The sequence below is a fragment of the Sinomonas sp. T428B genome, assembly GCF_056780155.1.
The window spans coordinates 3,264,089-3,375,729 of the sequence record NZ_JBRAZR010000001.1 but is presented as its reverse complement, the minus strand read 5'-3'; the positions used below and the strand labels follow the sequence as shown (position 1 = coordinate 3,375,729).

107 protein-coding genes and 1 riboswitch (2 of these 108 running past the window's edge) are annotated in these 111,641 nt (G+C 71.3%); of the genes, 44 read left to right on the top strand and 63 right to left on the bottom strand.

Annotated elements, in window-relative coordinates; all coding sequences use genetic code 11:
* Positions 1-369, top strand: the 3' end of a protein-coding gene (locus ACUYMY_RS15585) for a cation diffusion facilitator family transporter (protein WP_481704437.1). Its footprint begins 639 nt before the window's first position; only the last 369 of its 1,008 coding nucleotides appear in the window; its start codon lies off the left edge, out of view; its stop codon occupies positions 367-369.
* Positions 370-478: 109 nt separating this feature from the next.
* Here the strand turns inward: ACUYMY_RS15585 and ACUYMY_RS15580 are convergent, their stop codons facing one another.
* From ACUYMY_RS15580 to ACUYMY_RS15565, 4 genes are all read right to left on the bottom strand, one after another.
* Positions 479-874, bottom strand: a complete 396-nt coding sequence (locus tag ACUYMY_RS15580) for a universal stress protein (protein WP_481704436.1) — start codon at positions 872-874, stop codon at positions 479-481.
* Between the two features lie 35 nt (positions 875-909).
* Positions 910-2,889 carry a tripartite tricarboxylate transporter permease gene (locus tag ACUYMY_RS15575; protein ID WP_481704435.1) on the bottom strand — a complete coding sequence of 660 codons (1,980 nt, stop codon included), beginning with the start codon at positions 2,887-2,889 and terminating at the stop codon, positions 910-912.
* Positions 2,890-2,896: 7 nt separating this feature from the next.
* Positions 2,897-4,081 carry a type 2 periplasmic-binding domain-containing protein gene (locus tag ACUYMY_RS15570; RefSeq protein WP_481705077.1) on the bottom strand — a complete coding sequence of 395 codons (1,185 nt, stop codon included), beginning with the start codon at positions 4,079-4,081 and terminating at the stop codon, positions 2,897-2,899.
* A 74-nt stretch (positions 4,082-4,155) separates the two neighbouring features.
* The gene (locus ACUYMY_RS15565) at positions 4,156-5,235 is read right to left on the bottom strand and encodes a PrpF domain-containing protein (protein ID WP_481704434.1); all 1,080 of its coding nucleotides are present in this window, start codon (positions 5,233-5,235) and stop codon (positions 4,156-4,158) included.
* 275 nt (positions 5,236-5,510) lie between these two features.
* Between ACUYMY_RS15565 and ACUYMY_RS15560 the strand changes: the two genes are divergently transcribed.
* Positions 5,511-6,437 (top strand): LysR substrate-binding domain-containing protein, encoded by a 927-nt coding sequence (locus ACUYMY_RS15560; RefSeq protein ID WP_481704433.1) that lies wholly within the window; start codon positions 5,511-5,513, stop codon positions 6,435-6,437.
* Here the strand turns inward: ACUYMY_RS15560 and ACUYMY_RS15555 are convergent.
* Together ACUYMY_RS15555 and ACUYMY_RS15550 are read right to left on the bottom strand one after the other, a co-directional pair.
* On the bottom strand, positions 6,434-7,570 hold the full coding sequence (locus ACUYMY_RS15555; RefSeq protein WP_481704432.1) for an ROK family protein: 1,137 nt from the start codon (positions 7,568-7,570) through the stop codon (positions 6,434-6,436). The two genes, ACUYMY_RS15560 and ACUYMY_RS15555, sit on opposite strands and share 4 nt — an antisense overlap.
* 118 nt (positions 7,571-7,688) lie before the next feature.
* Positions 7,689-8,615 carry an ABC transporter substrate-binding protein gene (locus ACUYMY_RS15550; protein WP_481704431.1) on the bottom strand — a complete coding sequence of 309 codons (927 nt, stop codon included), beginning with the start codon at positions 8,613-8,615 and terminating at the stop codon, positions 7,689-7,691.
* A gap of 299 nt (positions 8,616-8,914) precedes the next feature.
* Between ACUYMY_RS15550 and ACUYMY_RS15545 the strand changes: the two genes are divergently transcribed.
* From ACUYMY_RS15545 to ACUYMY_RS15520, 6 genes are all read left to right on the top strand, one after another.
* The gene (locus ACUYMY_RS15545; protein ID WP_481704430.1) at positions 8,915-9,586 is read left to right on the top strand and encodes a haloacid dehalogenase type II; all 672 of its coding nucleotides are present in this window, start codon (positions 8,915-8,917) and stop codon (positions 9,584-9,586) included.
* A 114-nt stretch (positions 9,587-9,700) separates the two neighbouring features.
* The gene (locus ACUYMY_RS15540; RefSeq protein ID WP_481704429.1) at positions 9,701-10,750 is read left to right on the top strand and encodes a phosphotransferase; all 1,050 of its coding nucleotides are present in this window, start codon (positions 9,701-9,703) and stop codon (positions 10,748-10,750) included.
* A gap of 28 nt (positions 10,751-10,778) precedes the next feature.
* The gene (locus tag ACUYMY_RS15535; protein ID WP_481704428.1) at positions 10,779-12,134 is read left to right on the top strand and encodes an aspartate aminotransferase family protein; all 1,356 of its coding nucleotides are present in this window, start codon (positions 10,779-10,781) and stop codon (positions 12,132-12,134) included.
* A 98-nt stretch (positions 12,135-12,232) separates the two neighbouring features.
* Complete coding sequence (locus ACUYMY_RS15530) at positions 12,233-12,967, top strand: SDR family NAD(P)-dependent oxidoreductase (protein ID WP_481704427.1); 735 nt, start codon at positions 12,233-12,235, stop codon at positions 12,965-12,967.
* A 185-nt stretch (positions 12,968-13,152) separates the two neighbouring features.
* Entirely contained in the window at positions 13,153-14,049 is an 897-nt protein-coding gene (locus tag ACUYMY_RS15525) for an amino acid ABC transporter permease (RefSeq protein WP_481704426.1), read from the top strand.
* Entirely contained in the window at positions 14,046-14,831 is a 786-nt protein-coding gene (locus ACUYMY_RS15520) for an amino acid ABC transporter ATP-binding protein (protein ID WP_481704425.1), read from the top strand. The genes ACUYMY_RS15525 and ACUYMY_RS15520 overlap by 4 nt, the downstream gene beginning before the upstream one ends.
* Before the next feature lie 31 nt (positions 14,832-14,862).
* On the opposite strand, the gene ACUYMY_RS15515 is transcribed toward ACUYMY_RS15520, so the two are convergent.
* The 3 genes from ACUYMY_RS15515 to ACUYMY_RS15505 all read right to left on the bottom strand — a co-directional run bounded on the left by ACUYMY_RS15515 (position 14,863) and on the right by ACUYMY_RS15505 (position 16,087).
* A complete protein-coding gene (locus ACUYMY_RS15515; RefSeq protein WP_481704424.1) occupies positions 14,863-15,504 on the bottom strand; it encodes an SGNH/GDSL hydrolase family protein in 642 nt (213 codons plus the stop codon).
* Positions 15,505-15,550: 46 nt separating this feature from the next.
* Positions 15,551-15,688: a hypothetical protein gene (locus ACUYMY_RS15510; protein ID WP_481704423.1), complete on the bottom strand. Its 138-nt coding sequence runs from the start codon at positions 15,686-15,688 to the stop codon at positions 15,551-15,553.
* A 204-nt stretch (positions 15,689-15,892) separates the two neighbouring features.
* On the bottom strand, positions 15,893-16,087 hold the full coding sequence (locus tag ACUYMY_RS15505; RefSeq protein WP_481704422.1) for a hypothetical protein: 195 nt from the start codon (positions 16,085-16,087) through the stop codon (positions 15,893-15,895).
* A 250-nt stretch (positions 16,088-16,337) separates the two neighbouring features.
* Between ACUYMY_RS15505 and ACUYMY_RS15500 the strand changes: the two genes are divergently transcribed.
* Positions 16,338-17,411, top strand: coding sequence for a DNA polymerase IV (locus ACUYMY_RS15500; RefSeq protein WP_481704421.1), 1,074 nt, complete (start codon positions 16,338-16,340; stop codon positions 17,409-17,411).
* 6 nt (positions 17,412-17,417) lie between these two features.
* Here the strand turns inward: ACUYMY_RS15500 and ACUYMY_RS15495 are convergent, their stop codons facing one another.
* The 5 genes from ACUYMY_RS15495 to ACUYMY_RS15475 all read right to left on the bottom strand — a co-directional run bounded on the left by ACUYMY_RS15495 (position 17,418) and on the right by ACUYMY_RS15475 (position 24,844).
* Positions 17,418-20,768, bottom strand: coding sequence for a hybrid sensor histidine kinase/response regulator (locus ACUYMY_RS15495; RefSeq protein WP_481704420.1), 3,351 nt, complete (start codon positions 20,766-20,768; stop codon positions 17,418-17,420).
* Between the two features lie 263 nt (positions 20,769-21,031).
* Entirely contained in the window at positions 21,032-21,757 is a 726-nt protein-coding gene (locus ACUYMY_RS15490; RefSeq protein WP_481704419.1) for a GntR family transcriptional regulator, read from the bottom strand.
* Positions 21,750-22,568: a triose-phosphate isomerase family protein gene (locus ACUYMY_RS15485; protein WP_481704418.1), complete on the bottom strand. Its 819-nt coding sequence runs from the start codon at positions 22,566-22,568 to the stop codon at positions 21,750-21,752. The genes ACUYMY_RS15490 and ACUYMY_RS15485 overlap by 8 nt, the downstream gene beginning before the upstream one ends.
* Positions 22,569-22,570: 2 nt before the next feature.
* Positions 22,571-23,029 carry a ribose-5-phosphate isomerase gene (locus ACUYMY_RS15480; RefSeq protein ID WP_481704417.1) on the bottom strand — a complete coding sequence of 153 codons (459 nt, stop codon included), beginning with the start codon at positions 23,027-23,029 and terminating at the stop codon, positions 22,571-22,573.
* A gap of 51 nt (positions 23,030-23,080) precedes the next feature.
* Entirely contained in the window at positions 23,081-24,844 is a 1,764-nt protein-coding gene (locus ACUYMY_RS15475; RefSeq protein ID WP_481704416.1) for a dihydroxyacetone kinase family protein, read from the bottom strand.
* A 258-nt stretch (positions 24,845-25,102) separates the two neighbouring features.
* Here ACUYMY_RS15475 and arfB point away from each other — a divergent pair, with 258 nt between their 5' ends.
* Complete coding sequence (gene arfB / locus ACUYMY_RS15470) at positions 25,103-25,567, top strand: alternative ribosome rescue aminoacyl-tRNA hydrolase ArfB (protein WP_481704415.1); 465 nt, start codon at positions 25,103-25,105, stop codon at positions 25,565-25,567.
* A 132-nt stretch (positions 25,568-25,699) separates the two neighbouring features.
* On the opposite strand, the gene ACUYMY_RS15465 is transcribed toward arfB, so the two are convergent.
* From ACUYMY_RS15465 to ACUYMY_RS15425, 9 genes are all read right to left on the bottom strand, one after another.
* Positions 25,700-26,143 carry an SRPBCC family protein gene (locus ACUYMY_RS15465; RefSeq protein WP_481704414.1) on the bottom strand — a complete coding sequence of 148 codons (444 nt, stop codon included), beginning with the start codon at positions 26,141-26,143 and terminating at the stop codon, positions 25,700-25,702.
* Between the two features lie 7 nt (positions 26,144-26,150).
* Complete coding sequence (locus tag ACUYMY_RS15460) at positions 26,151-27,353, bottom strand: O-succinylhomoserine sulfhydrylase (protein WP_481704413.1); 1,203 nt, start codon at positions 27,351-27,353, stop codon at positions 26,151-26,153.
* An 8-nt stretch (positions 27,354-27,361) separates the two neighbouring features.
* A complete protein-coding gene (locus tag ACUYMY_RS15455) occupies positions 27,362-27,772 on the bottom strand; it encodes a rhodanese-like domain-containing protein (RefSeq protein ID WP_481704412.1) in 411 nt (136 codons plus the stop codon).
* Positions 27,769-28,083: a DUF1737 domain-containing protein gene (locus ACUYMY_RS15450; protein WP_481704411.1), complete on the bottom strand. Its 315-nt coding sequence runs from the start codon at positions 28,081-28,083 to the stop codon at positions 27,769-27,771. The genes ACUYMY_RS15455 and ACUYMY_RS15450 overlap by 4 nt, the downstream gene beginning before the upstream one ends.
* 8 nt (positions 28,084-28,091) lie before the next feature.
* Positions 28,092-28,202, bottom strand: a riboswitch (SAM riboswitch).
* A 185-nt stretch (positions 28,203-28,387) separates the two neighbouring features.
* Positions 28,388-29,914, bottom strand: coding sequence for an amino acid permease (locus ACUYMY_RS15445; RefSeq protein ID WP_481704410.1), 1,527 nt, complete (start codon positions 29,912-29,914; stop codon positions 28,388-28,390).
* A 58-nt stretch (positions 29,915-29,972) separates the two neighbouring features.
* On the bottom strand, positions 29,973-30,887 hold the full coding sequence (locus ACUYMY_RS15440) for a glutaminase (RefSeq protein WP_481705076.1): 915 nt from the start codon (positions 30,885-30,887) through the stop codon (positions 29,973-29,975).
* 53 nt (positions 30,888-30,940) lie between these two features.
* Positions 30,941-32,548: a PucR family transcriptional regulator gene (locus tag ACUYMY_RS15435; protein ID WP_481704409.1), complete on the bottom strand. Its 1,608-nt coding sequence runs from the start codon at positions 32,546-32,548 to the stop codon at positions 30,941-30,943.
* A 200-nt stretch (positions 32,549-32,748) separates the two neighbouring features.
* Positions 32,749-33,246: an SRPBCC family protein gene (locus tag ACUYMY_RS15430; RefSeq protein ID WP_481704408.1), complete on the bottom strand. Its 498-nt coding sequence runs from the start codon at positions 33,244-33,246 to the stop codon at positions 32,749-32,751.
* Complete coding sequence (locus tag ACUYMY_RS15425; RefSeq protein WP_481704407.1) at positions 33,243-33,647, bottom strand: ArsR/SmtB family transcription factor; 405 nt, start codon at positions 33,645-33,647, stop codon at positions 33,243-33,245. Before ACUYMY_RS15425 ends, ACUYMY_RS15430 begins: the two co-directional genes overlap by 4 nt.
* Before the next feature lie 100 nt (positions 33,648-33,747).
* On the opposite strand from ACUYMY_RS15425, the gene ACUYMY_RS15420 reads away from it, so the two are divergent.
* Both ACUYMY_RS15420 and ACUYMY_RS15415 read left to right on the top strand, forming a co-directional pair.
* Positions 33,748-34,998 (top strand): NAD(P)/FAD-dependent oxidoreductase, encoded by a 1,251-nt coding sequence (locus ACUYMY_RS15420; RefSeq protein WP_481704406.1) that lies wholly within the window; start codon positions 33,748-33,750, stop codon positions 34,996-34,998.
* A gap of 282 nt (positions 34,999-35,280) precedes the next feature.
* Positions 35,281-36,108 (top strand): SMP-30/gluconolactonase/LRE family protein, encoded by an 828-nt coding sequence (locus ACUYMY_RS15415; protein WP_481704405.1) that lies wholly within the window; start codon positions 35,281-35,283, stop codon positions 36,106-36,108.
* Between the two features lie 30 nt (positions 36,109-36,138).
* Here the strand turns inward: ACUYMY_RS15415 and ACUYMY_RS15410 are convergent, their stop codons facing one another.
* The 3 genes from ACUYMY_RS15410 to ACUYMY_RS15400 form a co-directional block, all read right to left on the bottom strand.
* Positions 36,139-37,116, bottom strand: coding sequence for an acyl-CoA thioesterase (locus ACUYMY_RS15410; RefSeq protein WP_481704404.1), 978 nt, complete (start codon positions 37,114-37,116; stop codon positions 36,139-36,141).
* 83 nt (positions 37,117-37,199) lie between these two features.
* Complete coding sequence (locus ACUYMY_RS15405) at positions 37,200-37,508, bottom strand: hypothetical protein (RefSeq protein WP_481704403.1); 309 nt, start codon at positions 37,506-37,508, stop codon at positions 37,200-37,202.
* A gap of 102 nt (positions 37,509-37,610) precedes the next feature.
* Positions 37,611-38,525, bottom strand: a complete 915-nt coding sequence (locus ACUYMY_RS15400) for an aminodeoxychorismate lyase (RefSeq protein WP_481704402.1) — start codon at positions 38,523-38,525, stop codon at positions 37,611-37,613.
* A 66-nt stretch (positions 38,526-38,591) separates the two neighbouring features.
* Between ACUYMY_RS15400 and cls the strand changes: the two genes are divergently transcribed.
* Positions 38,592-40,061 carry a cardiolipin synthase gene (gene cls, locus ACUYMY_RS15395; protein ID WP_481704401.1) on the top strand — a complete coding sequence of 490 codons (1,470 nt, stop codon included), beginning with the start codon at positions 38,592-38,594 and terminating at the stop codon, positions 40,059-40,061.
* A gap of 102 nt (positions 40,062-40,163) precedes the next feature.
* On the opposite strand, the gene ACUYMY_RS15390 is transcribed toward cls, so the two are convergent.
* The 4 genes from ACUYMY_RS15390 to ACUYMY_RS15375 form a co-directional block, all read right to left on the bottom strand.
* Positions 40,164-42,287, bottom strand: coding sequence for a chorismate-binding protein (locus ACUYMY_RS15390; protein WP_481704400.1), 2,124 nt, complete (start codon positions 42,285-42,287; stop codon positions 40,164-40,166).
* An 11-nt stretch (positions 42,288-42,298) separates the two neighbouring features.
* On the bottom strand, positions 42,299-42,838 hold the full coding sequence (locus tag ACUYMY_RS15385) for a low molecular weight protein-tyrosine-phosphatase (RefSeq protein ID WP_481704399.1): 540 nt from the start codon (positions 42,836-42,838) through the stop codon (positions 42,299-42,301).
* 69 nt (positions 42,839-42,907) lie between these two features.
* Complete coding sequence (locus tag ACUYMY_RS15380; RefSeq protein ID WP_481704398.1) at positions 42,908-43,528, bottom strand: LysE family transporter; 621 nt, start codon at positions 43,526-43,528, stop codon at positions 42,908-42,910.
* Between the two features lie 71 nt (positions 43,529-43,599).
* Positions 43,600-44,430 (bottom strand): methyltransferase domain-containing protein, encoded by an 831-nt coding sequence (locus tag ACUYMY_RS15375; RefSeq protein ID WP_481704397.1) that lies wholly within the window; start codon positions 44,428-44,430, stop codon positions 43,600-43,602.
* A 143-nt stretch (positions 44,431-44,573) separates the two neighbouring features.
* Here ACUYMY_RS15375 and ACUYMY_RS15370 point away from each other — a divergent pair, with 143 nt between their 5' ends.
* Positions 44,574-44,981 carry a hypothetical protein gene (locus ACUYMY_RS15370; protein WP_481704396.1) on the top strand — a complete coding sequence of 136 codons (408 nt, stop codon included), beginning with the start codon at positions 44,574-44,576 and terminating at the stop codon, positions 44,979-44,981.
* Positions 44,982-45,054: 73 nt separating this feature from the next.
* Here ACUYMY_RS15370 and ACUYMY_RS15365 read toward each other — a convergent pair whose 3' ends face one another.
* Positions 45,055-46,014 (bottom strand): trypsin-like serine peptidase, encoded by a 960-nt coding sequence (locus tag ACUYMY_RS15365; RefSeq protein ID WP_481704395.1) that lies wholly within the window; start codon positions 46,012-46,014, stop codon positions 45,055-45,057.
* A 186-nt stretch (positions 46,015-46,200) separates the two neighbouring features.
* Between ACUYMY_RS15365 and ACUYMY_RS15360 the strand changes: the two genes are divergently transcribed.
* A complete protein-coding gene (locus tag ACUYMY_RS15360) occupies positions 46,201-47,598 on the top strand; it encodes an MFS transporter (RefSeq protein WP_481704394.1) in 1,398 nt (465 codons plus the stop codon).
* A gap of 33 nt (positions 47,599-47,631) precedes the next feature.
* Here the strand turns inward: ACUYMY_RS15360 and ACUYMY_RS15355 are convergent, their stop codons facing one another.
* Entirely contained in the window at positions 47,632-48,489 is an 858-nt protein-coding gene (locus tag ACUYMY_RS15355; protein WP_481704393.1) for a fumarylacetoacetate hydrolase family protein, read from the bottom strand.
* Between the two features lie 203 nt (positions 48,490-48,692).
* Between ACUYMY_RS15355 and dnaK the strand changes: the two genes are divergently transcribed.
* The 5 genes from dnaK (at position 48,693) to ACUYMY_RS15330 (ending at position 53,809) form a co-directional block, all read left to right on the top strand.
* The gene (gene dnaK, locus ACUYMY_RS15350) at positions 48,693-50,552 is read left to right on the top strand and encodes a molecular chaperone DnaK (protein ID WP_481704392.1); all 1,860 of its coding nucleotides are present in this window, start codon (positions 48,693-48,695) and stop codon (positions 50,550-50,552) included.
* Between the two features lie 2 nt (positions 50,553-50,554).
* The gene (locus ACUYMY_RS15345; protein ID WP_481704391.1) at positions 50,555-51,244 is read left to right on the top strand and encodes a nucleotide exchange factor GrpE; all 690 of its coding nucleotides are present in this window, start codon (positions 50,555-50,557) and stop codon (positions 51,242-51,244) included.
* A 101-nt stretch (positions 51,245-51,345) separates the two neighbouring features.
* Positions 51,346-52,329: a DnaJ C-terminal domain-containing protein gene (locus tag ACUYMY_RS15340; RefSeq protein WP_481704390.1), complete on the top strand. Its 984-nt coding sequence runs from the start codon at positions 51,346-51,348 to the stop codon at positions 52,327-52,329.
* 3 nt (positions 52,330-52,332) lie between these two features.
* Complete coding sequence (locus ACUYMY_RS15335) at positions 52,333-52,755, top strand: heat shock protein transcriptional repressor HspR (protein WP_481704389.1); 423 nt, start codon at positions 52,333-52,335, stop codon at positions 52,753-52,755.
* 145 nt (positions 52,756-52,900) lie between these two features.
* Positions 52,901-53,809, top strand: a complete 909-nt coding sequence (locus ACUYMY_RS15330; RefSeq protein ID WP_481704388.1) for a DMP19 family protein — start codon at positions 52,901-52,903, stop codon at positions 53,807-53,809.
* A gap of 27 nt (positions 53,810-53,836) precedes the next feature.
* On the opposite strand, the gene ACUYMY_RS15325 is transcribed toward ACUYMY_RS15330, so the two are convergent.
* The 3 genes from ACUYMY_RS15325 to ACUYMY_RS15315 all read right to left on the bottom strand — a co-directional run bounded on the left by ACUYMY_RS15325 (position 53,837) and on the right by ACUYMY_RS15315 (position 55,262).
* Positions 53,837-54,004: a hypothetical protein gene (locus ACUYMY_RS15325; protein WP_481704387.1), complete on the bottom strand. Its 168-nt coding sequence runs from the start codon at positions 54,002-54,004 to the stop codon at positions 53,837-53,839.
* Between the two features lie 81 nt (positions 54,005-54,085).
* Positions 54,086-54,661, bottom strand: coding sequence for a DUF5655 domain-containing protein (locus ACUYMY_RS15320; RefSeq protein ID WP_481704386.1), 576 nt, complete (start codon positions 54,659-54,661; stop codon positions 54,086-54,088).
* Positions 54,662-54,680: 19 nt separating this feature from the next.
* On the bottom strand, positions 54,681-55,262 hold the full coding sequence (locus tag ACUYMY_RS15315; protein ID WP_481704385.1) for a COG4315 family predicted lipoprotein: 582 nt from the start codon (positions 55,260-55,262) through the stop codon (positions 54,681-54,683).
* Between the two features lie 135 nt (positions 55,263-55,397).
* Here ACUYMY_RS15315 and ACUYMY_RS15310 point away from each other — a divergent pair, with 135 nt between their 5' ends.
* From ACUYMY_RS15310 to ACUYMY_RS15290, 5 genes are all read left to right on the top strand, one after another.
* On the top strand, positions 55,398-55,901 hold the full coding sequence (locus ACUYMY_RS15310) for a sigma-70 family RNA polymerase sigma factor (RefSeq protein WP_481704384.1): 504 nt from the start codon (positions 55,398-55,400) through the stop codon (positions 55,899-55,901).
* A complete protein-coding gene (locus tag ACUYMY_RS15305; protein WP_481704383.1) occupies positions 55,898-56,617 on the top strand; it encodes an anti-sigma factor family protein in 720 nt (239 codons plus the stop codon). Before ACUYMY_RS15310 ends, ACUYMY_RS15305 begins: the two co-directional genes overlap by 4 nt.
* A gap of 119 nt (positions 56,618-56,736) precedes the next feature.
* Entirely contained in the window at positions 56,737-57,639 is a 903-nt protein-coding gene (gene purU / locus ACUYMY_RS15300; protein ID WP_481704382.1) for a formyltetrahydrofolate deformylase, read from the top strand.
* Positions 57,640-57,676: 37 nt separating this feature from the next.
* A complete protein-coding gene (locus tag ACUYMY_RS15295; protein WP_481704381.1) occupies positions 57,677-60,208 on the top strand; it encodes a GcvT family protein in 2,532 nt (843 codons plus the stop codon).
* Positions 60,209-60,352: 144 nt separating this feature from the next.
* Positions 60,353-61,153: an AMIN-like domain-containing (lipo)protein gene (locus ACUYMY_RS15290; RefSeq protein WP_481704380.1), complete on the top strand. Its 801-nt coding sequence runs from the start codon at positions 60,353-60,355 to the stop codon at positions 61,151-61,153.
* Here ACUYMY_RS15290 and ACUYMY_RS15285 read toward each other — a convergent pair.
* The 4 genes from ACUYMY_RS15285 to ACUYMY_RS15270 form a co-directional block, all read right to left on the bottom strand.
* Entirely contained in the window at positions 61,150-61,797 is a 648-nt protein-coding gene (locus ACUYMY_RS15285) for a GntR family transcriptional regulator (RefSeq protein WP_481704379.1), read from the bottom strand. The genes ACUYMY_RS15290 and ACUYMY_RS15285 overlap by 4 nt on opposite strands.
* A gap of 44 nt (positions 61,798-61,841) precedes the next feature.
* On the bottom strand, positions 61,842-62,684 hold the full coding sequence (gene trmB, locus ACUYMY_RS15280) for a tRNA (guanosine(46)-N7)-methyltransferase TrmB (RefSeq protein WP_481704378.1): 843 nt from the start codon (positions 62,682-62,684) through the stop codon (positions 61,842-61,844).
* Positions 62,685-62,793: 109 nt separating this feature from the next.
* Complete coding sequence (locus ACUYMY_RS15275; protein ID WP_481704377.1) at positions 62,794-64,074, bottom strand: MFS transporter; 1,281 nt, start codon at positions 64,072-64,074, stop codon at positions 62,794-62,796.
* 70 nt (positions 64,075-64,144) lie between these two features.
* Positions 64,145-65,359, bottom strand: a complete 1,215-nt coding sequence (locus tag ACUYMY_RS15270) for a M20 metallopeptidase family protein (RefSeq protein WP_481704376.1) — start codon at positions 65,357-65,359, stop codon at positions 64,145-64,147.
* Between the two features lie 111 nt (positions 65,360-65,470).
* Here ACUYMY_RS15270 and ACUYMY_RS15265 point away from each other — a divergent pair, with 111 nt between their 5' ends.
* The 6 genes from ACUYMY_RS15265 (at position 65,471) to ACUYMY_RS15240 (ending at position 70,822) form a co-directional block, all read left to right on the top strand.
* On the top strand, positions 65,471-66,550 hold the full coding sequence (locus tag ACUYMY_RS15265; RefSeq protein ID WP_481704375.1) for an Lrp/AsnC family transcriptional regulator: 1,080 nt from the start codon (positions 65,471-65,473) through the stop codon (positions 66,548-66,550).
* A gap of 294 nt (positions 66,551-66,844) precedes the next feature.
* Positions 66,845-68,509: a DEAD/DEAH box helicase gene (locus ACUYMY_RS15260; RefSeq protein ID WP_481704374.1), complete on the top strand. Its 1,665-nt coding sequence runs from the start codon at positions 66,845-66,847 to the stop codon at positions 68,507-68,509.
* Between the two features lie 123 nt (positions 68,510-68,632).
* Complete coding sequence (locus ACUYMY_RS15255; protein ID WP_481704373.1) at positions 68,633-69,112, top strand: pyridoxamine 5'-phosphate oxidase family protein; 480 nt, start codon at positions 68,633-68,635, stop codon at positions 69,110-69,112.
* Between the two features lie 93 nt (positions 69,113-69,205).
* A complete protein-coding gene (locus ACUYMY_RS15250) occupies positions 69,206-69,607 on the top strand; it encodes a YccF domain-containing protein (RefSeq protein ID WP_481704372.1) in 402 nt (133 codons plus the stop codon).
* Positions 69,608-69,678: 71 nt separating this feature from the next.
* Entirely contained in the window at positions 69,679-70,293 is a 615-nt protein-coding gene (locus ACUYMY_RS15245) for a YceI family protein (RefSeq protein ID WP_481704371.1), read from the top strand.
* A 4-nt stretch (positions 70,294-70,297) separates the two neighbouring features.
* Positions 70,298-70,822, top strand: a complete 525-nt coding sequence (locus ACUYMY_RS15240; RefSeq protein ID WP_481704370.1) for a 2'-5' RNA ligase family protein — start codon at positions 70,298-70,300, stop codon at positions 70,820-70,822.
* A gap of 58 nt (positions 70,823-70,880) precedes the next feature.
* Here ACUYMY_RS15240 and ACUYMY_RS15235 read toward each other — a convergent pair whose 3' ends face one another.
* From ACUYMY_RS15235 to ACUYMY_RS15225, 3 genes are all read right to left on the bottom strand, one after another.
* On the bottom strand, positions 70,881-71,822 hold the full coding sequence (locus tag ACUYMY_RS15235) for a DUF4031 domain-containing protein (protein WP_481704369.1): 942 nt from the start codon (positions 71,820-71,822) through the stop codon (positions 70,881-70,883).
* Positions 71,823-71,848: 26 nt separating this feature from the next.
* Positions 71,849-73,183: an FAD-binding oxidoreductase gene (locus ACUYMY_RS15230; RefSeq protein WP_481704368.1), complete on the bottom strand. Its 1,335-nt coding sequence runs from the start codon at positions 73,181-73,183 to the stop codon at positions 71,849-71,851.
* 100 nt (positions 73,184-73,283) lie between these two features.
* Positions 73,284-73,853 carry a GNAT family N-acetyltransferase gene (locus ACUYMY_RS15225; RefSeq protein ID WP_481704367.1) on the bottom strand — a complete coding sequence of 190 codons (570 nt, stop codon included), beginning with the start codon at positions 73,851-73,853 and terminating at the stop codon, positions 73,284-73,286.
* Between the two features lie 149 nt (positions 73,854-74,002).
* Between ACUYMY_RS15225 and clpB the strand changes: the two genes are divergently transcribed.
* Positions 74,003-76,663, top strand: coding sequence for an ATP-dependent chaperone ClpB (gene clpB, locus ACUYMY_RS15220; RefSeq protein ID WP_481704366.1), 2,661 nt, complete (start codon positions 74,003-74,005; stop codon positions 76,661-76,663).
* Positions 76,664-76,694: 31 nt separating this feature from the next.
* On the opposite strand, the gene ACUYMY_RS15215 is transcribed toward clpB, so the two are convergent.
* A complete protein-coding gene (locus ACUYMY_RS15215; protein ID WP_481704365.1) occupies positions 76,695-77,279 on the bottom strand; it encodes a septum formation family protein in 585 nt (194 codons plus the stop codon).
* Positions 77,280-77,454: 175 nt separating this feature from the next.
* Here ACUYMY_RS15215 and ACUYMY_RS15210 point away from each other — a divergent pair, with 175 nt between their 5' ends.
* A complete protein-coding gene (locus tag ACUYMY_RS15210) occupies positions 77,455-77,685 on the top strand; it encodes a DUF3073 domain-containing protein (RefSeq protein WP_077488951.1) in 231 nt (76 codons plus the stop codon).
* A 4-nt stretch (positions 77,686-77,689) separates the two neighbouring features.
* Positions 77,690-78,619, top strand: a complete 930-nt coding sequence (locus tag ACUYMY_RS15205) for an NAD-dependent protein deacetylase (protein ID WP_481705075.1) — start codon at positions 77,690-77,692, stop codon at positions 78,617-78,619.
* Between the two features lie 12 nt (positions 78,620-78,631).
* On the opposite strand, the gene ACUYMY_RS15200 is transcribed toward ACUYMY_RS15205, so the two are convergent.
* From ACUYMY_RS15200 to ACUYMY_RS15185, 4 genes are all read right to left on the bottom strand, one after another.
* Positions 78,632-79,063: a YybH family protein gene (locus ACUYMY_RS15200; RefSeq protein WP_481704364.1), complete on the bottom strand. Its 432-nt coding sequence runs from the start codon at positions 79,061-79,063 to the stop codon at positions 78,632-78,634.
* A 133-nt stretch (positions 79,064-79,196) separates the two neighbouring features.
* Complete coding sequence (gene purM / locus ACUYMY_RS15195; RefSeq protein ID WP_481704363.1) at positions 79,197-80,375, bottom strand: phosphoribosylformylglycinamidine cyclo-ligase; 1,179 nt, start codon at positions 80,373-80,375, stop codon at positions 79,197-79,199.
* Positions 80,372-81,979, bottom strand: a complete 1,608-nt coding sequence (gene purF, locus ACUYMY_RS15190) for an amidophosphoribosyltransferase (protein ID WP_481704362.1) — start codon at positions 81,977-81,979, stop codon at positions 80,372-80,374. The genes purM and purF overlap by 4 nt, the downstream gene beginning before the upstream one ends.
* Before the next feature lie 54 nt (positions 81,980-82,033).
* On the bottom strand, positions 82,034-83,044 hold the full coding sequence (locus ACUYMY_RS15185; protein ID WP_481704361.1) for a LacI family DNA-binding transcriptional regulator: 1,011 nt from the start codon (positions 83,042-83,044) through the stop codon (positions 82,034-82,036).
* A 153-nt stretch (positions 83,045-83,197) separates the two neighbouring features.
* On the opposite strand from ACUYMY_RS15185, the gene ACUYMY_RS15180 reads away from it, so the two are divergent.
* Together ACUYMY_RS15180 and ACUYMY_RS15175 are read left to right on the top strand one after the other, a co-directional pair.
* Entirely contained in the window at positions 83,198-84,133 is a 936-nt protein-coding gene (locus ACUYMY_RS15180) for a dihydrodipicolinate synthase family protein (RefSeq protein ID WP_481704360.1), read from the top strand.
* A 148-nt stretch (positions 84,134-84,281) separates the two neighbouring features.
* Positions 84,282-85,574: an Nramp family divalent metal transporter gene (locus tag ACUYMY_RS15175; RefSeq protein WP_481704359.1), complete on the top strand. Its 1,293-nt coding sequence runs from the start codon at positions 84,282-84,284 to the stop codon at positions 85,572-85,574.
* 39 nt (positions 85,575-85,613) lie between these two features.
* Here the strand turns inward: ACUYMY_RS15175 and ACUYMY_RS15170 are convergent, their stop codons facing one another.
* The 12 genes from ACUYMY_RS15170 to ACUYMY_RS15115 all read right to left on the bottom strand — a co-directional run bounded on the left by ACUYMY_RS15170 (position 85,614) and on the right by ACUYMY_RS15115 (position 97,816).
* The gene (locus tag ACUYMY_RS15170) at positions 85,614-86,018 is read right to left on the bottom strand and encodes a hypothetical protein (protein WP_481704358.1); all 405 of its coding nucleotides are present in this window, start codon (positions 86,016-86,018) and stop codon (positions 85,614-85,616) included.
* A gap of 112 nt (positions 86,019-86,130) precedes the next feature.
* Positions 86,131-87,630 carry a nucleobase:cation symporter-2 family protein gene (locus tag ACUYMY_RS15165; RefSeq protein ID WP_481704357.1) on the bottom strand — a complete coding sequence of 500 codons (1,500 nt, stop codon included), beginning with the start codon at positions 87,628-87,630 and terminating at the stop codon, positions 86,131-86,133.
* Positions 87,631-87,826: 196 nt separating this feature from the next.
* Positions 87,827-88,753 (bottom strand): factor-independent urate hydroxylase, encoded by a 927-nt coding sequence (gene pucL, locus ACUYMY_RS15160; protein WP_481704356.1) that lies wholly within the window; start codon positions 88,751-88,753, stop codon positions 87,827-87,829.
* A gap of 4 nt (positions 88,754-88,757) precedes the next feature.
* Entirely contained in the window at positions 88,758-89,099 is a 342-nt protein-coding gene (gene uraH / locus ACUYMY_RS15155; protein WP_481704355.1) for a hydroxyisourate hydrolase, read from the bottom strand.
* Positions 89,096-89,608: a 2-oxo-4-hydroxy-4-carboxy-5-ureidoimidazoline decarboxylase gene (gene uraD / locus ACUYMY_RS15150; RefSeq protein WP_481704354.1), complete on the bottom strand. Its 513-nt coding sequence runs from the start codon at positions 89,606-89,608 to the stop codon at positions 89,096-89,098. Before uraD ends, uraH begins: the two co-directional genes overlap by 4 nt.
* 639 nt (positions 89,609-90,247) lie before the next feature.
* Positions 90,248-90,721 carry a thioredoxin-dependent thiol peroxidase gene (gene bcp / locus ACUYMY_RS15145; RefSeq protein WP_481704353.1) on the bottom strand — a complete coding sequence of 158 codons (474 nt, stop codon included), beginning with the start codon at positions 90,719-90,721 and terminating at the stop codon, positions 90,248-90,250.
* Positions 90,722-90,735: 14 nt separating this feature from the next.
* Positions 90,736-92,091 carry an allantoinase AllB gene (gene allB / locus ACUYMY_RS15140; RefSeq protein WP_481704352.1) on the bottom strand — a complete coding sequence of 452 codons (1,356 nt, stop codon included), beginning with the start codon at positions 92,089-92,091 and terminating at the stop codon, positions 90,736-90,738.
* Complete coding sequence (locus ACUYMY_RS15135) at positions 92,088-93,248, bottom strand: glycerate kinase (protein ID WP_481704351.1); 1,161 nt, start codon at positions 93,246-93,248, stop codon at positions 92,088-92,090. The genes allB and ACUYMY_RS15135 overlap by 4 nt, the downstream gene beginning before the upstream one ends.
* A 20-nt stretch (positions 93,249-93,268) precedes the next feature.
* Positions 93,269-95,059, bottom strand: coding sequence for a glyoxylate carboligase (gene gcl, locus ACUYMY_RS15130; RefSeq protein ID WP_481704350.1), 1,791 nt, complete (start codon positions 95,057-95,059; stop codon positions 93,269-93,271).
* 82 nt (positions 95,060-95,141) lie between these two features.
* Positions 95,142-96,020, bottom strand: a complete 879-nt coding sequence (locus ACUYMY_RS15125; protein WP_481704349.1) for a 2-hydroxy-3-oxopropionate reductase — start codon at positions 96,018-96,020, stop codon at positions 95,142-95,144.
* Between the two features lie 45 nt (positions 96,021-96,065).
* On the bottom strand, positions 96,066-96,860 hold the full coding sequence (locus ACUYMY_RS15120; protein WP_481704348.1) for a hydroxypyruvate isomerase family protein: 795 nt from the start codon (positions 96,858-96,860) through the stop codon (positions 96,066-96,068).
* A gap of 149 nt (positions 96,861-97,009) precedes the next feature.
* On the bottom strand, positions 97,010-97,816 hold the full coding sequence (locus ACUYMY_RS15115; protein WP_481704347.1) for an alpha/beta fold hydrolase: 807 nt from the start codon (positions 97,814-97,816) through the stop codon (positions 97,010-97,012).
* Positions 97,817-97,891: 75 nt separating this feature from the next.
* On the opposite strand from ACUYMY_RS15115, the gene ACUYMY_RS15110 reads away from it, so the two are divergent.
* The 5 genes from ACUYMY_RS15110 (at position 97,892) to ACUYMY_RS15090 (ending at position 103,351) form a co-directional block, all read left to right on the top strand.
* Positions 97,892-98,200, top strand: a complete 309-nt coding sequence (locus tag ACUYMY_RS15110; RefSeq protein ID WP_481704346.1) for a hypothetical protein — start codon at positions 97,892-97,894, stop codon at positions 98,198-98,200.
* 141 nt (positions 98,201-98,341) lie between these two features.
* Positions 98,342-101,449 (top strand): hybrid sensor histidine kinase/response regulator, encoded by a 3,108-nt coding sequence (locus ACUYMY_RS15105; RefSeq protein ID WP_481704345.1) that lies wholly within the window; start codon positions 98,342-98,344, stop codon positions 101,447-101,449.
* Positions 101,450-101,451: 2 nt separating this feature from the next.
* Complete coding sequence (locus tag ACUYMY_RS15100; protein WP_481704344.1) at positions 101,452-102,375, top strand: GGDEF domain-containing response regulator; 924 nt, start codon at positions 101,452-101,454, stop codon at positions 102,373-102,375.
* Positions 102,376-102,424: 49 nt separating this feature from the next.
* Entirely contained in the window at positions 102,425-103,003 is a 579-nt protein-coding gene (locus ACUYMY_RS15095) for a dihydrofolate reductase family protein (protein ID WP_481704343.1), read from the top strand.
* A gap of 39 nt (positions 103,004-103,042) precedes the next feature.
* A complete protein-coding gene (locus ACUYMY_RS15090) occupies positions 103,043-103,351 on the top strand; it encodes an MmcQ/YjbR family DNA-binding protein (RefSeq protein WP_481704342.1) in 309 nt (102 codons plus the stop codon).
* A gap of 216 nt (positions 103,352-103,567) precedes the next feature.
* On the opposite strand, the gene ACUYMY_RS15085 is transcribed toward ACUYMY_RS15090, so the two are convergent.
* From ACUYMY_RS15085 to ACUYMY_RS15070, 4 genes are all read right to left on the bottom strand, one after another.
* Positions 103,568-104,377, bottom strand: a complete 810-nt coding sequence (locus ACUYMY_RS15085) for a bifunctional allantoicase/(S)-ureidoglycine aminohydrolase (RefSeq protein WP_481704341.1) — start codon at positions 104,375-104,377, stop codon at positions 103,568-103,570.
* A gap of 12 nt (positions 104,378-104,389) precedes the next feature.
* The gene (locus ACUYMY_RS15080; RefSeq protein WP_481704340.1) at positions 104,390-105,754 is read right to left on the bottom strand and encodes a DUF6986 family protein; all 1,365 of its coding nucleotides are present in this window, start codon (positions 105,752-105,754) and stop codon (positions 104,390-104,392) included.
* A complete protein-coding gene (aceB, locus tag ACUYMY_RS15075) occupies positions 105,754-107,352 on the bottom strand; it encodes a malate synthase A (protein WP_481704339.1) in 1,599 nt (532 codons plus the stop codon). The genes ACUYMY_RS15080 and aceB overlap by 1 nt, the downstream gene beginning before the upstream one ends.
* A gap of 66 nt (positions 107,353-107,418) precedes the next feature.
* Complete coding sequence (locus tag ACUYMY_RS15070; protein WP_481704338.1) at positions 107,419-108,801, bottom strand: NAD-dependent malic enzyme; 1,383 nt, start codon at positions 108,799-108,801, stop codon at positions 107,419-107,421.
* A gap of 209 nt (positions 108,802-109,010) precedes the next feature.
* Here ACUYMY_RS15070 and ACUYMY_RS15065 point away from each other — a divergent pair, with 209 nt between their 5' ends.
* The 3 genes from ACUYMY_RS15065 to ACUYMY_RS15055 form a co-directional block, all read left to right on the top strand.
* A complete protein-coding gene (locus ACUYMY_RS15065; protein WP_481704337.1) occupies positions 109,011-109,766 on the top strand; it encodes an IclR family transcriptional regulator in 756 nt (251 codons plus the stop codon).
* Between the two features lie 514 nt (positions 109,767-110,280).
* Positions 110,281-110,808, top strand: coding sequence for a nucleoside deaminase (locus ACUYMY_RS15060; RefSeq protein WP_481704336.1), 528 nt, complete (start codon positions 110,281-110,283; stop codon positions 110,806-110,808).
* An 11-nt stretch (positions 110,809-110,819) separates the two neighbouring features.
* Positions 110,820-111,641, top strand: partial view of an NCS2 family permease gene (locus tag ACUYMY_RS15055; protein ID WP_481704335.1) — the 5' portion only. 789 nt of this gene lie beyond the right edge of the window; only the first 822 of its 1,611 coding nucleotides appear in the window; the start codon lies at positions 110,820-110,822; the stop codon falls past the right edge of the window.

Genomic DNA, 111,641 nt, shown 5'->3' with positions numbered 1-111,641 from the left:
TTGGGTTCGTTCGGCGTCATGCTGGGCTTCCCCCTGGCCGACCCGATCGTTGGTCTGCTCATCAGCGTCGCGATCTTCGTCCTGCTCTGGAGCACTGCCCGCAATCTGGGGCGTCGGCTGCTGGATGGGATCGAGCCGGATCTGGTCCGTCGGGCCGAGGACGCGCTTCGGGACACCCCAGGGGTTCTGGCTGTCGAGAGGCTCCAGTTGCGCTGGATCGGCCACCGCCTTCATGGCACCGCCGAGGTCCGGGTTTCCCCTGTCTCGACCGTGGAGGAAGCGGACCGAGTGCGCCGGGCCGCCCAGCACCGCCTCGGTCACGCGCTGCCGAACGTCGAGGACATCACGGTCGCCGCTGGCTCCCTCTGATCGAGCAGTGAGGCTTCACGCCTTGGGCCTGAGAACGGGAGAAGCAGGGCGCGCTTGATGACGCGACGCCCTGCTTCTCTTGCGCCTGACCCTGGTCTCGCGCCCGGCTCTAGGGCGAATCCTGGAGTCCGTCGTCAGCACGGACGGAGAGCACGGGGCACGTGGCGTCGAGGAGGATGCGCTGGACCGTGCTGCCGAGGATGAGCTTTCCGACCATGGAGCGGTGCCGGAGCCCCACGACAATCATCGTGGCCTCCCTGTCCTGGGCGATCTGGACGACGGCGTCTCCCGGGTCGGCGAGGACCGATGATTCGACCGTGAGGCCGAGGCCCTTGTCGGCCAGCTGCGCCTCGAGGTCCTCGAGTTCCTTGGGCTCGAATTCGTGGTGGCCGCGGCCGACGTTGACGACGAGCAGGTCGTCCCCGCGCAGCCGGGCCTCCGCCATGCCTGCCTTGAGCGCTGCCCGTCCCTCCGGGGCGGGCGCGTAGGCCACGAGTATGGTCATGATTCCTCCAAAAGCTGTCAGTGGTCGGTTCGGCCCTAGATGAGGCTCTGGAGCCATCCCTGCGGAAGGTCGATGGGCAGGAGGGACGGGAGGGCGAGGAGTGCCACGTACAGCACGAGGGTGTACGCGACGGCGACCTTGGTCCGGGCCCGGGCGACGACCAGCAGGAAGGCGGGGATGAAGACGAGCACCGCGATGAGGTATCCGAATCCGGCGGTCAGGGCCAGGAATCCCGTCATCCAGAGGAACGTCTTGAGGGCGAAGCCGGCATCGGGGGTCCAGCCGGGGCTCGTGCGCCGCGCCGCCCTCGTCCTCAGGGCCGTGCGGACCTCGATTCCCAGGAGGATGCCCGAGAAGATGAGGCCGGCCGCCCCGACGAGCTGGGGGACCAGCCTGGCCTCCGGGGAGAAGCCGGTCGAGGCGATGAGGGCCGCGGCGAAGGCGACGACGAACACGGCCGCGGCGGCAAGGGACCAGATGGAGTCCTTCAGCTCGCTCTCGTCGTCCTGCGGCCGCTCGTCGCGGTGGCCGTCGTCGAGGTTCGTGCGACGGCGGGCCCGAGCCCACTTCACGAGGGCCCAGAGGATGGGCAGGACGAGGATCGCGAGGAAGACGAGCACGCCGGGACGGGCCATCCAGCCGAGCCCGTCGTAGAGGCTGTCGGTCAGGAAGTAGTAGCGCTCGAGCGGGATGGCGAGGACGAAGCCGATGAGGAAGGGTGCCCGCGGGAAGCCGGTCGACTTCAGCAGCCAGCCGAAGGCGCCGAGGATGATCATGACCCAGAGATCGCCCAATTGGCCGCCCTCCTGGAAGGAGCCCAGGAGCATGATCGCGACGAGCCCGGCGGCCAGGGCGGCGAAGGGGACCTTCGTGAGCCGCGCGAGCTGCTTGACGCTCAGGAAGCAGAACAGGGCACCGAGGACGCTCGCGATCGCGAAGGACCACACGATGAGGTACATCAGGTCCAGATGGTCCGTGATGATCGAGGGCCCCGGCTGGATGCCGTAGGTCAGCAGCATGCCCAGGAGCATGGCGGAGGGGACGCCGCCGGGGATGCCGAACAGGAGCGTGGGGATCAGGTCCCCGGCCTCGACGGAGTTGTTGGCGCTCTCGGGACCGACGATGCCGCGGGGATCTCCCTTGCCGAACTGCCGCTTGTCCTTGGCCGTCGCAACCGCCTGCCCGTAGGCGAGCCACGTGCCCGCCGTGGCCCCCACGCCGGGGAGGACGCCGGCCCAGATGCCGATGAGCGCGCCACGGATCACCTGGGTCCAATGCGAGGTCCACTCCCGGATGCCGCGGAGCCATCCGCCGCCGAGCGTGATGTCGGAGTGCTGGCCCTTCCGCTGGCTCGCGCGGGAGGCGATCTCGGCGAGCCCGAACACGCCGAGGGCGACGGCGACGAGCGAGAGCCCGTCCCCGAGGAAGAGGCTGCCGAACGTGAACCGCTCCTCGGCGGTGGTGGGCGAGGTGCCGACCATGCCCAGGACGAGGCCCAGGAGGCCTGCGGAGACGCCCTTGATGATGTTCCCTCGCGACAGCACGGCGGCGAGGGCGACGCCGAGCACGGTCAGCATGAACAGCTCAGGGCTGGCAAAGGAGAGGACGAGGGGGCGCGCGAGCGGGATGGCCAGGGTCAGGCCGACGGCGCCGATGATCCCGCCGGCCATGGAGGAGAGGAACGCCAGGGTCATGGCCCTTGCCGCCTGGCCCTTCTTGGCCATGGAATAGCCGTCCAGCATCGTCACGCTCGCCGAGGCTGACCCCGGGGCGCCCAGGAGCACGGCGGACACGGTGTCGGAGGTGTGGACGACGGCGAGTGCCCCGATCAGGAGCGCAAGGGCCTGGGCGGGCTCCATGCCGAAGGTGATGGGCAGCAGGATCGCGACGGCGCCGGTGCCGCCGAGCCCGGGGATGAGGCCCATGACGAGACCGGCGACGGTGCCGATCAGGAGCATCAGGAGCAGGGATGGATCAGCGAGTGATGCCAGCGCTGCCATGGCGGAGTCGAGCATGGGAGTCCTATTCCACGTGGATGTTGTACTTGGCTGCGAGCAGCTCGGAGATGTAGGCCCGCACGGAGCTGCTCACGCGGTACGCGTCGCGGACGCGACCGGGCATGCCGGAATCGGCCACGAGCGGGTAGCCGCCGAGCACCTTTGCCGCCTTGTCCTGGAAGCCCTTGTCCGCCCCCAGCTCGGCGCACGAGCTGCGCAGCAGGTCCACCGCCTTGGCCGGCACAGCCTTCGGCACCCAGAGGCTCTTCTGGTATGTGTACGTGAGGCCCAGGAGGGTCCTGTAGGCCTCGTACTTCTGCCCGGTCGGCTTCGTCCCGTGGAGCTGCTCGTAGGCCTCGGGGACGGTCGGGACATCGGGGAAGTTCGGGTCGCGGACCACGTTGCCCGTGTTGTCGAGCTGTCCGAACGACATGAGAACGGTGGCCTTGCCCTCCTTGGTGAGGCCCGCAACGGCCGGGCCGTACGACGACGTCGTCTGGTAGTCGATGTCGATCTCACCCCGCTGCAGGGCGAGGTTCACGGGTCCCCGGCCCTCGAAGCCGAAGGTCGAGGTGACCTCGGCCTCCAGCAGATCGAACGCGACGAGCGTGGTGATGTCCAGTCCCGTGGCGCTGATGCCGCCGAATTCCAGGGGCGCCGATCGGCCGACGAGGTCCGTAAGGCCCCGGACTCCGGCTTCGGTGCGGGCGTAGATCACGCCGCCGGTGCCGTTGACGACGACGGGCTGCAGGTCCTCGAACGAGTACCGGACGGCGGAGCGGCCCAGGACCCACGGGACGACCGTCGACGCCGTCGCCACCAGCAGTTCGGTGCCGTCGTCGCGCGCCGAGCGGGCGAAGCGGTTGGTCCCGAGGATGCCCTCCCCGCCGGGCTCGTTGACCGGGGCAAAGCCCGGCCGCCCGGGGACTCGGTTGACCAGTTCGGTGCCGATGAACCGGGCCCACGTGTCGGTCCCGCCCCCGGAGGCCAGGGGGATCAGGAATTCCAGGGTCTCGCCGCTGAAGTCCCCGTCCTCGGTGCTCGACGGCGGATTCAGGAGCCGGCCGCCGAAGACGGCGGTGACGGCGCCGAGCGCCGCGAAGGACGCGACCGTGGTGATCACGGTGCGGCGCGACGGGGCCGGCGGCTCGTCCATCTCGGGGGCGGCGTCTCCGGGGATGTGCCCCGGAGGTTCCAAGGATGACTTCATCGTCACTGCGGGTCCTTCGGTTGGGTCCGGCCGCCGAGGTCACAGCGAAACCGGACACGGTCTAAGTGTGGCGGCTACCAGGCCGCGGGGAGCAGGAGTTCCGCGTCGGCGATGCGACGCGCGCTGCGCAGGGCGCCCACGACCGGAACTCCGTCCCGGTCCTCGGCCCAGGTCTCGACGAGGCCTGCAGGGGTCTGCATGGTCAGCCCCGACGACCCGTCCCCGCTGATGAGGTTCCGGACGAGGGTCCCCTCGTGCTGGGCCGCCATGGTGAGGGCCACGCTGCCGGTGATCGCGAGCGCCGGGTGGAGCCGGCCCATCGACAGCATGCGGACGGCGAGGTCTGCTCCGCTGCCGTCCTGGGCGGGGGCGACGATCGCCAGCTTGGGGACCGCGCGCTCGGCCTCAGCCCGGGTGGGAGCCATGCCCATCAGCACCGCCGCGTCCCGCCGGGCGTCGTCCAGGTGGACGAGCAGGTCGGGGCGGCTGTCGAGCTCGGCCGCCGTCTCCTGGCCGGTCAGGCCGAGGTCCGCGGCGTCGAGGATCACGACGGGGGCGCCGGCGTCGATGAGTGTCGCCTGCACCTGCCGGCCGTCGAAGGCCACCTTGTCCATGCGCTCCCCGGTGGGGAACAGCCGGCCGGTGGTCCGTCCACCGGGGTCCAGGAAGCCCATTCCCACGGGCAGGCCGGGGAAGGGGACGCCGGGGATGGTCTGCGTCCCGCCGTCCGGCAGCCGGCCGCCCGGCGTCGGGACCTTCTGCAGGATCAGCTGCCCTGTGTTCGTGTTCAGCGTCCTCACCGAGGTCGACTCGGGACCGGCTGGGACCCAGCCCCTCGCGACGGCGTAGGGGGCGACGACGGCGGAGCAGTTGCCGCAGTTGCTGCCCCAATCCACGCGCTGCTCGTCGATGCCCACCTGCGCGAAGGTGTAGTCGACGTCGGCGTCCTCGGACATCGAGGGGGCGAGGATGACCGCCTTGCTCGTCGTGGAGGTGCCCCCGCCCACGCCGTCGATCTGGCGCCTGTCGGGGCTGCCGAAGAGGCGCAGCAGCACCTCGTCGACGTCCTTCCCCGGCACCTCGAGGCTGTCCCACTCGAACACCCAGCACTTGCTCGTGCCGCCGCGCATCCATGTCGCAGGGATCTTGTGCATGCTCGTTCTTCTCCTGAAGCCTGTCCCGGAGGCGTCGTATCGCCCTCCGGCTGCCTTCAGTCTGGCTTTCGAGCGAGTGAATGACCATCACAGGTATTTACAGTCCCATGCACTTTTGCTTCAATCGGTGCTCACGAAGTTCGCTCCTGACCGCAGATTGAACAGTCTTCCGCTGTCTGGGCGCGTCGAGGAAGACAGTGATCGACCATGTGGATGCAAGGGGCGTCCTCTAGACTTCAAGAGGCTGAAGCAGATCTTCAAACGCGAGGAGGGCCATGCTCAACGTCCGCAGGCTCGAGCTGCTGCTCGACGTCGTCGAACTCGGCTCGATCACCGCAGCTGCCGAGAAGCATGTCTACTCGCCGTCCGGCGTCTCGCAGCAGCTGCGCCGGCTCGAGGAGGAGATCGGACAGCCGCTGCTCCAGCGGCAGCCGAGGGGCATGGTCCCGACCGAGGCCGGACACGTCCTCGCCGGGCACACGCGGCGGATCCTGCGGCAGCTCGCAGCTGCCGAGGCGGACCTCGCGGAGATCGCGGGCCTGCGACGCGGGAGCCTGACGGTGGGCACGTTCCCCACCCTCGGGGGGTCCTTCCTGCCACTCGTGATCAGCCGCTTCAAGCGGCAGTACCCTGCGATCGAGCTGCACGTCCGCAGCAGCCGCTTCGGCGAGCTCGTGGAGATGCTCGAGAACGGGCAGGTCGGCATGTCCCTGCTGTGGGACTACGAATGGAACAGGATCAGCCCGGAGAGCTTCGCCCTCACGACCGTCTTCGAGGACGAGACGGTGCTCATCGTCGGCAGGGAGCACCGGCTCGCGCGGCGCCGCCAGGTGCAGATGGCGGATCTCTCGGGCGAGGAATGGATCGTGCGGGCCGAGGAGCATCCCGTCGTCGAGGTCCTCGAGCGTAGCGCGCAGGCGGCGGGGTTCGTCCCCCGCATCGCCTTCCAGGCCAACGACTACCAGGAGGCGCAGGCGATGGTGAGCGTCGGGCTCGGCGTCGCGCTGGCGCCCCGCACCGCCGTCGTCAACAAGCATCCCGGGGTCAGCATCGTCTCCCTGGGGAGGACGGCTCCCTCGCGGCGGATCCTGCTCGCGCACCGGCACGACCGAGTCCGCCCCGCAGCAGAGATCGCCTTCCAGGCCACTCTGCTCGAGACCGCACGTGACGAGGGCGCCCAGAAGTCTGCAGTGGCTCCCTAGTTCGCGTCGACCCCGAGGACGGATTCCCGGAGCCGGGTCTGGGCCAGTGCCTGTCCGGCGTACGCCGCTCCTCGGGCCACCGAGAGGCCGAGGACCTGCGGCACGACCCTGATCTCCGGGACGCTCGGAAGGCTGTGCGCCAACCGCCTGCGCGCCTCCGGGAGGACCTCCTCGGCGAGCGGACTCAAGCGGCCCACGAAATAGACGGATTCCGGGTCCAGCGTGACCGCCACGGCACTCACGGCGGTGACGATCGCCGTCGTGAACGCCTCCACTACCTCGGGGAGGGACGGCGCCTCCATGGGCTCGGACCAGAGGGCCTCGATGCGCTCCAGCTCGAGTCCTCGGGCCTGGGCGAACCGCAGCAGGCCTTTGACGCTCAGCAGCCCGTCGAGGGTCTCGTCGCCGACGCCGGAGAAGAGGACGCCGAGGTCTCCGAAGGCAGGCGTACGCCCCTGGGTGATCTGGTGGTCGGCGCAGCTCGCGAAGTTCAGCGCCGAACTGAGCATGAACAGGGCAGCGTTCCCGATGTGCGCATCATCCTTCAGGATGCCCCGCAGGGAGGCGTTGGCGTCGCTGTCCAGCAGGACGGGAGCCTTCACCCGATCTTCAAGGGCCTTTTGGAAGCGGGAGCCCATGAAGATCTTCCGGGGTTCTGGCGTCCCGTGCGCCGAAGGGCCATTCCGGAGGCGGCCGGGCACTGCCGCGACGACCTGGCGCAAGGGCCCCTCGGCAGACTCGCGGGTCTGCGTCATCAAGTCAGCAAGCCAGCCGGCGGTGGTCTCGATGTCACCGCCCTCGATACTGGGGACGATGGCGTGGGTGATCTCGCGCCCTCTCAGGTCGGTGACGAGGACACCGGTGGTCTGCGCACCGAAGGCAACGCCGACGATGTGCCCCGCCGTGCCGGGCACATCCAGGTAGGTGGAACGCCGGCCGCGGCCGACCATCTCGTCGACTCCCTGCTCGACGACGAATCCCTCGAGACGGAGCTCGTCCACCTTCCGGGAGACCGTGGCCTGGCTCAGGCGCGTCAGTTCGATCACCCTGTTGCGGGTCAGAGGCGCCTCAGAAAGGACAGCGTCGAGGACTGACGCCTTGTTGTAGCCGCGTGCTGCAGGGTTGCCGCTCATAGGCCAACCTTAAGTGGGTAGATCGGTCAATGCCTCACCCATGGAATCGGCGGCGTCCCCGCCAACGGGGCAGCCCGCCCCGGCAGCACAGTGCCGGGGCGGGCCAGGGGAGGTCGTCCTAGCGGATCGTCGCTTCGGTGATGGCTGATTCATTGAGGCCCCAGTACGCCAGGGACTCCTTGTACTGCGGGCTCTCAAGCATGGACTGGATCGCCTTCTGCAGGGCCGGTGTCAAGGGTGATCCCTTCTTCAGTCCCATGGCGACGGTGGTGTTCGTGCGGGTGTCAATCCTGGGCTCCAGGACGGTGAAATGGCCGGGCTGCTGGGCCTGGGCCCAGGCAAGGCCGCTGGCGTCGTAGAAGACACCGTCAACGCGCTTGGAGTCCAGCTGCGTGAGGGCCTCCTGGATGTTGGGCAGCGTCACGCCGTTGATCGCCGGCTTGCCCTGAGAGGTGCAGGTCCACTCCGAGACGTTCGGCAGGTGCTTCAGCTGCTGGGTGGAGCCCTTGGTCACGGCAATGTTCTTGCCGCACAGTGACTCGTTGGTCAGGTTCTGCGGGTTGCCGTCGGGGACGGCCACGGCCGAGCCGCCCTTGAGGTAGTTGATCATGTCCATGACCTTGAGCCGCTCTTCCGTGGCGGACATGGTGGTGGCGGTGAAGTCGTAGCGGCCGCCGTCGATGCCGGGGACGATCGTGTCGAACGCCGTGTTCTCGAACTTGAGCTTGAGTCCCAGCTTCTTGGCCACGATGCGGGCGAGGTCCGGATTCACGCCGATCGGCGTGACATTGTCCTCCGCGAGGAACGTCATGGGCGGGGAGCTCAGGTCCATGGCGACGATGAGTTCGCCCTTGTCCTTGTAGGACTGGGGCAGCAGCGCCACAGCCGCGGGGTCAGGCTGAACGCCCTCCGAGATGTCTCGCGTGTTCTGCGTCTTGGGCAGTTCCGTCGCCTGGCCGCCGCTTGCGCTGCCGCCGCAGGCGGTGAGGGCCAACAGGGCAGCAAGCCCGGCTGCCGCAAGGTGCATCGTGCTTCTGGTCTTCATGGTGCTTCCGTTCGACTGGTCTCAGGCGGCGAGAACCGCTGAGCGAAGTGTGAAAGGGGGGTGTGAGCTGGATCTCGTTCAACATCCACCGTGAATAAAACTCCCCCTCGCGCCGCTTGTCAACCCTTCCTCCGAGCCGATTTCCAGTCCGACCCATATTGAGAACCGATCTCGGAAGGACTGTTGACGATCTACAACTTCGGCTATAGATTCAGAGTGCATAAAAAACCGCGGCAGGTGCGGGTCGGACTCCAGGGGATGAGCGCCGGCTTCACCTACGCCCTTCCGAAGGGACCCTCATGCCCACCAACTTCCGGCCGAAGTACATCTCCTTCGACTGCTACGGAACGCTCATCAACTTCAACATCGACCCCACCACCCGGCGCCTGCTGGATGGCCGGCTGCCCGAGGAGCAGTGGCCTGCCTTCAAGGCCATGTTCCGGGGCTTCCGCTACGACGCGGTGTGCGGCGACTACAAGCCCTACGACCAGATCTTCCAGGACTCCTTCGACCGCGTCTGCAAGCGCTGGGGCCTCGCCCCGACCGAGGGTGCCGGCGCGGAGTTCGCCGAGGCTGTTCGCGGCTGGGTTCCCCACGAGGACGTGCCGGCTCCGCTGAAGACGATGGGCGAGAACTACCAGCTCGTGATCCTGTCCAACGCTGAGGACAGCTACCTGGACATCACCGTTCCGCGGCTCGGCGCCGACTTCCACGCCGTCCTTACCGCTGAGCAGGCGCAGGCCTACAAGCCGCGCTATCAGGCGTTCGAGCACATGCTCGACACCCTGAACGCCTCGCCCGAGGACTTCCTCCACGTCTCCTCGCACACGCGCTACGACCTCATGCCGATGCACGATCTCGGCTTCCCCAACACCATCTACCTTGACCGCGGCTACGACCCGCACAGCCCGGGCTACAACTACACGACCGTCTACTCCCTCGAGGAGCTCAACAGGAACCTTGGCCTCTGACGGTTCCCGAGGCAGAAGGCGGCCATCATCCTGGACTCCTCACAGAGGCGCCTTCTGCCTCCCCGGGGGACATCAGCCCCTGACCTTTCCTTCGATCATTGAGAGCGTGACATCATGAGCGACACTGCCTTCATCGACGCCGTCGCATCAGAGAGCGGCCTCCTCTCGGAGCAATCCCAGCTCGCGGACTCGGCTGTCTTGCGGCTCCTGGATCAGTTCTACGGGCTGAAGGGCGAGCTCGTCCGGATCCCCACCGAGAAGGACGAGACCTTCCGCCTCCAGAACGAGGACGGAAGCTATCTGGTGAAGCTGTCACCCTCGGATGAGGACCCCATGATCGTCCAGCTCCAGACGGCGTGCATGGAGCACCTCGAGCGGACCGCGCCTGAGCTTCCAGTCCAGCGCGTCGTCAGAAATCTCGACGGGGGCTCGGAAGTCCTCGTTCCCGCCCCTCGGGGGCCGTTTGACCGAGTGCTCCGGGTCATGCAGTTCTTGCCTGGACAGCTGCTGGCCAACGACACGCCGTCCGCTGCCCAGCTCCGCTCTGTGGGTGCAAGCCTTGCCCGCCTGAACCGTGCGCTGCAGGACTTCGACCATCCTCGCGCCAACCGGAGGCTTCTGTGGGACCTCAAGCATTTCCACCGCATGCGGCCGCTTCTCGACTACGTCGATGACGGGGCACGGCGATCCTTGGCCGAGGGCATCTTCGACCGGTTCGACGAATGCGTGGTTCCGCTCCTCGGCACTCTCACCTCACAGGTGATCCACGGAGACTTCAGCCCCTTCAACGTCATCGTCAACCCGAGCAGTCCGGACTACGTGACGGGGATCATCGACTTCGGCGACGCTGTACGCACCCCCATGATCTTCGATATCAGCGTCACCATGGCCAACCTTCTCGGAGCAGACCCGGACGGGCCGTGGGAGCGCGCACTCAGGGTCCTCGAGGGCTATCAGAGCCTCCGTCCACTCCCCGCTCAGGAGCTCGAAGCGCTGGTCGCGGCGGCTCCGGCCCGCCTTCTTCTGCGGGCCCTCATTACGCAGTGGCGGGCAACCGAGTTGCCCGAACGACGCGATTATCTCCTTTCCCACTCCAAGCCCGACTGGGACCGGCTCGCCTTCGCCTCCGCGGCCCCGGCACCCAAGGTGAACTTCACATCCTGACCTGACGAACCAAGCCACAGGAGAGACCTTGAGCACTACTGCCTCAGTCCGCAAGCCATCCAAGGCCATGATCAACGGCTTTGACCCGGCCCGCCTCAGCGAGCTCCCCGACCACATCCAGGAGAACATCCGACGCCGGGAACAGAGCCTGGGCCCGAGCTACCGGCTCTTCTACAACACCCCGGTGGAAGCTGTCCGGGGCCAGGGAACCAAGCTCTACGACAGCCAGGGGAACGAATACCTGGATGCCTATAACAACGTCCCGAGCGTGGGCCACGCCCATCCGCGCGTCGTGGCGGCTGTCCACGAGCAGATGCAGAAGCTGAATACGAACACCCGATACGTCCAGGAGTCCATCCTCGACTACTCGGAGGAGCTCCTCTCGACCTTCCCAGCCGAGCTCGGGCACGTCATGTACACCTGCACCGGCTCGGAGGCCAATGACCTCGCCATGCGCGTGGCGAAGTACGTCACGGGCAACCAGGGCATCATTGTCACCGCCGGCGCCTACCATGGTCTGACTACTGAGGTAGCCGCGTTCTCGCCGTCGCTGGGCATGGGCGTGCCGCTGGGTGCGAATGTGCGGGTCATCGACGCGCCGGACGCTCTGCGCTATGGCCGCGATGGTTCCCTCGAGGACCACCTGCGGGACCAGGTGCGTGCCGCCATTGCTGATCTGCAGCGCCACGGCGTCGGTGTCGCTGCCTTCATCGCCGACAGCATCTTCTCCTCGGACGGTGTCTTCGCCGGCCCGGCGGGCTTCCTCCGGCCGATCATCGAAGAAGTCCACGCCGCCGGCGGCCTGTACGTCGCGGACGAGGTCCAGCCGGGCTTCGGCCGCACGGGCGAGGAGTGGTGGGGCTTCCAGCGCCACGGCATCGTCCCGGACATCGTGACCATGGGCAAGCCCATGGGCAACGGCATCCCCATCTCCGCGGCAGTCTTCAAGCCCGAACTGCTCGTCGAGTTCGGCAAGAACATCCGCTACTTCAACACCTTCGGCGGGAACACGGTCGCCATCGCGGCGGCTCAGGCAGTCCTCGACGTGATCCGCGAGGAGTCCCTCATGGAGAACGCCCTCAGGGTGGGCGACAAGATCCAAACCGGCCTGCGGGAGCTCAGTCAGGGCCTCGAGCAGGTTGCCGAGGTCCGCGGGAGCGGCCTGTTCATCGGCGTCGACCTCGTGACCGACCGAGCCACCCTGACTCCCGACGGCGAAACCGCCGCCTGCATCGTGAACAGGCTCCGCGAGGAACGGATCCTCATCTCGGCCTGCGGAGCCCAGGGCAACGTCCTGAAGCTCCGTCCCCCGATGCCGTTCTCTGCGGACGACGCGGACCGCCTGCTCGAAGCCATGGGCGGCATCTTCAAGGACCTGCACTGATCTGATGGGGCGGGCGCTGACGTCGTCAGCGCCCGCCCCCCACCACACGCTTTCCCCACCCCCGTGCTTTCCACGCTTCACAGACAGAAGGGTCTGTCATGAGACTCGAGAAGGTCACCGCCCTGGTCACGGGCGCCAACAGCGGCATCGGCCAGGCCGTGTGCTCCCACTTCCGCCGCGAAGGTGCCCGGCTGCTGCTCACCGGGCGCAAGGAGCAGATCGACAGCGCCCAGCCCGAGGACGTCTACGTCCCCGGAGACCTCAACGACGAGGCCTTCGTCGAGCGCCTGGCCCGCGAGGCTGCCGAGACCTTCGGCACCATCGACACCGTCGTGCTCAACCACGGCCTCCAGGTCAGCGGCCCGCTGACCGAGATGTCCTACGAGGACGCGAAGAACACGCTGCACAGCAACCTGCTCAGCTCGTTCCTCGTGATGAAGCACTTCGCGCCCCTCATGCCGGCGACGGGCGGCTCGTTCGTCCTCGTCAGCTCCCGCCTCGGCATGGTCGGCAAGCCCGAGGAGGTCCTGTACTCCGCGGCCAAGGGCGGGCTCATCATGCTCGCCAAGGGCGCCGCGATCGAGTGGGCGCCGAAGAACATCCGGGTCAACGTCGTCGCCCCCGGCCTGACCGCGACCCCGATCATCGAGGCGTCGTTCCAGCGCAAGGCTGATCCCGAAGCCACCCGCCGCGAGCGCGAGGGGCAGATCCCGCTCAATCGCCTCGCCACCCCCGAGGAGGTCGCCGACGCCGTGCTCTTCCTCGCCTCCTCCGAGTCCTCCTACATCACCGGGGCCACCCTCCCCGTCGACGGCGGCTACACCGCCTTCTGACGGTTCCCTCGACCACCACTGGGAGCCGGCATCAGGCCACGGGCCGACTCTCGGACCGGCTGACAGCGAGGAGCTCAGAGGCTCCGGCTATACCTTCACGCCCAGCATGCCCGGCAGAGTCGCCGGCGTTCATGAAAAGGATGCGGTCAATAGTGCAAGTCATTGCCCCAAAGAATAAGGCCCCTGTGACTGGAACGGAGGCGGCCCTGAAGCCGCGGCTCCGATTGCGGACGCCCTCGGAATACGCGGGCTGGGTCTTCAGCATCCTGCTCGGCCTGGGGATCCTGGCCTCGGTCCTGACGAACCCCAACTTCAGGTGGGGCGTGGTCGGGAAGTACTTCTTCGCCGAGTCCATCCTGCGCGGCCTGATGCTCACGATCTTCCTCACCGTGGCGAGCATGGCCCTGGGCACGCTGCTGGGCCTGGCCCTGGCGGTCATGCGCTCCTCGCACGTGAAGCCGGTCTCGATCGCCGCGAGCCTGTACATCACGCTGTTCCGCGGCACCCCGGTGCTGGTGCAGCTGATCTTCTGGTTCAACATCTCCGCCCTGTACCCGGACCTGCGGATCGGGATCCCGTTCACCGACCTCGGCGTGGCCGTGGACACGAACGCGATCATGGGCCCGATCACCGCGGCCCTGGTGGGCCTGACCCTGAACGAGGCCGCCTACATGGCCGAGATCATCCGCGGCGGGTTCTCCGCGGTGGGCAAGGGCCAGCTCGAGGCCGCGGACTCCCTGGGCATGAGCGCCGGGATGCGGATGCGGAAGGTCATCATCCCGCAGGCGATGCCCTCGATCATCCCGGCCACGGGCAACCAGGTCATCGGCATGTTCAAGGGCACCTCGCTCGTGTCCGTCCTGGGCGTGGCGGAGCTGCTGCAGAGCGCGCAGCTGATCTACGCCCGCACCTACGAGACCATCCCGCTGCTGATCGTGGCCAGCCTCTGGTACCTGGTCATGACCCTGCTGCTGAGCTACCCGCAGTCCAAGCTCGAGCAGAAGTACAACCGGGCGACCTCCAACCTGCCCCGCAAGGCCAAGGCCGTCCAGCTCACCGACCCGGAAGGCGCGGCACGATGACCACCCCCACCGGCACCATCCCTGACGGCACGATCCACGTCCGAAGCCTGAAGAAGTCGTTCGGGCACAAGACGGTCCTGAAGGACATCAGCCTCGACATCGCCAGCGGCGAGGTCACCTGCATCATCGGCCCCTCGGGCTCGGGCAAGTCCACCCTGCTGCGCTGCCTCAACGGCCTCGAGACGGTCGACTCGGGGGTGCTGAGGGTCAACGGCGAGGACTTCGGCTACCACGAGACCGAGCATGCCTACCACGCCCTTCCCAAGAAGAAGCTCGCCGAGCAGCGGACCCGGATCGGGATGGTGTTCCAGTCGTTCAACCTGTTCCCGAACATGACCGCGCGGGAGAACGTCATGGCCGGGCCCGTGCTGGTCAAGCGCGGGGACAAGAAGGCCGCTGCCAAGCGCGCCCAGGAGCTCCTGACCGACGTCGGGCTGGGCGCCTTCGGCGACCACTACCCGGCCCAGCTCTCCGGCGGGCAGCAGCAGCGCGTCGCGATCGCCCGGGCCCTGGCCATGGACCCGGAGATCATCCTCTTCGACGAGCCCACCTCCGCGCTGGATCCGGAGAAGGTCGGCGAGGTCCTCGCCGTCATGAAGAACCTCGCCAAGGCGGGCATGACCATGGTCGTGGTCACCCACGAGATGGGCTTCGCCCGCGAGGTCGGCGACACGGTCGTGTTCATGGACGAGGGCTACATCATCGAACGCGGCGACGCCCGCGAGGTCCTGGCCAACCCTCAGGAATCCCGCACCCAGTCCTTCCTCGAGAAGGTGCTCTGACGACAATGATCCGGCAGGGCGCTCTCTCGTTCTACGCACCCACGACGGTGGAACGACGGGCATCCACTCGGCCGAGCAGAAGCCCGGCGATGGCCTTGGCGATCTTCCTGCCGCCCCGGCTCGAGGGCTCGATGGGGTTGGCATAGTTAGCGTCGTCGCTGCAGATGAGCCTCAAATCGACCAGGGCGGCGCTGTGCGTGAGCGCCGCCCTGGTGATGATGTCGTTGAAGATCGCCACGGCCGTCCTGACCATCGGCTGGCCCGGCCCTGAAGGAGGCGTGTCGTAGATGGTGCAGAAGGCCGCCGGAAGGCCTCGTGCGCACACGGCCTCGACCATTGGAAGGTACGCGGCGGCGAACTGCTGCTGGGCGGCGGCAAGGAGGCCGAGCGCCTCCCTCACCGTTCCGGCGCGCTCCTCGAGCAGGTAACTGAACCCGAGCGCGTCGTTGCCGCCGGCGCTGACCACGAGATGCGTCGCCTCGTGCGGGAGGGAGCCGAGCTGGCGGACGACGCCGGGGGCCGTGTCGCCGTCGACCGCCAGAAGAGAGGCGCGCCACCCCGGCGGCAGCTCCTCCCTGAGCTGGGCGACGACGTCCGGCTCGCCGGGGACGTAGGCCTGGTTGTCGAAGACGGAGTCGCCCAGCAGAACGACGTGGCCCGAGGCGTCTGTCACCGGCGCAGCTCCTGGCGCGTCAGGACGCTGTCGCGTCGCCGTGTCGTCAGCCGACGACGATCTCCTCGCCGTCGAAGAGGCCGTCCTCCTCGTCCCAGGCCTTCTCCTCTGGGGCGAAGGCGAAATCCTCGGACGGGTCTTCTCTCCTCGGGTGGAGGGCTTTGCTGCGGTCGACGTTGACCATGACACTCCTTAACTCGGGTTAAGTCGAGGCGAATGGGAAAAGGGGAAAACAGCCGCTTGTGCGCGGCGCGTGTCGCCAAAAACTCTGAGTGGGAGGCTTCTCTTTGCGCCAGATGCCTCGCTCCACGTTCGGGGGTCGTTACTTCGCCCGCCTATGGCGGGGGTTCTTCGCACCCCGGGCGGGCCCGCCCATGGGGCCGGGGCCTCAGCCGGACCAGATGTCTCCGGCCGAGAGGCGCATGATCTGTTCCAGCGCCGTCTGCTCGCTCATCCCTGCTGTCATCAGCGCCAGCAGCGTTTCGTCCTTGCCGTGCTTCGGGTTCTCTTCGAGGTTCTCCTGATGCCGAACCAGCCCGGGCGTCCCCCCTGGGACCAACCGGGATTCGACGACGATCTTCATTGATGCATCCTCGCTTCCTGTGAGCAATCGCAGGGCACACCATCGGGGCAGGGTGGACGGGGCCAGCTCCGCGTGCTGGAGGCCTGGTCCGGTCTGGGACTGCTGACGGTGGTTCGTCCACATCGCATCCGCTGGCTGATCGGCCGCGGCCGCGTGAAGGGCGTCACATGAAAATAGCACCTAGACCGGTACGCCGCTAGTCCCGCGCGCTGCCGATGCCTGCCTAGGATGTTGCGGGCACACTGGTGGGGTGAGCGGAATCCGCTGGGTGCTGCACGTCGATCTGGACCAGTTCATCGCGGCCGTCGAAGTTCTGCGGCGGCCGGAGCTCGCGGGCAAGCCGATCATCGTCGGCGGTCGGGGCGACCCGACCGAGCGGGCCGTCGTGTCGACGGCATCCTACGAGGCTCGGGCGTTCGGCGTGGGCTCAGGAATGCCGCTGCGCATCGCCGCCCGGAAGGTGCCCGGCGCCGTCATCCTTCCCGTCGACCACGAGGCCTACCTCGCCGCGTCAGAGGAGGTGATGGCCACCCTGCGCGAGCAGCCCGGCGCCGTCGTGCAGGTGCTGGGCTGGGACGAGGCCTTTGTCGGCGTCGAGACGGAGGATCCCGAGGCCTATGCCCGGCAGGTGCAGGCCGCTGTGCTGGAGCGGACGCGGCTGCACTGCAGCGTGGGCATCGGCGACACGCTGGTGCGGGCCAAGGTCGCCACCGGTTTCGGCAAGCCGGCCGGCGTCTTCCGTCTCACGGCCAGCAACTGGCTCGACGTCATGGGCTCCCGGCCCACCAAGGACCTGTGGGGCGTCGGAGCCAAGGTCTCGGCCCGGCTGGCCAAGCTGGGCATCACGACCGTCGCCGAGCTCGCCGCGTCCGACCCCCAGGACCTGGTCCCGGAGTTCGGCCCCAGGATGGGTCCCTGGTACGCGGAGCTCGGGCGCGGGGACGGGGCCAGCGTGGTGGACGACACCCCGTGGGTCGCCCGCGGGCACAGCCGGGAGACCACCTTCCAGCGCGACCTGACCGAGCCCGCCCAGGTGGACGACGCCGTGCGGGAGCTGACGGCGCGGGTCCTCGAGGACGTCGTGGCGGAGGGGCGGCCAGTGGTCGGGCTGACTCTCAAGGTCCGGTACGCCCCATTCCTCACCAAGACCCATGCGAGGAAGATCCCCGAGACCTTCGACAGGGACGACATCCTCGCGCGGGCCCTGGGCCTCGCGGCCGAGATCGAGGCGGGCCGTCCGATCCGCCTCCTCGGCCTGCGCGCCGAGATGGCCATGCCCGACGACGCGCGGCAGGGGCACACGCCGACGCGCGGCGGCTGGTGAGAGGGCCTACGAAGCCAGTTCCTGCTCGAGGGCGTGGTGCACCTGAGCGAGCTCTGCCTCGAGCGCGTCGATCCGCTCGTGGCCGGGGGTGCCGCCTGAGCTGGCGGCCTGTTCGAGCTCCGCGCACAGGGTCGCGACGGCGGTGGCGCCGATGTTCGCGCAGGAGCCCTTGAGCCGGTGCGCGGCCTGCTTCGCGCTCCAGGCGTCGTCGCTGTCCGCTGCCCGGCGGAGGGCCGCCATGGCCTGCGCCGCTTCCCGCGAGAATGCCTCCGCAGCCTGGGGGAGTATGCCCTGGCCGTCCTCAGGGCCGAGCTCCCGGAGCAGGGCCAGCCGGTCCGGGTCCAGCACGGGCATGCCGGCGCCAGCAGGGTTTTCGGCCTCGGCGGGTGGCCCTCCGGCGCCCGTCGGGTGGGGTCCGGTGGCGGATGCCTGCTGCGCGGACGCAGGGGCCCAGGCGGCGAGGACGGCCTCGAGGCGGTGCAGGTCGACGGGTTTGGCGAGGTAGTCGTCCATGCCAGCGGCGAGGCAGCGGTCCCGGTCCTCGTCCATCGCTCCGGCGGTCATCGCCACGATGGGCAGCCGGCCCCGGCCGGCATCGCGGCTGCGGATGGCCCGGGTCGCCTCGAACCCATCCATGACCGGCATGTGGCAGTCCATCAGCACGAGGGCGTAGTGCTTGGCTTCAGTGGCGGCCAGCGCCTGCCGGCCGTCCGCGACGACGTCGACGGCGTAGCCGAGCTTGGCGACCATGTCGCGGGCGACGAGCTGGTTGACCTCGTTGTCCTCGACGACGAGGACGCTGCCCTTGGACGGCGCCACGGGTGCCGGAGGCGGGGCGGGCTGGCCGGTCAGGGAGAGGGCAGGCTCGGGGCGGTGCGCGGTGAGGCGGATGAGCCGGTCGAAGAGTTCGGAGCCCCGCACGGGCTTCATGAGCCAGCCGCTGATCCCGGCGGCGTCGAGCTCCTCGCGTCCCGGGCGGCCGGAGGAGGTGAGGAGGATCATGTTCAGGTCAGCCAGCTGCGGATCCCGGTGCAGCAGCTCGGCGAGCTGGAGGCCGTCGAGGTCCGGCATGTTCAGGTCCAGCAGGACGACGTCGAAAGGCTCCCCAGCCGTGGCGGCGTCCCTGGCCATCCCGAGGGCCTGGTGCGGGCCATGGGCGGAGTGGACTTGCAGGCCCCAGGACACGAGCAGGGAGCCCAGCACGAGCCGGTTGGTGTCATTGTCGTCCACGACCAAGGCCTTCATCCCGTACAGGGGCCGGGGGATGACAGCGGGGGGCTCGTTCCCGTCCACGGCAAGGGGGAGGATGAACCAGAAGGTGCTGCCGGCCCCGGCCCGGCTGTCGACGCCGATCTGCCCGCCCATCGCCTCGGCGAGCCTCCGGCAGATGGCCAGACCCAGCCCGGTGCCGCCGTAGCGGCGGGTCGTGGAGGCATCGGCCTGGGCGAAGGAGTCGAAGATGCGCTCCTGGTCCCGCTCGCTGATGCCGATGCCGGTGTCGCGGACCTCGAATCGGATCCGCGCAGTCTCCCCGTCGGTGCCCTCGACGGCGGCGCTGATGGCGATCTCGCCCTCGGGCGTGAACTTCACGGCGTTGGAGGCCAGGTTCAGCAGGATCTGACGGATCCTTCCAGCGTCGCCGACCAGGCGGGCGGGGACGTCGGGGTCGCAGTGGGTGATGAGCTCGACCTGCTTGGCGTGGGCGCTCTCGGCCAGCAGGGTCCCCACTTCCTCCAAGAGGGGGCGGGGCTCGAAGGGGGCGGGGTCGAGCTCGACCCTGCCGGCCTCGAGCTTGGAGAAGTCCAGGATGTCGTTGATCAGGGCCAGGAGGGCCTCCCCGGCGGTGTTCACCCCCTCCGCATACTGGCGCTGGGTCTCGTCCAGAGGCGTCTGCAGCAGCAGGGAGGTCAGGCCGAGGACCCCGTTCATCGGGGTCCGGATCTCGTGGCTCATGATGGCCAGGAACTCCGACTTCAGGCGGCTGGACTCCAGGGCGGCCTCTCTCGCGGCGAGCAGCTCCTCTTCGTTGCGCCGGCGCTCTGTGATGTCCCGTGCGATCGCAGCGACCCCTCGGATGCCCGCTGCTGTGCTGACCGGGAACATCGTCACGGCCGCAGGAACCAGGGTGCCGTCCCGCCGCGCCAGCTGGGCCTCGAAGGCGAGAGTCCTGCCCTCGCGAGCGACGGCGGCCAGATACTGCTCCCCGGTCTCGCGACGGTCCTGGGGGACGATGAGGGAGAGGTTCCTGCCCACCGCCTCCTCCGCCGTGTGGCCGAAGACCTGCTCGGCAGCCCGGTTCCAGCTCGTGATCATTCCCTCGCCGCTCATGCCCACGATCGCATCGCCGGAGGAGTCCACGATCGCCGCGAGGCCTTCAAGCTCCGCCGTGCGCTGGGCGACCTTGTCCTCCAGCCCCCGGGTCAGGGTCACGTTCTCGAGCAGGATCAGCACCTGCCGGGCGATGACCAGGCCCAGCACCGCGAGCCCGTCGGCCAGCAGGAAGGGGTCCGGCCCCTCGGCCAGCGGAGAAGCCACGAGGATGACCGCGGCCAGGACCGGGACGTAAGGCAGCAGCTCCAGTGCCAGGCTGTAGACCCGGCGGTCTCTGCCGCGCCCAGTATTGGCCGGGACGAAGGCCGAGAGGGCGATGAGCAGGAACGCGAGGATCCATCCAGCCGCAAGGGGAGTGCCGGTCAGGTCCGTGGCGCCCTCGAAGGCGAGCTTCACGTAGACACTGTCCGTGAAGGCCAGGACCAGCAGCCCGGCACCGACGCAGACCCATGGCAGCCGCTCCCCAGCGGCGGTGCGCATCGTCAGCACCAGGACGAGGGAGACCATCGTGACATCGACCACGGGATAGCCCAGCCCGACGAGCCGGGCGATCAGGTCCTGACTCGTGCTGTCGTAGACGGGCCCCAGCACGGTGGACCAGCTGACGAACAGCACGGCACCGCTGATCACCGCCGTGTCCAGCACGGAGCGGGCGAATGCCACTCGGGAGAGGCGGGGCCGCCGGAAGGACAGCAGCGCCGCCGCGGCCGGCACAGAGTAGCCGATGAAGCAGGCGTCCGCGGGAGAGGGGAGCGGGTACTGGTGGTCGAAGGCCAGGCCGTAGAAGGTCCAGATCGACTGGCCGGTGGACCAGACCCCCGTCGCGACCGCCATCAGCGTCCAGGCCCGCCTGTTCTCCGGCCGCCGGCGCGCGGCGCCCACGCTGGCCGCGAAGGCCGTGAGGGCAGCGAGCAGGATCGTCACGTCCCCCAGATCCAGATTCAGCTCGGAGCCGGGATCGGCCGAGAACAGCAGCGCCACAGCGGCAGGGACGGCCAGGGCCGCCGCAGCCATCGCCCACAGCACCGCTCTTCCTGCCGGCCCAGCGGAGGAAGAGGTACGTCGAGACGTGCCATCCACATCGAGCGGGCCCTCTGAGACCACCGTTCCCCCCTTGCGGCACAGTCGGCGGGCCCCCCGCCCGCCACGGCACAACTCTGCCACGGCCCCCTCATTCTCCCGGGGAAAGACGGCGCGGCAACAGGGCAGAACGCGATGCCGGCCGATCGCGCCAGGTGAGCCGGCCCCGGCGGGGCGAGGCCCGCCGTCGTCCGCCCTGTCCTTTCGAATCAGGGTGCGGTGACGTCCGCGCGCGAGCGGATGCGCACCTTCTCGATATGGTCGCGCATGGCGTCCGCGGCGGCCTCGGGGCCCTGGCTGCGCAGCGCCTCGAGGATGGCTGCGTGCTCGGCGACGGCCTGGTCGGCATCGCTCAGGCCGCTGCGGACGGTCTGGCGCATGCGGTGCACGCGGGTCGAGATGGCCTCGGACATGTCGATCAGGAACGGGTTGCCCGTGCCCTCGAAGATGAGGTGGTGGAAGTTCCAGTCAATGAGGAAGTACTCGCGCAGCAGCTCCACGGGCCACTTGCCTCCGTGCTCGTGCGCGGCCTCGCGGACCCGGTTGCCGATCGCGCGGTGGTCCTCGATGGCCCGCTCGAGGAGCGGCACGAGGGCGGCGGCGTTCCTCGCGGCGAGCTCGGCCGCGCCGCATTCGAGGACGAGCCGGGCGTCGAAGAGCGCCTCGAGCTGCTCGTCGGCGAGCGGGGGAGCGACCCGGTACCCCTTGAGCGCCTCGCGCACCACGAGCCCCGTGCGCTCGAGCTGCACGAGGGCCTCGCGGACCGGTGTGGGGGAGACGTTGAGGTCCCGGGCGAGGGCGTCGATCGAGAGCCGCGCGCCGGGGGCGATGTCCGCGGTCATGAGCATGTCGAGGATGAGGTCGTACACGCGGTCGCGCAGCCCCTTGCGCTCGAGGGCAGCGGCCCCGGCGAGAGGGTAGACGGTCTCAGACATGGGCTCCTCCTGCGCCCCCGATGCTATCAGCCGGGGTACCGGCGACCACGGCCATGACGTCATCCAGGATCGCGCCGAGGGCGCGGGGGTCGTGGGCGAAGCGGCCGAGGAACAGGCCGTCCACGCTCCCCGCGACCTCGGTGAGGAGGCCCGGCCCGGCGCTGCCGCCGTAGATGAGCGAGGAGCCCTCGAATCCGGGCAGGCCGCGGACGTGCTCCCGCAGCCGGGAGCACACCGCGGTGATGTACGACGGCGGGGCGGGCTCGGGCGCGCCGATCGCCCAGTGCGGCTCGTAGGCGGCGATGATCCTGCCGGTCATGCCCAGCGCTGCGGCGCCGGCCAGGGCGTCGTCGACCTGGCGGATGCACTCGCGCGCGGCCGCCTCGGCCGGGCCCTGCTCGGCCTCGCCGATGCACAGGAGCGGGGTGAGTCCGGCGCGGAGGGCGGCCGTCGTCTTGGCGCGCACGACGGCGTCGTCCTCGCCGAAGTGCCGGCGGCGCTCCGCGTGGCCGATCTCCACCAGCGAGCAGCCGACCTCCGCGATCTGTGCGCCGCTGACCTCGCCCGTGAACGCGCCCGAGTCCTGGGCCGCGAGGTCCTGCGCGCCGACGAGGGCGACGCCGTCGAGGATCTCCACCGCGGCGGGGATGGAGAGGTAGCCGGGGACGACGAACAGGCCCGCATGCCCCTCGCGGACGGCGGAATGGCCGTCCGCGAGGGCCGCCACGTCACGGCACCACTCGACGGTGCGGGCGTGGCTGAAGTACATCTTCGTGCTCACCCCGAGGAGGAAGCGGGGTGCGGGGGGCATCGTCACACGCCCTCGTAGCTGCAGATTTCCTGCACCTTCGCGTTCGAGGGGCTCTCCTCGTCGAAGACGTACGTGAGCCATTCGCGGACGTTGCGCCGGGCCTGCTCGATCCCCACGACGCGCTGGCCCATGCACAGGACCTGGGCGTTGTTGGACAGGACGCTGCGCTCGACCGAGAAGCTGTCGTGGGCCGTGACGGCGCGGATCCCCTTGACCTTGTTGGCCGCGACCGCGACGCCGAGGCCCGTGCCGCAGATGAGGATCGCCCTGTCGGCCTCGCCGCGGGCGACCATCTCGGCCGCGGTCGTGGCGATGGTGGGGTAGGCGGTGTGGCCCTCGGCGTCGACGCCGACGTCCGTGACCGAGACGACCGAGCCGTTGGCCTGGAGGTCGCGCTTGATGATCTCCTTGTAGTCGAAGCCGGCGTCGTCCGAGCCGACGACGATGCGCCATGCGGGCATGGTTCTCCTTGGGTTGTGGGTGGATCGTGGTTGCTGGTGCGACTGTTTTGATCAGGTCCTCGCGGACCCCGCCGTCGCGTCCTCCTCGAGGACGGCGAGGACGCGGCCCGCGATGAGGGCGAGCGAGACGGCGCCGGGGTCCGGGACGCCGAGGGCCTTGGTCCCGTGGGAGCGGGCCCGGCCCATGCCGGGCATGAGGTCGGCCGTCGCGGCGGCCGCGACGTCGGCGGCGGTGGCCGCGGCCCGCCACGCCTCGGCGAGGGGCACGCCGTCGTCCACGTGCCGCTGGAGCGTCTGCGCGAGGGGAACGAGGGCGTCCACGAGGGTCTTGTCCCCGACGTTGGCCTTGCCGAAGTCCATGACGGCGCGGGCGGCGGCGGAGACGCCGGCGGCGACGGACGCCGCGGACGGCTCGGCGTCGTCGCCCAGGTGCTCGCCGACCGTCTCGAGGATGAGGCCCCAGATGGCGCCGGAGGTCCCGCCGGCCCGGTCCGACCACGCATGCCCGGAGCGGGTGAGGAGGGTCTGGGCGCCCGCGCCCCGCTCGGCGAGGTCCGACGCCGTCGCGGCCGCCGCGGTGGTCCCGCGCCGCATGCCGATGCCGTGGTCCCCGTCGCCGGCGATCGCGTCGATGCGGCCGAGCTCGTCCGCCGCTGCGTCGATGGCGTCCCGCGCCGCCGTCAGGGCCAGGGCGATCCGGGCCGCGGCCCGCCGGGACTCCTCGCTCGCGGGCGGGAGGGGAGCCTCGACCGCCCTGGCGGCCTCGGCGTCGTCCGGCGCGACAGCCTCGAGGCCCGCGGGGTCGACGGCGCCGGTACGGAAGGCGGGGGTGTCCGCGGGCGCGAGCCACAGCCGCTCGAGCTCGTCGTCGAGCCACAGGAGCGTCAGGGACGCCCCGGCCATGTCGAAGCTCGTGCAGAACTCGCCGACCTGCGGGTCCACGAGCGTCGCGCCGGCCTCCTCGAGCAGGGCCGCGACGCGGGCGAAGACGACGTAGAGCTCCTCGTTCTTGACCGAGCCGAGGCCGTTGAGGATGGGCACGACGCGGCCGCCGCGGACTTGGACGCCGTCCGGCAATTCGGCCTCGTCGAGGAGGTGGCGGACGAAGAGCTCCGCGAGCCCGTCCGCGCTCGGGATGTCCGTGGTCTCGATGCCGGGCTCGCCGTGGATGCCGAGGCCGATCGCCATCTTGCCTTCGGGGACGGTGAACAGCGGGGCCTCGGCCCCCGGGAGGGTGCAGCCGGTGAAGGCGACGCCGAGGGAGCGGGTGCGGGCGTTGGCCAGAACGGCGGCGCGCTCGACGCCGTCGAGGTCGTAGCCGGCCGCGGCCGCTGCGCCGGCGACCTTGAAGACGGTCAGGTCGCCGGCGATCCCGCGGCGGCGCTCCCTCTCGGAAGGCGGCGCGCTGAAGATGTCGTCGGTGACGCGGACGGTGCGGCAGTCGATGCCGTCCTTGCGGACGGCATCCTGGGCGGCGCCGAAGTGCAGGACGTCCCCCGCGTAGTTGCCGAAGCTCAGCAGGACGCCGCGGCCCTGCTCGGCTGCGCGGATGACGGACTCGACCTGATGGGCCGAGGGCGAGGCGAAGAGATTGCCCATCGCCGCGCCGTGCGCGAGGCCCGGGCCGACGAGGCCGCCGAAGGCGGGGTAGTGGCCCGAGCCGCCGCCGATCACGACGGCGACCTCCGGCGTCGCGGAGCGGGTCGACCGGGCCACGCCCCCTGGGACGCGCCGGACCCAGCGCCCACTCGCGCGGACGAAACCGTCCACCATGTCGTCCGCGAAGGATGCGGGGTCATTCCACAAGCGGGTCACTGTGTCTCCTCGTCGAGTACGGGTCGCTGATCTTTCCTATAGGATATTGGAACAACGAGGGTCCGAGTCAAGCAACCCAGATGCGGGGTCACGTCTCAACGTTGCGAGGTCACGTCTCAACGTTGCGGGGTCACCTCCCAAGGTTGCGAGGTCACTTCTCAGCGGTCCGGGGATTGCGTGGCTGTATGAGGCCGGGCGCGGAGCGTGGCATGCCGCGCCGAACCTCTTGCGCTGCCTCGGTCGAGGGAGCGCGCGAGAATGGGCAGCGTGAACAAGCCCGGCCAGGATCTGCGCCTACCGCCGTCTCCCGGCGTGCCGCGCGGGCTTGTGATCCCCGCGGCCGAGATCGTGGAGCGTTTCAGCCGAGCGAGCGGGCCCGGCGGGCAAGGCGTCAACACCACCGACAGCCGGATCGAGCTTCTCTTCGACCCTGGCGCGAGCACTGCTTTCTCACCCGTTCAGCGCGAGCGGATCCTCAAGGCCCTCTCCGGACGCCTCGTTGGAGGGCGCCTGAGTCTCGTCGCGTCCGGAGAACGCTCGCAGCTGCGCAACCGGGAAGCAGCCAGGGAGCGGCTCGTCATCCTGCTGTCCGAGGCCCTCATGCCGCCCGGGCCCACGCGTAGGCCGACCGGCCCAACCCGTGGCTCTCAGGCCCGGCGGCTTGAGGCTAAGAAACGGCGGAGCGAGCTCAAGTCCGGCCGACGCACGCCTCCTTCATGCTGAGCTCTGCACCTTCCCAGAGGACCTGGTCGGCCCCCTCTGGAGGCTGAATGGGAGGTGACCCCGCAACGTTGGGAGGTGACCCCGCAACGTTGGGAGGTGACCCCGCAACGTTGGGAGGTGACCCCGCAACGGTCAGTGAGGGGCGAGGAGCCGGCGCAGGGCGAAGGCGTAGGCGAACCGGGCGCCGCCGGCCGCGAGCCGCCCGAGCGGCCCGCCGAGCCGCCCCAAGGCGAAGTCCTGCTCCCAGCGCACGGAGGACCCGCCGTCGTGCGCCGAGACCGTGACGAGGACCTGCCCACGGATCACCCGCCCCGACTTCGCGATCCGGGCCCGGCCCGGCGCGCCGGCGGCGGGAGGGGCCACCTCGGCGATGGTCATGACGTCGTCGAACCCGAGGGGGCCGAGGCCCGTGTGCGCGATGAAGCGGTGGCCGGCCCGCAGGTCGCGGGCGGCCACCGCCCCGGAGGTCATGCGCGTCAGCGGCGCGACGCGCGAGTGCGCCCGCAGGTCGAGCACCCGGTCCCACGCGGCGGACGCCGGGAGCGGGGACTCGAGGGTGATCCTGAAGCGGTGCACGCGGCGCTCAGGCGCCGAGGGCCTGCTCGAGGTCCCCGATGAGGTCCCCGACGTCCTCGAGGCCCACGGACAGCCGGATCACGCCGTCGCTGAGCCCGATCGCGGCCCGGCCTTCGGGGCCCATGGCCCGGTGCGTCGTCGTGGCCGGATGGGTGATGAGGGACTTCGCGTCGCCGAGGTTGTTCGAGATGTCGATGACCTTGAGCCCGTTGAGCAGCCTGAACGCGGCCTCCTTGCCCTGCCCCTCGAGTGCGTTGAGCTCGAAGGTCAGCACCGTGCCGCCGGCGCTCATCTGCTTGCGCGCGAGCTCGTACTGCGGGTGCGAGGCAAGGTGCGGGTACTTGACCCAGCGGATCTCGGGCCGGGCCTCGAGCCACTCGGCGATCGCGAGCGCCGAGGCTGAGGAGTGCCGGACGCGCAGGCCCATCGTCTCGAGCCCCTTGGTCAGGACCCACGCGTTGAAGGACGAGAGCGCCGGGCCAGTGTGCCGCATGAGCTGCTTGACCGGACCGTCGATGAACTCCTTCGTGCCGAGGACCGCCCCGCCGAGCACGCGTCCCTGGCCGTCGATGTGCTTCGTGCCCGAGTACACGATGACGTCGGCGCCGAAGTCGAGGCTCTTCTGCAGCAGCGGGGTCGCGAAGACGTTGTCGACGACGACCTTCGCGCCCGCCGCGTGGGCCAGGTCGGAGACGGCCTGGATGTCCACGAGCTCCTGCATGGGGTTCGACGGCGACTCGAAGAACACCGCCGTCGTCGGCACCGAGAGCGCCTCGCGCCACTGGTCCAGGTCCGGCCCGTCCACAAACACGGTCTCCACGCCCCAGCGCGGGAGGATCTCGTTGAGGATCACGAAGCATGAGCCGAAGAGGCTCCGGGCCGCGACGACCCGGTCACCGGCGGCGAGCAGCGCCGCGAGCGCGGTGAACACGGCGGACATGCCGGACGCCGTCGCGAAGCACGCCTCGGTGCCCTCGAGCAGCCGGAGCCGCTCCTGGAAGGTGGCCACGGACGGGTTGCCGTAGCGGGAGTAGACGAACCGCTCGTCCTCGCCGGTGAAGGCCCGCTCCGCCGCCTCGGCGGAGTCGTAGACGAAGCCCGAGTTGAGGAAGACGGCCTCGGAGGTCTCCTGGAAGTTGGTGCGGAGGAGTCCGCCGCGCACAGCCTGGGTGTCTTCGCTCCAGTCGGCGGCATTGATGTCGAACGTCACGTAACTACTTAGTCCTGTCCCAGATTGGTCGGCAGCCCGCGGTTCTTCCATCCATTCACGGTGCGCTGCCCGTCCGGTCCGGGATGTCCCTCGAAGCCCTCGAGGATGTTGTAGGCGGTGAAGCCCAGGTTCGTGGCCACCTCGGCGGCGTAGCTCGAGCGGTTGCCGGACCGGCAGAGGAAGACGAGCTCGGCGGAGCCCGGCTCGGGCGCCTGGAGTGTCAGCTCGTTGACGAAGTCCGGGTTCGGGATGCCCCCCGCGAAGACCCACGGGATGAACAGCGGGTCGTTGTCGGTCGAGTGGGTGTCAGGGATGCCGATGTGCGCCCACTCCTCCTCGGTGCGCACGTCCACGAGCACGGCGCCCTCGAGGAGCTTCTCCCACGCCTGCTGCGGCGTGATGTCCCCGGCGTAGCTCACGCGTGCCCCTCGCCCTCGTACTCGAGCGAGTCGACGGCGGACGCCACGGCGGCGTCTGCCCGCGCGATGGCGTGGGGCAGGATGACGGCCTGGGCGACGATGACCTCGGAGCCGTTGAAGGTCGCCGCGGGGCTGCCGTGCAGCACGTAGCCGTCGGCGAGGGCCTGCGAGATGCGGGCGCAGAACTCGCGGGTGTCGGGACCGGTCAGGAGACGGTAGGCGAGCTTCTCCTCGCCTGGGGTCTCCGGCGCTGCCGGGTCATTGAGCGGGGTGACGTCCGCCCCGGCCGGGGCGGTCGCGGTGTCGGTCATGACGGGCTCCTTCGGGCTTGCGTATCGAACGAACGAATGCCGAGTACTCACCTGAGGCACCCCGCCACATGGAGGGTTGCCGGCCAGCAAGTCAGGGCTTGGCGCTGGCGCTCATTACTCTCGATCGAACGTAGCATGGGCCGCCCGGAGCAACCATGGGCGTGCGGTAACGATTGGCAACGTGGGCTTCACAGAGCGTCCGCGGCGCCCGTGAGTGCCTCCCGGGCCACCGGGCCACGCACGACGGCGGGGCTCGCCTGGGGTGGTGGGCCTCGCCGTCGTGTGGTGGCTGGGTTGGTGGGGGTTAGCGGGTGCGGGTGGGGCGGTTGGCGATGACGGGGGCGGCGCCGGTGTGGCCGTCGCGGGCGGCGGCGATGGCGCGGATCTTCTCGCGGGAGGCGTACCAGCCGATGACCATCAGGACGCAGGCGACGGCGGTGGCCAGGAGGGTCCAGGGCGAGTCGGCCAGGACCATGACGAGGACGGCGGCGAGGAAGAGGAGGGTGGCGTAGCCGGTGTAGGGGGCGCCGGGCATGCGGAAGGCGGGGCGTTCGGTCCAGCCGCGCTTGGCCCAGCGCTGGAGCTGGATCTGGCACAGGACGATGGTGGCCCAGGTGGTGATGATGCCCACGGAGGCGACGTTGAGCACGATCTCGAACGCGTCGGCGGGGACGAGGTAGTTCAGCGGCACGCCCAGGAGGGACACGGCGGCGGTGATGGCGATGCCGCCGTAGGGCACGCCGGCCTTGTTCATGCGCAGGGCGAAGGCGGGGGCGGAGCCAGCGGCGGCCATGGAGCGCAGGATGCGCCCGGTGGAGTAGAGGCCGGCGTTGAGCGAGGACAGGGCGGCGGTGAGCACGACGAGGTTCATGATGACGTCCACGCCCTGGACGCCGATGGAGCCGAAGAAGGTCACGAAGGGGCTCACGCCCTTCTGGTAGGAGGTGAAGGGCAGCAGCAGGGACAGGAGGATGACGGAGCCGACGTAGAACACGGCGATGCGGGCCACGACGGAGTTGATGGCCTTGGGCATGACCTTGGCGGGGTTCTCGGTCTCGCCGGCGGCGGTGCCGACGAGCTCGACGGAGGCGTAGGCGAACACGACGCCCTGCATGAGCAGGATCATCGGGGCGATGCCCATGGGGAAGATGCCGCCGTTGTCGGTGATCAGGGAGAACCCGGTGGGGGCGCCGGTGGGGGTGCCGAAGAGCACGAAGTAGATGCCCAGGGCCAGGAAGGCCAGCAGGGCGGCGACCTTGATCAGGGCGAACCAGAACTCCATCTCGCCGAAGACCTTCACGGAGACGAGGTTCAGGGCCAGGACCAGGACCAGGGCGATCAGGGCCCAGGCCCACTGCGGGACGGCGCCGATCCAGGGCACGTAGCGGCCGAAGAAGTTCATGTACAGGGCCGCGGCGGTGATGTCCACGATCGTGGTCATGGCCCAGTTGATCCAGTAGAACCAGCCCGAGACGTAGGCGGCCTTCTCGCCGAAGAACTCCCGGGCGTAGGAGACGAAGGAGCCCGAGGAGGGGCGGTGGAGGACGAGCTCGCCCAGGGCGCGCAGGATGAGGAAGACGAACGCGCCGCAGATCGCGTAGGAGAGCACGAGCGAGGGCCCGGCCGCGGCCAGGCGGCCGCCGGCGCCCAGGAACAGGCCCGTGCCGATCGCGCCGCCGATCGCGATCATCTGGATCTGCCGCGCCTTGAGGCCCTTGTGGTACCCCGCGTCCTCGGCATGGAGCACATGGTCCGCCGCATGCGCGTGGCCATGGTCCTCGAGATGATCAGGGATCGGGGCGACTGACAGCTCATGGGGGTCAGTGGGCATGGGTGATCCTTTCGCGGGGTCGAGCAGGAACCAGAGGAGTCGGACGGGCGAGCAGGGGTCAGAAGATGGACCAGCCGGTCCGGTCGGTGAGCTCGGCGAGGGCCGAGGTCCCCGCGAGAGAGTTGCCGTGCGCGTCGAGGCGCGGGCTCCAGACGCAGATGGCGCCGACCCCCGGCACGATGGCCAGGATGCCGCCGCCCACCCCGCTCTTGCTCGGCAGCCCGACGCGGTAGGCGAACTCCCCGGCGGCGTCGTACATCCCGCACGTGAGCATGACGGCACCGATCCGCTTGGCGACGGACGGGGAGACGACCCGCCCGGCCGGCCCCACGCCGTCGTTCGCGAGGAACAGCCCCGCGCGCGCGACGTCGGCGCAGGACATCTCGACCGAGCACTGGCGCACGTAGTGGCGCACGACGGCGTCGGCCGGGTTCCGGAGGTTGCCCAGGTCGGCGAGGAAGTGGGCGAGGGCGAAGTTGCGCTCGCTCCGGGCGAGCTCGGAGGCGAACGCGTCCTCGTTGACCGTCGCCTGGCCCGAGGGGGACGCCAGCAGCCGGAGCACCTCCCCGCTCGCGTCGCCGAACGCCTCGATGAGGTGGTCCGTGACGACGAGCGCGCCCGCGTTGATGAACGGGTTCCGGGGGATGCCGCCCTCGGCCTCGAGCTGCACGAGCGAGTTGAAGGCCGTGCCCGAGGGCTCGCGGAGGACGCGCTGCCAGAGGCCGCCGCCGCCGTCGTGCCCGAGGGCCAGGGCGAGCGAGAACACCTTCGAGATGCTCTGGATCGAGAAGGGAGTGGCGGCGTCCCCCGCCGCGTAGACCTCGCCCGAGACGGTGGCGACGGCGATGCCGAAGCTCCTGAAGTCGACCTCGGCGAGGTGCGGGATGGAGGCCGGCACGGTGCCCTCGGAGCGCACCGGCCGGTGCGCGCGCACGAGGTCCTCGAGGAGGCCGCCGAGCTCGAGCCCGGGCACGACCCCGACGGGACGCTCGGCCCCGACGGGACGCTCGGCCGTGGCGAGGCCGCTCACGAGCCGGCCCCCGCGCCGTCGAGGGCCCCGCGGGACCACAGCCCGAGGTGGAGCTGGGCGATCGTGGCGTGCGAGGGGTTGCCGAAGTCGAGGCCCGTGAGGCGCTCGGCCTTCGCCACCCGGTAGTACACGGTGTTGCGGTGCACCCGCATGGCCTGCGCGCACGCGGTCACGTCCATCGCCGCCTCGAAGTAGCCGGCAAGCGTCTCGGCGAGCTCCCGGTCCGTGATCAGCAGCTCCGTGAGCGCCCGGTGCCTGAACGCGGAGGGCGCGAAGCGCGTGACGGCCTCGTGCAGGAGGACGTCCGTCTCGACGTCCTCCATCGCCGCGACCTGCAGGCCGCTGCCCCGCAGGAGGGAGTCCAGGACGGCGGAGGCCTCGGCGTGCGAGGCGTGCAGCGCGGCGAGGCTCGGGACGATCCTGCCGACGGCGACGAACGCCGTGACGCCGAGGTGACGCTTCGCGTCGGCGACGATGAGGCCGCCGATCGAGCGCAGCGCGGAGTCGGCGGTCCGCGACGCGAGGGAGGGGAGGACGACGGCGGTCCGCCCGCCGTGCTGCCCGACGATCGCCGAGCCCTTGAAGGCGGCCGCGTGCAGCGCGACGAGGTCGGCGAGCTGGCCGCGGACGAGCTCGGCGTCCTCGGCCATGGCGTCCGCGGGGGAGACGCTGACGAGGAGCAGGCACGACGGCGCGTCGGCCGCCACGCCGAGGGTCTTGGCGCAGGCCTCGGCCTCCGCCGGCCCGGCCAGGAGCCGGCCGATGCGGTCCTCGTGCATCGTGACGGACTGCTGGTTCCGGTACCTGATCAGCTCGGACGCTGCGCGCCGCGCGGCGCCGGTGAGCGCGTACGTGACGTCGTCGTCGAACCCAGCCCCGGTCTCCTGGAGCCAGATGTAGCCCATGATCCGTTCGCCGGCGAAGATGGCGATCGCCGCGCGCTCGCGCAGCCCCTGCTCGGGTCGAGCCGGCACGCGGACCACACCGCGCGTGCGGTGCATCTCGCGGTAGGCGCCGAGGTCCTTGAGCATGAGCTCGTACTCGCGCGGCCCGCGCCGGGTCAGGATCGAGGCCATGCGGAGCTCGTCGATGTTGTTCGAGACCGTCGAGTACGCGAGCACCCGGTTGGCGGCGTCCTCGATCACGACGTGGCTCGACGTGATCCTCGCGGTGGTCTGGGCCAAGGCGAACAGGTCCTCCTCGAGGAGGGCCATGGCCGCGGCCTGGGGCTCGGCCTCGTCCGCCCGGGACGCCGCGGCCGCGACGATGCGGTCCCACTGCACCTCGGGTGCGACGAGCAGGAGCCCGACGCCGGCGTCCCGGCAGAGCTCCTCGGCCTCGGGGGTCCGGTCCCCCTTGACGGCCACGGCCGTCGCTCCGGCCCGGACCAGCCGCCCGATGGCCGGGACGGCGGCCCGCCCCCGCGCCCCGACGAGGCACACGAGGGCCGAGCGCACGTCTGGGGCCGCCGAATCGTCGGCCAGGTCCGCCGCCTCGAGCACGAGGACGCGGGTGACGGCGGGATCCCCGCCTGCCGCGTCCAGCCTGTGGTGTGCCCATCCCGGCGGGAGGTCCGCGAGGATGCTGTTGATGGTGGAGCCCACTGCCTCTTCCTTGAACCGTCGCTGCCCCGTCGGAGCCGCTGTGACCCACCATGTTAGGCCGCTCACAGTCCGGTCCTTGTGGGTGCGGGCACAGGAAAGAGCGCGGCTTCTTGGGCGCGGGTCCAAGGCGGGGCCCGCAGCGGCGGAGGGCGCACGACGGCGGGTGCCCACCCGCCGTCGTGCGCCCTCCCGGCGCCGGGCTACTTCACCGGCGAATCGGCGAGGATCGCGTCGATCTGGCCGACGGCCTCGCGGAGGCCCTCCTCCATGCCCATCTCCACCATCCGCTGGAGCTGCTCGAGGCTGCGGAAGGTCGCGACGAGGGTCATGCGGGTCGTGCCGCCGTCCTCGTCGAGGGTCACGACGGTCGTCGACGTGTCCTCGGGGTCCTGGGGCGAGCCGTCCTCGTTCGCGAACCCATCGATGAACTCGAGCCGGTCCGGCGCCTCGACGCTCGTGACCTCCCACCAGCCGTGCGGCTGCTCGCCGTCGGGACCCGTCATGTAGTAGTGCGAGCGGTGCCCGGGGGAGAGCTCGTGCGTGACGAAGGTGGCCGGGTACGTGGGCGGCCCCCACCAGCGCTCGAGCTGGCGCGCGTCCTCCCAGACCTGCCACACGCGCTTCTTGTCCGCGGCGAACTCCGCGACGAGGGTCAGGGTCAGGTTCTCGGTGTCCTTGCTGCTGCTGACGAAGGTCATGGCAGTGCGTCCTTCCCGGTGTCATTGCCTGGATTGTTGCCTGGATCATTTCCCGGCTCGGAGAGCAGGTCCCCGAGGCGGTCGACGCGGTCCCGCCACAGCGCCTCGTAGGCGTCGAGCAGGCGGGCCGCCCTGCGGAGGGCGGCGGGGTTGGAGTGCACGATCTGCTCCCTTCCGCGCCGTTCCTTGGTGACGAGCAGTGCCCGCTCGAGCACCGCGACGTGCTTCTGGACCGCCGCGAAGCTCATGGAGTAGTTCCGCGCCAGCTCGGAGACCGACTGCTCCTTCAGCATCGACTGCCGCAGGATGTCCCGCCGGGTCGCGTCGGCGAGGGCCTGGAAGATGCGGTCGATGTCCGCGTCGCCGAGCTGGTGGGGGGAGCTGAGCTGATCTACAACCATTTGGTTGTAGATTAGCCCGCACGACGGCGGGTGGCAAGGCCCGCTCGCGGCGCGCAGCTAACCGTTCACACGGCCCAGCCCAGCGGGTAGGGTGCCGAAGGTGGACGAGAACTTCGATGTGATCGTGGTTGGCGGAGGGTTCGCGGGCGTCGCGGCGGCCCGTGAGCTCGGACGCAAGGGGGTCCGGGTCCTCCTGATCGACAAGAACCCCTACCACCAGTTCCAGCCCCTCCTCTACCAGACGGCCACCGTGCAGCTCGGGGTCTCCGAGGTCGCACGGCCGCTGCGGGACATCTTCCGCGGCGACAAGCACGTGCGCGTGCGCGTCTCCGAGGTCACCTCGGTGGACACCGAGGCCAAGCGCATCACGACGGCGGACGGCCGCACCTACCAGGGGCGCATCGTCGTCATCGCCTCGGGCGCCGAGGCCAACTTCTTCGGCATCCCCGGCGCGCAGGAGCACGGCTTCCCGCTCTACTCCGTCGAGGACGCCGTGGACCTCGGCTCCTCGCTCGTCGCCGCGCTCGAGCAGGCCGACAAGCAGGACGACGGCGGCGAGCTGAACGTCGTCGTCATCGGCGCGGGACCGACCGGCGTCGAGACCGCGGGCGCCGTCGCCGAGACCATTCGCTACGTCATCCCGCAGTACTTCTCGCCCGAGCTCGCGGCCCGCTCCCACGTGCACCTCGTGGACATGCTCCCGAACGTGCTCAACGCCTTCGCCGACAAGTCCAAGGCCTACGCCCAGCGCAACCTCGAGCGCATGGGGGTCCGGATCCAGCTCGGGGTCGGCGTCGCCGAGGTCACGCCCGAGAAGGTCGTCCTCGTGGACGGCACCGAGATCCCGGGGGACATCGTGGTGTGGGCTGGCGGTCTCAAGGCCGGGCCGGTCATCGCCGCCTCGGGCCTGCCGCAGGGCCGCGGCGGGCGCGTCGACGTCAACCCGGACCTCACCGCCCCGGGTGCCGACGGCGTCTACGTGCTCGGCGACGCTGCCAACATCACCGATGCGCGCGGCGACCTCCTGCCCCAGCTCGGCTCCGTCGCCCTGCAGTCGGGCAAGTGGGCGGCGAAGAACATCCTCGCCGACCTCGCCGGGCGCCCGCGCGAGCCGTTCCGGTACGTCGACAAGGGCTACATGGCCATGGTCGGCCGCGGCTCCGCCGTTGCCGAGATCGGCCGGAAGCGCGTGCTCATGACCGGCCCGCTTGCGTTCCTCGCCTGGCTTGGAGTGCACGTGGTGCTGCTCTCGGGGAGCCTGCAGAAGATCCGTGCGCTCGTGAGCTGGCCGAGCGACTTCCTCACGCACCGGCGCTCGTACGTCCTGCTCCCGCGCGAGGTCCGGGACTGACGCTCCCGCTGATCCGGCCGGAGCCACGAGGCGACTCGGGCTCTGGTCGCCATCGGCGGGCCCTCTCTACACTGGCAGTACCAACACGCGGAATTCGGCTGGGGTCTCCCGCGACCGTCTCCTTCCGAGGGAGCAGCAACGATGTTTCGCAGTCACACCCCGTCCCGCGCCACCCAAGGCCTCAGGCTCCGCCTCGCCGCCGCAGGGCTTGCAGCACTCACCGCCGTCCTCGTTTCGGGACCCTCCGCCGCAGCGGCGCCCTCGTGGTCCAGCTCCAGCTTCGTGGTGCCGCTGACGTCCGCCGAGGGCATTGCCGCCGGAGCGGGTCACACGTTCTATCAGGGCGAGCTCTTCACCGGAGACATCTACCGCGGCAACATACGCACCGGCACCCTCTCGCCCTTCATCGACGCGCCAGCCGGCAGGCTTGCCGTCGGGATGAAGGCTGACATCGCCCACAACCTGCTGTTCGTCGCAGGCGGGCCCGCAGGCCAGGCCTACGTGTACAACACGAAGACAGGGGGCGAGGTTGCCGCCGTCCAACTGGCCGGGGGCGCTTCCTTCATCAACGACGTGGCCCTCACCACCGAGGGGGCATGGTTCACGAGTTCCACCGAGGCCGCGTTGTACTTCCTCCCGGTCGGCCCCCGCGGGCAGCTCGGTGCGGTTGAGCGGCTGCCGCTCACTGGTCCGGCCGCCGATGCAAGCTTCGACTTCAACCTCAACGGCATTGCAGCCAGCCCCGGCAACAAGGCCCTGATCGTCGCTCACACCGGGCTCGGGGCGCTCTTCACCGTCGATCCCCGAACTGGCGCGAGCGCCCCGATCACGGTCAACGGTGTGGTCGAAGGTGCTCTTCCGGGGGCGGACGGCATCCTCGTCCGAGGACACACTGTGTGGGTCGTGCAGAATACCGCGAATGGCAACGTCGCGAGGCTGGCAGTGAACTCCGACTTCTCCGCCGCGACCATTGAGGCGGTCAATGCAGGCAGCGAGTTCCAGTCGCCGGCGACGGCGGCCCTGTTCGGCAACACCCTCGCAGTCGTGAACGCGCAGTTCTTCTCGGGCGCGGGAACACCGTTCGAGGTCGTCCGGATGCCTGCCCGCTGACTCGAGGGATGCGACGTCGGCTGGCTCCCCTCAGCCCGCGAGCAGGTGGTTCGGGAGCCGGCCGCCGGGGGCCTTCCCGCGGATCTCGAGCAGCTCGCGCGCGTGCTGCCACAGCCGCCGGTCCTCGTCCGAGACCGGCTCCCAGTGCGGGACGGGCACGGCCGCGCCGGTCTCGTCGCGGGCGACCATGATGGTGAGGCAGTACGTCGTGAGGTTCAGCTCGTGGCCCTTCGGCGAGCCCGAGCGGACGTGCACGGCGATGTGCATGCCCTTGTTCCCCGTGTAGACGAGCCGGGCCTCGACCTCGACGACGTCGCCGATGAGCAGCGGCCGGTAGAAGCGCACGCCGCCCGAGAACACCGCCACCGTGTCGCGGCCGCTGTACCGCGAGGCGCACACGTAGGCGGCCTCGTCGATCCACTTCATGACGGTGCCGCCGTGGACCTTGCCGCCCCAGTTCACGTCCGTGGGCGCGGCGAGGAAGCGCAGCACCACGCGCTCGGCCGTCCCCGCGTCGGAGTACACCTGGCCCTTCATGGACTCGACGATCTCGTCCCGGACCTTGATCCGCGCGACCGCGCTGGCCTCGGCCTCGCGCTCCTCGTCGCTCTCGGGGACCCAGCGGGGCACCTCGACCGGCTTCCCGTCGGGTCCCACGGCCACGAAGATCACGAGGCACTGGCTGCGCATCGTCGGCGTCCCGCCCTTGGGATCGCCCGAGGAGACGACCGTGCGGATGTGCATCGACGTGCGCCCCGTGTAGACGATCGTCGCGGTGACCTCGACCATGTCGCCGACGTTGACCGGGTCCGCGAAGTGGATGTTGCCCACGTACGCCGTCACGCAGTAGGTCTTCGCCCAGCCCACGGCCGCGGCGTAGGCGGCCTTGTCCACCCACTCGAGGACCGTCCCGGCGTCGACCGAGCCGGCGCGGCCGAGGTCCGTCGGGGCGGCGAGGAAGCGGAGGGTGACCTCGTTGCTCAGGGGCGCGTCGGCGTCGTGTGTCATGGAAGACAGTGTTCCGCAGCGGCGAGGGGTGCGCGACGCTTTGTCGGCGACGTCACGCGCCGTGCGCCGAATCGGGCCGGGGATCAGTCCCGGTCGCGGTCCCCGAAGCCCGTGTGGGAGTGGCCGGTCGCATCGGGGATGCCGCCCGCGCCGGACGTCCCGAGGCCGACGGCGTGGCCGCGCCGCGGCTTCTTCACCTCGCCGTTGGGCTGCTCGACCTCGCGCCGCGGCTCGCCGGGAGGGGTGTCCGCGTACCGCTTGGGATCGCGCAGCACCGTGAAGTCCTGGTTGTGGCCGTAGTGCTGCTCCTGGGCGTAGCCCTCGTCCAGGGGGGCCTGGTCGTCGAGGGCGGGGAGGCCCGGAGGGGGTGTCGCGCGGTCGCCGTCCTGCATACCTGCACGCTAGACGCACGACGGCGTGCCGCGCCAGAGCAGTCCGGCTCGCGGAGCGCCCCGGCATCCCCACGCCGCGGGAACGCGCGTGCGCGCGCCGGGCTACGCGATGCGGTCGAAGAGGCCCGCGAGCTCGGCCGTGAGGGCCCGGACCAGCTCGGGGTCGGTGCCGATGGCCTTGCCGTCGAGCCGGTTCACCGGGGTCAGGAGCCGCACCGAGGAGATGAGCCACACGGCGTCGGCCTCGAAGAGGTCCTCGGGCTCGAGCGGCCCGTAGCCGAGCTCCCACCCAGCCTGCTTCGCCGCCGCGAACAGCGCGCCCTGGGACGTGCCCGGCAGGATGCCCGAGTCGAGCTGCGGGGTGACGAGCCGCTTCGAGGTGACCCGGCCGGCATCGTCCTTCTCCGCATGGGCGACCAGGACGGTCGAGGTGGGGCCCTCGAGGACCTTCCCGTCCGAGGAGGTGAAGATGACGTCGTCCGCGCCCTGCCGGTGCGCGTGCCGCAGGGCTGCCATGTTCACCGCGTAGGAGAGCGTCTTCGCGCCGAGCAGGAGCCACGGCGCCCGCTCGGAGATGTCCGAGTCGTAGCCGCGCTCGAGGAGGATGACGTCGATGCCCTGCTCGCGCTGCCGCTTCGCCGTGGCGTGGGGGGCCGAGGCCGCGACCCAGCACGTGGGCGCGTGGGCGCCCTCGACGCCGCGGGTCGCGACGAGCCGCACCACGACCTCCTGGAGCGGCCCGACCTCGCGCTGGTACTCGTCGAGGGCCGTTACGACCGCGCGCTCCCAGGCCTCGTGCTCCGGGACGTCCAGCTCGAGCAGCCGCGCGCTCGAGGCCAGCCGCCGCAGGTGTGCGGGGAGCTTGCGGACGTGGCCGTCCATGACCAGGAGAGTCTCGAACACGCCGTCGCCGCGCGTCGCCCCGAGGTCCGTGGCGAACAGCTGGGGCTTCGAGGCGTCCTCGACGCGGCCGTCCGGGTGCGCGGGGTCCAGGAAGACGAGCACGGTGGAAGTCATGGGGACAGCTTAGGCGTCAGCCCGTGCCGAGCCTGTCCCGGCCCCGGACGCCCGTAGGCTGAGCACATGCTGTTCCAGCTCCCGCTCGTGGGGTTCCTGCCGGACTGGGTCACGTTCCTCCTCGCCGTCGTCGACCTCGTGATACGCCTCGCCGTGCTCGGCATCATCCCGGGCAACCGGCGCCCCACGACGGCCATGGCCTGGCTCCTGGCCATCTTCTTCATCCCGACCCTCGGGCTCATCCTGTTCCTCCTGTTCGGCAACTTCCGCCTGTCCCGGCGGCGGCGCCAGCAGCAGCAGGAGGTCAACGCGCGCATCCGGGCCGCGCTCGCGGGCTCGCATGACGTCGACATCCGGGTCCCGGGGCCCGAGTGGCTGCAGTCCGCGGCGGAGCTCAACCGCAACCTCGGCTCGCTGCCGATCGTGGGCGGCAACACCGTCCGGCTCATCCCCGGCTACGAGGACGCCATCGAGGAGATGACCGACGCCGTGCGGCGGGCGGAGCGGTTCGTCAACGCGGAGTTCTACATCATGAGCTCGGACGAGGTCACCGACGGGCTGCTCACGGCGCTCGAGGAGGCCGCCGAGCGCGGCGTCGAGGTGCGGGTGCTCTTCGACCACATCGGCACGCTGCGGATCCATGGCTACCGGGACCTCATCCGAAGGCTCAAGGCCTCCAAGATCCAGTGGCGGCGCATGCTCCCGCTCCTGCCGGTGCACGGGCAGTGGCGCCGCGTGGACCTGCGCAACCACCGCAAGATCCTCGTCGTCGACGGTGAGGTCGCCTTCACCGGCTCGCTCAACCTCGTCGAGCGCTCGTACCGCAACCCACGGCACCGGCGGGTGGGCCGGAAGTGGGTCGAGCTCATGGCCCGGCTCGAGGGCCCGGCCGTGACCACTCTCAACGTCGTCTTCGCGACCGACTGGCTCTCCGAGACCGACGATCTGCTCGAGGACCAGCTCGTCCCCGCCGAGCACGTCGGGGAGCACGCCGCGCAGGTCGTGCCGAGCGGGCCCGCCTTCGCGAACGAGAACAACCTGCGCCTGTTCAACACGCTCATCTACTCGGCGCAGCACCGGCTTTCAATCTGCAGCCCGTACTTCGTGCCCGACGACTCGCTCCTGTACGCCGTCACGACCGCCGCCCAGCGCGGGGTCGACGTCGAGCTGTTCGTCTCCGAGCAGGGCGACCAGTTCCTCGTCCATCACGCGCAGCAGTCCTACTACGAGGCGCTCCTCGTGGCCGGCGTGAAGATCTACCGCTACCCGAGGCCGTTCGTGCTGCACGCGAAGCACTTCACCGTCGATGACGAGGTGGCCGTCCTCGGGTCCTCCAACATGGACATGCGATCGTTCTCGCTCAACCTCGAGGTCTCGCTCATGCTCCCCGGCTCGGCGATCGTGGGCCAGATGCGCCGGGTCGAGGACATGTACCGGGAGATCAGCGAGCCCCTGCACCTCGACTCGTGGCGCAAGCGGCCCCTGCTGAGCCGGTACGTGGACAACGTCGCGCGCCTCACGGCCACCCTCCAGTAGCGCCGAGATGGGGGCCTCCACCGCCGAGATAGGGTCTTCTGACGCCGAGGTGGGGGACTGTGACCGCGACATGGGGGCCCGCGCACGACGCCGCGGGGCGGCTCAGTCGGGGAACGCGGCTCCCAGCGTGCTGAGCACCGCGAAGGCCTTCGTCCGGATCTCCTCGTACTCGTCGTCCGGGTCCGAGTCGGTCACGACGGCGCCGCCGACGCCGAGCGTGAGCCGCGCGCCGCCGTCGTCCGCCTGCTCGACGACGAGCGTGCGGATCACGACCGACGTGTCCGCGGCCCCGGTCCGGGAGAAGTAGCCGATCGCGCCCGAGTAGACCCCGCGGGGGCCGCGCTCGAGGCGGTCGAGGATGTCCATGGTGCTGACCTTGGGGGCGCCCGTCATCGACCCCGGCGGGAACGCCGCGGCGAGGGCCTCGGCGCGGGAGGCCCCCGGGCGGAGCTGGGCGTCGATGGTGCTCACGAGCTGGTGCACGGTCGTGTAGCTCTCGACGGCGAACAGCCGGGACACGGCGACCGAGCCCGGCACGGCGAAATGGCTCAGGTCGTTGCGCAGCAGGTCCACGATCATGAGGTTCTCGGCGCGGTCCTTGGGGTTCGCCGCGAGCTCGGCGCGGACCTGCTCGTCGCGCAGGCGCCCGGCCTCCGTGGCGAGCTCGGCGGCGGGCGAGCGGCGGCGGGTGCCCTTGATCGGCTCGGCCCGCAGCGCGCCGTCGGCCGAGATGGAGACGAACCGCTCGGGGGACGTGCTCGCGACGGCGAGCGGCCCGAACCTGGCGAAGGCCGCGAACGGCGCCGGGCTGCGCCGGCGCAGCGCGCGGTAGACGGACCACGCGTCGGCCGCGGGGGAGCCGGCGGGGACCCGGGCCTCGAGGGTCGTCGTGAGGCAGACCTCGTACGTGTTGCCCTCGGCGATCTCGGCCTGGGCGGCGCGGACGGCGCCGAGGTAGTCCGCGGCCGGATGGCGGGCGGTGAAGGCGGGGTCCGCGGGGACGCGGGCCCCGGCCTCGGGGCGGGCCTCGAGCCGGGCACGCTCGGGCGCGGTGCTCTGGGCGGCGGCGCCTTCGACTGCGGCGCTCTCGTCCACGGCCCTGGCGGCGGCGTCGAGCCACTCGGCGGCGTCGGGGGACTCGAGGGCGAGGAGCCACACCTCCCCGCCCTCGTGGTCGAGCACGACGCCGCGTCCGGCCCCGACGAGCTGGGCGTCGGGCACGCCGGCGGGGACGTCGCTGCCCCCGCACTCGCGCTTGAGCTCGTACCCGAGGTAGCCGATCCAGCCGAGCGCGAACCCGCACGCGAGCCCCTCGGGGCCGGGCTGCGGGCGGCCCCAGTCGGCTCCGAGCCAGCGGAAGAACGGCTCGGCGAAGCGCGCCGAGACGCCGCCCCCGCTCACCTCGGTCGTCCCGCCCCGGTGCACGACGGCGCGGCCCAGGTCCCCGCCGTCGTCCGCCATGATGCTGAACCGGCTACGGGGGCCGGCCGCCGGGGTGCCCGCGTCCGAGGAGTCGAGCCAGACGGCCCGCGCCGAGCCGCCGTACAGGGCCTCGAACAGACGGGGCGCGTCGGGCCGTGCGGCCACCCGCCGCGCCATGAGCGGGACGGCGTCGCGCAGGGCCCGCTCGGGGGCGAGCGCCTCGCGCAGCGCCGGCAGGCTCGCGAGCGCGTCCACGGTGCGGCGCGTGCGGGACTCAGCCTCGCCGTCGACGACGGTCACGTCCGCGGCCGAGGGCACGTGGTCGTCCGCGAGCCACGCCTCCTCCTGCGCCGCCCACCGGTCCCAGTGCGGCGCGTAGGTGTCGCCGTCGCGCGCGAGCGCGCGTTCCTTGCGCTCGGCCTCGGTCGCCTCGACCCAGACGACGGCGTCGAGGAGGCCGCGGGCCGCCCGGGCCCCGGCGCCGACACCCTCGACGATCACGATGTCAGCGGGCTCGGTCACGCGCTCGTCGCCCTCGCGGCCAGCCGCCCAGTCCCAGGCGCGCCAGCGAGCGGGCTCGCCGCGCCGCAGGGGGGCCAGGACGCGGTCCGCGGAGGCCTGGATGCCGGCGGCGAGGCCGTCCCACCCGGGGTAGAGGTCCTCGAGGTGGAACAGCGTGACGCTTCGGTGCTCTCGCAGCGCCGTCGCGAGCTCGACGGCCAGGGTCGTCTTCCCTGCCCCAGAGCGTCCGTCGACGGCGACGATCACCGGTGGGCGCGCGGCAGCGCGGGGTGCGGCGGGCATGCGGCTTCGGCTCAGGCGCCCGTGAGCAGCCGGGTGCGCGCGTCGAGCTCGCGGCGGACGTGCTCGACGATGCCGGGGAGCGCCGCCGCGATGAGCTGCCACGTGATCTCGAAGTCCGACTGGTCGCCGAACCACGGATCCTCGATGCCCTTCTCGAGCGGGTCGAGATGCTCGACGGCGGGGTCGAACTCGCGCAGCATCCTCACCTTGTCCTCGGTCCCCGCGGGCGCGTGCTCGCGCAGGTGGCCGTAATGGTCGACGTCGAGCGCGAGGATGAGGTCCCGGCTCGTGTACCAGTCGGGGTCGAACTGGCGCGCCGTGTGGCGCGTGTTGGTGCCATGCAGGCCGTGCGCGTCGAGCACCCGCGCAGCGCGCGGGTCGATCGGCCGTCCGACCTCGTAGTTGGTGGTGCCCGCGGAGTCGACCTCGGCCCTGCCCTCGAGCCCAGCCGCGCGCAGCGCCTCGACGAGCATGAACTCGGCCATGGGCGAACGGCAGATGTTCCCGGTGCAGACCGTGATGATCCGGTAGGGGCTCGCCGTCGAGTTCATGGGCTCAAGCATAGGGGCGCTGCTGCCTCTGGCCAGCATCGGGCTGGACCAGATGACTCCCGTTCCCGCTCAGACGAGCGCGAGGAGGATCCCGACGCCGACGAACAGGGCCCCGAAGACGCGGTTGACCACGCGCTGCCCCCGCTCGCTGCGGGTGAAGCGCTGGAAGCCCTTGGCCGCGAGGGCGAAGAAGAACCACATGACGAGGACGTCCACGGCCACGATCGTCGCCCCGATGACCGCGTACTGGCTCCACAGCGGCTGGTCGGCGCGCACGAAGCCGGGGATGAAGGCGAGGAAGAACACGACGGCCTTGGGATTCAGGAGGTTCACCCACAGGCCCCGCCGGAACATGGACCAGGCCGGCTCGTTCGCGACCGCCGTGACCGCCTCGGCCGAGGGGTCGGGCCGGCGCAGGACCTGCCGGATGCCCAGGTACACGAGGTACGCCGCGCCGAGGTACCGGATCACGTTGAAGGCGACAGGGGAGCTCGCCACGAGGACGCCCAGGCCGGCCGCCACGATCGCGAGGTGGACGATCAGTGCCGCCTGCTGCCCGAGCACCCCGTAGACGGCACGGCGGAAACCCGAGGTGAGCGCGTTGCTCATGGTGTTGATGGCGCCCGCGCCGGGGGTGAAGCTGATGAGCATGCTGGCGCCCAGAAGGGTCGCCCAGAGGGAGAACGGCACCATCCAAGGGTAGGTGCCCCGCCGTCACCACAGGACCTCGAGCCCCTCGAGCCCAGAGAACGCCCTCGGGCCTACGCCCGGCCGATCACCTCGCCGTTCGGGATGAGGAACCACCCGTCCGGGCTCGAGCCCCAGCGGTGCCAGCCGGCGGCAATGCGGGCGAGGTCCGCCTCCTCGGCGATGCCGTAGTCGATCGCCTGCTCCGCGAAGGCGGAGTGCAGCACGCGCTCGCTCCAGACCCGCGCCTGCCAGGAACGCTGCTGTGGCGTCGCGTAGAGCCAGTTGCTGCTCGTCGGGGAGACGTCGGTGAATCCCGCCTCCTGCATCCACGAGACGAGCCGCCTCCCGGCGTCCGGCTCGGCGCCGTTCTTCCGCGCGATGCGCTGGTAGACGTCCATCCACTCGTCCAGCTCGGGGATGTCGGGGTACCAGCTCATGCCGTGGAAGTCGGCGTCCCGCACTGCGACGATGCCGCCCGGCCGGGCGACGCGCCGCATCTCCCGCAGCGCCGCGACGGGGTCGGTGAGGTGCTGGAGCACCTGGTGGGCATGCACGACGTCGAAGCTCTCGTCCTCGATCTCGAGGTCGTAGACATTGCCGACGGCGAAGCTCGCGTTCGTGACGCCGCGCTCCTCGGCGAGCGCGCGGGCCTGGGCGACGATGTCCTCCGAGCGGTCGAGGCCCAGGACCTCCCCGGGGGAGACGAGCTTCGCGAAGTCGCACGTGATGCTCCCGGGGCCGCAGCCGACGTCGAGCACGCGGAGCCCGGGGGAGAGGTGGGGGAGGAGGAAAGCGGCCGAATTCTGTGCCGTCCGGGACGCGTGGGCCCTCACAACGCTCTCGTGATGACCGTGCGTGTAGACGTCGTTTGGAGTGCTCTGACTGCTCTCGGCGCCGTTCATGGCATCACGTTACAGGAGCGTGTGAGGTTCGCTACGAACAGGGCCGTTCTGTCAAATTGGCGCCCCCGGCCCACGTAGGCTGGGGGGCGAATCCTATACGACCCCCGTGGGCAACGGTGCCCTCGTGACCGAGAGGAGCGCCGATGTCCCTGATCGACAACCCGAGCCACCGTGCCCGCACTGCCCGCCGCGGCCGCATGCACCTCGGCGAGGACATCCTCCTGGCCCGCCACGGCAGCCGCATCCAGAGCCTGCGCCTCGACCGCCGCGCCGACCGCATGGTCGCGACGCTGACGGACGGCACGATCGACTGCGCCTCCAACCGCCTCCTGCCGAGCGGCCCCACCCCGGTCGAGGTCCTGCGCGCCACGGTCGAGGCCGTGCGCACGGACACTGCCTCCGTCAGCCGCGCGGAGCTCAGGACGCTCGCGCGCTTCAGCGCCGTCTGGGTCGCGATCAGCGTCGTCCTGACGGGCATCATCGTGGGCCTCTCCTCGGTGTCTGGCAGCCCGGAGCTGCTCCAGGCCAACCTCATGTACCCGGCCTACTGACGCCCCCCTCGATCAAGCGCAGCCCGGCCCCCGCAGGAAGTCCCGCGGGGGCCGGGCTGTGTCTGCGTAGGCGTCAGGACGCCGCGGCCGTATCGTAGGCGGCCTTGATGGCCGAGCCCCAGTACGGTCCGTACATGACCTTGACGCGGCTGTAGCCGTAGGAGTTGACCGAGTTCTGCACGCCGCTCGAGCCGCTGCCGATGAACCATGGGCCCCCAGAGGAGCCGCCGTTCATGTCGCAGGGGATGCCCTGGGTGCCGAACGAGGGGTTGTACGGGTCGCCGCTCGCCGTGCCGGAGCAGGAGATGAGCGACTGGCCGTTGAAGGGCTTGGCGGCCGGATAGCCATACGCCTTGTAGGACAGCCCGCGGCTCTGGCCGAAGGCGACGCCCGAGCCGCCCACGGTGTCGGTGAGCTTCGCCGTCGAGCCGGGGAGGGCGACGACGGCGAATCCCGTGTCGTAGGAGATGTTGCCCCTGTCCTTCCACTCGCTCGTCGTGTGCAGGCTCGTCGCAGCCCACTTGCCGTAGGGCGCGGAGCCGTTGAGGTACTTCGGGACGAAGACGAAGTTGGTGACATACGCGCCGGGGCCCTCGTTGAGGCAATGGCCGGCGGTTGAGACGGTGCTGCGGTTGGCCGAGGCGACAGCGTTGCCCGAGCACACGTAGTTCTGTCCGCCGAGCGTGAAGAACACCTTGCCAATGTGGGAGACCGGGCTCTCGTTCTTGTGCAGGGTTGTCGTCTTGCCCGCCAGCGTGGTCGGCGAGCCCTTCGCGACGGACGACTCCGGCGACTTCACGCCCCGCTCGAGGGCCCTCTGGGCCAGCACGCCCCCGGGGATCGCCGAGCGCATGCGCTCCGCCGTCCAGTACTCGGCGGCGGCCGCGGGGTTCTCGACCCTGTGGCTCGCAGCCTGGGGACTGGCGTTGCCGCGTGCCTCGCCGCCGGGCGCGGCGCTCGCGGCGCTGGCGCCAAGGGCCATGAGGACGGCGGAGGCGAGGGAGACAAGGCTCATGGTGAGCTTGGTGGCCATCGGGTCCCTTTCATGGTCGCTGGGGCCCGGGAAGGCGACCGTCCCCCAGAGGCGCGTCGCGACTCTTGGGGGACATGGTAGGGTGCGCCCGGCCCGCGTGGGGAGGCCCCGTTCACATTCGGCCACCACTCGTTTTCAAAACGGCCGCGTCAGGGCACGGCCGATGTCCGTCGCTACGCTGTGACGGTGACCTCAGCCCCTCCCGCGTCCGCGTGGAACCCTCGGCTCGCCCTGCTCGTCGCGGCCACGTACTTCATGGAGTTCCTCGACGGCACGGCCCTGGCCACGGCCCTGCCGGCGATCGGCGCCGACTTCTCGGTGGCCGCCGCCGACGCGAACGTGGCCATCACCGCCTACCTCGTGACCGTGGCGATGGGCATCCCCTTCGGCTCGTGGCTGGCCGAGCGCTTCGGCCCGCGGGGCGTCTTCACCGGCGCGATCGGCCTCTTCACGCTCGCCTCGCTCCTGTGCGCGCTGAGCCCGAGCCTCGGCGCCCTGACCGCGTTCCGGGCGCTCCAGGGCTTCGCGGGGGCGATGATGGTCCCCGTCGGGAGCCTCGTCGTCCTGCGCGGGACCCCCAAGGACGAGCTGCTCAAGGCCACCGCGTTCCTCGTCTGGCCGGGCCTGCTCGCCCCCGTCGTCGCGCCGCTCGTGGGCGGGGCCCTGACCCAGTACCTCTCCTGGCACTGGATCTTCCTCGTCAACCTCCCGCTCGGCGCCGCGGCGCTCGTGGCCGCGCTCCGGCTCGTCCCGGCCGGCGGTGCCGACCCGGGCCGCCGGCTCGACTGGCTCGGTCTCGGGCTCACGACGGCGGGCGTCGCCGCCGTCGTCGTCGGCCTCGAGCTGCTCGGGCACGGCGGCGAGGCGGGCACCGGGGCGGCGGCGCTCGCCGTCGGCCTCCTCGCGCTCGTGGCGGCGGTCGCCTGGATGCGCCGCGCGCCGGCTCGGCTGTTCGACTTCAGCGTGCTGCGCGTGCGCACCTTCCGGGCCACCCAGACCGGCGGCTTCGTCTACCGGCTCACCATCTCCGCCGTGCCGTTCATGCTCCCGCTCATGCTCCAGGACGGCTTCGGGTGGGACCCGGTCCGCGCGGGCCTCATGGTCGCGGCCGTGTTCATCGGCAACATCGGCATCAAGCCCGCCACGACGCCGCTCATCCGCCGGTTCGGCTTCAGGCCCGTCCTCGTGGGCGCAGCGGCCGCCTCGGCCGGGACCTTCGCCCTGTGTGCGCTCGCGACGCCGGACTGGCCGGACCCCCTGCTCTTCGCCGTCCTCGTGGCCTCGGGCATGTTCCGCTCGATCGGCTTCTCGGCGTACATGACGGTCCAGTACGCCGACGTCGATTCGCCCCAGCTGCCCAGCGCGAACGCGATCTCGAACACCCTCGTGCAGCTCGCGCACGCGCTCGGGGTCGCCGTCGGCGCCCTGCTCATCCGCGCTGCGGCGCAGGCGTTCGACGGCGCTGACCCCGCCGCAGCCTACCGGGTCGCCTTCGCGGCCATCGCGGTGCTCATGCTCGTCTCGGTCGCGGACAGCCTGCTCCTGCCCCGGCACGCGGGGACGGTGGTCAGCGGGCGGCGGTGAGCCCGCCGGCCCGCCCGGGGGTCGGGACCGCGTTCAGGCCGTGACCACGTGCCGCTGCCGCCCGAGCCCCTCGACCTCGACCTCGACGGTGTCGCCGGGGGAGAGGTAGGGGAAGCGGCCGGACAGGGCGACGCCGGCGGGGGTGCCGGTGAGGATCACGTCCCCTGCCTCGAGCAGCATGTACTGGCTGCAGTGGTGCACGAGCTCCGCGGGCGTGAAGATGAGGTCCGAGGTGCTCGAGTCCTGGCGGGGCTCGCCGTTGACCCAGCTGCGCACGCGCAGTGACCCGGCGTCGACCTCGTCCGCCGGGACGAGCCACGGCCCGAGCGGCGTCGACCCCGGGGCGGACTTGCCCTTGGTCCACTGCCCGGCGGCGCCGGGGAGCTGCCACCCGCGCTCGGAGAGGTCGTTCGCCGCCGTGTAGCCGGCGATGTGGGTGGCGGCCGCCTCCGGGGAGGCCGTCCGGTGGGCGTCGCGCCCTATCACGATCGCGAGCTCGGCCTCCCAGTCGTACTTGACGGCCGACGGCGGGTAGGGCGCCGCGTCCTCGGGGCCCGCCACCGTGCTGCTCGGCTTGAGGAAGACGACGGGGACGGCCGGCGGCTCCGCCCCGGACTCGGCCGCGTGCGAGGCGTAGTTGAGCCCGATCCCGACGACCGCGCGCGGTCGGGCGACCGGCGCGCCCACGCGCAGGCCCGCCGGGTCGAGCTCGGCGAGCCGCCCGGCGGCGAGGGCCGCGCGGACCCGGGCCACGCCGTCGTCCGCGAGGAAGGCGCCGTCGAGGTCCTGGGTGAGCGTGCGCAGGCTGAAGGCGTGCTCGACGCCGTCCGGCCCGGTCGCGAGCACCACTGGCTGCTCGTCGCCGGGCTCACCGAGTCTGAGGAACTTCATCGGGCCTCCAGAATCCATGATGCGAAATAAAAATATCGACAAGCGAAAGCATACCGGCTCTGGGATGCCTGCGGCGCAGGAAGAACTTGAGTCAACCCCGCTCAACTTCATTTGACATGGCACATGCCCCGCGTAGACTTGAGTGCAGACCGCTCAACTTGAACGGTTGGGCGAGCCCAGTCCGATCACCAGCAGGAGGAACCATGTCCCGTGCAGTAGGCATCGACCTCGGAACCACCAACTCCGTCGTCTCCGTCCTCGAGGGCGGCGAGCCCACGGTCATCGCCAACGCCGAGGGCGGCCGCACCACGCCGTCGGTCGTCGCATTCTCCAAGACGGGCGAGGTCCTGGTCGGCGAGATCGCGAAGCGCCAGGCGGTCAACAACATCGAGCGGACCGTCGCCTCGGTCAAGCGCCACATGGGCACCGACTGGTCCATCGGCATCGACGAGAAGAAGTACACGCCGCAGGAGATCTCCGCGCGCATCCTCATGAAGCTCAAGAACGACGCCGAGTCGTACCTGGGCGAGAAGGTCACCGACGCGGTCATCACCGTCCCGGCCTACTTCAACGACGCCGAGCGCCAGGCCACGAAGGAGGCCGGCGAGATCGCGGGCCTGAACGTCCTGCGCATCATCAACGAGCCCACGGCGGCCGCCCTCGCGTACGGCCTCGACAAGGGCAAGGAGGACGAGCTCATCCTCGTCTTCGACCTCGGCGGCGGCACGTTCGACGTCTCGCTCCTCGAGGTGGGCAAGGACGAGGACGACTTCTCCACGATCCAGGTGCGCGCGACCGCCGGCGACAACCGCCTCGGCGGCGACGACTGGGACCAGCGCGTCGTCGACTACCTCATCGACAGGCTCAAGGTGAAGGGCATCGACCTCTCGAAGGACCGCATCGCCCTCCAGCGCCTCCGCGAGGCGGCCGAGCAGGCGAAGAAGGAGCTCTCGTCCTCGACGAGCACCAACATCTCCCTCCAGTACCTCTCCGTCACCCCCGACGGCCCCGTGCACCTCGACGAGCAGCTCACCCGCGCCAAGTTCCAGGAGCTGACGAAGGACCTGCTCGAGCGCACCAAGAAGCCGTTCCACGACGTGATCCAGGAAGCCGGCATCAAGCTCTCCGACATCAACCACGTCGTGCTCGTCGGCGGCTCGACCCGCATGCCCGCCGTCTCGGACCTCGTCAAGGAGCTCACGGGCGGCAAGGAGCCGAACAAGGGCGTGAACCCGGACGAGGTCGTCGCCGTCGGCGCCGCGCTCCAGGCCGGCGTCCTCAAGGGCGAGCGCAAGGACGTCCTCCTCATCGACGTCACCCCGCTCTCCCTCGGCATCGAGACCAAGGGCGGCGTCATGACGAAGCTCATCGAGCGCAACACGGCCATCCCGACGAAGCGCTCGGAGACCTTCACGACCGCCGACGACAACCAGCCGTCCGTGTCCATCCAGGTCTTCCAGGGCGAGCGCGAGTTCACCCGGGACAACAAGCCGCTGGGCACCTTCGAGCTCACGGGCATCGCCCCGGCCCCGCGCGGGGTGCCGCAGATCGAGGTCACCTTCGACATCGACGCGAACGGCATCGTCCACGTCTCGGCGAAGGACAAGGGCACCGGCAAGGAGCAGTCGATGACCATCTCGGGCGGCACGGCGCTGTCCAAGGAGGACATCGAGCGCATGGTCGCCGACGCCGAGGCGCACGCCGCCGAGGACAAGGCCCGCCGCGAGGCCGCCGACACCCGCAACGCCGCCGAGCAGCTCGCGTACTCCGTGGACAAGCTCATCGCGGACAACGCGGACAAGCTCCCGGAGGAGGTCAAGACGGAGGTCAAGGCCGACGTCGACGCCCTCAAGAAGGCGCTCGAGGGCACGGATGACGACGCCGTGAAGGCCGCGTTCGAGAAGCTCCAGCAGTCCCAGACCAAGCTCGGCGAGGCCATCTACGCCCAGGCCCAGGCCCCGACGGATGGCGCTCAGGCCGGCACGGCCGACGCCGGATCCAAGGCGGGCGGCGATGAGGACATCGTCGACGCCGAGATCGTGGACGAGGACGAGAAGAGGTAGCGATGGCTCCCCACCACGGAAACGAGCACGAGCACGAGCGCGAGCGAGAAACAACCGCAGGGGAGCGCCAGGAGCCGGTCATCCGGGACAACCGCAAGGTCGACCCGGTGACAGGCCAGGCCCGGCACCCCGAGCAGGACGGCTCCGCGAAGCCGGCCGAGGCGCACGAGGAGATCCAGCCCGTCGACGAGGCGCACGACGCGGGCGACGCACTGGCCCAGGCCGAGCAGATCCTGAGCGAGGCAGCGGCGGGCGCCGAGGCCGAGGCCCAGGACGCCGTGGCCGCCGAACTGCGCGAGGACCTGCTCCGGCTCCAGGCCGAGTACGTCAACTACCGCAAGCGCGTCGAGCGCGACCGCGCGGTGGCGGGCGAGGTCGCCGTCATGGGCGTGCTGAGCTCGCTCCTGCCGGTCCTCGACGACATCGACGCGGCCCGGCAGGCGGGAGACCTGGCCGAGGGGCCCTTCGCCTCGATCGCCGGCAAGCTCGAGTCGGTCCTGAGCGGGCACGGGCTCGAGCGGATCGACGCGGCGGGGGTGGAGTTCGACCCGAACATCCACGAGGCCCTCATCCAGCAGCCGGGCGAGGGCATCGAGGTCGACACGGTCCAGCAGGTGCTCCGCAGCGGCTACCGGACCTCGGGACGCGTCCTGCGCGCGGCCCAGGTCATCGTGGCGACGCCCCAGGGCTGACCCGCAGTCGCTTCGGGTACGCATCTCGGCGGGGATCCCCGGCGGGATGCGTACCCGAAACCGTAGGACACTTGAAGCAGGATTCGAGCTAAGGAGCGTTCGTGGCAAGTCAGGACTGGGTGGAGAAGGACTTCTACGCCATTCTCGGCGTGTCCAAGGACGCCTCCGCCGAGGACATCAAGAAGGCCTACCGCAAGCTCGCCCGCAAGTACCACCCCGACACCAACGCCGGTGACCCCGAGGCCGAGAAGAGGTTCAAGGACATCACCGAGGCGCACCACGTGCTCTCGGACCCCGAGGAGCGCCAGCAGTACGACGCGATCCGGGCCATGGGCGGCGCCCGCTTCGCCCCCGGCGGGGCCGGCGCCGGCGCCGCGGGGTTCGAGGACCTCTTCGGCGGCCTCTTCACGGGCGGGGCCGGCCGCCACTCGCGCGGCTTCAACACCGGCAACCTCCCGCCCGAGTTCGCGGACCTGTTCGGCGGCGGGTTCGGCGGCGGCTTCGGCCAGGGCGGCTTCCAGGCCCCGCCGCAGCGCGGCGCTGACCGGGAGGCGACGACGACGATCTCCTTCGCCGGCTCGATCCGCGGCACGACGATCGGGCTGCGCGAGCAGAACGGCGAGGTCATCGAGGTCCGCATCCCGCCCGGCATCCGCGACGGCCAGAGGCTGCGCGTGCGCGGCAAGGGCGGTCCCGGCTCGGCCGGCAGCGGAGACCTCATGGTCACCGTCAAGGTCAAGCCCCACGACTTCTTCGAGCGCGAGGGAGACAACCTCCGCATCCACGTCCCGGTGACCTTCGACGAGGCCGTCCTGGGCGCCCAGATCGAGGTGCCCACCGTGGACGGCACCACCGTCAAGATGAAGGTCCCGCCGGGGAGCAACTCGGGCCGCACGCTCCGGCTCAAGGGCCGCGGGGTCAAGACCGCCAAGGGCGCCGGCGACCTCCTCGTGACCATCGACGTCGTCGTGCCCCAGAACCTTCCCCGCGAGGCCGAGGACGCCGTGCGCGCCTTCGCCGAGGCCGTGGCCAAGAACGGCCAGTCCGACCCGCGCGCGCACCTTGCGGAGAAGGCGAGGCTCTAGGCCATGGCCATCGATCCGCTCGCACCGATCTTCGTGATCTCCGTGGCGGCGGAGCTGGCCGAGATGCACCCGCAGACCCTGCGCCAGTACGACCGCCTCGGGCTTGTCTCGCCCTCGCGGCAGCCAGGCAAGCAGCGCCGCTACTCGCAGCGCGACGTCGAGATGCTCCGCGAGGTCCAGCGCCTGTCCAAGGACGGCGTCTCGCTCGAGGGCATCCGGCGGATCCTCGAGCTCGAGGACCAGGTCGCGGCCCTGCAGGCCCGCGTCCGCGAGCTGCAGGCCGACCTCGTCGAGGCCCAGCGGGTCAGCGGCGACCCGCGCCGCGTCTTCGCGGCGGGCATCGCGGGCGACGTCGTGTCCCTCGCCCGCGGGCAGCGCCCGCAGCCGCGCTCCCAGGCCCTCGTGGTCTGGCGGCCGCAGCGCTGATGCCCGGGGGCCGACCTGCGGGGCGGGCCTTCGCCGCCCAAGGTTCGCCCAACGTTCATCCGGCGATCCCCTCTGGCTGTGGTTCCGGCGCCGCGCGCCGTCGTACGTTCGATGCGTGAGTGACCCCCAGAGCGAGGAGCCCCGCATGAGCACGAGCCTGCACCCCGTCGTCCTCCCCTCCGAGGCCCTGGCGGCCGGCAGCGAGGCCATCGTCGACGCCAACGTCGATGTCGTCAACGCCATGTACGAGGAGCTGCTCGACGAGCGCGAGATCGCCGCGGACGCGCTGCGCAGCTACTACGTGGACTTCTACCTGACCCAGTCGCTCGACGGCGGGTTCGCCCAGTACGTCGCGCACTCCGGTGACCACCACGGCATCGACGGGTACGTCCGCGACGGGCTGCGGGCCATGGGCGCCGAGGGGCACCTCGCGCTGTTCGAGGAGCTCGTCGCGGCGTTCGAGGCGCTCAGCGAGGAGGACGCCGAGGCGTACCTCGACGGGGATGACCACGTCGACTCGCTCGCCGCGCTCGAGGCGCTCGACGACCGGTTCGAGCCGCTCCTGGCCGAGGAGGACCTCGTGGCGCTCAACGGCGCGTGGCTGCGCGGGGCCGAGGGCCTGCTCGCGCTCGACGAGGACGGGATCGAGGACGAGATCGCCCGGCGGGTCGGGCTCATCGAGGACCTCGAGGAGCGCCGCGCCGCGGCCGAGGAGGACTCCCTCGTGGACGTGCCGGACTTCGAGCTCGTGATCCGCGAGCTGTGCGACGTGGCCGGCCACGAGCTTCAGGCCATCACGATGGGAGACCCGAACTACCTCCACCACGGGGTCAAGACGCTCGCGTGGCGGTTCACGACCGAGCAGGGCGAGTACCTCATGGTCGAGGAGGACGACGAGGCGTACATGATCGACCCCGCGACGCAGGAGATCCTCGCCGCTGTCGAGTTCGAGGAGCTCGACGAGGACGAGCTCGACGTGTACGAGGACGACCCGCGCAGCGGGCCGAGCAGCGAGGCGTCCGAGCGCGAGGCCGAGGGCCAGCCGGCGGGCTGACCTCGGCGATTCAGGCGTCCGAGCGCCCTACGACGCGAACTGCGGGCAGGCCTCGTTCGAGCAGCCCCGGTCCCGCGGCGTCCAGCGCTCGCCGTCCTGGTGCCACACGATGTGGCGGTGCTGTCCGCACAGCTCGCACGACGGCGCGACGTAGCTGTGCTTCTCGTCTTCCGAGTACGTGCGGAAGTCTGACATGGTCCCTCCCTCACCGTTGGGGCACCCAGCCTACTCCCGGGTCACAGCCGAGGCCAGAGCCGGCAGGCAGCCCCAGCGGGATCAGGAGTTCTGCGCGAGGGCGGCCTCGAGGACGTCGAAGAGGGCATCGTCGACGTCCTCGAGGGCCCGCAGCCGCACCCGCGACGTGAAGGGGTCGTCTGGCCGCGCCCGGACCGGCTCGAGCCGCTCGTGCGCGGGCCCGTCCCAGCGCAGCGTCACGTCGACCGCGGACTTCGTCGCGGCCGTGACCTGGGCGAACTTGCGCCGGGGCGAGAGCAGCGAGACGTACGTCTTGCGCATCTGGACGGCGACGCCGTCGTGCGCCTGAGCCCACGCGAGGACCGCCTCGGCGAGGGGCCGCAGGTGCTCGCGGTCCGCGTACTGGCCGGCGAAGAGCTCGTCGGCGTCCCGGAGCATGAACTCGGGGTAGCCGAACACCTCCCACGAGACGGCGTACCGGGCGTACCCCGTGACGCCGTGCTCGTCGCGCATCCACGCGGCGAGCTCGGCGTCGGTGGCGAGCCCGCGGGCGCGGGCCTCCTCGGCCCACGCATGCACGTCCCGCCCGGTCTTGCGCACCAGGAGGCCCTGGCAGAACTCGATCATGTCCTTCCACGTGCGTGCAGCCTCGGCCATGGGCCGATGCTACGCGAGCCTACTTGAGCGGATCGGTGATCATCTTCCCGTCCGGCGCGGCGACGTACCAGACCCCGGCGACACCCTGCCCCGTCGTGTCCCCGGCCGCAGAGTCCTTCGCGTAGTAGTACAGCGGCAGGCCGTTGAGCGTGACCCAGTGCTTGCCGTCCGGAGCCGTGATGGTCCCGACGGTACCCGTGACGCCCTCGACCTTGGGCTGCGCCGAGTCCGTGGTCACGGGCGGCCACAGCGTGATGCAGCCGCCCACGCATGCGGACTTCCCCGAGTTCGGCTCGTCCTTGGTGTAGAAGTACACCGTCTTGCCCTCGCCGTCGACGACGATCGTGTGCGTCCCCGCTGTCGCGGTCTTGAGGGCTGCCTCGGACGCGGGCGCGGCCGTGGGCGAGGTCGTCGGGGCCGCGCCGCCGCCGTACGGGTCAGGCAGGGGGCCAGTCGTCGCGGTGGTCGTCTGCCCGCCTGTGGTGGGCGACGCCGTCGTCCCCGGCCCGCCCGCGCAGCCGGCGAGCCCGAGCGCGGCCGCCGCGCAGAGCGCCGCGAGCCTCACCCGGACGCCCCTCGACGCCGTGAATGCTGCTGCCATGATCGGCTCCTTCCTGGACGTGGCGGTCCGGCGGGCCGCCGCTGCCCCCTCACACGCCGCCGGGCGCAGAATGGTTCACATCCGGGTGAACCGATCGGGCCCGGCGGGCGTGTCCATCCGTGCAAGGAGGCCACGATGCCCATGGACGAGGACGCCGTCGCGGCGCTGTACCGCGACCACGGCGCCGCCCTTCGGCGGTTCGCATGCGGCGCCGTCGGGAGCGAGCAGGCCGAGGACATCGTCCAGGAGGCGATCATCAGGGTCTGGCGGCAGGGCCCGCCCGACGCCTCGAGCCTGCGCGCCTACCTCTACCGCACCGTCCGGAACCTCATCGTGGACCAGCACCGGCGCGCCGCGCGCCGGCCGCGCGCCGTCGCCCAGCTCGGCGAGGACGGCCTCGACGCGGCCGTGGACGGCGAGCCCGTGGAGGAGCTCGTGGACCGCGTGGTCATGGAGGAGGCGCTCGCCCGGCTCACGCCGGAGCACCGGCAGGCGCTCATCGCCATGCACTACCGCCGGCTGAGCATTGCCGAGGCCGCGCTCGAGCTCGGCGTCCCGCCGGGGACCGTCAAGTCCCGCTGCTTCTACGCGCTGCGCTCGCTCCGCGCAGCGCTCGACGAGATGGGGGTGGACCGGTGAACGGCGAGCTGCACCGCCGCGCCCGCCTCGACCTCGGTGCCTACCTCCTGGGCGTGCTCCCGCGCGCGGAGGCCCGGGCCCTCGAGGCACACCTCGCCGACTGCCCGGCGTGCCGCGCGGAGCTCGCCTCGCTCGAGTCCCTCCCTGCGCTCCTGGACGCGGTGCCCGCACCCCGCGCCGTCGCCCTCGCGCATGACGCCGCCCGCCCGCCCGAGTCGGCCACAGCGCCGGCCGCGCTGCTCGCCCGGGTGAGGCGCCGCCGTCGCGCGCGCCGCATCGCCTGGGGCGCCGGGCTCGCCGCCGCCGCGGCGGCTTTCTTCGCCGCGGGCGCCGCGCTCGGGCCGGTCCTCCGGGCCGGGGACGCGCCCGACGCCGGGCCCTCGCCGAGCGCGTCCGCTTCGCCCTCGCCGAGCTCGCCGGCCGCGACCTACACGCTCGCCTCGGCCGAGGGCGCGGACGTCGAGCTCTCGCTCGGGCGCCGCGCGTGGGGCACGCAGCTGGACCTCGTGTGCCGCCGCATGCCGGCCAACGGCGTGTTCAGCGTCTGGGTGGTCGCGGCGGACGGGAGCCAGGAGCGGGCGGCGAGCTGGTCCTCGACGGGCTACGCGCGCGCCGCCGTCCTGACCGGCGCCACGTCCATCCAGCTCGCCGACATCCGCGCCGTCCAGATCCGCGACGAGGCCGAGCGGACGGTCGCGAGCCTCACCCTGAGCTGACGGCCCCCGGCGGCCTCGCCGCCTCGGGGAAATTGCCCCTTGACGCGATGTGATCCGCACCTCTACCGTCTCTTATATATCAGTTGTATGAGCACGGACCATCCCGGAAGGACGCACCTGTGACCGCAACCCCTACCCTCCCGCGCCCGACCGCCGAGACGCCGGAAGCACGCGCGACGCCCACGGCCGTGCTGACGCTCTCGTGCCCCCAGCGCGCCGGGATCGTCCACGCCGTCTCGAGCTTCCTCGTCGAGCGCGGCTTCGACATCACCGAGCACCAGCAGTTCGACGACGCCGCGGAGGGCGCGCTGCACCTGCGGACCGCCTTCAGCTCCGAGGGCCAGATCGACGCCGACTCCCTCACGGCCGAGTTCGCGGAGACGGCCGAGCACTTCGGGATGGAGTACACGTTCCACCCGGCCGCGGCTCCGCGCGTCCTCGTCATGGTCTCCAAGGAGGACCACTGCCTCCACGACCTCATCTACCGGTGGAAGGCCGGCAACCTCGCGGCGGAGCTCGTCGCCGTCGCCTCCAACCACCCGACCCTGCGCCCCATGGCGGAGGCCGCCGGGCTTCCGTTCATCCACATCCCGGTCACGCCCGAGACCAAGCCGGAGGCCGAGGCCCAGCTCCTCGCCCTCGTCGACGAGTACCGCGCCGACCTCGTGGTCCTGGCCCGCTACATGCAGATCCTCTCGGATGACCTCTGCCGGAAGCTCGCCGGACGGGCCATCAACATCCACCACTCGTTCCTGCCCGGCTTCAAGGGTGCCAAGCCGTACCACCAGGCCCACGCCCGCGGCGTCAAGCACATCGGGGCCACGGCCCACTACGTCACCGCGGACCTCGACGAGGGCCCGATCATCGAGCAGGAGGTCATCCGGGTCGACCACCGGCTGACCCCGCAGGACCTCGCGACCCTCGGCCGCGACGCCGAGACCCTGGCCCTCGCCCGCGCCGTGCGCTGGCACGCCCAGCGGCGCGTCCTGCTCAGCGGCCACCGCACCATCATCTTCGCCTGACCCGGCGCCAGAACCACACGAACCACGAGAGGGAACCATGCCTTCACCACGCGTTGTCATCATCGGCGCCGGCATCGTCGGGGCCAACCTCGCCGACGAGCTCACGTCCCGCGGCTGGACCGACATCACCGTCCTCGACAGGGGGCCGATCCCGCTGACCGGCGGCTCCACGTCCCACGCCCCAGGCCTCGTCTTCCAGACGAACTCCTCCAAGACCATGACCGAGATGGCCGCCTACACGGGGCAGAAGTTCGCCTCGCTCACGCGGCCCGGCTTCTCGGCGTTCAACGCCGTCGGCGGCCTCGAGATCGCCACGAGCGAGAGCCGGCTCGCCGAGCTCAAGCGCCGCCACGGCTGGGCCACCGCGTGGGGCGTCGAGGCGCGCCTCGTCGACGCCGCCGAGGCCAAGGCCCTCCACCCGCTCATCGACGAGAGCATCGTCCTGGGCGGCCTGCACCTCCCCGGCGACGGGCTCGCCTCCTCGCTGCTCGCCGTCGAGCTCCTCCGCGAGCGCTCCGAGGCGCGCGGGGCGAAGTTCGTGGGCAACGTGACCGTGACCGGCATCGAGCGCGGCGGCGGCCGGGTCACGGGCGTCCGGACGGGCGACGACGTCGTCCCCGCCGACATCGTGATCTCCGCGGCCGGCTTCTGGGGCCCCCAGCTCGGGGAGCTCGTCGGGATGCCCGTCCCGCTCGTCCCCATGGCCCACCAGTACGTCAAGACCACGGCCGTGCAGGAGCTCGCAGAGCAGGCCGACGGCGTCGCCCTCGGCGGCAGCCACATCCTCGGGACCGGCAACAGCGCCGCCCTGCCGATCCTGCGCCACCAGGACGAGGGCCTGTACTTCCGCCAGCACGGCGAGGCCCTCGGCATCGGCTCGTACGCCCACCGCCCGATCGCGGTCCGCTACGACGAGCTCCCCGCCGTCGACGGCAAGGACATGGCCGACCACGCGATGCCCTCGCGGCTCGAGTTCACGCCCGAGGACTTCGAGCAGGCCTTCAAGGCCTCCCGCCAGCTCCTCCCGGCCCTCGACCGGGCGGGCATCGCAGACGCGTTCAACGGGATCTTCTCCTTCACCCCGGACGGCGGATCGCTCGTCGGCGAGTCGCCCGAGGTGCGCGGCTTCTTCATCGCCGAGGCCGTGTGGGTCACGCACTCCGCGGGCGTCGCGAAGGCCGTCGCCGAGCTCCTCGTCCACGGCCAGTCCGAGACGGACCTGCACGAGCTCGACGTGGCCCGCTTCGAGGAGATCCAGCTCCAGGAGGACTACGTCCTCGAGACCTCGAAGCAGAGCTTCGTCGAGGTGTACGACATCAAGCACCCGCTCGAGCCGCGGAAATCGCCCCGCGGGCTGCGGGTCTCGCCCTTCAACGCGCGCCAGCGCGAGCTCGGCGGGGTCTTCCTCGAGGCCGCCGGCTGGGAGCGGCCGCAGTGGTACGAGGCCAACCGCGGCCTGCTCGACACGCTGCCCGCCGAGTGGCAGCCGCCGGCCCGCGACGACTGGGCGGCCGCCTACGACTCGCCGATCGCCGCCGCCGAGGCGCACGCGACGCGGACCAACGTGGCCATGTACGACATGACGGCGCTCAAGCGGCTCGAGGTCTCCGGCCCCGGGGCCCTCCGCCTCCTGCAGCGCCTCACGACCGGTCAGATCGACAAGAGCATCGGGTCCGTCACCTACACGCTCATGCTCACCGAGGCCGGCGGCATCAAGAGCGACCTGACCGTCGCCCGCATCGAGGAGGACCTCTTCCAGATCGGCGCCAACGGCGGCCTGGACCTCGACTACATCTCGCGCGAGGCGGCGGACCAGACGGCGGCCTCGCCGCAGGACTGGGTCCAGGTCCGCGACACCACCGGCGGCACGTGCTGCATCGGCGTCTGGGGTCCCAAGGCCCGCGACCTCGTCCAGCCGCTCACGCCGGCGGACCTGACGAACAACGGGCTCAAGTACTTCCGGTCGGTGTCCACCTCGATCGCGGGCATTCCCGTGCGGGTCATGCGGCTCTCCTACGTCGGCGAGCTCGGCTGGGAGATCTACACCTCGGCCGAGTACGGGCAGCGCCTGTGGGACGCCCTCTGGGGCGCCGGCCAGTCGTTCGGCGTCATCGCGGCCGGTCGCAGCGCCTTCAACAGCCTGCGCCTCGAGAAGGGCTACCGCTCGTGGGGCACGGACATGACCACTGAGCACGACGCCGTCCAGGCCGGCCTCGAGTTCGCGGTCCGCCCGGCGAAGGGCGACTTCGTGGGCAAGGCGGCCTTCGAGGCCGCCGTGGCCGCCGCCGCGGAGTCGGCGCCGGCGCAGCGCCTGCGCTGCCTGACGGTCGACGACGGCACGTCGGTCGTCCTGGGCAAGGAGCCGGTGTTCGTGGACGGCGCCGTCGCCGGCTACGTCACGAGCGCCGCGTTCGGGCACACCGTCCGCAAGCCCGTCGCGTACGCGTGGCTCCCGGGCGAGGTCGAGCTGGGCGCCTCGGTGGAGATCGAGTACTTCGGCCGGCGCATTGCCGCGACCGTGGTCGCCGAGCCGCTCGTCGACCCGGAGATGGCCAAGATCCGCGCCTGAGCCCGCCGGGGCCGCACCCCCGGGACGATGTCCCGGGGGTGCGGCCCCGCCGTCGTGCCCGGCCGCGGGCGAAGGCTCTGGAGAATCCCATGGTGTCCTTGCGATCCTTAGAGGAGTCAGGACAGGTTCCTCCAAGGAGCAGCCATGCCAGCGTCCTCAGCAAGGCCGGGCTTCAGCCGCCGCCTCCTCTGGGTGGCGGGCGCCGCCGCCGTCGTTCTCTCCGGCTGCGTCGGCCAGCCCTCCGCCACTCCGACCGCCACGACCCCGGGGAGCACGGTGAGCCCCACGGCGACCGCACCAGTGACGCCCACGGCGACCGCGTCGCCGACGGCCCCCACCCCTGGCCCCGACACGGACCAGACGGCCCCGCCGCAGAGTGGCGACCGGGTCATCTCCGCGGCCCTGCGGCACGACTGGGGCGTCCCCGCGACGGGTTCCCCGTGGAGCATCCCGCACCAGGTCCGGCCGCCCATCGCCCAGCCGCCCGAGCCCGGCCTGCCCTACCTGTACTCGATCGGGGTGGGCGCGCACCCCACCGGCGAGACGCGTCCCTACGACCAGATCAGCTTCCGCTTCAAGGGCGCCTTCCCGGGCTACGAGATCGAGTACGTGCCCGAGCTGACGCAGGACGGCAGCGGCGCGACGATCCCCATGCCGGGCACGGCCGCGGTGCTGCGGATCCGCTTCACCCCGGCCCAGGCCCACACCGAGGACGGGGCCTCGAGCGTCGTCTCGGCGCCGGACGGGGCGGTGGGCTACACGGCCATCACGAGCTATGCCGACGCGGGGGACTACGAGGGCTACGTCACCTACGGCGTGGGCATCGGGCGGGCGGGCAGCACTGCCCAGAGCCAGATCCGCGTGATCGAGGTGGAGAAGATCGAACAGGGCCAGCACCTGTTCGTCGTCGCGGTCCAAGTGGACCAGACGCCGTGGAGGGGCTAGAGGGCGCTGCGGACGAGGTCCTCGAAGTGCGTCACGTGCTCCTCGGCGAGCTGCGCGGCGCGGTCCGGGTCGGCGTCGAGGATCGCGTGCAGGAGGCCGGCGTGCTCGTGGACGTTGCCCGTGATCGGGGCCAGGCCGCTCAGGACGAAGTTCCACATGCGCTGAGACAGGCTGAAGTACTGGACGAGGGTGGCCTCGACGTAGGAGTTGCGCATGATCGCGTAGATCGTGCGGTGGATGCGCTCGTCGAGGGCCATCGAGGCCTCGTTCGAGCCGATCTCGGCGCGCGCCAGGTCCTCGAGGCACGCGCGCAGCGCCGCGCGGTCCTCGTCCGTGACGTGCTCCGCGGCCTTGCGCGCGGCGAAGGCCTCGAGCACGCGCCGCGCGTCCGAGATCGCGCGCAGGTCCCTGATGTTCACGTCGGAGACGATCGTGCCGCGCCGCGGGTAGACCGTCAGCATGCGGTCGGACTCGAGGCGCTTGACCGCCTCGCGCATGGGCGTGCGCCCGACCCCGAGCTCCCGCATGAGGGCGTCCTCGTCGAGGGCCGAGCCGGGCGGAAGGCGCATGTCGATGATGCGTTCGCGCAGTTCGAGGTACGCGTGTTCCGCCAAGGTGCGGCCCACGGTGCTGACAGTTCCCACAGCCAAGATATATCAGACGTATGGCGAGGCGGCCATGACGAACGTTATTGCCGCACCGCGGTGATGTCGAAGATGACCCGCCCGGCCTTGAGCGCCTTGTTCTCGAAGCTCGTCAGCACGCGCCCCTCGAAGCGCGGCGCCCAGCCGCCGATCTCGTCCTGCTCCCCGGTCGGCTCGCAGTCCACCCCAGAGGCCCACGCGGCGGTGAGCGGGCTCGCCGCCCCCGACCGCTCGCCGTCGTGCGCGTTGCGGAAGTCCGGGGAGGCGGCCACGACCTCGCGCATCTGCTGCGCGTAGCCGGACCAGTCCGTTGCGAGCCGCCAGGTCCCGCCCCGGGCCAGGACGCGCGCGGCGAGCTCGGCGAAGGTGTCCTTGACCATGCGGCGCTTGTGGTGCTTGGTCTTGTGCCAGGGATCCGGGAAGAACACCCAGAGCTCGTCGACCGAGCCGGCCGGGAGCATCGAGCCGAGCACCTCGGGCGCGTTCGCCTGGACCACGCGGACGTTCGTGAGGCCGCGCTGGCCGATGCGCAGGAGCGTGTTCGCGAGCCCGGGCCGGTAGACCTCGACCGCGAGGAAGTCCCGCTCGGGGTTCGCCTCAGCCGCCGCGACGATCGCCTCGCCCAGGCCCGAGCCGATCTCGACCGTCAGCGGGGCCGTCCGCCCGAACTCCTCGGCGGCGTCGAACACGAAGTCCGGGTGCACCGACGTGTCCGCGACGTGCCGGGGGACGTCGACGACGAACGCGTCCGCGTGCTCGTCCCACGCCTGCTGCCGGCGGCCCTGGAGGCGCGTGCCGCGGCGCACGAAGCTCACGGGCTGGCGCCGGTACGTGCCGAAGGAGGCCTGGGAGCCGGGGGTGACGGGGTTCGGGTGCTGCTCGCTCATCGCCTTTAAGGCTACGTGCCGCCGGGGCGTGCTGGGCACGCGCACGACGGCGCCCCGGCGGCTCTCGCCGTCGGGGCGCCGTCGGCGCAGAGCCGGGGAGCCGGCTCTGTCAGTGGCTGAGGTCCTTGGCCTTCGTCTCGGGGATGGTGAAGATCACGACCACGCTGACGAGCAGGAGCGCGACGGCGTAGACGTTGAACATGTTCGCCGCGCCGATGCCGGCGAGCCACTGCTGCAGGTAGGGGGCCGTGCCGCCGAACACTGCGACGCAGATCGAGTAGGGGACGCCGACGCCCACCGTGCGGATCGTGGCCGGGAACAGCTCGGCGTAGACCGCCGGGACCACCGAGGCCGAGCCGGCGATGAAGACGAGCATGACCGACATCGAGACGGCCAGCTGCCACGGCGAGTCCTTGAGCAGCCACGTCATGGGGAAGTGGAGCGCGGCGCTGCCGAGGGCGCTGGCCCACAGGACGGGTCTGCGGCCGAAGCGGTCTGAGACGATGCCCCACACGGGCAGGGCGGCGATGAACACGACGAGCGCGATGACGCTCGCCCAGAGCGCCTCGCCGCGGTCCATCCTGAGCGTGGTCGCGGCGTACGAGGGGGCGACGACGCCCCAGATGTAGTACACGACCGTCAGCCCGACCGTCAGGCCGACCACCTGGAGCGCCTGCCTGCGGTGCCGGACGATCTGGGGCCACAGGGGCTCCCGCTTCTCCGCGGCGGTCTCGTGCTCGAAGACGTCGGTCTCCTTGAGCTTGGCCCGCATGATGAGCGCGTAGAGGCCGAGCCCCGCGCCGAGCAGGAACGGGACGCGCCAGCCCCACGCGGCCATGTCCGCCTTGCCCAGGGCCGCCGAGAGGACGGCGCCGAGGAGCGTGCCCGCGAGGATCCCGACCGTGCCGGAGGTGTAGATGAGGGTCGCCCACAGGCCGCGCTTCTCGCGCGGGGCCATCTCGGAGAGGTAGGTCTGCGACGACGGCAGCTCCCCGCCGTGCGCGAGGCCCTGGATGAGCCGGGCCACGAGGAGAAGGAGCGATGCCCAGGCCCCGACGGCCTCGAACGTCGGGGCGACGCCGATCAGGAGGCTGCCGAGGGCCGCGAGCCCGACCGCGAGGGTCATAGAGGACTTGCGGCCGATCCGGTCGCCGACCCAGCCGAAGACGAACCCGCCGAAGGGCCGCGCGACGAAGCCGACGGCGAAGATCGCCAGCGTGCTCAGGATCGCCGAGGTCGGATCGGCGCTGTTGAACAGCTGCGACGCGAAGAAGGGCGCGAAGGTCGCGTAGATGGCCCAGTCGTACCATTCGACGGCGTTGCCGATGCCGGTGCCGATGAGGGTGCGGCGGGTCGAACGCACGGCCGGGGTCGTGACTGCTGTGGTCATGGGATCCTCTGAGGTGGGAGCGGCGGAGCCGAGGGCGGGGGGCTTCGTGTGGGGTCAGGGACGGGCCGGATCAGGCGCCGGCGAGTTCGGCAGTGCGGGCCAGTGCGAGGCGCGCGTAGAGCGCCGCGCCGTCGGCGAGCACGCCGTCGTCGAACGCCGCATAGGGGGAGTGGTTGAACGGCGCGTCCCGGTAGCCGCCGCCGGGAGCGGCCGCGCTGAGGCCGATGAAGCTCCCGGGGACGTGGGCGAGCACGCGGGAGAAGTCCTCGGACCCGCTCAGCGGCTGGGCGAGCCGGCTGCTCCGGCCCTCGAAGAGCTCGGCGAGCTGGCGCTCGGCGAAGTCGGTCTCGGCGTGGTCCGTGACAGTGAGGGGGTACTCGGGCTCGTACCGGACGTCCACCTCGAGCCCGTGGGCCGCGGCGATCCCGCCGAGCAGGCGGGGGATCGCCTCCTGCATGCGCTCGCGGGACGCGTCCGAGAAGGTGCGGACCGTCGCGTCGAACTCCGCGGTGTCCGGGATGACGTTGCGGCGCGTGCCGGCGGCGAGCCGGCCCACCGTGACGACGACCGGGTCGAACATGTCGAACTGGCGCGTGACCATGGTCTGGAGCGCGAGCACCATCTCGGCGGCGACCGTGACCGGGTCCTTGGCGCTGTGCGGGGCCGAGCCGTGGCCGCCGGCCCCGCGGACGGTGACGAACACGCCGTCGGACGCGCTGAGCATGACCCCGGGCTTGGTGAGGAAGCGGCCGTGCGGCTCGAGGGCGGAGAAGACGTGCAGCGCGTAGGCGGCGTCGGCGCGGCGGCCGGCGGCGTCGAGGACGCCCTCGCGCACCATGACGGACGCGCCGTCGAAGCCCTCCTCGCCGGGCTGGAACATGAAGACGACGTCGCCTTCGAGCTCGTGCCGGCGGTCGGCGAGCAGGGTCGCGGCGCCGAGCAGCATCGCCGTGTGCAGGTCGTGCCCGCACGCATGCATCGCGCCGTCGATCCGGGACGTGAAGTCGAGGCCCGTGCGCTCCTGCACGGGGAGGCCGTCCATGTCGGCGCGCAGCAGGACCACGGGCCGGGCGGACGACGCCGGCAGTGCGGTACCGCGCAGGACCGCGGTCACCGACGTCGTGTCGGTGCCCGTGGAGACCTCGAGGCCGAGTCCGTCGAGGGCGGCCAGGACCTTCTCCTGGGTGCGGGGCAGGTGCAGCCCGATCTCCGGCTCGCGGTGCAGGCTGTGCCTCAGCCGCGCGATCTCGCCGTGCATCGACTGGGCGTCACTCAGGAGCGTCATGGGTCCCTTCCTGTCGTTGGTGCAGTGTGGCGTCAGCCACACTCCCTCGTGGCGTCCAGTGTCGAGGGGTTCCCCTCTCCCGTCGCAGGATTGCCGGATATCATGCATCGCATGGCGGATTCCGAGCAGAATCGTGCGTCACGAGAGGAGGTCCCGCGCCTTTCGGAGCAGGACCTCGAGCTCATCAGCGCCCTGCAGATCGCGCCCCGCGTGAGCTGGCAGGACGCCGGGGCGATCCTCGGCGCGCACCCCGCGACCCTCGCGGCCCGGTGGGAGCGCATCCGCGCCGCGGGCCTCGCCTGGATCACGGCGTACAGCGTGGGCGACCCCGCGGCCATGAACCTCGCGTTCGTCAACGTGGACTGCGCCCCCGGCCGGACCGACGAGGTCTCCGAGGCGCTCTGCGGCATGCCCGAGGTCCAGTCCGTCGAGCTCCCGGCCGGCCACCACGACCTGCTGCTGACCGTCTTCACGGAGACGCTGCCGGAGTACGCCCTCCGGGTGGGCCCCGCGATCCGGGCTGTGCCCGGCGTCGAGCGCGTCCACTCGAGCCTCGGCAGCAGGCTCCATCAGGCCGGCCACGCGTGGCGCCTCGCCGCCCTCGAGGCCAAGAAGGCCGCCGCCTTCGCCGAGCTCGCCGAGGCCCGGCCTGCCGCGGGGACCCTGCCGCCTGCATGCCGGGATCTGCTGCCGCTGCTCGCGCGGGACGGCCGCGCCTCGGCCGCGGAGATGGCCCGCGCGCTAGGGCGCAATCCCTCGACCGTGCAGCGTCAGCTCACGCGGATCCTCGGCTCGGGCCTCGTGTCCTTCCGCTGCGACGTCGCGCAGCTCGCGGTCGGCTTCCCCGTCAACTGCACGTGGTACGCGCGGGTCCCCGCGGGCCAGCATGCGGCGGCCGCCGCGGCCCTGCGGTCGCTGCGCTCCGTGCGCCTCGCGGCGTCCGTGACGGGCCCGGCGAACTTCATCGTGACGATGTGGCTGCACTCCGTCGCAGAGGTCATGAGCGCCGAGCTCGCCCTCCAGGAGCGCGTGCCGGGGATCGAGCTCACGGAGAGCCTCGTCATGCTGCGGATGGCCAAGCGCATGGGCGTCTTGCTGGGTCCTGACGGGCGCTCCCTGGGCACCCCGGCGGCCGGCCGCACCCCGGCGACCCACGACGCCGTCGCCCCCCTCCCGCTCGACGCCCCCTGAGGGCGAGGGGCCCACGGTGCAGGGCAGGGCGGCGCCGACCGGCACCGTTGAGTGGCCATATCCGCATCGCTGACTGGCCGTATCTCCTCGGTTGAATGGCCGGTGCGGGGCCGCTGCTAGACTTGATCGAGTGGGCGCTCAGGCGCCCCGCGTCGATGAACGCGTTGACAGGCCCCCATCCCCCCGTTTTCACGGTGCCCCGGGATGCCGCGCGGCCAGGCTCCCTTTCCTCGGCGATCCCCGCGTGCCGCTTTGGCCCGCGGGGCCGTTCCGAACCTGGAGTTGCCGACAGCCATGGCTGAACCGACTTTCCTCTCCCTCGGCGTGCCCGCCGTCCTCGCCTCCGCCCTCGCGGAGAAGGGCATCGAGGCGCCGTTCCCCATCCAGACCAAGACCCTGCCCGACACCCTCGCGGGCCGCGACGTCCTCGGCCGCGGCCGCACGGGCTCCGGCAAGACCATCGCGTTCGCGCTGCCCCTCGTCTCGCGCCTCGCGGCCTCGGGCGCCAAGGCGTCCGGCCGCCGTGCCGGTGCCCCCTCGGGGCTTGTCCTCGCCCCCACCCGCGAGCTCGCGACCCAGATCAATGCGACGGTCGAGCCGCTCGCCGCGGCCCTCGGCCTGACGACGACCGTCATCTACGGCGGCGTCTCCCAGGCGCGCCAAGAGCGTGCGCTCGCGGCCGGCGTCGACATCGTCATCGCGTGCCCCGGCCGCCTCGAGGACCTCGGGCGCCAGCGCATCGTCTCGCTCGCGGACGTGGCCGTGACCGTCCTCGACGAGGCGGACCACATGGCCGACCTGGGCTTCCTCCCGGTGGTCAAGCGGATCCTCGACCAGACCCCGAAGGGCGGCCAGCGGCTCCTCTTCTCCGCGACGCTCGACAACGGCGTGGACAAGCTCGTGACCCGGTACCTGAGCAATCCGCTCACGCACTCGGTCGACGCCCCGCAGGCGGCCGTGAGCACCATGGAGCACCACGTGCTCCTCACGGCGGACGCGACGAGCAAGAAGCACCTTGTGGAGGCGCTCGCCTCGGGCCAGGGCCGCCGCGTCCTCTTCATGCGCACCAAGCACCATGCCAAGCGGCTCGCGAAGCAGCTCACGCAGGCGGGCATCCCCGCCGTCGACCTCCACGGCAACCTGTCCCAGAACGCCCGCGACCGCAACCTCGCCGACTTCTCCTCGGGCGAGGTGCGCGTGCTCGTCGCGACCGACGTGGCCGCGCGCGGCGTGCACGTGGACGAGGTCGAGCTCGTGGTCCACGTCGATCCGCCCGCCGAGCACAAGGCCTACCTGCACCGCTCGGGCCGCACCGCGCGCGCCGGCTCGGAGGGCACGGTCGTCACGATCGCGCTCCCCGAGCAGAAGCAGGACGTGCGCAAGCTCATGAAGGACGCCGGCGTGAGCGTCGAGTTCACCCCGGTCACCACCGACTCCCCGCAGGTCGAGGCCCTCGTCGGCGAGCGCGCCGAGTATGTGGACCCCGAGGCCCGCGCCGCTTCCGTCGCCGCCCGCCAGCCGCAGCAGGGCGGCGGCTCGTCCACGGGCGCCAACGCGCAGCGCAAGCGCGCCCGCCGCGGCCGGGGCGGCTCGGCCGGCGCGACGAGCTCGGGACACCGCAACGACGTGCCCGGGGCCCAGGGCCAGGACGGCCGCGCCCAGCGGGGCCAGGCGCAGCGCGGGCAGCAGCAGTCCCAGAGCGGCCGGAGCCAGGGCGGCGGCCAGCGCGGGCAGTCGCCCGCCGGCCGGAGCCAGGGTGCATGGGACGCCCAGCCGCAGGGCGGCCAGGGCCGCGGCGGCTCGGGCCGGGGCGCCGAGGCCGGCCGGCAGCAGGGCCGCGACCAGCAGCAGGCGGGGCGGGCGCAGCAGCCGCGCTCCGGCCAGGGCGGGCAGGGCGGTGCGGGCGGCGGACGTCGCGGCCCGCGCCGGGCGAGCGCCCCGGCGTCGAACGCCCGCTGACGCCCCGAGGTGAGGCACGATCGGGCCCCGGGGCCTGCGGAATCCGCAGGCCCGGGGCCCTTCGTCGCGCGGGCCCTTCATCCCGCGGGCCCTTCGCGCGGGGCCCGGTCCTAGACTGGCTCCATGGGCATCCATGAAGGCCACGCCGGTGCCGAGGGCGTGCGGCAGCTCTCCCACGAGGACGCTTGGGCGCGCCTGCGCAGCATGGTCGTCGGCCGCCTCGCGTTCTCCCTCGACGGCCGGCTCGAGATCATCCCCCTGAACTATCTCGTGGACCGGGGGACGCTCCTGTTCCGGACGGCCCCGGGCACCAAGTTCGCGGCCTCCATCGAGCGGCTCCCGGCCGTGTTCGAGGTGGACGGCTACGAGCAGGAGCAGCGCGAGGCGTGGTCCGTCGTCGCGCGCGGCCACCTCGAGCCGGTGCTCGAGACGGCCGAGGTGATCGACGCCGTCGCCCTCCCGCTGTTCCCGTGGCAGGGCGGCGAGAAGGGGTTCTTCGTCCGTGTGGTGCCTGAGGAAGTCACGGGCCGCCAGTTCCCCATGGCCGATCCGGCCCATTGGGTCTCGCCGCTCACCGGCATCCGGCGCGCCCCTACCGAGTAGCGCTGGCCCGGGCGCGCATCGGCCACGAGCACTTCGGCCAGGAGCGCGCGACGGCGGGTGGCCCGCACGGCCGCTCGGCGGCAGACTGGGGGCATGAAGACCCTCCTGAATCTCATCTGGTTCATCTTCGGCGGCTTCGTCCTCGCCCTCGGGTACTTCCTCGCCGGCGTCGTGTGCTGCCTGCTGGTGGTCACGATCCCGTGGGGCATCGCCTCTTTCCGGATCGCCTCCTATGCGCTCTGGCCCTTCGGCCGCACGATCGTGGACCGCGGCGGCCGCGTCGGCATCCCGTCGACGATCGGCAACGTGATCTGGATCCTCGTGGCCGGCCTCTGGATCGCGATCGGCCACGTGGCCACCGCCATCGCGATGGCGGTGACGATCATCGGCATCCCGCTCGCGATCGCGAACCTCAAGATGATCCCGGTCTCGCTCATGCCGCTTGGCAAGGAGATCGTCCCGACGGATCGGCTCCTCGCCGGCTTCGGCCGCTGACCGGGGCCATCCGCGTCTTGGTGCTCGGCGCAGCGTGCGGATAACGTGTGCTCGGAAAACAAGGAGGCACCATGCCCGAACTCGACAGCTCCCTGGCCGGCGAATGGCGGTTCGACCCGGCGCACACGCGCCTGGGCTTCTCCACCCGCCACGCCATGGTCACCAAGGTCCGCGGCGCGTTCAACGACGTCGAGGGCGTCATCAACGTCGACGCCGAGGAGCCCACGAACTCGACCGTTCGCGTCACCATCAAGGTGGCGAGCATCGACACCCGCAACGAGCAGCGCGACCAGCACCTGCGCACGAACGACTTCTTCGACGCGCCGCACTACCCGGAGATCACGTTCGTCTCCAAGCGGATCGACCAGATCGAGGAGAACAGCTTCATCGTCAACGGGGACCTCACGATCCGCGGCGTGACGAGGGAGATCGCCATCCCGATCGAGTTCATCGGCGTCGAGCGGGATCCCTTCGGGAACCTGCGGGCGGGCTTCGAGGGCTCCCGGCGGATCGACCGCAAGGACTTCGGCGTCAACTGGAACGCGGCCCTCGACTCGGGCGGCGTGCTCGTCTCCGACCGCATCCTGCTCGAGTTCGAGGTCTCGGCCGTGAAGGCCAACGGAGCCAGTGCCGAGCAGAACGCCGCCGAGGAGACCGCGGCCCAGGAGGCGGAGGGGCAGGTCTAGTCCCATGGACCCCGCGGGGCATCTGCACCCCTTCGTCGTCGTCGCGTTCATCGAGCCCGCGCCCGTGGGCGAGCGGTTCAGCAAGCGGCACTGGCCCTTGCACGTGACGCTCCTGCGCTTCGACATGGCCCCCGAGGCCGCCCATGCGGCGGCAGCGGGGGCCTTCGCGTCCTTCCGCCCCGTCACCGTGCAGGTGGGGCGCGACGCCGACTTCGGCTACCGCGGGCGGGTGCGCGTGAGCCTCGTGGACCTGCATCCGGCGCTGGCCGACCTGCATGAGCGGATCCGCCGCGCGGTGGCCGAGGCCGACGGCAACATCCACAGCCCGCAGCACACGGGCCGCGGTTTCCGGCCGCACATCACGGTCCAGAACGGGCGCCGCGCCGCCCAGGGGGACAGCATCGTCCTCGACTCCCTCGCGCTTGTCGACATGGCGCCGGACGGGAACACCGAGTGGCGCCTGCCCGTCGCCGAGTACCCTGCCGAGCGTGGTCGCCGGGCCGAGGGCGGGACGGACGACGGCGGGTAGCTCCGTCGGCGGGCCGGCCCGCCCGGGCGTCACCCGCCCTTGCGTCACCCGCCGAGCATCACCCGCCCGCGCGGCTCCGCCGCGGCACGGGGTGGTCGAGCGGCTCGCCGCCCCGCAGTCGCGACAGCTCGCTGCTGAGGTTCTCCCGGGCGGGCGCGAGCCACAGCTCGCGGGCCCGCTCCGTGTGGAAGAGCGGGTCGAGGCCGAGGAGGTGCCCGACGACGGCGGCCCTGCCCTGGCGGAACTGCTCGTCCGCCACATGCGCGAACTCCTCCCGGACCTGGACCGTGTAGCGGCGGTACCCGCCCGGGTCCCGGCCCAGCACGGAGAGGTCGGCGTCGCACAGGAGCCGCCCGCCGCCGTCGTCCGCCTCGGGGGAGTGCCCCGCGGTGAGCCGGACGAGCCGCGCGACCTCGGCGACCTCCGCGTCCGGCAGCCCTGCGTCCGCGAGCCGGTCCTCGGCGAGCCGCGCCGAGTCCTCCTCGTCCTGGCCCGGCCGCCCCGGCGCGGCGGTGTAGACGGCGTCGTGGAACCAGGCGGCGAGGACGACGGCGCGGCGCGCCTCCGCGGGCAGGCCGCCGATCCGCTCGAGGGCCTCGAGGACGGCGAGCAGGTGCGCCCGCGTGTGGTACCGCCGGTGCGGCTCGGCCCAGCGCTCGAGCAGCTCGACGCCGAGCGGGGCGTGCCCCGGCAGGAGCGTGCTCCAGCGGTGCAGGAGCGGCGTGAAGAGGGCCTTGCTGCGCTCGCGGGCGGGGACGCGCAGGCCGCTGCGGATGAGCGCGCGCACGAGCGCCCCGCCGTCGACCGGCCGGGCGCCGAGGGCCACCATCTCGGCGTAGCGCCGCTCGGGAACGTCGTAGTGGTCCTCGTCGAACGCCCCGGCCGGAAGCCCCGCGGCATCGGCGAAGTCCCGCAGCTCCGCGAGCGAGGAGTCGCTCACGAGGTGCGAGAACACGGTGCCGTGGGCCGGCCACACGGGCGGGTCGATGAGGATCGCCATGGAAGCGAGTGTGCCACGCGAGTCGCTTACTCGGCGGGGCGGATGTTCTGGTTCCCGCGGAAGACGTTCTCGGGATCGAACTCCTTCTTCACCCGTGCGAGGCGGGCATAGTTCTCGTCTCCGAAGGCGGCGCGGACGCGGCCCTGCCCCTCGTCGCCGATGAAGTTCAGGTACACGCCGCCGTTCGTGTACGGGGCGATGTCCGAGCGGAAGCGCCGCGTCCAGTCCCGCGCGCGCTCTCCGCCGGCGAGGTCGGCGGCGATGCCGAAGGGGTGCGAGACCCACGCCGACTTCCTGTGGGCGAGCGGCGAGCCGCCGGCCGGCCCCTCGGCGACCGCGCCGTCCCACGGGACGATGAGCTGCTGGGACTCGGGGCTCGGCAGTTCCTGGGATGAGGCCGCGAAGATGTCCAGGGCGGCGTCGCTGAGCTCGTCGTGGTAGTCCGCTGACCAGTAGTTGAAGTGGTCCGCCGGGTCGTCGATGCTGCACTGGAAGTCGGCGTAGGGCGTGATCCCGGCGAAGTCCGCCGCCGGGTCGAGGTCCCGGAAGGGCTGGATCGCCTCGAGTCCCTCCTCGCCGGGGCCGTTGTACACGAAGCCGATGAGGACTGCGGGCCTGCCCCACAGATCCTCGGGGACCGAGTCGTCACCGGTCGGCGCGGTGAACAGGACGAGGGCGGTGCCGAGCCGCTGGTCGGCCGTGTGGGCCAGATCGCGGTACGCGCCGAGGATCTCGCGGGTCCGGTCCCCAGGCCAGACGAGGAGGCCAGCCGCAACCTCGGGGCCCAGGGGCTGCAGCCGGTAGGTCAGCGACGTGACGACGCCGAAGTTCCCGCCCCCGCCGTGCAGCGCCCAGAACAGCTCGGGGTTCTCGTCCGCGCTCGCTGTGACGAACTCGCCGTCGGCCGTCACGAGGTCCACCGAGACGAGGCTGTCGCACGCGAGGCCGCACGTGCGCTCGAGCCAGCCCGAGCCCCCGCCGAGGGTGAAGCCGGCGATACCTGTCGTGGACGCGCGCCCGCCCGTCGAGGCGAGGCCGTGGGCCTGCGTCGCGGTGTCGTACTCGTGCCACGTGAGGCCGGCGCCCGCCCGGATGGTGCGGGCCTCTGGGTCCACCTCGGCGGCTTTCATGGGCCGGACGTCGATGACGAGACCGGCGTCGTTCGTGCTGTAGCCGGCCACCGAATGCCCGCCCGCGCGGACGGCGATCGGCAGGCCCTCCCGGCGCCCGTAGGCCAGCGCCTCCGCCACCTCGGCGGGCGTCGCGCACTGGGCGATGACGGCGGGCCGCTTGTCGATCCAGGCGTTGAACAGCCTCCGTGCCTCGTCGTACCCGCTGTCCTCGGGGCGGATCCAGGCCATGGCGGACTCCTTCGGTGCACGGTCCCTCCGCCCGAGGGCATGCTACGCCCCGCGCCGCCGGCCCGGAATGGCCCGGACGCCGCTCAAGCCGTATCGGCTTTCAGCTGAACCGGGCGAATGGCGCGGCGTAGCGGAAGGTGCCCCGCGCGCCGTCGTGCGCGGCGAGGAGGCGGACCTGGAAGTAGTCGCCCCACGCGGGCTCGGGCGAGGCGATCCCGTGCCGGGACGCCGGCTCCCAGCCGTGCCGGCCGTAGTAGGCGGGGTCGCCGAGCAGGGCGATGAACCGCTCGCCCCGCGCCTCGGCCGCGGCGGCCGTCGCCTCGAGCAGGGCCGCGCCGATGCCCCGCCGCTGCCGGTCGGGGCGGACGGAGATCGGGCCCAGGCCGAGCGCCGGGACCGCCGGTCCGCCGTCGTCCGGATCGAGCCAGCCGCGCGTCGTGATCGAGTGGCCCACGACGGCGCCGTCCTCCTCCGCGACGAGCGCGAGCTCCGGGAGGTACCCGGCGTCCTCGCGGAGCCAGCCGACAAGGGCGGCCTCGCCCGGGTCCTGGGTACCGTCCGCGGGTGGCGCCGCGTAGGGGGCGGCGGCGAAGGCGGCGGCCGTGACGGCCCGCACGGCCGCGGCCTCTCCCGGCGCGTCGGGGCGTTCGGGGCGCACAATGAGGCTCATGCGGCCAGTCTGCCACGTGCCGTCGGGCCGCTCCCGGCCGCTTGGACTTCGAAGTTGAGCGGAGTACACTCAAGTTAAGTGCGCTGACCCTCATCAGATCAGTCTCGGGGGCGGCGCAGCAGTTGGTTGCGACAGGCGGAAGGAGCACTGTGGACGTCAAATTCACCACCAAGAGCCAGGAGGCCCTGTCGGCGGCCGCCATGAACGCGAACACCGCCGGCAACCCCCAGGTCGAGCCGCCGCACCTGCTCAAGGCGCTCATGGACCAGCGCGAGGGCGTCGCCGTCGCGCTCCTGCGCGCCACGGGCGCGGACCCGGACGCCGTGAGCGTTGCCGCGAGCACGGCCATCAAGGCGCTGCCCTCGAGCTCCGGCTCGACCGTCGCGCAGGCCCAGCTGGGCCGGCAGGCGCTCCAGGCGATCCAGGCCGCCCAGCAGCAGGCCGAGCAGATGGGGGACAGCTTCGTCTCGACCGAGCACCTCCTCATCGGTCTCGCGGCCGACGGCGGCGGGGCCGGCAAGGCGCTGCGCGACGCCGGCGCCTCGCGCGAGGCCCTCGTTGCGGCGCTCCCGGGCGTGCGCGGAGACCGCAAGGTCGATTCGCCCGACCCGGAGAACACGTTCCAGGCGCTCGAGAAGTACGGCACCGACCTCACCGCAATCGCCCGCTCCGGCAAGCTCGACCCCGTGATCGGCCGCGACTCCGAGATCCGCCGCGTGGTCCAGGTCCTCTCCCGGCGCACCAAGAACAACCCCGTGCTCATCGGCGAGCCCGGCGTCGGCAAGACCGCCGTCGTCGAGGGCCTCGCCCAGCGCATCGTCGCGGGCGACGTCCCGGAGAGCCTGCGCGGGAAGAGGCTCGTGAGCCTCGACCTCGGCTCGATGGTCGCCGGGGCCAAGTACCGCGGTGAGTTCGAGGAGAGGCTCAAGGCCGTGCTCGAGGAGATCAAGGCTTCCGAGGGGCAGATCGTCACGTTCATCGACGAGCTCCACACCGTGGTCGGCGCGGGCGCCACCGGGGACTCCTCGATGGACGCCGGCAACATGCTCAAGCCCATGCTCGCCCGCGGCGAGCTGCGGCTCATCGGCGCGACGACGCTCGACGAGTACCGCGAGAACATCGAGAAGGACGCCGCCCTCGAGCGCCGCTTCCAGCAGGTGTACGTGGGCGAGCCGAGCGTGGACGACACGATCACGATCCTGCGCGGGCTCAAGGAGCGCTACGAGGCGCACCACAAGGTCTCGATCGCGGACTCGGCCCTCGTGGCCGCCGCGACCCTGTCCAACCGCTACATCAGCGGCCGGCAGCTGCCGGACAAGGCCATCGACCTCGTGGACGAGGCCGCGTCCCGGCTGCGCATGGAGATCGACTCGGCGCCCGAGGAGATCGACAAGCTCCGCCGCGCCGTCGACCGCCTCACGATGGAGGAGCTGGCCCTCGAGGGCGAGACCGACCCCGCCTCGGTCGAGCGGCTCGCGGCGCTGCGCGCGGACATGGCCGACAAGAAGGAGCAGCTCGCCGCGCTCAACGCGCGCTGGGAGGCCGAGAAGGCCGGCCTCAACCGGGTCGGCGACCTCAAGGCCCGGCTCGACGAGCTGCGCTCCCAGGCCGACAAGGCCCAGCGTGAGGGCGACCTCGCCGAGGCCTCGCGGATCCTGTACGGGGAGATTCCGACCCTCGAGCGCGAACTCGCCGCCGCGGACGCCGTTGCCTCGGGCGCCGGGCAGGAGGGCGCGGGCCGGCAGACCATGGTCGCGGAGGAGGTCACCGCGGACGACATCGCCGAGGTCATCTCGGCGTGGACCGGCATCCCGGCCGGCCGCATGCTCCAGGGCGAGAGCCAGAAGCTCCTGCACATGGAGGAGGAGCTCGGGAAGCGGCTCATCGGCCAGACCAAGGCCGTGGCCGCCGTCTCGGACGCCGTCCGCCGGGCGCGGGCGGGGATCAGCGACCCCAACCGGCCCACGGGCTCGTTCCTCTTCCTCGGCCCGACCGGCGTCGGCAAGACCGAGCTCGCCAAGGCGCTCGCGGACTTCCTGTTCGACGACGAGCGCGCCATGGTGCGCATCGACATGAGCGAGTACTCCGAGAAGCATTCGGTCGCGCGCCTCGTCGGGGCGCCTCCAGGGTACGTCGGGTACGAGGAGGGCGGCCAGCTCACGGAGGCCGTGCGGCGCCGGCCGTACTCGGTGATCCTGCTCGACGAGGTCGAGAAGGCGCACCCCGAGGTCTTCGACATCCTCCTGCAGGTGCTCGACGACGGCCGCCTCACCGACGGCCAGGGGCGCACCGTGGACTTCCGCAATGTGATCCTCGTGCTGACCTCGAACATGGGCAGCCAGTTCCTCGTGGACCCGGAGCTGAGCCCGCAGGCGAAGCGGGACGCCGTCATGGGCGTGGTCAATGCCTCGTTCAAGCCCGAGTTCCTCAACCGGCTCGACGAGGTCATCATGTTCGACGCCCTCACCGTGGACGAGCTCTCCCGGATCGTCGAGCTGCAGGTCGCAGCGCTTCAGTCGCGCCTGCACGAGCGCCGGCTCGAGCTCGAGGTCACCGACGGCGCCCGCGCGTGGCTCGCGATGTCCGGCTACGACCCCGCGTACGGCGCGCGGCCCCTGCGCCGCCTCGTCCAGCGCGAGATCGGGGACCGGCTCGCGAGGGAGCTGCTCGCGGGGGAGATCTCCGACGGCGACACGGTCCTCGTGGACGTCGCGGACGTGACCGTGGACCTCAAGGACCTCACCGGGGCCACGAGCGGCCTGAGCGTGGTGCGCAAGCGCCCGGCGACCCAGGAGGCCGCGGCCGAGTAGTGCGAGGAGTTGGGGTCGCGAGGAGCGGCGGTCAGGGCAGCAGGGACGCCGTGAGCGTGTTGCCGGCGGTGCTCTCGACGAAACACTCCATCCGGCGGTCGCCGTTCTGCCAGCCGTCCTGCGTCGGGTAGACCGTGCGCTGCTTGAGGGTGCTCGTGTCCGCCGGCAGGGTCAGGTTGGCGTCCCGACACAGCTGCCCTGCTTCCGCCTCGAGGGCTTCGCGGCCGGGGTACTCGCCCTCCTTTGCCGCCCCGACGGCCACGAGCTGGGCCGAGTGCGGCTCGGTGCACGGCACCGTGCGGTTGTTCTGGACGGAAGGGTCGAAGTCGGCGAAGCAGTCGCCCTGGGCATAGGGCACGGCCGACGTCGCTGACGGGGAGCTGGGTCCGCCCATGCATGCCGAGAGGCCCCAGATGATGAGGGCCACGAGCGCGAGGGCCGCCGCGGCGGCGAGCGGGCGGTTCACCCGCTCGCCGCCGCGCCGCCGGCGCGTGGGCTTCCGCTTCCGCGCGAAGGCAGAGCCCGCGAAGGCAGAGGCAGGGGACCTCCGGGGCCGGGGCGGAATGTTCCGCGCGGGCGCCGCGTTCATCCTGTCGTAGCCGTCGGGGGTGCTCATGTGCGTCACTCACTTTCGGATCAATAACCGGCCGGGAGGGCGCGCCGCACGAATACGCAGTCGGCCGCGATTACATGTAGTCTAGACCTACGACAAATTGATCAATGACTCCGGGGCCTCGCGAGCCTGCCCTTCGCGACTACCTCCGGGACGAGGCAAAAGAGGGGGTCACGCCATGGGGCGCGGCCGTCAGAAGGCTAAGGCAACCAAGCAGGCTCGGGACATCAAGTACTACAGCCCGAGCACTGACTATGCGGCACTAGAGCGCGAACTGGGCGCCGGTGCCAGCCACTCATCCCACCGCTACGCGGACGACCCGGAGCCGGACTACTCCGACTACGAGGACAAGTACGCGGATCAGTTTGCCGACGAAGACGACGACGAGGATTCCCGCCGGATCGGCTGACCCCCTGGACGCGTTCGATCACCCCGCCGTTGCCGGGGCCCATGCTGCGGCCCTGCGCTCCATCGCGCGCGAGGTGACGGAGACCGTCGAACCCCAGCCGACCGCCGTCGCCCGCGACGGGATCCTGGGCATGCTCCGGGCAAGAAACGTCCTCGTCCTCACGGGGGCGGGCGTCTCCACGGCCTCGGGCATCCCGGACTACCGCGGCCCCGAGGGGTCGTGGCGGCGGCACCGGCCCATGACCTACCAGGAGTTCCGGCACGACCCCGCCGCGCGGCACCGCTACTGGGCGCGCAGCTTCGTCGGCTGGCGGCACATCGACCGCGCCGTCCCCAACCGGGCGCACCGCACGCTCGCGGCCCTCGAGGCCGCGGGGCACGTGGCCGGCGTCGTGACCCAGAACGTCGACGGGCTCCACGCCGCCGCGGGCACGCGCCAACTCGTCGCGCTGCACGGCGACCTCGACAGGGTCGTCTGCCTCAATTGCGGCAACCTCGAGGGGCGTTCCAACCTCGACGAGCGCCTCGCCCAGGCCAACCCCGGCTACCTCGAGGCGGCCGCGCTCGATCCGACCGCCGTCCGCCCCGACGGCGACGTGGACCTCTCCCGCGGCTGGGTCGACCGGTTCCGCATGGTGGGCTGCCTCGTGTGCGGGTCGGTCGAGCTCAAGCCGGACGTCGTCTACTTCGGCGAGGGAGTCCCCGCCGAGCGCAAGGAGCGGGCGACGGCGATGCTCGCCGCCGCGGCCGGCCTCCTCGTCCTCGGCTCGTCGCTCGCGGTCATGAGCGGGTACCGGTTCGTCCTCGACGCTGTGCACGACGGCAAGCCCGTGGGGATCATCAACCAGGGCCCGACCCGGGGAGACAACCGCGCCCGCTGGCGTTGGCGGGAGGACGTGGGCGAGGCGCTCGAGGACCTGGCGGAACGCCTCTAGGCCCGCGACGCCTCAGTGCTGGATGAGGGATTCAGCGGTCTGCCGCTCCACTCGTGGGTCGGCGTGCCGGTGAAGGATCTTCCACCCGTCTGCTTCGCGCCGGTACACGCACGTGACCCGGACCGCGACGTCGGTCGGGTCGTCCCGTCCGCCGACCTTGCTGCGGACGCGCTCGATTTCCACGGTGTAGGCCAGATCCTCTCCGGCAGACTTCGCGATCGTCTCGATGGATGTCACGTCTCCGTCCCGAAAGGACGACGCCGCCCGCTCGAGCTGCTCGTAAACGGCTGCCCTGCCATGCGCGACTCCACCGAACGGATTCGCCCAGGTGATGTCGTCGCCCCCAGACATGATCGCGTGGTAGCCGCTCGGGTCGCCGCGGACGATGGCGCCGAGCGCTGCCCTGGCCTGGACCAGCAGGTCATCGAACTCGGTGGCTCCCATCGGGGCATCGTCTCCTTCACGTGGATGCCCCCAGTGTGTCAGCGGCCGGAGCCCGTGCCCAGAGCTGCCGACAGGCGCAGAAGAGGCATTCCGGGTGCGCCGTTGCGCACCCGGAATGCCTTTCTGCGTGGGGTCAGGCGTAGGCGTTGACCAGGCGGACCGCGCCGCCGTCGACTCCCTTGGCGCCCTGGACGTAGTCGGGATTGCCCGAGTTGGCGGCAGCACCGGCGTCGTCCGCAGTGACCTGGCCCATGACCCACGAGGACACGCCCCGCTCGGCGAGGCGCGCCAGGGCCGCGTCGGCGGCGTCGGGGGCCACGATGGCGACCATGCCCACGCCGAGGTTGAGCGTGCGCTCGAGGTCCGCCTGCGGCACGCCGCCGAGCTCGGCGACGAGCTTGAACACCGCCGGCAGCTCCCACGTCGAGCGGTCCACGGTGGCAAGGAGGCCCTGCGGGAGCACGCGCGCGAGGTTCGCGGCGAGGCCGCCGCCGGTCACGTGCGAGAACCCGCGCAGCGCGAGGTCCTCGCCGCCGCCCGTCCCGTTGAGGGCCCGGACGAGGTCGAGGCAGTCCGCCGCGTAGACCCGGGTCGGCTCGAGGAGCTCCTCGCCGAGGGTGCGGCCGAGCTCGGAGACCTGCCGGTCGAGCTGCCATCCGGCGTGGTTGATGACCCGGCGCACGAGGGAGTAGCCGTTCGAGTGGATGCCCGAGGAGGCCATGGCGATGACGACGTCCCCCTCGCGCACGCGCTCGGGGCCGAGCAGTGCGTCGGCCTCGACGACGCCGGTCGCCGCGCCCGCGACGTCGTACTCGTGCTCGCCGAGCAGGCCCGGGTGCTCCGCAGTCTCGCCGCCCACGAGGGCGGTGCCGGCGACGGAGCAGGCCGCCGCGATGCCGCGCACGATGTCCGCGATCCGCTCGGGCACGACCTTGCCGCACGCGATGTAGTCGGTCATGTAGAGCGGCTCGGCTCCGACCACCACGATGTCGTCCACGACCATGCCCACGAGGTCGAAGCCGATCGTGTCGTGCACGTCCATGGCCTGCGCGATCGCGACCTTCGTGCCCACGCCGTCGGTCGACGTCGCGAGGTAGGGCTTGCGGTAGGTGAGCAGGCGGGAGACGTCGAAGAGCCCGGCGAAGCCGCCGACGCCGCCCACGACCGAGGCGTTGTGCGTCGCCTTGACGGCGTCCTTCATGAGCTCGACGGCGCGGTCCCCGGCTTCGACGTCGACACCAGCGTCAGCGTAGGTAATCGCCGGGTAGGTGATGCCGCCAGTGGGCTGGTCGGGGATCGGGGTGGTGCTCATACGGTCTCTTTCCTGTCGGCCTCGGTCAGCAGGGGTTCGAATTCGGAGTCGGGGCCGGGGTCGCAGCCGGTGGCCCCGGACTTCTCGGCGGGGTCCTCGGTCTCCGCGATGCTCGGGGTGGAGCTGCCGTTCGAGGTGGGAACGCCGCGCTCGAGGAGGTTCTTGCCGAGCTTGTCCGCGCTCGGCAGCTCGATCGGGTACTTGCCCGTGAAGCACGCGGTGCAGAGCCGCTCGCGCGGCTGCTGGGTCGCCGCGATCATGCCGTCCTCGGAGATGTAGCCGAGCGAGTCCGCGCCGATGGCCTGGGAGATCTCGTCGATCGTGGCCCCGTTGGCGATGAGCTCGGCGCGCGAGGCGAAGTCGATGCCGTAGAAGCACGGCCACTTCACGGGCGGCGAGGAGATCTTGACGTGGACCTCGCTGGCCCCGGCCTCGCGCAGCATCCGCACGATGGCCCGCTGGGTGTTGCCGCGCACGATCGAGTCGTCGACGACGACGACGCGCTTGCCGCGGATCACTGACTCGAGCGCGTTGAGCTTGAGCCGGATGCCGAGCTGGCGGAGGGTCTGCGAGGGCTGGATGAAGGTCCGGCCCACGTAGGAGTTCTTGACGAAGCCGTGCGCGAACGGGATGCCCGACTCCTCGGCGTAGCCGACGGCGGCCGGGGTGCCGGACTCGGGCACGGGGATGACGATGTCCGCCTCGTGGGTGTTCTCGCGGGCCAGCTGGCGGCCCATCTCGACGCGGGACTCGTACACCGAGCGGCCCGCGATGGCGGCGTCGGGGCGCGCGAGGTAGACGTACTCGAAGACGCAGCCCGCGGGCGTGGGCTTGCCGAAGTTCTGGGTGCGGACGCCGTTCTCGTCGATCGCGATGAACTCGCCGGGCTCGATCTCGCGGATGAAGCTCGCGCCGACGGTCGCGAGGGCGGACTGCTCGGAGGCGACGACCCAGCCGCGCTCGAGCCGGCCGAGGCACAGCGGGCGGATGCCGAAGGTGTCGCGCGCGGCGTAGAGGGTGCCCTCGTCCATGAACACGAAGCAGAACCCGCCGCGGATCTTCGGCAGGAGCGCCATCGCGGTCTCCTCGAGGGTCTGCCCCTTCTCGCCGGCCAGGAGCGCGGTCACAAGGGCCGTGTCCGAGGTGTTGCCCTGCTTCATCTCGCCTGTGAGCTGGCCGCCGGTCAGCTCCTCGATCATCGAGCGCAGCTCGGCGGTGTTCGTGAGGTTGCCGTTGTGGGCGAGGGCCACGGTCCCGTTCGCCGTGCCGCCGAGCGTGGGCTGGGCGTTGGCCCAGTGGCTCGCGCCGGTCGTGGAGTACCGGCAGTGGCCGACGGCGATGTGCCCCGTCAGGGTGTTGAGCGTGGACTCGTCGAAGACCTGGGAGACGAGGCCCATGTCCTTGTAGACGTTGATGCGGGTGCCGTCGCTCGTCGCGATGCCCGCGGACTCCTGCCCCCGGTGCTGCAGGGCGTAGAGGCCGTAGTAGGTGAGCTTGGCGACTTCTTCGCCGGGAGCCCAGACGCCGAAGACGCCGCAGGCGTCCTTGGGGCCTTTGTCGATGGGATCTAGATCAAGGGAGAGGAGTCCGTCGCCGCGTACCACTGGTCAATTGTCTCATGGCGAAAGGGCCGCTCCGCCCGCGTGTCGGGGCGGCTCCTAGCGCCGAGGGCCACTCGAGGCCCGGGGCATCAGGGTCGGCATGGCCCTGCGGATCTCGGGGGCCCGCCCGGGCTCGGTGATGAGCTCGATGGCCGTGCGCGCGATCTGCTCGAGAGGCACGTGCACCGACGTCAGCGGGATGGCGAGGCGGGCCGCGAGCGGGATGTCGTTGTAGCCCACGACGGCCAGGTCGTGGCCGATCGCGAGGCCCTGCCGCTCCGCGGCGGTGACGATCCCGAGGGCGAGGTTGTCGTTCGCCGCGAAGACCGCCGTCGGACGGTATCCGTCCGAGGAGAGGAGCTCCTCGCCCGCGGCCATGCCGTAGTCCATCCCGTAGCTGCCGGCCCGCACCCATTCCTCAGGGAGGGCGATGCCGGCCTCGTCGAGGGCGCGCTTCGCGCCTGCGAGGCGGCCGACGGCGGTCGACGTGAACTTCGGCCCCGTGACCACGGCGATGTCCCGGTGGCCGAGATCGACGAGGTGGCGCACCGCGAGGTACCCGCCGACCTCGTCGTCGCCCAGGGAAGAGGGGCTCACCCCATCCGTGCGCAGCACGAGGGTATGGGGCACGCGGCGCTCCCGCAGGAGCCGCGGGAGGCTGTCGTCCAGCCGGGCCGTGGCGAGGATCAGGCCGTCCACATTGCGGTTCAGGAGCGTCTCCGCGGCGCGGCGCTCGTCCTCGGGATCATCGCCGCTCGTGGCCACCATGGCGAAGTAGCCTCGCCCGGCAGCGGCCCGCTCGAGCTCCTCGAAGGTCAGCGCCATGACGGTGTCGCTCAGCCGCGGGACGAGGACGCCCAGCGTGCGCGTCTCCCCGCGCCGCAGGCTCGCCGCGAAGGTGTTCCGACGGTAGCCGAGCTCCTCGGCTACCTTCCGGACGTGCTGGGCGGTAGCGGAGCGCGATGTCGGATTCCGCTCGTCGAGGGCCCGGCTCGCGGTCGAGATGCTCACTCCGCTCGCTGCGGCGACGTCGCGCAGCGTGACAGTCACCTGCGGTGTCTCGCTCACATCTCCTCCTCGGGCCATCTCTCTCCCCACTCTAGATTCCCGCCGGCGGAAGTCGGGTCTTGACAGTGAGCTGGGCCACGATGCACCCTTGAAAACGTTCCCGCAAACGTTCCCACAATGGAACGTCCACGAGCAAGACAGAGGAGTCTTCACATGACGATCGATCTCCGCGGACTTGTCCCCGCGCCCGTGACGCCCTTCACCCGCGACGGAAGCGTCGACGTCGACGCCATTCACCGCCTCGGCGGATGGCTCGCGAGCGTCGACGGCGTCAAGGGCCTCGTGGTGCTCGGCCACGCCGGCGAGGGCACCTTCCTGACCCAGGCCGAGCAGGCCCTCGTCATCTCATCGTTCCGAGACGCCGTCGAGGACCGGCTGCCGATCATCGCCGGCATCACCGGCGAGGGGAACAAGGTCGCCGCCGAGGAGGCCCAGCGCGCCGTCGCCGCGGGCGCCGCCGCGGGCCTCGTCTACCCGTCCCACGGCTGGCTCCGCTTCGGCTACCAGAAGGGCGCGCCCCAGAGCCGCTACCGCGAGATCTTCGAGGCCAGCCGCCTGCCGCTCATCCTGTTCCAGTACCCCGATGCCACGAAGGCCACGTACGACCTCGAGACGCAGCTGGACATCGCGGGCCAGGAGGGCGTGTTCGCGACCAAGAACGGCGTCCGCAACATGAAGCGCTGGGACACCGAGATCCCCGTGCTCCGGGCGGCCTTCCCCGAGCTCCAGGTCCTCACGTGCCACGACGAGTACCTTCTCCACACGATGTTCGACGTCGACGGCGCCCTGGTCGGCTACGGCGGGCTCGCGCCCGAGCCCCTCGTCGAGCTCATCGCGGCGGGCAAGGCCAAGGACTACGCGGCGGCCCGCGCCATCCACGACCGCCTCCTGCCCGTGACGAAGAACGTCTACCACCGCGGCTCGCACATGGAAGGCACCGTCGCGCTCAAGGAGGGCCTCGTCGCGCGGGGCATCCTCGAGCACGCGACGGTCCGCACCCCGCTCCTGCCGCTCGCGCCCGGCGCCCACGAGGAGATCGCGCTCGCGCTCGCGTCGGCCAACCTCGGCAGCGTCACCGTCCCCGCCTGATCCCCTGCCCCGGGCCGGACGGCGGTCACGGCCGGCCCGGCAGCCGCACGACGGCGGGTGACCGCCCGCCGTCGTGCGCCTCCTCACACCCCACTCCCCACTGGTCAACGACGACCCACAGCGACCACGCTGTAGAAGGAGGCTCGCCATGAGCGAGAAGACCACCACACCGTCCCCGCCCGTCACCGAGGAGGCGCCCGTGCAGCCGTTGCAGAGCGGCGCCAGCACCGGCCGCCGGCGCCGCGGCATCCTGGGCTATCTGGCCCTCATGGGGCCGGCCTTCGTGGTCGGGGCCTGGCAGTTCGGCCCGGGCAACCTCACCACGGCAGTCCAGGCTGGAAGCCGGTACGACTACACGCTCCTGTGGGTCATCGGCGTCTCGACCCTGCTCATGATCGTCTACACCGACATGAGCGTGCGGCTCGGCATCGTCTCGCCCGTCTCCCTCATCACCTCCATCAAGGAGCACCTGGGCCGGTGGGTCGGTGCCGCAGCAGGGGTCGGCGTCTTCGGGATCACGCTCATGTTCTCGGTGGGGAACGCCGTCGGCTCGGGGCTCGGACTCTCGATGGTCTTCGGCGGATCCCCCGTTGTCTGGAGCGTCGTGTGCACCGTCGGGGTCGCGTTCGTCCTTGCCTTCCGGAATGTCTACGGGATCGTCGAGCGCGCGCTGCTCGTCATCGTCGCGCTCATGGCCGTTGCGTTCGTCGCGAGCGCCGTCGTCGCCCAGCCCGACTGGTACCGCGCCCTCGACGGCGCCATCCCGAGGCTGCCGGCCGGCAGCGAGATCCTCGTCGTCGCGCTCGTCGGCACCAACTTCTCGATCAACGCCGCGTTCTACACGGCCTACGGCGTCAAGGAGAATCGGCGCACCCGGGCCGACTACCGCGACGTCACGCTCGTGGACACGATCCCGGGCATCGTGGCCCCGGGGATCATGACCGGCCTCGTCATCGCCGTGGCGGCCTCGGTCCTCGGCCGCACGGGCGGCGAGGCTGGGACCATCACCGCCCTGGCCTCCGTGTTCGCCCCGCTGGCGGGACCCGTCGGGTCGACGCTCTTCGCGCTCGGCCTCTCCGGGGCGGCGTTCTCCTCGATGATCGCCAACGCGACCGCCGGCGGGACGATGCTCTCGGACGCGTTCGGGCATGGGGCACGGGCAGGCTCGGCGGCGGCACGCGTCGCCACCGCGATCATCCTCGCCTTCGGGCTCGCCATCACGCTCATGTTCCAGGCCTCGCCCGTGGGCCTGATCGTCATCGCGCAGTCGCTCACGGTGCTCATCGCCCCGCTGCTCGGCGTCCTGCTGTTCGTCATGGCCAACCGCGCCTCGCTCATGGGCGATCTGCGCAACCGGTGGTGGCACAACGTGCTTGCCGCCGTGGGGCTCGTCTCGATCGTGGCCACGAGCATCCGCCTCGTCACGGCCCTGCTCGGCTGAACGCGCGCTGGTGACCCCGCCCTCGGCGGGGTGTCAGCGCTAGGAGGTGGCGCCGTCGTCCTCGCTGCGGCCCGCCTCGCCGCCCTCCGCGCCGGAACCCGGCGCACCGGGGGCGCCACCGGCGCCGGTGGCGCCGGTGGCGCCGCGGCCGGGGGCCGCGGGCTCGTCGGCGGACTCCTCTTCGACCTCCTCGACCGTGGCGCGCTGGGCCCGGCGGAGGCTGATGCGGTCCAGGACGAGCGCGGTGATGGCGCCGAGCAGCACGCCCGCGGCCGCGAAGAGCACCATGAAGTAGCCGAACACCGACTCCTGCGTGTAGTCCTTCGGCGCGGGCGCCGCGAAGGAGACGAACGCCGCCGCGATGATGCCGAGGACGCCGCCGGCCACGATGAACGGGACGTACCGCGGGGCGCGGCGAACGGAGATCTGGCGCTGGGGAGTCATGGAACAAGCCTACCGAGCCTTCGTCAGTGGCAGGGACGCGGGAGTGCGGGGCCACGAAAGCGCCAAGTGCCGGGCACCCACGGGTGCCCGGCACTCGGTTGAGCAGACGGCGTCAGTGGCCGTGCGCGGCGTCCGGCGAGTCGACCTGGACCTCGTTGCCCTCCTTGTCCACGATCTTGCCGTTCTCGCAGCGGTCGCCGTCCTCGAGGCACTCGAGGACCTGGATCGGGATCATGCGGGTCGGGGCCGCGGCGAACACCGAGGGATCCTCGGGGGTCCCCCCCTTGAACACGTTGAAGACGAGGTTCAGCAGGATCGCCATGATCGCGGCCGAGGAGATCCCCGAGTCGAAGATGACCTGGAACCACGTCGGGAACGAGTGGTAGAACTCCTTGTTGATCACCGGGATCATGCCGAACGCGATGGACGTCGCGACGATGACCAGGTTCATGTTGTCCTTGTACTCGACCTTCGCGAGCGTGCGGATGCCCGACGCTGCGACCGTGCCGAAGAGGACGATGCCGGCGCCGCCGAGGACCGGCGCGGGGACTGCCGCGACGACGCGGCCGAGGACCGGCAGGAGGCCCAGGAGGACGAGCACCGCGCCGCCGGCGGCCACCGCGAAGCGGCTCTTGATGCCCGTGACCGCCACGAGGCCGACGTTCTGGGCGAACGCGCTCTGCGTGAACGAGTTGAACACCGGGGCCACCGCGGAGGAGAGCATGTCGGCGCGCAGGCCGTTGGCAATGCGCTTCGAGTCGACCTTCGTCCCGGCGATCTCGCCGACCGCGATGATGTCCGCCGTCGTCTCCGTGAGGATGACGAGGACGACGATGAGCATCGAGATGACCGCGGCGGGCTCGAACGTGGGCAGGCCGAACGCGAACGGCTGGGGGAGCGCGGCGATCGCGCCCTGGCCCACCTTGGAGAAGTCGGCCATGCCGACGACGGCGGCGAAGCCCGTCGCGACGATCATCGCCAGCAGGATCGACAGCCGCGAGACGAGCGCGTTGCCGAGCTTGCTCAGGAGCATGATGACCGCGAGCGTGAGGGCCGCGAGGCCGATGTTCTCGACGCTGCCGTAGTTCGGCGCCGAGGCGTTGCCGCCGAGGGCCCAGTTCGCGGCGACCGGCGTGAGCGAGAGGCCGATCGAGGTGATGACCACGCCCGTGACGACCGGCGGGAAGAAGTGGATGATCTTCGCGAAGAACGGGGCGATGACCAGGCCGATCGCGGACGCGGCCATGACCGCGCCGAACACGGCCGGCAGGCCCCCGCCGCCGCTCACGATCGCGAGCATCGTCGCGACCGAGGCGAAGGACGTGCCCTGGACCAGCGGGAGCTGCGAGCCGAACCACCTGACGCCGAGCGTCTGCAGGAGGGTCGCGAGGCCGCCGATGAAGAGGCAGGACGTGATCAGCAGCGCGATGTCCTGGCCGCCGAGCCCCGCGGCCGTGCCGACGATGAGCGGCGGCGCGATGATCCCGCCGTACATCGTCAGGACGTGCTGGAAGCCGTAGGCGAAGGCCGAGCCGATCGGCAGCCTCTGGTCTTCGGGGCGGGCCGCCTCGGCGTGCATGGTGCCGGGGGCGGGCGCAGGGTGTCGGGACATAGCGGACCTCCTTGTCAGCTGTGAAATTCCGAGTGCGCAACTGGGGGTGGGTGTGGCCGTGGGCGTCCCGGCGCAGGGAGGGCTGGGACGCCCACGGCAGTCTGGTTGCCTGGTCAGGGCATGCGGGAGGAGGACGACGGCGGCCGGAGTTCACCGCCGTCGTCCTCGCTTCCCGTGCGGGGCTGGGACCGCAGGCTCAGCAGAAGCCGGCGATGCCCTCCCACGCGTTCCCCGCGTCCGAGATGGACTCGCGCTGGAACGTGGCCTCGATGAGGCCGTACGGGCGATCCGCCGCGTAGAAGACCTCGTTCGGGTTGTCGAGGCCGAACGGGGTGAGGTCGACGACGAAGTGGTGGTTGTTCGGCGTCGAGAAGCGGATCTCGTCGATCTCGGGATGCGCGTCGAGGACCTTCTGGGCCATCTGGTAGAGCGTCTGCTGCAGCGCGTACGAGTACTCCTCGGCGAAGCCCTCGAGCAGGAGCGCCTTGACGTCGTCGTACGCCTTGTTGAAGTCCACGGTGCCCGCGGCGATCGCGTCGGTGCTGTAGCGCCAGCGCGCGGTGACGTCGGTGGCCAGGATGCGGTCCGTCGTCTCCTGCAGCGTGGTGAAGCGGTCCTTCGGGTAGCCGACGAAGCCGGACTGGGTGGACTTGAGGACTGTGAGGTCGTTCAGGCCCGAGATGACCTGGATCGTGTCGCCGTCCTTCGTCACGACGGCGTTGCGCACCTCCTGGCCCTTGCGGACGAACGAGTGGTCGTGGCCCCGGCCGCCGTCGCCGCGCGTCGCGATCCGCTCCCACGCGTACTGCTCCGCCTCCCAGCGCCCGCCCGTGACCCACTCGAACTCGCCCGTGAAGTGGTTCGCGAGGCGGATGAGGAACTCCTCGGGGGAGCCGATGCCGTCGCGGGCGAAGCCGTAGACGGTGTTCTTCTGGGTGTCGGTGGCCACGACGTGGGCGTTGTCACCGTCGAAGTGCGCCGCGGCGAAGTCGCCGCGCAGCTGGGACGTGACGTTGAGGTCCTCGATCTCGTGGCGGTCGGTGTCGCGGGTGATCTTCACGACGCGGACCTCGGCCTTGCCGTACTGGTTCGGGCCCAGGACGATCTTGGCGTGCTCTGACATTTCTCTAACTCCCTCGATACGTAGAAAAGGCGAAAGGACTCAGCAGGAGCGGCACGTGGTAGTGCGCCTCCGCAGCGTCGACCGTGAAGGTCAGCGATACCTCCGGGAAGAAGGTGTCCTGCCCGATGCCGGCGAAGTACGTCCCCGTGGCGAAGGTCAGGCGGTAGTCGCCGCTTTCCAGTCGTTCGGGGCCGAGGTCTTTCACCCGCCCGTCCGCATCGGTGGTGCCCGTTCCAATCTGGGACCATGCCTCGCCGTCGCGGGCGTAGAGTTCGACGGCGACACCTGCGGCCGGCTTCCCGGCCGCGGTATCCAGAATGTGGGTGGTCACATGGGAGACGCTCATACGCTCAGGCTCCTCTCGAGCAGGCTCTGCTCCAAGCGCAGGAGCGCGATCTCGCGCAGCTGCTCGGCGACGATCGGCTCCTCCTGCTCGGGCGTGTGCCCGAGCCGCTCCCTGAGCGCCTCGAGCATCTCGCCGGCGCTGCGTCCGGCGGCCCGGATCAGGAAGACGCGTCCGAACTTCTTCTCGTAGTCGCGGTTGCCCTCGGCCAGTGCCGTGATGGTCGCCTGGTCCTGCTGGTCGACACCGGCCTGCTCGCTGCGGGACATGCCCGCCTCGGTGCTCTTGCCGGCCGCCCGCTCGCCGATGCGCGGGTGGTGCGCGAGGGCACCCTCGATCTCCTCGGGGGAGAGGGGATCGGCCGCTGTGCGGGCTCGCTCGAGGAGGTCCTCGAGCGAGGCGAAGGGGCGTGCTTGGGCGATCTCGTCGACCCAGCGGTCGACATCCAGACAGGGGCGGAGGATCTTCTTGGCGTCCTCGGCCGGGGCATTGTTGAACTGTTCAAGCAACATGGCTTGACTATTCCTCAATACTCGAATGCTGGCATCCACGGTGACGGCTATACGGAACATCGGTTGCTGGACCGTCGAGGACGAGAATCCAGGTTCCGTATCGTGGAACTGTTATTTCAGCATGTGCAAGTATTCTGGCTCACATCTGGTGTGACTGTCAACACGTGAGCGTGTTTGGGATACAGGATTTTGACGAGATGGGGGCCTGGACCGCCGAGATGGGGGCGCGGACCGCCGAAATGGGGACCTGGACCGCCGAGAAGGGGTGGTAGGACGCCGAGATGGGCACGATACCGAGCAGCCCCCGAGCCGAGATCGAGCTGAACGTCGCTGTCGAGTGCTGGGCTTCTGTCAGTGATGAGCCTTCTCGACATCCGCGGCCCTCGACCACAACAGCTGCCCTTCCCCGCATGTGCGGCCCTGGCCGGGGCAGCCGATGCGGCTTAGGGCAGCTGTTGCTCCAGGAATTCAGCCTTCCGAAAGTCAAAAGGTATCCGCGGCGCAAGGGACGAGTCTCATCTGTGGCATCGATCTCGCGGTCACAATGACCCCCATTTCGGCGTGCGGGGAAGGCGGCGCCAGACGCGGCGAGGGCCCCGAACTTAGAGTCCGGGGCCCTCGCGGGGGTTCAGGGGAGGTTCAGAGGCCCAGCCGGGTGCGCAGCGCGGCGACGTGGCCCTGGGCCTGGACGCCGTACTCGATCGACTCGATCTCGCCCTCGGGGGAGACGACGGCGGTCGAGCGCAGGATGCCCTCGACGACCTCGCCGCCCACGATCTTCTCGCCCCACGCGCCCCACTCCCGGGCGACGGCAGCGCCGTCGTCCGCCAGCAGCGGGAAGGTGAGGGCGAACTCGTCGGCGAACGCGGCGATCGCCTCAGGGCCGTCGGGGGAGATGCCCACGACGCTCACGCCGGCGGCGTTGAGCGCGTCGAGGCTGTCGCGGAAGTCGCAGGCCTCGGTCGTGCAGCCGGGGGTCGATGCCTTCGGGTAGAAGTACACGACCACGCGGCGGCCCCGGTAGCCCTCGAGCGAGACCTCGCGGCCGGCGGCGTCGGGAAGGGTGAAGCCGGGGGCCTGCTGGCCCGCGGTGAGCTTCGTCGTGACGGTCAAAGTTCCTCCTGCGATCAGGCGGTCCCGCGACGGATCAGCTGGCCCTTGGGCTCGGCGAAGTCCACCTCGGTGCCGCGCACGAACGTGCGGCGAACCACGCCGGAGAGCGCCTTGCCCTGGTACGGCGTGATGTGGTTCTTGTGGTGCAGTCTGTCAGCATCGACGATGAAAGTCTCATCCGCGGCGAAGACGGCGAAGTCGGCGTCATACCCCGGCGCGAGGGTTCCCTTGCGCTGGAGGCGGGCCAGCTCGGCCGGCTTGCGGCCCATCCACTCGACGACCCGCTCGAGGCTGATCCCGCGGCGCCGGGCCTCGGTCCAGATGATCGACAGGCCCAGCTGGAGCGACGCGACGCCGCCCCAGGCCACGCCGAAGTCACCGTTCTCGAGGTCCTTGAGGTCCACGGTGCTGGGGGAGTGGTCGGAGACGATGCAGTCGATGATGCCGTCCTCGAGGCCCTTCCACAGCAGCTCGCGGTTCGAAGCCTCGCGGATGGGCGGGCAGCACTTGAACGCGGTCGCGCCGTTGGGGATCTCCTCCGCGAGCAGCGTGAGGTAGTGCGGGCATGTCTCGACGGTGAGCTTGACGCCGTCGCGCCTCGCCGAGGCGATCATCGGCAGGGCGTCCGACGACGACAGGTGCAGGATGTGCGCCCGGGCACCCGTCCAGCGGGCCCGCTCGATGACCTCCGCGATGGCGACGTTCTCCGCGCCGCGGGGGCGCGAGTGCAGGAAGCTCTCGTAGACATCGCCCTCCGGGTTGGGGGCGCGGTCGATCGCGCGGGAGTCCTCGGCGTGGACGATCATGAGCCCGTCGAACGAGGCGATCTCGGAGAGGTCCTTCTCGAGCTCATCGACGTCGAGGTGCGGGAACTCGTCCACGCCCGAGTGCAGGAGGAAGCACTTGAAGCCGAACACGCCCTCGTCGTGGAGCGGGCGCAGGTCGCCCGTGTTCCCGGGGATCGCGCCGCCCCAGAACCCGACGTCCACGAAGGACTGCGTCCGGGCCGCCGCGCGCTTCTGCTCGAGCGCGTCGACGTTGACGGTCGGGGGGATGCTGTTGAGCGGCATGTCGATGATGGTCGTGACGCCGCCGGCCGCGGCGGCCTTCGTGGCGGACGCGAAGCCCTCCCACTCGGTGCGGCCCGGCTCGTTGACGTGCACGTGTGTGTCGACGAGGCCGGGGATGAGGGTCTCGTCCTCGGCCAGCTCGATGACCTCGCGGCCGGCCAGGCCGTTGCCCAGCGGCTCGAGCGCGACGATGCGCCCGTCCGTGATGCCGACCTCGCGGGGCGCGATGCCCGCCGTCGTGAGGACCCGCTGGCCGCGGATCACCAGGTCAAATTCGCGTGAAGCCTCGCCAGTGCTCATGTCGCCGGCTCCTTCCTTCTCTCACTGTCAACGATAGATCCGGCCAGATCGGTGCCGATCCGGCGCAGGAGGGTTCGGGCCTCGCGGATGCAGGTGGCGACATCGGGCTCGATGTCGGTCAGCGCGTGCACTGAGCGGAAGCCCACCGCGGCGCGCGCCGCGGGGTCCAGCTGGCTGCGGCCGCACACGGCCACGACGGGGACGCCGAGTGCGGCCGCCTCCTTGGCGACGCCCACGGGCGCCTTCCCGGACAGCGACTGCGCGTCGAGGCTCCCCTCGCCCGTCACGACGAGCGCCGCGCCGTCGATCGTCTCGCGCAGGCCGGTGAACTCGACGACGACGTCGATCCCGCGCCGCCGCGCGGCGCCGAGCGCGAGGGCCGCGAAGCCCACGCCGCCGGCCGCGCCCGCGCCGGGGGCGTCCTTGGCGCGCACGGCCGCGTCGCCCATCGTCTCGCCGAGGACGGCGGCGAAGTGTGCCAGGGCGGCGTCGAGCTCGGCGACGTCCGACGGCGTGGCCCCCTTCTGCGGGCCGAACACGGCGGCGGCGCCGCGCTCGCCGAGGAGGGGGTTGTCGACGTCGGCGGCGAGCGTGAGCTGGGCGCCGGACGGGCCGTCGAGACGCTCGTCGAGGCCGGACAGGTCGGCCTCGGCGAGGCGGGCGAGCGCGGCGCCTCCGAGCGGGAGGTCGCGGCCGGCGTCGTCCGTGAAGCGCGCGCCGAGGCCGGCGAGCATGCCCGCGCCGCCGTCGGTGCACGCGCTGCCGCCGACGCCGATCACGATGTCGCGGCAGCCGGCGTCGAGCGCGGCGCGGATGAGCTGGCCCGTGCCGAGGCTCGTGGCGCCCTTCGCGTCGAGGATGCGGCCCGGGAGGACGTCGAGGCCCGAGGCCGCGGCCATCTCGATGACGGCCTGCGTGCCCCTGACGGCGAACTCCGCGGTGAGCGTCCGGCCGGTGGGGCCGGCCACGCAAGCCCGGCGCGGGGCGAACCCCGCGCCGAGCGCCGCGCTCACGGTGCCCTCGCCGCCGTCGGCCACGGGGACCAGGACGAGCTCGGCCTCGGGCAGGACCTCGCGGATGCCGTCGGCGAGCGCCCCGGCGACCTCGGCGGCCGTGAGGGAGCCTTTGAACTTGTCCGGGGCGAGGACGATCTTCACTGTTTCCTGCCTTCGGCCGACTAGTCGAGCAGGGCGACGATCGCGGTCGGGGCGTCCTCGCGGCGCGCCGCGAGCTCCTCGAACTCGGTCACGTTGTCCAGCTCGGTGCCCATCGAGATGTTCGTGACGCGCTCGAGGATCGCCTCGACCACCACGGGCACCTTGTACTCGGCCATGAGGGCGCGGGCCTTCTCGAAGGCCGGGCCCAGGTCGTCCGGGTGCTCGACGCGGATCGCCTTGCAGCCGAGCCCCTCGGCCACCTTGACGTGGTCCACGCCGTAGCCGGCGGCGGTGCCGGTACCCGGCTCCGAGTTGATGTTCTCGAAGGCGAGCGAGACGTGGTAGTCCATCTCGAAGCCGCGCTGGGACTGGCGGATGAGGCCCAGGTACGAGTTGTTCACGACGACGTGGATGTACGGCAGCTGGAACTGCGCGCCCACGGCGAGCTCCTCGATCATGAACTGGAAGTCGTAGTCGCCCGAGAGCGCTACGACCGTCTCGCCCGGCTTGCCGCGCACGACGCCGAGGGCCGCGGGGCCCGTCCAGCCGAGCGGGCCCGCCTGGCCGGCGTTGATCCACTTGCGCGGGCCGAACACGTGCAGGAGCTGCGCGCCGGCGATCTGGGAGAGGCCGATCGTCGTGACGTAGGTCGTCTCCGGGCCGAAGGCCTTGTTCATCTCCTCGTAGACGCGGAACGGCTTCATGGGCACGTTGTCGTAGTGCGTCTTGCGCTGGAGCCGGCCGCGCTTGTCCTGCGCCGCCTCGGCCCAGGCCGCGTAGTCCGGCAGGGTGCCGGCGGCCTGGCGCTCGCGGGCGACCTCGAGGATCGTGTCGAGGAAGGCGCCCGCGTCGGAGACGATCCCGAGGTCAGGGGCGAACACGCGCCCGATCTGGGTCGGCTCGATGTCCACGTGCACGAAGGTGCGGCCCTCGGTGTACTTGTCGATGGAGCCGGTGTGACGGTTGGCCCAGCGGTTGCCGATGCCGATCACGAAGTCGGACTCGAGGAAGGTCGCGTTGCCGTACTTGTGCGAGGTCTGCAGGCCGACCATGCCGGCCATGAGCCGGTGGTCGTCCGGGATGGCGCCCCAGCCCATGAGGGTCGGGACCACGGGCACGTTGAGCAGCTCCGCGAGCTCGACGAGCTGGGCGGCGGCGTCGGCGTTGATGATGCCGCCGCCGGCCACGATGAGCGGGCGCTCCGCGGCGGTGAGCATGTCAAGGGCCTTCTCGGCCTGCCGGCGGCTCGCGCGGGGCTTCTCGACCGGGAGCGGCTCGTAGGCGTCGATGTCGAACTCGATCTGCGCCATCTGCACATCGAAGGGCAGGTCCAAGAGCACGGGGCCGGGGCGGCCGGAGCGCATGAGCTGGAACGCCTTCTGCACGGCGCCGGGGACCTGGCCGGGCTCGAGGATGGTCATGGCCATCTTGGTCAGCGGCTTGGCGATGGACTCGATGTCCACGGCCTGGAAGTCCTCCTTGTGCAGCTTCGCGACGGGCGCCTGGCCCGTGAAGCACAGCATGGGGACCGAGTCCGCCTGGGCCGCGTAGAGGCCCGTGATCATGTCCGTGCCCGCGGGGCCGGAGGTGCCGAGGCACACGCCGATGTTGCCGGCCTTCGCGCGGGAGTAGCCGTCCGCCATGTGCGAGGCGCCCTCGACGTGGCGGGCCAGGGTGTGGCGGATGCCGCCGTGGGCCCTCATGGCCGAGTACAGGGGGTTGATCGCGGCGCCGGGCAGGCCGAAGGCCTCGGTGGCGCCCTCCTTCTCGAGGATGGCCACGATCGCGTCGACAGTGCGCATCTTTGCCATGTCGGTGCTCCTTGAAAGTCTGGTTCTGGCGCTGGCCTCGACAGGTGCCGGGGCCAGCAGGCGGGAAGAGGGGAGGCTTCGGCTATTCCTTGCCGGACAGCTCGGCGGTGAGCTTGAAGAGGCCCGAGTGGTCGAGCCCGCCGTCGCCGCGGGCGACGAGGGCGGCGACGAGCTGGGCGACGGCGGAGCCGAGCGGGACGACGACGCCGGCCTCGCGGGCGGCGGAGGTCACGATGCCGAGGTCCTTGTTGTGCAGGGCGAGGCGGAAGCCGGGGTCGAAGTTGCGGTCGAGCATCTTCTGGCCCTTCTGGTCCAGGACCTTCGAGCCGGCGAGGCCGCCGCCGAGGACCTTGAGCGCGGCGTCGGTGTCCACGCCGTAGGCCTCGAGGAACACGACGGCCTCGGCGAGGGCCTGGATGTTGACGGCGACGATGAGCTGGTTCGCGGCCTTGACCGTCTGGCCCGAGCCCGACGGGCCGACGTGCACGATCGTCTTGCCGACGCCCTCGAGGACCGGCAGGGCCGCGTCGAAGTCCGCCTTCTCGCCGCCGACCATGATGGACAGGACGCCGTCGATCGCGCCCTGCTCGCCGCCGGAGACCGGGGCGTCGAGCGGGCGGAGGCCGGCCTCGCGGGCCTGGGCGGCGAGGCGGACGGCGACGTCGGGGCGGATGGAGGAGGCGTCGATCCAGAGCGCGCCCTGCGGGGAGTGGGCGAACACGCCGTCAGCGCCGGCCACGACGCCCTCGACGTCCGGCGAGTCCGGGACCATCGTGATGACGACCTCGGCGTCCTTGACGGCCTCGGCGATGCTCGCCGCGCCCTTGCCGCCCTCGGCGACGAGCTTGGTGGTCTTCTCCTCGCTGCGGTTGTAGCCCGTGACGGTGTGGCCGGCCTTGACGAGGTTGATGGCCATGGGAAGGCCCATGATGCCGAGGCCGATGACTGCAACGTTGCTCATGGTGTTCTCTCCTGCGGAGTCTGTGGGAAGGGAGGTGCGTGGGGCTCAGCCGGCGACCGGGCGGATGGCCCAGGCGAAGGCCTCGGCCTGCGGGGCCTTGTACTCGAGGCCGATGTAGCCGTCGTAGCCGAGCTCGCGGGAGCGGGAGATCCACTCGCCGAGGGGGAGCCGGCCGCTGCCGGGGGCGCCGCGCCCCGGGTTGTCGGCGATCTGGACGTGGCCGAAGTCCTTGGCGTGCTCCTCGATGACGGCCGCGACGTCGTCGCCGTTGACGGCGAGGTGGTAGAAGTCGGCGAGGAGCCGGATGTTCTCGGCGCCGGCCTCGCGCACCCGGCCGATGACGTCCATCGCGTCGGCCGCGGTCTTGAGCGGGTAGGCCGGGGTGCCGGAGACGGGCTCGAGCAGCACCGTGCCGCCGACCTTCGCGACGCCCCGCGCGGCGGCGACGAGGTTCGCAAGGCCGAGCTCGTCCTGGGCCTCGGGCGTCGAGCCCTCGAGCCGGTTGCCGTAGAGCGCATTGAACGCCTTCGTGCCCGTCCGCTCGGCAATGCCGACGACGACGTCGATGTTGGCGGCGAACTCCGCCTCCCGACCGGTCCAGGACACGAGCCCCCGGTCACCGCCCGGCATGTCACCGGCGAAGAAGTTCAGGCCGCTCAGCTGCACGCCCGCGTCCTGGATGGCGGCGACGAAGGCGTCCACGTCCTTGTCGGCGGGGACGGCCTCGGCGAACGGCCACCAGAACTCGACGGCGTCGAAGCCCGCTGCCTTGGCGGCGGCGGGGCGCTCGAGCAGGGGCAGTTCGGTGAGGAGGATGGAGCAGTTCACCGTGTACGTCATCGTCGGTCCCTCTCGTCGATTCCTAGATTCCAAATCGTGGAAGAAAACTTTCTCTTGATGAAAGTGTAGGGGGATAGTCCGGGGCGGGTCAACCCATGCGGGATACCAGAAACCGCGGAGGCGGCCCGCGGCCCACTGGGGTGCCGCCGTCATCCCTCCGCGAGGGCGCGCTCGGTGAACTTGAGGACCACCGGATGCGCGGGGTCGATGAGGTGCCCGCCTCCGACCGTCGCGGACTCGGCCAGGGGCAGGAGCTCGACGAGCCTCTGGCCCACGCGGTGGAGGGCGTCGGGGGAGTCCGCGGCGGAGACGACGAGCGCCGGCCTGCGGATCGCGCCCAGGTCCTCGGGGCCGAGCCGCAGGGGCTCGAGGCTCAGGTCGAGGCCCCGCCCGTGGATCTCGGCGAGCACGGCAGGGCCCTGCTCGGCGAGGACCGTGCGCAGCCCCTCTGGGAGCTCCTCCCAGAACCCCTCACCCAGGGCGGCCGCGAAAACGCTCCGGCTGGCGTCCGCGGCCCCTCCCGCCGTCTCGCGCAGCACGCGCTCGCGCAGGCCCGCGGCCCAGGCGTCGGCCTCGGCGTCGACCGTGAAGACAGCGGGCTCGAGGAGCACGAGCGCTCGGACGAGGTCGGGCCGACGGCGCGCGAGCTCGAGGGCGATGAGGCCGCCGGTGCTCCGGCCGATGACGACGGCGGGGACGGCCTGCAGGGACTCGAGGACCTCGGCGGCGTCGAGGACATGGTCGGCGAGGTCGACGGCGTCGAACGGATCGGGGCGCTCGCTCGCGTGGAAGCCGCGCCGGTCGTACACGATGCAGCGCCCGAGCCTGGACAGCACGGCGGCCGCGTCGCGCCAGAACAGGGCCGTCCCGGGGGTCCCGTGGATTCCCAGGATGGCTTCGCCGTCCCCGGTCTCCTCGTAGTGGAGCCGGACACCGTTGACCCGGACCGTGGCCATGGGTACAGGCTACGCCGCCGCGCCGGCCGAGCCCCGGCACTGGCGGCCCCGTGCCCCGCAGGGCAGGATGGGTTCATGGCGAGGTACACAGGGATGGAGCATGCATCCAGCCGGGACCCGCATGACTGGGGCCGGGCCATGGCGGTGGCCCTGAACCGGCTGCTCGATGCGGCACGGCAGGACAGGAACTACGTGGGGCACGAGCATCTGCTCGGAGAGGACCTCACGATGCGGATCGAGGCCGAGGGCGACGGCGCGACGGTCCACCTCACGTGGGCGCCCGTCGAGGCCGACGAGAGCGGCGCCGGCGGCAAAGCTGACGCTGACGCGGAGGCGCACGTCGCGGTCGAGGAGGCCATCGAGGGCTCAGGCCGGGGCGGCTGAGCCGGCTGAGCCCTTCGTCCCCGGTGATCCTGCGGAGGACTTGATCCTTTCCAGAGACGCGCTTGAGACTCTGATGGAAGAGTGGGGTCAGGACGGGGCGGCGGGGAGGCCGCCACGCTGGCGGCACTATTGGGGGGGATCGTGGTTTCGAACATCCGCTCGGCGAGCACCCTTCCCGGCGGGCGGCCTCGGCAGGGTCAGCCGAGCCCGGCTCCCTCGGCCCGCCTGCTGTGGCTGCTCCTCGGCATCGTCATCGCCGTCCCGGCCGCGGTCGCCGTCGGCCTGACGACGGATCCGGGGAGCGACCTCTCGATGGACATCGGCGACACGGCGGAGCTCGTCGCCGTCCTGGCCGCCCTCGCTGCGTGCATCTACGCCGCCCGACGGCGGCGCGCCGAGAACCGGCGCGCGTGGATCCTCATGTCCGTCACCATGCTCATCTCATCCTCGGCTCTCTCCCTGTGGATGTACTACGGGCAGACGCTCGACCACCACTACCCCTTCCCCTCGTTCGCGGACATCGGCTTCATCGGCTACTCGATTCCCGCTGCCGCGGCCCTGCTCTCCTTCCGCCGACCCGCCGCGTCCCCGGTGGCCTTCGCTCGGGCGATGCTCGACGCAGCGGTCATCGCCGTCTCGGTGCTCTTCGTCAGCTGGACCACCGTGCTGGGCAGCGTCTACCGGGACCAGAGCGCTGACACCCTTACGTATCTCACCGGGCTCGGCTTCCCGATCGCCGACGCTGTGATGGTCTCGCTCGTCCTCGTGCTCACGATGCGGTCCGCCCCAGGGGAGCGGCTCCCGTGGTTCTGCCTCTCTGGCGGCCTCTTCGTCCTTGCGATCACGGACAGCATCTACGTCAAGCTGACCCTTGAAGGGGTCACCGGCATCAACGGCTCGCCCCTCGCCGCCGGGTGGGTCCTTGCCTACCTTCTCATCGCCTTCGCCGCCGTGGTCCCCGAGACGGTCTCGTGGACCCGCGACAGCCGCGCCTTCCGTCTGGCCATCGAGATGCTCCCGTACGCGCCTGTCGCCGGCGCCATCGTCCTGGCGGGTAGCGGCGCGACCGCCGGGGACCCAGTCCTGCTGATCATCGGGGCCCTCCTGCTCGTCCTCGTCGTGGGCCGGCAGCTGCTCATCGTGCTCGAGAACGTGACCCTGACCCGCGGGCTCGAGGACAAGGTCGAGGAACGCACCGTCGAGCTGCTCGCCGCCCGCGAGGCGGCACTCGAGTCGACCCGGCTCAAGTCCGAGTTCCTCGCCACCATGAGCCACGAGATCCGCACCCCCATGAACGGCGTCGTCGGCCTCACGGCGCTGCTGCTCGAGACGCCGCTGGACGAGCGCCAGCGCAGGTACGCCGAGGGCGTGGCCCGGGCGGGGGAGGCCCTGCTCGCCCTCATCAACGACATCCTCGACTTCTCCAAGCTCGAGGCCGGCAAGGTCGTGCTCGAGCCCGCGTCCTTCGATCCGCGGGCCCTGGTCGAGGAGGTGGCCGGGCTCGTCGCGGAGGGCGCGCAGGCCAAGCGGCTCGAGGTCATCGCCTACTGCCACCCCGACGTGCCCGCGCGGCTCGTGGGCGACGAGCGCCGCATCCGCCAGATCCTGCTCAACCTGGCCTCGAACGCCGTCAAGTTCACCTCACGCGGCGAGGTGGCGCTGCGCGTCACCTCCTCACAGCACCGCGGGCGCAAGGCCGAGGTGCGCTTCGAGGTGCGCGACACCGGAATCGGGATCGCCGAGCAGGACCAGGCACGGATCTTCGACTCCTTCGCCCAGGCCGACGCCTCGACGACGCGCCGCTACGGCGGGACCGGCCTCGGCCTGGCCATCTCGCGCCGGCTCGCGGAGGCGATGGGCGGCGAGATCGGCGTCAGGAGCCGTCTGGGCCGGGGCAGCTCCTTCTGGTTCACGCTCCCCCTGCCCGTCGCCGAGGCGGAGGAGGAGGCAGCACCGCCGCGCCAGGACCTCCTGGCAGGGCTCCGGGCGCTCGTGGTGGATGACAACGCGACCAATCGCCTGCTCCTCGAGACGTACCTCGGCGCGTGGGGCCTCAGCGTGGAGTCCGTGGACGGCGCTTCCGAGGCCCTCGAGCGTGCCCGGGCGGCGGCCGAGGCCGGGCGTCCCTTCGACCTCGGGCTCCTGGACCTGTGCATGCCGGGCATGAACGGCCTCGAGCTCGCCTCCGCCATGAGCGCGGACCGGGCTCTCGAGGGGACCCGCCTCATCCTCCTGAGCTCCGACAGCGAGGTGGACAAGGCGGAGCTGGACCGCGCGGGGGTGGGCCAGTGGCTCCTCAAGCCGCTCCGCAGCTCCGAGCTCTACGACAGCCTCATACACCTCGTGCGACCGAGCACGCCAGGCGCCCCCGCGCCGGCGAAGGCGCCGCGGCCGGAGCCCAGCGCGCAGCCCAGGGTCCGCCTGCTGGTCGTCGAGGACAACGAGGTCAACCAGCTCGTGGCACGGGACATGGCGACCAAGCTCGGCTACGACGTCGATGTCGTCGCCGACGGCCTGCAGGCGGTCGAGGCCACCGAGCGGACCGCGTACTCGGTGGTGCTCATGGACTGCCACATGCCTGTCATGGACGGCTTCGCGGCCACGCGGGCCATCCGGGAGCGCGGTGGGCGGCATGCGTCCCTGCCCATCATCGCCATGACGGCCGGAGCGATGTCCGAGGACCGGGAGCGCTGCCTCGCCGCCGGCATGGACGATTTCCTCCCGAAGCCGGTCGACTTCGAGGATCTCGAGCACGTGCTCGCGCGCTGGTCCGACCAGACGCCGCGGCGTCCTCAGGGGGAGCTCCACGAGGCCCCCGAGCCCGAGCTGGCCCTGACGGGAACGGCCGTCGCCGCGGCCCTCGATCAGAAACGGATCGCCGTCCTCCGTAGCCTGGGCCCCGAGGACGGGGGTGGCCTGCTGCCTGCGGCCGCCGAGGCGTTCCGCCGCGAGGCGCGGTCTGGCGTCGAGGAGCTGCGGGCTGCGGCGAAGGACGGCGGAGGCGAGCGCCTCCAGCGCGCCGCTCACCGGCTCAAGGGCTCCGCCGCCAACATCGGCGCGATGCACGCCGCGGCCCTGTGCGCCGAGCTCGAGGGGATAGGCCGCTCGGGGGGAGCGCCGGAGGGCGGCCTGCTCGACAGGCTCGACGCCGAGCTCGCGGCTGTCGACGCGGCACTGGACGCTGAGGTGGACGGGGAAGTCGGGGACCAGCCGGACGACGGAGTCGGGGAACGGGGGGCAGGATCGTGAAAGTGCTCGTCGCCGACGACGACCCCGGCTCGCTGCTCGTGGCCCGGGCCGCCGTCGAGCGCCCCGGCCACGAGTGCCTCGTGGCGCCCGACGGCGACTCGGCGTGGGAGATGTTCCAGCGCCACGCGCCCCAGGCGGTCGTGACCGACCTCATGATGCCCGGGATGGACGGGCTCGAGCTGTGCCGGGCGATCCGCGCCCACAGCCGGGACGCCTACACGTACGTGATCGTGCTGACCTCGCTCGATACCCCCAACGATGTCCTCGCTGGCCTCCGGGCGGGCGCCGACGACTACGTGGCCAAGCCCCTCGACCCCTTCATCCTGCACTCGCGCCTCCTCGTCGCCCAGCGCGTCACGAGCCTGCACGCCCAGCTCGCGCGCTACCGCGCGGTGCTCTCCGAGCAGGCCCGGACCGACCCGCTCACGGGCCTGCCGAACCGGCTCAAGCTCACCGAGGACCTCGAGGCGCTGCACGAGCGCGCCGAGCGCTACGGCCAGGACTACGCGCTCGCGATGTGCGACGTCGACAACTTCAAGGGCTACAACGACACCTACGGGCACCCGGCCGGGGACCGCGTGCTGCAGGAGGTCGCTGCCGCGCTCGCCGGCAGCAGCCGCAGGGCTGACGGCGTGTACCGCTTCGGCGGGGAGGAGTTCCTCCTCGTCCTGCCGAACCAGACGTGGGCGGGGGCCGAGGCCGCGACCGAGCGCGCCCGGGCCGCCGTCGAGGACCTCGCGATCGAGCATGCCGGCGGCCCGGCCGGCGTCGTCACCGTGAGCGCCGGCGTCGCGGCCTTCACCGAGGGCCACCGCCCCGACCTCGACACGATGCTCGCCGAGGCCGACAGGGCCCTCTACGCCGCGAAGGCCGCGGGCCGCAACCGGGTGGTTCTGAGCGGGGACGAGGAGCCGGCGGGGCGCTGACGTGCGTGCGCCCTTGAAGGCCCCGCGACGGGGTGGGACGGTGGAGCGCATGGGACGCCTCGTGATCCAGGACTTTGTGAGCGCGGACGGCTTCGCGGCCGACGCCGACGGGAACTTCACGTTCTACGAGAAGCTCGAGACCGGCATGGACGAGTTCACCCGCGACCAGCTCGCGTGGGTCGAGGGGCTCGAGACCATGGTGATCGGCAGGAACACCTACCTCATGTTCGCCGAGTACTGGCCCGGCGCGACCGAGGAGCAGGACGCCCTCGCGCCGGCGCTCAATGCGCTGCGCCGGCACGTTTTCTCCTCGACCCTGGACGCCGCGCCGTGGGGCGAGGACGAGCCCGCGGTCCTCGAGCGCGGCGACGCGGTCGAGGCCATCCAGCGGATCAAGGCCGAGACCGGGGGCGACATCGTGCTGTGGGGGAGCCTGCGCCTCGGGAAGTCCCTCCTCGCGGCCGGGGAGGTCGACGAGGTGCGGCTCGTGGTCCTGCCGGTCGCGCTGGGAGACGGGATCGGCGTCTTCCCGCCGATGGGGGACGGCGCGCTCCTGCGGCTGAGCTCGGCCCGAACGTACGACGACGGGCTCGTCGAGCTGGTCTACGACCCGCGGCCCGCGGGCTGAGGCAGCCGGGCTGAGCCCGTCGGCCGCGGGGGACCGGGGATGGCGACGGAGGACGACGTCCGCGAGCTCTGCCTCGCCCTGCCCGGCGTCACCGAGCGGCCGAGCTGGGGCCAGCCGGCATGGTTCGGCAGGACCCTGTTCGCGCGGATCTGGGAGCCGGGGGTCGTGACGCTCAAGACCGAGGAGCGCGAGGCGCTCGTGGGCACCGACCCCGAGACGTTCTTCTGGACGCCGCACCACGAGCGCTCGCCGCTCCTCGTGCTCGTCCGGCTCGAGCGGATTGCGCGCGACGAGCTTGAGGAGATGGTCTGCGAGTCGTACCGGATCGCGGGAGGGCCGGGGCGCTGAAGCGCTGGCGGGGCTCACGGACGGGCCTGGCGTCAAAGTCCCCCGCCCCCGGCGTTGCGCGACCGGGGGCGGAGAGTGGGTACGACGGCGCGGGGCCGGCTCAGTGCCAGGCCGGCCCGGCGCCGTCGTGCTGGTGGGGGCCCGCCGCGGGCAAGGGGGAGACGGCGGCGGGCCGGGCGCACGACGGCGAGCGGTCGCCGTCGTGCGCGGGGAACCTCAGGTGAGGCGGATCTGGCGGTTGACGTCCTTGTAGAGCAGGTACCGGAACGGGCCGGGGCCGCCCGCGTAGCAGGCCTGCGGGCAGAAGGCGCGCAGCCACATGAAGTCGCCGGCCTCGACCTCGACCCAGTCGTCGTTGAGGCGGTAGACGGCCTTGCCCTCGAGGACGAAGAGCCCGTGCTCCATGACGTGCGTCTCGGCGAACGGGATCGTGCCGCCGGGCTGGAAGGTCACGATGTTCACGTGCATGTCGTGCGCGAGGTCGTTGGGGTCCACGAAGCGGGTCGTGGCCCAGACGCCGTTCACGTTCGGCATGGGCGTCGGCTCGACGTCCTTGTCCGAGGTCACGAAGCTCTTGGCCTCGTAGCCCTCGAGCCGCTCGTAGGCCTTGCGGATCCACTGGAACGAGGCGATGTCCTCGGACTCGTTGGCCACGGACCAGTCCGCGCCCGCCGCGAGGTACGCGTAGCCGCCCTCCTCGAGGTGGTGCGCCTCGCCGTCGAGCGTGAGCGTGAGCTTGCCCTTGGTCAGGAACACGACGCCCTCGACGCCGGCCTCCGGCTCGGGCTTCGTGGAGCCGCCGCCGGGGCCCACCTCGACGATGAGCTGGCTGAAGGTCGTCGCGAAGCCCGCGATGGGCCGGGCGATGATCCACGAGCGCGTGTTCTCCCAGCCGGGGAGGTTGCTCGTGACGATGTCCCGGAGCACGCCCTTGGGGATGACCGTGTAGGCCTCCTTGACGATGGCCCGGTCTGTCAGGATCTGGGTCTGCGGCGGCAGCCCGCCCTCGGGGTAGAAGTAGCCCATCAGTGCCCTCCTTTAGGACGTGTAAGTGGTGGCCGCGAGCGCGGCCGTGTCGTTGATGGCGGAATCGCCGCCGAGGGCCAGGCGCGGGTGCGCGAGGCGGGTGAGCTCGGCCTCGTCGAGGTCGGCGAGCGCGCGGACCTCGTCGGCGGAGGCGGCGCCGCACTGGACGCCGCGGAGCACGAAGGCGGCGAGCGCGCGGGCCGTGGCCGGCTCGTCGAGGACGGCGCCGACGGTCTGCTGGACGTAGTTGCGCAGGCGCTCGGTGGCCTTGGCCAGGCCCTCGCGGTAGAACGCGTAGGTCGCGATGTACCGCGTGGGCAGCTGGTGGGCGTGCAGGTCCCAGCCCTGGTAGTAGCCGCGCTCGAGCGAGCGGCGCACGAGCCGCGCGTGCAGGGCCCAGGCCTCGCCGCGCTGGGCGGCGTCCCCCACCGGGAGGATGTTGGTCGAGCCGTCGGAGAGGCGGATGCCCGTCCCGGCCACGGCCAGCTGCATGACCTCCTTGGCGAAGTCCGCCGCGGGGTGCTCCATCGACTGGTACGCCGCGGCGATCTGGAGCGACGCCGAGTAGTCGTAGGTGCCGTAGTGCAGGGCCGTGATGCGCCCGTCGGCCTTGTGCGGCAGCTGCGCCACGGGGTGGCTGCCGTCCGCGCCGATGATGAGCTGCGGCGTCTCGACCTGGACCTCGAATCCGAGCCGGCCGGGGCGCAGGCCGAGCGAGGACTCGAGGCGCTCGACGGCGTAGACCATCGCCTCGACCTGCTCGACCGTGCTCACCTTGGGCAGGGTCAGGATCAGGCCCTCGGGGAGCGCGCCGTTCCCGGCCGCGAGCAGCCGGGAGACGAAGAGCTCGAGCGTTCGCAGGCCGCGATGGCGCGTGGCCTCCTCGAAGCACTTGAACCGGATCCCGGCGAAGGGGGGAGCGGTGCCGGCCGCGACCGCGGCGGCGAGCTGGTCCGCCGCCCGCACGGCCTCGGCGTCCTCCGTCGCGTCCGGATCGCCGCCGGCCTTGGCCGCGCGGCCCGGCGCGAGGTAGCCGTCCTCGAAGTCGATCCGCAGGTCCTCGATCGGCTCGGCGCGCAGCTTGGCCTCGACGCGCGGGGCCACCTCCGCCGCGAGCTCGGGGGAGAGGCCCACGAGCCGTGCGAGCGCCTCGAGCCCGCCCGCCTCTTCGGCCGCGGCGAGGGCCGCCTCGCCCCACTCGCCCGCGAGCGAGGGGGTGAAGCGGTCCGCGGGGACGTACACCGTGTGGACGGGCTGGCGGGTGCCGGACTCGCCCGGGTAGCCGCCGGCGAGCAGGCGGTCGGTGTCCCGGAGCCGGGAGTCGATCCGCTCGTAGTCGCCGTCGCCGAACACCGGCGGGGGGAGGAACTCGCTCATCAGCCCACCAGCTCGTAGGCGGGGGTCGTGAGGAAGTCCGTGTAGTCCTCGGAGAGGCAGATGTCGGCGATGAGGCGGCTGGCCGGCTCGTAGTAGGTCGAGAACTGCTCAGGGTCGACCTCGCCGCGCAGGCGCTCGGTCTCCTCCTCGAGGATCCTCGCGACGAGCTCGCGGGTCACGGTGTTGCCCGTGTCCGTCAGGACGACCTTGTTGTGGATCTGCTGCCAGACCTGGGAGCGGGAGATCTCGGCCGTCGCGGCGTCCTCCATGAGGTTGTGGATCGCGACGGCGCCGTTGCCCGAGAGCCACACGGCCGTGTAGGCGACGGCGACGTAGAGGTTGAGCCGCAGGCCCGCCTCGGTCGCCTCGCCGGTGGCGGAGGAGACGTCGAGGAGCTGCTCGGCGGTCACGTTCACCTCGGGGCGCTGGCGGTCCACCTGGTTCGGGCGGTCCCCGAGCACTGAGTCGAAGACCTCGCGGCACGTGGGCACGAGGTCCGGGTGCGCGACCCACGAGCCGTCGAAGCCGTCGTTGGCCTCGCGCGTCTTGTCTGCGCGGACCTTCTCGATCGCCGCGGCGGTGATCTCCGGCTCCCTGCGGTTCGGGATGAACGCCGCCATGCCGCCCATCGCGAAGGCGCCGCGGGCGTGGCAGGTCTTGACCAGGAGCTCCGTGTAGGCCCGCATGAACGGCGCCGTCATCGAGACCGACGCCCGGTCCGGCAGCGTGAACTGCTCGCCGGCGTCGCGGAAGAACTTGATGATGCTGAACAGGTAGTCCCAGCGGCCGGCGTTGAGGCCCGAAGCGTGGTCGCGGAGCTCGTAGAGGATCTCGTCCATCTCGAAGGCGGCCGGGATCGTCTCGATGAGCACCGTCGCGCGGATCGTGCCCTGCGGGATGCCGAGGTAGTCCTGGGCGAATACGAACACGTCGTTCCAGAGCCGGGCCTCGAGGTGGCTCTCCATCTTCGGCAGGTAGTAGTACGGGCCGCGGCCCGAGTCGATGAGGATCTTTGCCGTGTGGAAGAAGTGCAGGCCGAAGTCCACGAGCGCGCCGACGGCAGGCTCGCCGTCGATGAGGACGTGGCGCTCCTCCATGTGCCACCCGCGGGGGCGGGTGACGACGACGGCGAGCGGCGCGTCGGTGCGCAGGCGGTACTCCTTGCCTTCGGGCGAGGTGTAGGAGAGCGTGCCGAGGGCGCCGTCGCGGAGGTTGAGCACGGCGTCGACCACGTTGCCCCAGTGGGGGCTCGCGGCGTCCTCCATGTCGGCGAGCCACACCTTGGCGCCCGAGTTGAGGGCGTTGATGGCCATCTTGGCGGGGCTTGCGGGCCCGGTCATCTCGACGCGGCGGTCCGAGAGGGCCTTCGGCGCCGGCGCGACCTTCCAGTCCCCGGCCCGGACGTGCGCCGTCTCCGGGAGGAAGTCGAGCTTCCCCGTGCGGGCGGCCTCGGCGCGGCGCTCCTTGCGGGCCGCGAGCCGGGCGTTGCGCGCGCCGGCGAAGCGCCGGTGCAGCTCCTCGACGAAGGCGAGGGCGTCGTCGGTGAGGATCTCCTCCGCGCGCGCAACAGGCGCGGTGTCGGTCACGGTGATGGCCATGCCATTCTCCTTCTCTTCTCCCGGGGTCCGGTCTCCGGGCGGGACAGTCAGTGGGCCTGGGGTGCCTTACGCGTGGGACGCCGCGACGATGGCCGCGGCCACGTCCTGGGCGACATGCGGGTCGAAGACGCTCGGGATGATGAAGCTCGGGTTGAGCTCGTCGTCGCTCACCCGGGCAGCGATGGCCCGGGCAGCCGCCACCAGCATCGCAGGGGTGATGTCGGAGACGCCAGCGTCGAGGAGGCCGCGGAAGACGCCCGGGAACGCGAGCACGTTGTTGATCTGGTTCGGGAAGTCGCTGCGGCCCGTCGCGACGACGGCGGCGTGCTCGGCGGCGGCGATCGGATCCGTCTCCGGGTCCGGGTTGGCCATCGCGAAGACGATCGCGTTCTCGGCCATCGTGGCCACGTGCTCGGGGCCGAAGAGGTTCGGGGCGGAGACGCCGATGAAGACGTCGGAGCCCTTGAGCGCGTCCTGGAGGCTGCCCGAGAAGGAGTCCGGGTTGGTGTTCTGGGCGATCCAGATGCGGTGCGCGTCCGTGTGCTCCTGGCCGCGGTGGATCGCGCCCTTGCGGTCGCACGCGATGATGTTCCGCGCGCCCTGGGCCTGGAGGAGCTGGATGATCGCGTTGCCGGCCGCGCCGACGCCCGAGACGACGATGCGGACGTCCTCGATCTTCTTCTCGACGATCTTGAGGGCGTTGACGAGGGCCGCGAGGGTCACGATGGCCGTGCCGTGCTGGTCGTCGTGGAAGACCGGGATGTCGAGCTCCTCGCGCAGGCGGGCCTCGATCTCAAAGCAGCGCGGCGCCGCGATGTCCTCGAGGTTCACGCCGCCGTAGACGGGGGCGATGGCCTTGACGATCTTGATGATCTCCTCGGTGTCCTGCGTGTCGAGGCACACGGGCCACGCGTCGACGTTCGCGAACTGCTTGAAGAGGGCCGCCTTGCCCTCCATGACCGGCAGCGCGGCGGCGGGGCCGATGTTGCCGAGGCCGAGCACCGCGGTGCCGTCGGTGACGACGGCGACGGTGTTGCGCTTGACTGTGAGGCGGCGGGCGTCCTCGGGATTCTCCGCGATGGCGCGGCACACTCGGGCGACGCCGGGGGTGTAGGCGCGCGAGAGGTCGTCGCGGTTGCGCAGGGCCACCTTCGGGACGACCTCGAGCTTGCCGCCGAGGTGCATGAGGAAGGTGCGGTCCGAGACCTTGCGCACGCTCACGCCGTCGAGCGCCTCGAGGGCTGCGGCGACCTCGCCCGCGTGCTGCTCGGAGGTCGTGTTGCACGTGATGTCAACGACGAGCTCGTCGTGGTGCGACTCGCTGATGTCCAGCGCGGTCACGGGCGCGCCGGCGGCGGCGACGGCCGCGGCGAGCTCGCTCGTGATGCTGATGCGGCTCGGAGCGCCGACGCGGAGGGTGATGGAGTTGCCGGGGCTGGGACTCGCCATTGAATCGTCCTTACGTCGGGAGGCATCCGCCTCAACATGTTTTCCGTACTACGGATATTATTCTCTGCATCTTGGAAAATTCAAGTCCCCGCGTCGGGCGGTCTGGCCTGTCCCGGAGACTCGCGCTGCGGTATCGTGGAGAAGCCGCAGGTTTCCGGGATGCGGATAAATTTTGCCGGAGAGATCCCGCAGGACTCCCAGGAGGGAACATGGCAGAGAAGGCATCGGGCGGCGTTCAGTCCGTCGAGCGGGTCTTCGAGCTCCTCGAGCTCATCACCGACGCGGGCGGGGATGTGACGCTGAGCGAGCTGTCGTCGTCGACCGAGCTCCCCCTGCCGACCATCCACCGGCTGCTGCGCACGCTCGTCGCGCTCGGGTACGTCCGCCAGCTGCCCAACCGCCGCTACGCGCTGGGCCCGCGGCTCATCCGCCTCGGCGAGGGGGCCAACAAGCAGCTCGGCGCCCTCGCGCGGCCGCAGCTCACGCAGCTCGTGACGAAGCTCGGCGAGACCTCCAACATGGCGGTTCTCGACTCGGACATGGTCATCTACGTTGCCCAGGTCCCCTCGCAGCACTCGATGCGCATGTTCACCGAGGTGGGCCGGCGCGCCCACACGCATGACACGGGCGTCGGCAAGGCCATCCTCGCGCAGCTCGACGACGACGTGGTGCGCGGGATCGTCGAGCGCACGGGCATGCCGACGCCGACCTCGCACAGCATCGGGAACATCGACGACCTCCTCAAGGACCTCGCGAAGATCCGCGAGCGCGGCTACGCGATCGACGAGCAGGAGCAGGAGATCGGCGTGCGGTGCTTCTCCATGGCCGTGCCGAACGCGCCGACGCCCACCGCGATCTCCGTCTCGGGGCCTGTCAGCCGCGTCGACGAGGCCTTCGGCGAGCGGGCCGTCCCGCTCCTGCGGGCGGCGGCCGCCGAGATTTCGGCGGAGCTCAACCGGGCCTAGCTGCCCGTACTGCACTTCTCGCCCCATCCGCCGGGATGGGGGTCTGGGACCGCGAGATGGGGGCAGAAGTCCCGTTCTCGCATTGAAGTGCGCTAGAAGCGCACTTCAAGGCGAACGGTGAACGTCGCTCGGCTCAGGTCCCGAGTGAAGACGCGGTCAAAGGAGCCAGTTTTCGGGGCCCCAAGGCCCGTCCTTCAGGGGCCTAAGCGCCCATCTCGGCGGTCTGCGCTCCCATTTCGGCGTCACAGCCCCCACTTCGGCGCCGGAAGTCCCCATCTCGGCGCGGCTCGGATTCCGAGCAGCGGAAACGAAATTTCAAAAATCTCCCCAAACCTATGGCGCCGGTCACACGCCCCCTGCTACGCTCATGGAGTCACGGCGGGCATCCGGCCCCTCCTTCAGGGAGGACCGGGCGCTATCTACCAGGCAACCTCACATCAGAGACAAGGAAGCCTGGTCGGACGCGGTGCGTGCATGGCGATGGCCAGACTTCCCCTAGCGAGGGAGTCCCTCCATGACCACGACCGTTGATCCCAGCGCCACGGCAGCAGCCCGGCAGCCCCTCCCGGGGGACGGCGGCCTCCATCTGGCCCGCGCCGTCCAGCTCGCGGCGCAGAACGTCCTCGATCACGGCGGCCCCTTCGGCGCCGTCGTCGTCACGGCGGATGGGCAGATCTTCGACGGCATCAACCGCGTCACCGCGACGAACGACCCGACGGCCCACGCCGAGGTCACCGCGATCCGCAACGCGTGCCGCCAGCTTGGCACCTTCGACCTCACGGGCGCCGTCCTCTACTCGAGCTGCGAGCCGTGCCCCATGTGCCTCGCGTCCTCGCTATGGGCCCGGGTCGACCGCGTGTACTTCGCGGCGGACCGGCACGACGCGGCCGACGCCGGCTTCGACGACGCCGTCTTCTACGAGTACTTCGACACCCCCCTCGAGCAGCGCAGCATGCCCGTGGTCGCGGCCGAGGCCAAGGGGATCGGCCGCACGGCGCCCTTCGAGCAGTGGGCGAGCTTCGCCCAGCGCATCGAGTACTGAGGACGTGCGCCATGAGCATCGTCACCAGCACCACGGCCACTGACGAGCGCGATCCGGACCGCGCCGCAGGCAGCACCCAGACCCAGGGCACGACGCCGGCCCCTGGCTCGGCGTCGACCCCGCCTCCCGCGGGCCCCAAGGCGAGGACGGCGGACGGCGGGCGGCCCTCCCCGGCGGGCGGCCGGCGTCGTCCACCAGCCCTCCTCGACCGGCTCTTCGGCATCACCGAGCGCGGCACGACCGTCGCCCGCGAGATCCGCGGGGGCCTCGTCACGTTCTTCACGATGGCCTACATCGTGATCCTCAACCCGCTCATCCTGGGCGGCTTCAGCGCCGACTCGGCCCCGGTCGACGTCGTGGGCGGGTTCCTGCCCGCCGCGCAGGTCGGGGCGGTCACGGGCCTCACGGCCGGAGTCCTGACGATCGTCTTCGGCCTCGTCGCCAACCTGCCGTTCGGCCTCGCGGCCGGGCTTGGGATCAACTCGTTCCTCGCCGTGGCCGTCGTGCAGGACGTGACGTGGCCGGAGGCCATGGGCCTCGTCGTCATCAACGGCGTGCTCATCGTCATCTTCGGCGTCACGGGCGCCCGGACGGCGATCTTCCGGGCGGTGCCGAAGGAGCTCAAGGCCGCGATCACGGTCGGGATCGGCCTGTTCATCGCGTTCATCGGCTTCGTTGACTCGGGCTTCGTGCGCCGCACTCCGGCCGGCCCGCCCGTCCAGCTCGGCCACGACGGGTCCATCACCACGCTGCCCACGCTCGTGTTCGTGATCGGCCTGCTGCTCATGGGCATCCTCGTGGCGCGCAAGATCCAGGGGGGCCTGCTCATCGGC

Bases quoted from the DNA above. Each gene is read 5' to 3' on its own strand.
- ACUYMY_RS15580 (WP_481704436.1), bottom strand. From the start codon at position 874: ATGACCATACTCGTGGCCTACGCGCCCGCCCCGGAGGGACGGGCAGCG.
- ACUYMY_RS15575 (WP_481704435.1), bottom strand. From the start codon at position 2,889: ATGCTCGACTCCGCCATGGCAGCGCTGGCATCACTCGCTGATCCATCC.
- ACUYMY_RS15570 (WP_481705077.1), bottom strand. From the start codon at position 4,081: ATGAAGTCATCCTTGGAACCTCCGGGGCACATCCCCGGAGACGCCGCC.
- ACUYMY_RS15565 (WP_481704434.1), bottom strand. From the start codon at position 5,235: ATGCACAAGATCCCTGCGACATGGATGCGCGGCGGCACGAGCAAGTGC.
- ACUYMY_RS15560 (WP_481704433.1), top strand. From the start codon at position 5,511: ATGCTCAACGTCCGCAGGCTCGAGCTGCTGCTCGACGTCGTCGAACTC.
- ACUYMY_RS15555 (WP_481704432.1), bottom strand. From the start codon at position 7,570: ATGAGCGGCAACCCTGCAGCACGCGGCTACAACAAGGCGTCAGTCCTC.
- ACUYMY_RS15550 (WP_481704431.1), bottom strand. From the start codon at position 8,615: ATGAAGACCAGAAGCACGATGCACCTTGCGGCAGCCGGGCTTGCTGCC.
- ACUYMY_RS15545 (WP_481704430.1), top strand. From the start codon at position 8,915: ATGCCCACCAACTTCCGGCCGAAGTACATCTCCTTCGACTGCTACGGA.
- ACUYMY_RS15540 (WP_481704429.1), top strand. From the start codon at position 9,701: ATGAGCGACACTGCCTTCATCGACGCCGTCGCATCAGAGAGCGGCCTC.
- ACUYMY_RS15530 (WP_481704427.1), top strand. From the start codon at position 12,233: ATGAGACTCGAGAAGGTCACCGCCCTGGTCACGGGCGCCAACAGCGGC.
- ACUYMY_RS15520 (WP_481704425.1), top strand. From the start codon at position 14,046: ATGACCACCCCCACCGGCACCATCCCTGACGGCACGATCCACGTCCGA.
- ACUYMY_RS15510 (WP_481704423.1), bottom strand. From the start codon at position 15,688: ATGGTCAACGTCGACCGCAGCAAAGCCCTCCACCCGAGGAGAGAAGAC.
- ACUYMY_RS15505 (WP_481704422.1), bottom strand. From the start codon at position 16,087: ATGAAGATCGTCGTCGAATCCCGGTTGGTCCCAGGGGGGACGCCCGGG.
- ACUYMY_RS15490 (WP_481704419.1), bottom strand. From the start codon at position 21,757: ATGTCTGAGACCGTCTACCCTCTCGCCGGGGCCGCTGCCCTCGAGCGC.
- ACUYMY_RS15485 (WP_481704418.1), bottom strand. From the start codon at position 22,568: ATGCCCCCCGCACCCCGCTTCCTCCTCGGGGTGAGCACGAAGATGTAC.
- ACUYMY_RS15480 (WP_481704417.1), bottom strand. From the start codon at position 23,029: ATGCCCGCATGGCGCATCGTCGTCGGCTCGGACGACGCCGGCTTCGAC.
- arfB (WP_481704415.1), top strand. From the start codon at position 25,103: ATGGGCAGCGTGAACAAGCCCGGCCAGGATCTGCGCCTACCGCCGTCT.
- ACUYMY_RS15450 (WP_481704411.1), bottom strand. From the start codon at position 28,083: ATGACCGACACCGCGACCGCCCCGGCCGGGGCGGACGTCACCCCGCTC.
- ACUYMY_RS15445 (WP_481704410.1), bottom strand. From the start codon at position 29,914: ATGCCCACTGACCCCCATGAGCTGTCAGTCGCCCCGATCCCTGATCAT.
- ACUYMY_RS15430 (WP_481704408.1), bottom strand. From the start codon at position 33,246: ATGACCTTCGTCAGCAGCAGCAAGGACACCGAGAACCTGACCCTGACC.
- ACUYMY_RS15425 (WP_481704407.1), bottom strand. From the start codon at position 33,647: ATGGTTGTAGATCAGCTCAGCTCCCCCCACCAGCTCGGCGACGCGGAC.
- ACUYMY_RS15410 (WP_481704404.1), bottom strand. From the start codon at position 37,116: ATGACACACGACGCCGACGCGCCCCTGAGCAACGAGGTCACCCTCCGC.
- ACUYMY_RS15405 (WP_481704403.1), bottom strand. From the start codon at position 37,508: ATGCAGGACGGCGACCGCGCGACACCCCCTCCGGGCCTCCCCGCCCTC.
- ACUYMY_RS15400 (WP_481704402.1), bottom strand. From the start codon at position 38,525: ATGACTTCCACCGTGCTCGTCTTCCTGGACCCCGCGCACCCGGACGGC.
- cls (WP_481704401.1), top strand. From the start codon at position 38,592: ATGCTGTTCCAGCTCCCGCTCGTGGGGTTCCTGCCGGACTGGGTCACG.
- ACUYMY_RS15390 (WP_481704400.1), bottom strand. From the start codon at position 42,287: ATGCCCGCCGCACCCCGCGCTGCCGCGCGCCCACCGGTGATCGTCGCC.
- ACUYMY_RS15385 (WP_481704399.1), bottom strand. From the start codon at position 42,838: ATGAACTCGACGGCGAGCCCCTACCGGATCATCACGGTCTGCACCGGG.
- ACUYMY_RS15375 (WP_481704397.1), bottom strand. From the start codon at position 44,430: ATGAACGGCGCCGAGAGCAGTCAGAGCACTCCAAACGACGTCTACACG.
- ACUYMY_RS15370 (WP_481704396.1), top strand. From the start codon at position 44,574: ATGTCCCTGATCGACAACCCGAGCCACCGTGCCCGCACTGCCCGCCGC.
- ACUYMY_RS15365 (WP_481704395.1), bottom strand. From the start codon at position 46,014: ATGGCCACCAAGCTCACCATGAGCCTTGTCTCCCTCGCCTCCGCCGTC.
- ACUYMY_RS15355 (WP_481704393.1), bottom strand. From the start codon at position 48,489: ATGAAGTTCCTCAGACTCGGTGAGCCCGGCGACGAGCAGCCAGTGGTG.
- dnaK (WP_481704392.1), top strand. From the start codon at position 48,693: ATGTCCCGTGCAGTAGGCATCGACCTCGGAACCACCAACTCCGTCGTC.
- ACUYMY_RS15345 (WP_481704391.1), top strand. From the start codon at position 50,555: ATGGCTCCCCACCACGGAAACGAGCACGAGCACGAGCGCGAGCGAGAA.
- ACUYMY_RS15335 (WP_481704389.1), top strand. From the start codon at position 52,333: ATGGCCATCGATCCGCTCGCACCGATCTTCGTGATCTCCGTGGCGGCG.
- ACUYMY_RS15330 (WP_481704388.1), top strand. From the start codon at position 52,901: ATGAGCACGAGCCTGCACCCCGTCGTCCTCCCCTCCGAGGCCCTGGCG.
- ACUYMY_RS15325 (WP_481704387.1), bottom strand. From the start codon at position 54,004: ATGTCAGACTTCCGCACGTACTCGGAAGACGAGAAGCACAGCTACGTC.
- ACUYMY_RS15320 (WP_481704386.1), bottom strand. From the start codon at position 54,661: ATGGCCGAGGCTGCACGCACGTGGAAGGACATGATCGAGTTCTGCCAG.
- ACUYMY_RS15315 (WP_481704385.1), bottom strand. From the start codon at position 55,262: ATGGCAGCAGCATTCACGGCGTCGAGGGGCGTCCGGGTGAGGCTCGCG.
- ACUYMY_RS15310 (WP_481704384.1), top strand. From the start codon at position 55,398: ATGCCCATGGACGAGGACGCCGTCGCGGCGCTGTACCGCGACCACGGC.
- ACUYMY_RS15295 (WP_481704381.1), top strand. From the start codon at position 57,677: ATGCCTTCACCACGCGTTGTCATCATCGGCGCCGGCATCGTCGGGGCC.
- ACUYMY_RS15290 (WP_481704380.1), top strand. From the start codon at position 60,353: ATGCCAGCGTCCTCAGCAAGGCCGGGCTTCAGCCGCCGCCTCCTCTGG.
- trmB (WP_481704378.1), bottom strand. From the start codon at position 62,684: ATGAGCGAGCAGCACCCGAACCCCGTCACCCCCGGCTCCCAGGCCTCC.
- ACUYMY_RS15275 (WP_481704377.1), bottom strand. From the start codon at position 64,074: ATGACCACAGCAGTCACGACCCCGGCCGTGCGTTCGACCCGCCGCACC.
- ACUYMY_RS15270 (WP_481704376.1), bottom strand. From the start codon at position 65,359: ATGACGCTCCTGAGTGACGCCCAGTCGATGCACGGCGAGATCGCGCGG.
- ACUYMY_RS15265 (WP_481704375.1), top strand. From the start codon at position 65,471: ATGGCGGATTCCGAGCAGAATCGTGCGTCACGAGAGGAGGTCCCGCGC.
- ACUYMY_RS15260 (WP_481704374.1), top strand. From the start codon at position 66,845: ATGGCTGAACCGACTTTCCTCTCCCTCGGCGTGCCCGCCGTCCTCGCC.
- ACUYMY_RS15255 (WP_481704373.1), top strand. From the start codon at position 68,633: ATGGGCATCCATGAAGGCCACGCCGGTGCCGAGGGCGTGCGGCAGCTC.
- ACUYMY_RS15250 (WP_481704372.1), top strand. From the start codon at position 69,206: ATGAAGACCCTCCTGAATCTCATCTGGTTCATCTTCGGCGGCTTCGTC.
- ACUYMY_RS15245 (WP_481704371.1), top strand. From the start codon at position 69,679: ATGCCCGAACTCGACAGCTCCCTGGCCGGCGAATGGCGGTTCGACCCG.
- ACUYMY_RS15240 (WP_481704370.1), top strand. From the start codon at position 70,298: ATGGACCCCGCGGGGCATCTGCACCCCTTCGTCGTCGTCGCGTTCATC.
- ACUYMY_RS15235 (WP_481704369.1), bottom strand. From the start codon at position 71,822: ATGGCGATCCTCATCGACCCGCCCGTGTGGCCGGCCCACGGCACCGTG.
- ACUYMY_RS15230 (WP_481704368.1), bottom strand. From the start codon at position 73,183: ATGGCCTGGATCCGCCCCGAGGACAGCGGGTACGACGAGGCACGGAGG.
- ACUYMY_RS15225 (WP_481704367.1), bottom strand. From the start codon at position 73,853: ATGAGCCTCATTGTGCGCCCCGAACGCCCCGACGCGCCGGGAGAGGCC.
- ACUYMY_RS15215 (WP_481704365.1), bottom strand. From the start codon at position 77,279: ATGAGCACCCCCGACGGCTACGACAGGATGAACGCGGCGCCCGCGCGG.
- ACUYMY_RS15210 (WP_077488951.1), top strand. From the start codon at position 77,455: ATGGGGCGCGGCCGTCAGAAGGCTAAGGCAACCAAGCAGGCTCGGGAC.
- ACUYMY_RS15200 (WP_481704364.1), bottom strand. From the start codon at position 79,063: ATGGGAGCCACCGAGTTCGATGACCTGCTGGTCCAGGCCAGGGCAGCG.
- purM (WP_481704363.1), bottom strand. From the start codon at position 80,375: ATGAGCACCACCCCGATCCCCGACCAGCCCACTGGCGGCATCACCTAC.
- ACUYMY_RS15180 (WP_481704360.1), top strand. From the start codon at position 83,198: ATGACGATCGATCTCCGCGGACTTGTCCCCGCGCCCGTGACGCCCTTC.
- ACUYMY_RS15175 (WP_481704359.1), top strand. From the start codon at position 84,282: ATGAGCGAGAAGACCACCACACCGTCCCCGCCCGTCACCGAGGAGGCG.
- ACUYMY_RS15170 (WP_481704358.1), bottom strand. From the start codon at position 86,018: ATGACTCCCCAGCGCCAGATCTCCGTTCGCCGCGCCCCGCGGTACGTC.
- ACUYMY_RS15165 (WP_481704357.1), bottom strand. From the start codon at position 87,630: ATGTCCCGACACCCTGCGCCCGCCCCCGGCACCATGCACGCCGAGGCG.
- pucL (WP_481704356.1), bottom strand. From the start codon at position 88,753: ATGTCAGAGCACGCCAAGATCGTCCTGGGCCCGAACCAGTACGGCAAG.
- uraH (WP_481704355.1), bottom strand. From the start codon at position 89,099: ATGAGCGTCTCCCATGTGACCACCCACATTCTGGATACCGCGGCCGGG.
- uraD (WP_481704354.1), bottom strand. From the start codon at position 89,608: ATGTTGCTTGAACAGTTCAACAATGCCCCGGCCGAGGACGCCAAGAAG.
- allB (WP_481704352.1), bottom strand. From the start codon at position 92,091: ATGAGCACTGGCGAGGCTTCACGCGAATTTGACCTGGTGATCCGCGGC.
- gcl (WP_481704350.1), bottom strand. From the start codon at position 95,059: ATGGCAAAGATGCGCACTGTCGACGCGATCGTGGCCATCCTCGAGAAG.
- ACUYMY_RS15125 (WP_481704349.1), bottom strand. From the start codon at position 96,020: ATGAGCAACGTTGCAGTCATCGGCCTCGGCATCATGGGCCTTCCCATG.
- ACUYMY_RS15120 (WP_481704348.1), bottom strand. From the start codon at position 96,860: ATGACGTACACGGTGAACTGCTCCATCCTCCTCACCGAACTGCCCCTG.
- ACUYMY_RS15115 (WP_481704347.1), bottom strand. From the start codon at position 97,816: ATGGCCACGGTCCGGGTCAACGGTGTCCGGCTCCACTACGAGGAGACC.
- ACUYMY_RS15110 (WP_481704346.1), top strand. From the start codon at position 97,892: ATGGCGAGGTACACAGGGATGGAGCATGCATCCAGCCGGGACCCGCAT.
- ACUYMY_RS15095 (WP_481704343.1), top strand. From the start codon at position 102,425: ATGGGACGCCTCGTGATCCAGGACTTTGTGAGCGCGGACGGCTTCGCG.
- ACUYMY_RS15090 (WP_481704342.1), top strand. From the start codon at position 103,043: ATGGCGACGGAGGACGACGTCCGCGAGCTCTGCCTCGCCCTGCCCGGC.
- ACUYMY_RS15085 (WP_481704341.1), bottom strand. From the start codon at position 104,377: ATGGGCTACTTCTACCCCGAGGGCGGGCTGCCGCCGCAGACCCAGATC.
- ACUYMY_RS15080 (WP_481704340.1), bottom strand. From the start codon at position 105,754: ATGAGCGAGTTCCTCCCCCCGCCGGTGTTCGGCGACGGCGACTACGAG.
- aceB (WP_481704339.1), bottom strand. From the start codon at position 107,352: ATGGCCATCACCGTGACCGACACCGCGCCTGTTGCGCGCGCGGAGGAG.
- ACUYMY_RS15070 (WP_481704338.1), bottom strand. From the start codon at position 108,801: ATGGCGAGTCCCAGCCCCGGCAACTCCATCACCCTCCGCGTCGGCGCT.
- ACUYMY_RS15065 (WP_481704337.1), top strand. From the start codon at position 109,011: ATGGCAGAGAAGGCATCGGGCGGCGTTCAGTCCGTCGAGCGGGTCTTC.
- ACUYMY_RS15060 (WP_481704336.1), top strand. From the start codon at position 110,281: ATGACCACGACCGTTGATCCCAGCGCCACGGCAGCAGCCCGGCAGCCC.